Raw genomic sequence first — 111725 nt, forward strand, 5'->3', positions numbered from 1 at the left:
ATCTGGCATAGGCGGTGATCGCTGGCTCTATGGCGATGCGGGGGCTGGGGCTGAGGAAATGATGGGGCGAGAGCGATCCCATGTCCCAGTTGCCGGCGATTTCGGCATGGAGCGTCTCGAGCGTTGGCGTGAAATCGATGCCCGGATCGCCGCGCAGCACTTCGACCCGGGCTGCAATGGCGATATCGAGAGCCTCATGGGCGCTGCGATAGGCGAGCGCCGCCACGCGGGTGCCGAAGAAGTCGACAAACTCGGAGCGTTCGGCCGGTTGGGGATCGACGGTCAGGCTCGCCGCCACGACCCGCTGGATGCCCGCCAGATTGGCCGGAAACACCCGCACCAGATGCCGCCCGCCCGAAACCGGGGCATCATAGGCATAATCGAGCTTGAGCCGGATGTCGTAGAGCATGGTCAGGACGCCCGGCGGTGAGCAAAATCGCAGCGCATCGCCCGCACCCCCCACTTGGTCACCCCGGCCTCGAGCCGGGGTCCAGTACGCTCAGCGCGAGCGAACGATCCACGGGCGCTGCCGGTTACTGGATCCCGGCTCAAGGCCGGGATGACGGCGGAGAATTGGAAAGCCCCGTCCTTGGCCATCAGAAATACATCTCCGAGATCAAATTGGAGATGTTGGCCAGCCCGTTGCCGACCCCAACCAGCATGTCGGGGTTCACGTCGGCGGCGTCGATCACCGCCAGTTCGGTCTGGAGTTTGAGCGCGGCCTTGGCGGCGGCCGAGAGCTGGCCATCGACATAGCCGCCGGGCAGTTCCTTGAGCTGTTCGAGCAGTTCGGTCAGCTGAAACATCACCGAGCGCGGGTTGAGCGGATCGGAAATCAGCAATTCCACAGCGCCCAGATTGCCATAGCCATATCCATAGCGCCGGCGGTGGGTCATCACGCTGTCGCCGATTTCGAGCAGCATTTCGGTGGCCCCTTCCGGCGCGTCGGGCGCGCACAGCCATGTGGCGATTTCGGCAATCTGGATGCCGCGTTCGAGCCGGCGCCCGATTTCGAGAAAGCGCCAGCCGGCAAAGCGGTACATGTTTTCATGCACGAGGCCGGAAAAGCCGGCCAGCTTGCGCAGCAGCACCGTCATGGCGCGGGTGGCGTCGTCGCCGGGCTTTATGGTGCGCGCAAACCGCCTGGCGGTCTTTTGCAAATCGGTCAGCGCCAGCCAGCCATCGGGTGAAAAGCGGTCGCGGATCTGGCTGGCCGAGCGCACCGCGCCATCGATGATGGCCAGAAGCCCGGCCGGGACCGCTTCGGTGGCGTCGATGCCAAGCGGTTCGAGATAGGCGCTTGTGGCCACCAGTAGCGGGTTGTCCTCGCGGCCCAGTTCGGCAAGTCGCAGATGATAGGCGCGCAGGATGCGAACGCTGGCCTCGCAGCGCTCGGCATAGCGCCCCAGCCAGATCAGATTGTCCCCGGCGCGAGAGGGCAGATTGCCCGACGGGTTGCGTTCGATCGTTGAATTGGATTTGGCGAGCAGGGTGACCTGTTCGACCTCGCTTTCGCTGACCACCCACACATCGGCGGCCTGTCCCCCGCGCTGCATGGCAATGGCGGCGGTATCGAGCGCATAGCCGACGCGGGCAAAGCCGCCCGGCATGATCGACCAGCCCTCTGCCGTGCGGGCGGCATAGACCCGCAGCGTTATGGGGCGCGGTTCGAGCGCGCCGCCGACATAGACCGGGGCCGTTGAGAGCTTGACCGCTTCCTGTGCCGCGAAGGCTTTGGGGTCGGCCTCGATTTTTGCCAGCAGGTCGGCGCGCGCCGCCGGGTCGAGATCGGCAATGGCGGCAGTGCCGCCGTCATCGTCGATGGACAAAAGGGTGGAGAGCGCCGGGCCGACCAGCAGGTCATTGAAATTGTCGCGCACATAGGCGCGGGCCTCTTCGCCGCCGCACCACCATGTGGCGATGTTGGGCAGCGCCAGATCGGAGCCCAGCCGTGATCTGGCGATGGCCGGCAGGAAGGCGCCGAGCGCACGGGTTTCCAAAATCCCCGCTCCCAGCGAATTGACGAACGCCACCGATCCGCGCCGCACCGCTTCGGTCAGGCCGGGGGTGCCGATGTGGCTGTCCTGGCGCAACTCCAGCGGGTCGGTAAAATCCCCGTCCAACCGCCGCCAGAGCACCGAAATCGGCTTGAGCCCGGAGACGGTGCGCACCATGACCTCGCCATCGACGACAACGAGGTCCTCGCCCTGCACCAGCAGGAAGCCAAGGTAGCGCGCGATATAGGCGTGCTCGAAATAGGTTTCGTTGAGCGGGCCGGGGGTGAGGATCGCCACGCGGCCCGATCCATTGCCGCCCATGTCGGTCAGCGCGTTGCGGAAATCGCGGAAAAAGCCGGCCAGGCGGTGGACGTTGAGATCGGCATAGATATCGGCCAAAGCGCGGGTGGTCGCCACCCGGTTTTCCAGAGCAAACCCCGCCCCCGAGGGTGCCTGTGTCCGGTCGCCCAGCACCCACCAGCGCCCATCGGGGCCGCGGCCAAGCTCGAAGGCGCAGAAATGGAGATGATGGCCGCTCATGGGTTCGATGCCGACCATGGGGCGCAGGAATTCGGGATTGCCGGCAATCAGCTCGGGCGGCAGCAGGCCATCGCGGACCAGAGCGTTGTTGCCATAGATATCGGCAATCACCGTTTCGAGCAGGTCGGCGCGCTGGGCGAGGCCGGCTTCGATGCCGCGCCATTCGTCCTCGGCGATCAACAGCGGGATATGGGCCAGCGGCCAGTCGCGCTCGCCCTGTTCGAGCCCGTCATACATGCGGTAGAAAACGCCCGCGTCGCGCAGATACTGGTCGGCGTGCTGGAAGCGGTTGGTCAGCTCCTCGGCCCCCAGCGCGTCCAGCGCCGACATGAATTTGAGCCAGCCGGGTTTGACCGTGCCGTCGGGCGCGACCATTTCATCGGGCACGCCCGAGATCGGGCGATACGCGCCGATCAGGTCAGGCATCTTTTGTGCCTTGGCGGCGGAGGGAGAAGCGGTCATCTAAAGCCACTGGTGGGGTCGCCTCAGGTCCAGCGTCAGAGGAAACTCGGGCGTGGGCGCTTCGGCCGGCAAATCATACGATCCGGCACTATGTCCATTGGCTATGAATCGCGCAAGCCGTCTTGCTTCGGCCTCGTTGGCATTCACAGGAAAGGTTTCATAGTTCCGGCCGGCCGGGTGGGCGACGTGATAAATGCACCCGCCCACGGCACGTCCCGTCCAATTGTCATAGACGTCGAACACCAGCGGGGTGTTGACCGGCAGTTCGGGATGGAGACCCGAGGCGGGTTGCCAGGCCTTGTAGCGCACCCCCGCCACCGAAACGCCTGACAGATCGGTCTTTGTCAACGGAACCGGGCGGCGGTTGCAGGCCACTGTGTAGCGTTCGGGCTCGGCTCCGGTCAGCTTGACCTGTAGCCGCTCGAGCGAGGAATCGACATAGCGCACGGTCCCGCCGATGGCGCCGGTTTCGCCCATGACGTGCCAGGGTTCGAGCGCCTGACGGATTTCGAGTGTGTGGCCCGCGACCGTCACCTCGCCGCAGAAGGGAAAGCGGAATTCGAGCTGGGCTTGGAACCATTCGGGTTTGAAGTCATAGCCGTGCTGGCGGAGGTCATCGAGCACGTCGAGAAAATCGGCCCAGACGTAGTGGGGCAGCATGAACCGGTCGTGCAGCCTTGTACCCCAGCGGACCAGCTTGCCCTTGATCGGGTCTTTCCAGAACCTCACGATCAGCGCGCGGACCAGCAATTGCTGGGCGAGGCTCATCTTGGCGTTGGGCGGCATCTCGAAGCCGCGGAACTCGACGAGCCCCAGCCGTCCGGTCGTACCGTCGGGGGAATAGAGCTTGTCGATGCAGATTTCCGAGCGGTGGGTGTTGCCGGTCACATCGACCAGCAGATTGCGGAACAGCCGGTCGACCAGCCACGGCCGGGGCGCGTCGCCCTCGCCGGGAGCTGGCACCTGCGCCATGGCGATTTCAAGCTCGTAAAGGCTGTCGTGGCGCGCTTCGTCAAAGCGCGGAGCCTGGCTGGTCGGGCCGATGAACAGGCCCGAAAACAGGTAGGACAGCGAGGGGTGGCGCTGCCAGTGCAGGATCAGCGATTTGAGCAGGTCGGGGCGGCGCAGGAACGGGCTGTCATTGGGCGTCGCGCCACCGACCACCACGTGATTGCCGCCGCCGGTGCCGGTGTGCTTGCCATCGATCATGAACTTGTCGGCGCCCAGCCGGGAGAGCCGCGCCTCCTCATAAACCGCTTCGGTAATCGAGACGCACTCGTCCCAATTGGTCGCCGGGTGGACATTGACCTCGATGACGCCGGGATCGGGCGCCACCCGGATCACATTGAGGCGCGGGTCCGATGGGGGCGAATAGCCTTCGATATGGACCGGCAGGCCCAGCTTTTCGGCAGCCGTTTCGGCGGCGGCGATCAGTTCGAGATAGTCTTCGAGTTTTTCGGTCGGCGGCATGAACACCGTCAGCCGGCCGTCGCGCGGCTCGACCGAAAGCGCAGTGCGCACCTTGCCCTCGATGTCGGTGATTTCCTGTTCGATCTGCGTCTGGGCGATGACCTCGTCGGCGACAAGGCTGGCCACCGGCAATTCGTCGCGCGGCGGCAGGGGTGCGCGCGGGATGGTGGGGTCCTCGGCCACGATATGGGGATAATCGCTTTCGGGGATATGGGGCAGGGTGCCCAGCGGCAGGCGATAGCCCACGGGCGAATCCCCGGCCACCAGAAACAGCTTGCCGCGCCGTGTCTGCCAAACCTCGGTCAGCCAGCGCGAGGCTTGCGCGGGGGCGTTCCATTTCTGGACCGGCAGCACATAGCCGGTCGGATCGGTCAGCCCGCGCTCAAAGACCCGCGTCATGCGCATGCGCTCTTCGGGGTCCTTGAGCTTGGGATTTGTCGGATCGACGTTCTCGGGAAGATTGCCTTCTTTCAAGATCCAGTCGGCGGGATCTTCAAAGGCCGGCTGGACGGTCGAGCCGTCCAGACCCAGTGCCATGGCAAATTCGGTGAGATAGGCCTTGGCCTGGTCGGGGCTCGGGGTCTTGTCCGAAGTCTCGTGGGCGATCAGGTCAGGATTTTTCCAGACCGGCTCGCCGTCCTTGCGCCAATAGAGCGAGAACGTCCAGCGGGGCAAAGTTTCGCCCGGATACCATTTGCCCTGCCCGTAATGAAGGAACCCGCCGGGCGCGAAACGCTGCTGGAGACGGCGGATCAAAATGTCGGCTTTTTCGCGCTTGGTGGGGCCGACCGCATCGGCATTCCACTCGCCGGATTCGAAGTCGTCGATGGAAACGAAGGTCGGCTCGCCCCCCATCGTCAACCGAACGTCATTGTTGGCCAAATCTTGGTCAATCTGGCGGCCCCGAGAGCACAACTCCACCCAATCGGAGTCGGAAAATGGCTTGGTGATGCGCGGATGTTCGGCCACGCGGGTGACCGTCATGTCGAAATCGAACTCGACATTGGCAAAGCTCGCGAGCCCTGAAATCGGGGCGGCATTGGCGAAATGGGGGGTCGCCGCGAGCGGGATATGGCTCTCCCCGGTCAGCAATCCCGAGGTGGGATCGAGCCCAACCCAGCCGGCCCCAGGCAGGTACACCTCACACCAGGCATGGAGGTCGGTGAAGTCGTTTTCGGTGCCCGATGGGCCGTCGAGCGCTTTCAGGTCGGGCTTGAGCTGAATGAGGTACCCCGAAACGAACCGCGCCGCAAAGCCCAGATGTCTCAAGGTATTAACCAGCAGCCACCCGGTGTCTCGGCAACTCCCCTTGGCCTTTTCCAGCGTTTCCTCTGGCGTTTGCACGCCCGGTTCGAGCCGGACGATATAGCCGATCTCGCGCTGCAGCCGCGCATTGAGTTCGACCACGAAATCGACAGTGTTCTTGGGCGTCCGGTCGATGGAAGCCAGCAGATCCTTGAACAGGGGCCCAAAGCTCGAATCGGGCTTTCTGTAAATCTCCAGATCGGGCGCAATGGCCTCGGGATAGGTAAACGGCCAGGTCCCCGCCTCGGGCTCCACGAAAAAGTCGAACGGGTTGTAAACCGTCATGTCGGCAACGAGATCGACCTCGATCTTGAGCTCAGTCACCGGCTCGGGAAAGACGTATCGCGCCTGAAAGTTACCGTAGGGGTCCTGCTGAATATTGACGAAGTGATTGGAAGGACTGACTTTTAGCGAATGGCTGAGCACCTTGGTGCGCGAATGGGGGGCGGGCTGGAGCCGGATGATCTGCGGGCCGAGAGTGACCGGTCGGTCGTACTTGTAGTGCGTGAGATGATAGATCGCGGCCTTGATCGCCATAGGCAGACTCCTGATTGTTCCCACGCTCGCTTTGCAACGATAGCGGTAAAGCAAAGGCTTCCGCAATCGCGCTTTACCGGCAATGCGTTAGTCGGCATGGTCAGGGCCATCCACAAGGAGGGCTCTTATGTTGCTGCACACGCTTTTCGTCATCGCTCTGGCCGCCGAATCGATGTCCGCGGCGCTGGCGGCGGGACGGCGCAACATGGACTGGTTCGGGGTCTGCGTTCTGGGATGCGTAACGGCGCTGGGCGGGGGTACGGCGCGGGATCTGCTGCTTGGTCACTACCCGCTGTTGTGGGTCGATCAGCCCGCCTATCTGCTGGTTACAACGGCCGCGGCGCTGTTCACAATTGCGGTGGCCCGGATCATGGAACGGCTCAAGCTGATCTTCCTGTTGCTCGATGCCGTGGGGCTCGTGGTGTTCACCATTTCGGGCTGCATGGTGGCCATGGAAATGGGCCAGCCGGTGTTGATCGTCATCGTGGCCGGAATCATTACAGGGTGCGTGGGGGGCGTCTTGCGTGACGTCTTGTGCAACGATGTGCCGTTGCTGTTTTCCGGTGAACTTTATGCCACGGTCTCGGCCATCACCGCCTGCGTGTTCTTTTTCGGAATACAGGCTGGATTTCCGGTCGAGCTAATGACGATAGCAGCCATGGTCTTAGGCTTTACGCTGCGGACACTGGCCATCGTCTTCAAGATCGAAATGCCACGCTTTGTCTATGTCCCGGTGCGCGATCAGTCCTCCAAGAGGTAACCCTGTCGGCTGGCCAGAGGCTCGGTGCCGACGATCTTGGCGATGGAATTGCCCGGCACGACGAATTTGGCGACGTTGCGCGATATGACCCGGCCCGACGTGCCCGCAAGGATCGGTGTGCGCTCGGTAAAGGCACCGGGGCCGGCAAGGGCGATGAGATCGGCGATGGGCTGGCCTTTCTCGACTTGATCGCCAAGCTCGACGCGGTAGGCGAGCAGCCCGGCCTGGTCGACGCGCAGCATTTCGGTGGCGCTCAGGGGGGATGGCGCGGGGGCTGGCCCAACCTTGGGCGGTGGGCCGGCAACAAACCCTTTGGCCCGAAAGAAGCCAAGGAGTCGGGCTGCGTCGTCCTTGCCGATATCGTCGAAAACATCGGGTTGGCCGCGATATTCGAGCGTTGCGGCGCGGGCTGAAAAGGGGATGGGCTTATCAGGATGGGCCTGGCGCAGGCGCGTCCAGAGCGAGGGCCAGACTTCGTCGAACGAGCCGCCGCCCGAGTCCTCTGCGGTCAGCTGGGCAACCGAGCCCATGTGGTCGGCAAGCTCTGAGAGTTCGGCCATGGAATCGGGGGTGACGAACAGATGGACCAACGCTTCGTTGTCGCAATGGAGGTCAAGGACGTAGTCGGCGTCATAGGCTTCGGTCATCACCAGATGCCGCAATTTCTGCATGGCCGTGGTTGGCCTCTGGGTGTCGAGCCAGTCGCGCACCGCCTGGCGGATCATTGCGACATTGGCAGCTGCATCGTCGGTGAGGTTCTGGGCGACCTTTGTGGCCACGGCGGCAAAGAGATCGGGCCAGCGGCGGTTGAAATTGGTGCCCGAGCGGAAGTCGTATCGTCCCAAATGGTCTTCGAACACCCGCTGGCCCATGCCAAGCGGGTTGACCATTGGAAAAATGGAGAAGCGGGCGCTGAGTTCGCCTTTTTCGTCGGCGGACTTGAGCAGCGGCAGAAGATGGTGCAGCGCCATGATGCCCGGCTGCTCGTCGGCATGGAGCGCGGCCTGCATATAGATTTTGGTCGCCGCGTCGGCGGGGCCGATCTTGAAAACCGTCAACTCGGACGTCGTGCCGGGAGCATCGGCGTCGATGGTGTGGGTGATGCGGTCAAAGGCCATGAGAAATTACCGGATATATTTGGGACCGAAGCGCAGGCGCGGACGGGAGGTGGCGCGCTCTTTGGGCATGTGGCGCATCATGCGTTCATAAACGCGCCCGAAGACAAAGAAAATGACCATGGTAACGGCGAGAAACCATAGAGCAGCGACCGAAAAATGGAGGAAGGCGTTGTAGTCGCGCTCAAACAGGTTTTGCGCTGTGTTGAGGATATCACGCTGGGCATTGATGACCGGCAGGGTGAAATAGACAAGCGCGGTCGAGTGGAAAAGAAACACGACTTCGTTTGTGTAGGCAGGCCAGGCAATGCGGATCGTGTTGGGCCATGTGACGGTCCTGAACACCTGAAAGGGGGTCATGCCGTAAGCGCGGGCGGCTTCGATTTCGCCGCGGGGAACCGTGCGCAGGGCGCCGTAGATGATTTCGGCGCTGTAGGCGGCGGTGTTCATCACCAGGGCGAGCGGGCCGATGAAAAGCGGGTTCATCATCAGCCACGCAATGCCCAACGGGCGCCACCAGACAGCGTTGAGCGCCAGCATGATGGAATAGAACATGAAGAACTGGATAAACAGCGGCGAGCCGCGAAAAGCATAGATATAGGCCGAGCACAGGCGCCGGACGATGGGGTTTTTCGAGTTCTTGCCGAGCGCGAGCAGCACCGCAAAGACAAAGCCGATGGGCAGGGAAGCGGCCGCAAAATAGATGTTGAACAGTGCCGGTCCGGCGTAGAGCGGGATTTCGGCGAGCAGTGTTTCGATCAGGTCCATTGCCTAGCCCTCCACCGGCATGCCGCGCCGGGCCCAGGTCGTGAGCCGCGAAAAGCCCTTTTCCGAAAGCAGGGTGATGAGGATGTAAAAGACAAACAGCGCAATGAAATAGGCCCAGCGCCAATCGCCGTGCACAAGGCCTGCCTGAGGCAGGAAGTTGGGGGAACCCAGTTGCCCCGCCCACCAGACGATATCGGCGATCTGGAGCAGGGAAAGCAGCGATGTGGCCTTGATGAGCAGCAGCCAGACATTGGAAAGGCCGGGCAGGGCATAGACCCACATCTGGCGGATATGGATGCGCGTCAAGACCTGAAAATCGCTCATGCCGTAGGCGCGCGCGGCTTCGAGTTGGCCCTGGGGCACCGCGCGCATGGCGCCGTGGATGACGTTGGCTGTAAAGGCGCCAAAGATGATGCCCAGCGATACGCAGGCCAGGACAAGGTATTCATTGGTCGAGAGCAGCCAGTTCGCTTCGCCGCAGGGCGGCCAGTTGGCCTGCGTGGCGGCAATCGTGTCCGGGGTGCAGACCTGCATGGCCCAGACCCATTCCACACCCTGTTCGAACGCCAGCGGGAAAAACAGGAAGAACAGCACGTCGGGAACGCCGCGCACCATGCTGACATAGATCGTGCCGATGGCCCGCAGGGGCGTGAAGCGCGAGGCCTTTGCCATGGCGCCCAAAAGCCCGAAGACAAGCGCAAGGCAGCCGCCGAAGACGGCAGCCATGATGGTGAAGCGGAAACTGGCGTACCAGTTGAGGTGCTTGCCGTTTGTCAGATAGCCAAGCCAGAAGGCGATATCGTCGCCCACCAGATCGAAAAGCCAGAAGCCGTCAGCGTCCACGCGCGTGCCCCTTGCGTGCGACGTCCGGCGGGCAGCTCGGTTGGCTGCCCGCCGGACACCGGTTTGCGATTATTCGGTGTAGAAGGGACCCGCGCCGTCGAACCATTCGGCGATCAGCGCGTCTACGGTGCCGTCCGCCTTGAGCGCCGTGAGCGCTTCGTCGAGCGTTGCAAGCAGTTCGGTGTCTTCCTTGCGGACGCCGCCACCGACACCGCCGCCGATCATGACGTCGGGGCCGAACATTTCGAGCGCACCGCCCGAGTTTTCGACGACAGGATCGAGCGAGGAGCCGTCAGCGAGCACCACGTCGACATTGCCTGCGGCCAGATCGGCGATCGACTGATCGAAGGTGGCAAACGAGACGATGGTGTTATCGGCGGCAAAGTTTTCCTCGGCATAGGCTGCCTGGATGGTGTTGCCCTGAACGCCGATGCGCACGCCGGAGGGGTTCTCGATATCGATGCCGGCGCCGGTCGCCGCGATGTAGTTGGAGGGATCGGGCGGGAAATAATCCTGGGTGAAGTTGATGGTCTCGAGCCGTTCGTCGGTGATCGACATGCCGGCCATGATGACATCATAGTTGCCCGCGACCAGGTTGGGGATGATGGGGTCCCATTCGCTCTGCACGAATTCGCAGGTCATGCCAGTCTGTTCGCAGATGGCGTTGCCCAGATCGATTTCAAATCCGTCCAGGTCGCCCGCGTCGTTGACGAAGTTCCACGGCGCATAGGCGCCTTCGGTGCCGATGCGCAGGGTTTCCTGGGCATTGGCCGCTGTCGAAAGTGCTGCCAGAGCGAGCGTGGCGAGTATCACCTTTTTCATTGCTGAAGTTCCCTTTGTTGGTTGGTGAAGCGACCGGGTCCCTTGTTGCATGATGGTTGCCGCCCCGGTCAGGCGTGACCGGCGGCGCCTAAGAACTGGCGCAGCCTGTCGGATTTGGTGGCGCCGAAGACTTCATCGACAGTGCCCTGTTCCTCGATCTTGCCCAGATGGAGGAAAACGACCCGGTCGGAGACTTCGCGCGCAAATTTCATGTCATGGGTAACAAGGATCATGGTGCGACCCTCGTCGGCCAGCATCTTGATGACGCCCAGCACCTCGACCTCGAGCTCGGGATCGAGCGCCGATGTGGGCTCGTCGAAAAGCATGATCCTGGGATTGATGCAGAGGGCGCGTGCAATGGCCGCGCGCTGCTGCTGGCCGCCGGAAAGCTGGGCTGGAAAGGCATCGACCTTGGCCGAAATCCCAACCTTTTCGAGCAGGGCAAGCGCCTGTTCGCGCACTTCGGCCTTGTCGCGTCTTTGCACAAGGAGCGGTGCTTCCATGACGTTTTCCAGGATCGTCATGTGCGACCACAGATTGAACGACTGGAACACCATGCCAAGCTTGGAGCGGATACGGCGCAACTGCAGGGGATCGGTAGGGTGACGGTCGGGCCCTTCGGCCGAAAGCGAAACGTGCTCGCCGTCGATTGTGACGTCGCCCTGATTGGGGATTTCGAGCATGTTGATACAGCGCAAGAGGGTTGATTTGCCCGATCCCGACGACCCGATCAGCGAGACGACATCCCCGGCCCTGGCATCGAGTGAAACGCCCTTGAGGACTTCGAGACTGCCAAAGGACTTGTGGAGGTCCGTGATCTCCAGAATTTGCGCCATTCGGTACGGGTTTGCCCCTGTTGGTTTTGCCGAGTCCGTGCAGACGCCCTTTGCCCAAAAGAAAGCGTTCACGGCGACAGGAAAACAGAAAGCGCCACGATTCAAAAGCGAAAACGACAGTTTCGTGTAGCTTTTTCTACCAAACGGTAAAAAACGGGCGCGCCATGATAACCGTTTGGATACCAGTCCGCCAAGTTGACTTCGGCCCTCAACATGGCCGGTGATAGGGTTCGGTTCGACGCAAACCAGATTCGCTGGCACATGGGTTTCGATTACAATTCGCTTCTGATGGCATCGGGTGCAGCGGGGGTTGCGCTCTGTTTCACGCTGATGAGTTCGTGGCTGCGTGAACGGGGATCGACATTTCTCCTCACCTGGGCGGCGTGCATTGCCATCATCATTGCGGCGATCGTCGTCTTCTCTGTTTTCCACAGCACGGTAAACGTGTGGCATTCGATGCTTGCCGGGGTGCTTCTGACCTCGGCCTTCGCGATCAGTTATGGCGGGTTCACTCAATTCAGCACCGGCCGGTTTGAAACGGGAAGGGTGGCGGTTCTCGCGCTCATCAGTGCGGCACCGATCGCTGTAAGCGCCGCCCTTGGCCTTGACGGATTGAGCTTTCTTTTCATCAACCTGATGAGCGCGTTGCTTTTGGGTTTTTGCGGCCATCAGTATTGGACGGCGCGGGCCGAATCGCCTGGGCCGATCACCGCCATTGCCGCACTGCACGCGATGCTGGCCGTATCCTATGTGTTCTGCGTCTTCGCAATTGCGGTCGAAACGCCGCTCTACCTGCATGGGCAGGTGCCCGACAATTGGGCCGAAGCGCTCAATCTGATGGTTTCGGTTATCGCTCTGACCGGGATTGGCGGGCTTTTCGTAACCGTGCATCAGGAACGGATCAGCCGCAGGCACCGGCACGCCTCGCTGATCGATCCGCTGACGGGGTTGAGCAACCGGCGCGCACTCTTTGAAAGATTTCCCGAAGGGCAGGTACCGCAGGGCGCCGGATTGATCGTTTTCGACCTCGATGATTTCAAGGGGCTCAACGACCGCTACGGGCATGGGTTCGGCGATATGGTGTTGCGCGGCTTTGCCCGCATGCTCGAGGACAATTGCCGCGGCGAGGACATGGCCGTGCGACTGGGCGGAGAGGAATTCGTTCTGGTGCTGCCCGAGAGTTCGGCCAGCCACGCGCTCGCCCTGGCCGAGCGCATCCGCAGCGCGATGGGACGGTCGACCCATGCCATCGACGGTGAGCCTGTGATCTGTACGGTCAGTGCCGGCGTTGCCGTCGCCGAAAAGCCGGGGCTGAGTCTGGATACGTTGATCCGCAAGGCGGACAATGCGCTCTATCTCTCCAAGCGGTCGGGACGCAATCGGGTATCCCAGACCACCTCGTCAGCGGCCTGAAGACCTCATCGCGCCGGGCCGGTTTGCACCGGCGCATCGTCGCGTCCACCCCATTCGGTCCAGGACCCGTCATAGAGCGCCACCTTTTCGGCGCCAATGGTGTCGAGCGCCAGCGCCAAGACAGCCGCGGTGACACCCGAACCGCAGGAGGTGATGACCGGCTTTTGCGGATCGATACCGGCAGCCCGAATAGCCGCTTCCAGTTCGTCGCGGGGCTTGAGGGTGCCATCGGCAATGAGGGTATCGAAGGGGAGGTTGCGGCTGTGTGGAATATGGCCCGATTTGAGCCCGGCACGCGGCTCGGGCGTGTCGCCGGCAAAGCGGGCAGCGCCACGGGCGTCGAGTATCTGCTGGCCCGATTGGCTGGCGGCGAGAACCTCATGGAAGCTCGCGACGGCGTCGTCATCGCATTTTGCGTCAAATGTTGCCGGCGGGGCGACCGAATTGCCAGTGTCGAGTGGACGATTTTCGGCTCGCCATCTCGGCCCGCCGCCCTCGAGAATTTTGACATCCCGGGCACCCATGACCGTGAAGGTCCACCAGGCGCGTGGGGCTGAAAACAGGCCCGCCTCGTCATAAACGACAAGGGTTTTATCCGAGGCGATGCCCAGCGCACCGGCCATCGCGGAGAACGTTTCCGCGTCTGGCAGCATGTGGGGCAGGCCCGAGGCGATGTCGGCGTTCTTGTCGAGATCGAAAAAGATCGCGCCGGGGACATGTCCGGCCACATATTCCGCATGGGCGTTGCGCCCGGAATTGGGCATGTGCCAGGACGCATCGATCACCTGAATATCGGGGTCGTCGAGGTGATCTGCGAGCCATTGGGTCGTGACGAAACGGGACATCAATTTCTCCTTAGGGCAGGCGCGCAATGCGGTCGGTCAGAAGCGCATAGAACGCGTCGGAATCGCCGGACCGGATGAAGGTGGCGTTGCGCGGGCGATCGGTGACGTGCCAGTAGTCGGCGACGGTCATGCCGCGCGTCAAGGGACTGCCGCATTCGATCTCGACGTTGCACAGCCGGCCCGAAAACATGTCCGGGGCAATCATATAGGCCGTGACGCAGGGGTCGTGGAGCGGCGCGCCGGGCCAGCCGTATTTCTCCAGATCGAAGCGCTCGGAAAAACCAAGCATTGCGGCCACCGCGTCGCCGGACCGGTTGCCGATGGCCCTGAAGGCTTCGATCCGTTCGGGGGTGCCGATCATCTGGTGGGTGACATCGAGCGGCATCATGGTGATCGGGGCGCCGCATTTGAGCACTGTCTGGGCAGCTTCGGGATCGACATAGATATTGAATTCGGCGGCCGGGGTTATGTTGCCGACCTCGAAATAGGCGCCGCCCATCAAAACGATTTCCTCGATGCGGGCTGCGATATCGGGGGCCTTGACCAGCGCCATTGCAATATTGGTCAGCGGGCCGAGCGCGCACAGAGTGATGGTTTTTTCCGGTTCGCGGCGGATCGTATCGATGATGAAATCGACCCCGTGCCTGGCCTCGAGCCGAAGCTTGGGTTCGGGCAGGTCGGGGCCATCGAGACCGGTCTGGCCGTGGACATGTTCGGCCGTGATCAACTCGCGCATGAAGGGGCGTGCGCAGCCGGCATAAACGGGAACGTCACGCCGCCCGGAGAGTTCGACCACCTTGAGGGCGTTCTTGGCATTCTGGGCGAGGCCCACATTGCCCGCCACGGCCACGATTCCGAGCGTTTCGATCTCCTCAGGACTGGCCAGCGCCAGAAGGATTGCGACGGCGTCGTCCTGGCCGGGGTCGGTATCGATGATGATCTTGCGTGCCAATGGAAGGCCTCCGTATCGTTTGCGGCGCGATCCTAGTGATGGTGGGGGAAAAGGGAAGGGGGACCATGTGGCCCTTAAACATGAAATGCGCAGTCAGCTTTTCTTGACATAGTTTAGAATTGTTATAATCTTTGACCTCGACGCACGAAGCGATAATGTGCGTCCTGTTCAAGATTCCCCGGCGCTTTGGCGCTTCAATGACAGGGCATGACCGATGAGACTGACCCGACAGACAAGCTATGCCGTTCGGACGCTGATGTATTGCGCCATCAACGCGCCCGATCTTTCGCGCGTGGCCGATATCGCCAAGGCCTATGGCATTTCGGAATTGTTTCTGTTCAAGCTCATCAAGCCCCTTGTCGAAAACGACATCCTCGAGACCGTGCGGGGCCGGCATGGTGGTGTACGCCTTGCGCGTCCTGCTGCCGACATCACGTTGCTTGACGTCATTTCCCTGACCGAAGAAAATTTTGCCCTGGCTGAATGTTTCGAAGGCGGGGAAACCAGTTGTCCGCTGGTCGGTGGATGCGAACTCAATGGCGCCCTGCACGAGGCGCTCGAAGCGTTCTTTGCCGTTCTGCGCTCCTACACGATCGCCGATCTCACCGACAAGCGCCGCGCCATGCGCTCGCGTCTGGGCATCGAGATGTTGGGCCTGGAACTGAATTAACCTTTTTTCTCGCAGGCCGCCTTTGCCGGCAGAAAATTTCCAAGCTATAAAAATATGATCTTTACAGTCATGTTTTTATGCGCTAGATACGGTCCTGCAGGAGTGAGGCCTGCCCCTTGACCCTGTATGCGGAGCGCCAAAGCCGCATACAGGGTCTTTTTCATGTCATCTCGGAGTGTGGTTGCCGGAGACCAGCTCAGCGTTTGTTGTGCGGCGTGAGCCCGTGCAGGAACAACTGGTCGAGAAAGCGCGCGGCATCCTCGAATCGTCCCTCGCCGCCGCGTTCGCGGCCGAGGACGGCTTTCACCTGGATATCGAAATCGGCGTAGTGCTGGGTGGTGGCCCAGATGGAAAAGATCAGGTGATAGGGGTCGGCCTTGGCGATCTTGCCTTCGGCCATCCAACCCCTGATGATCTTGACCTTCTCATCGACGAGGTCTTTGAGGTCGGTGTGCAGGATGTCGTAAAATCCCGGCGCGCCGCGCAGCATTTCATTGGCGAACAGGCGGCTCTCGCGGGGAAAATCGCGGCTCATCTCCAGCTTGCGGCGAATATAGGACTGGATCTCGGGCAGGGGGTCGCCCTTGGGGTCCATTTCCCGCAACGGTTCGAGCCAGGTGTCGAGAATGCGCGCCAGCAGCGGGGCGTGAATGTCTTCCTTGGATTTGAAATAATAGAGCAGATTGGGCTTGCTCATGCCCGCCGCCTCGGCAATCTGGTCGATGGTCGAGCCGCGGAAACCGAACTGGGAAAAGACGTCGAGCGCGGCCTCGAGGATGACTTCCTGCTTTTCGCGCTGGATCCGGGTTATGGGCCGCGGCGTCTCTGCATCGGTGGTCATTTTCGGCTGCTGCCTCCCATAAAGAATCCCGGAGCCGGAATCCCGAACCGGTCCGGGGCCATTTCCATAACCCAAGCGGGTCTGGAAATTATACCCCTTGAACCTTGCATTGAGAGTGCTAGAATTTTTCCAATCGGTCAAAAAAATTCTGACCGAAATCAACAGCCGGCCGCCGGAAATATCCCGGAAGCGTCGGAGAGGGAACATTCATGTCGCAGGGCGCTCCGTCCATCCCCAATGATCTCAATGCCTTCTGGATGCCGTTCACGGCCAACCGGCAGTTCAAGAAAAACCCGCGCATGTTCGTGGGCGCCAGGGACATGCGCTATAGAACCGCCGATGGGCGGGACGTGCTCGACGGCACCGCTGGCCTTTGGTGCGTCAACGCCGGTCACTGCCGGCCGCTGATCACCGAGGCCATCGCCAACCAGGCGGCCGAACTCGATTACGCTCCGGCCTTCCAGATGGGCCATCCCAAGGCGTTCGAGCTTGCCAACAGGCTGGTCGATCTGGCGCCCGACGGGCTCGACCACGTGCTGTTCACCAATTCGGGGTCCGAATCGGTTGAAACGGCGCTCAAGGTCGCGCTGGCCTATCAGAAGTCCATCGGGCAGGGCTCGCGCACACGGCTGATCGGGCGGGAACGCGGCTATCACGGGGTCAATTTCGGCGGCATTTCGGTGGGCGGGATCGTTGCCAACCGCAAGATGTTCGGCACGCTTCTGACCGGCGTCGATCATCTGCCTCATACACATTTGCCGGCAAAGAACGCCTTTTCGCGCGGTGAGCCCCAGCATGGGGTGGAACTGGCCGAGGAACTGGAGCGTATCGTTACGCTCCATGACGCTTCGACGATCGCTGCAGTGATCGTCGAGCCGGTGGCGGGGTCTACGGGGGTTCTGATCCCGCCACCGGGGTATCTCAAGCGCCTGCGCGAAATCTGCGACAAGCACGGCATATTGCTGATCTTTGATGAGGTCATCACCGGATACGGACGGCTGGGAGCCCCGTTCGGCGCCGATTATTTCGGTGTAACTCCCGATATCATGGTCACCGCCAAAGGGCTGACCAATGGCGTCATTCCCATGGGCGCGGTGTTCACGTCGTCGAAAATCCATGACGCGTTCATGACCGGGCCCGAGCACCTGATCGAATTTTTCCACGGCTATACCTATTCGGGCAATCCGATCGCCTCGGCGGCAGGGCTGGCGACGCTGGAGACCTACAAGCAGGAAGGCTTGCTGACCCGGGGCGCTGAGCTCGGACCCTATTTCGAGGATGCGCTGCATTCGCTTAAGGGTGCCCCGCATGTGATCGACGTGCGCAATATCGGGCTGGTGGGGGCAATCGAGCTCGAACCGATTGCCGGCGAGCCGACAAAACGCGCGTTTTCAGCTTTCGTGAAGGCCTACGAAAAAGGCGTTCTGATCCGCACGACGGGCGATATCATCGCGCTTTCGCCGCCGCTGATCGTGGAAAAACAACACATCGACCAAATCGTCGATACCATTCGCACGGTCCTCGGGGAGGTGGATTGAGCTATGCAGACCATTGAAAACGCCATAGGCGGCAAACGTGTCGCGTCGTCCTCGACGCGCAAGTCGGCTGTCTATAATCCGGCCACCGGCGAGCAGATCGCCGAGCTGCCGCTGTCGACCACAGCCGAGATCGATCAGGCCGTGGCATCGGCAAAAGCCGCGCAACCGGCCTGGGGTGCCACGCCGCCGCTCAAGCGGGCGCGGGTGATGTTTCGGTTCAAGGAACTGCTCGACAAACACGCAGCCGATATCGCGCGGGAAATCTCGCGCGAGCACGGCAAGACCCATGACGATGCGTTGGGCGAAGTGCAGCGCGGCATCGAGTGCGTGGAATATGCCTGCGGCATTCCCGAGCTATTGAAGGGGACGTTCACCCGCAATGTCGGCCCGGCCATCGATGCCTATGCCGACCGCCAGCCTTTGGGCGTGGTGGCAGGGATAACCCCGTTCAACTTTCCGGCCATGGTGCCGATGTGGATGTATCCTTCGGCCATTGCCTGCGGCAATACCTTCATACTCAAGCCCTCCGAGCGCGATCCCTCGGCGCCGATGCTGGCCTGGAACCTGTTCATGGAGGCCGGGCTGCCAGAGGGGGTGCTCAATATCGTCCATGGCGACAAGGAAGCCGTCGATCACATTTTAGACCATCCCGACATCAAGGCGGTGAGCTTTGTGGGCTCCACCCCGATCGCCGAATATGTCTATCAACGTGGCACGAAAGCCGGAAAACGCGTTCAGGCGCTGGGCGGCGCGAAAAACCACATGGTGATCCTCCCCGATGCGGATCTGGACCAGGCAGCCGATGCTCTGATGGGTGCCGGGTACGGATCCGCTGGGGAGCGCTGCATGGCGATTTCGGTGGCCGTGCCGGTGGGCGAAAAGACAGCCGATGCGCTGATCGAAAGGCTCAAGCCGCGCGTCGAGAGCCTGAAAATCGGCCCGGCGACCGACAAGGACGCCGAGATGGGTCCTCTTGTGACAGCCATGCACCGCGACAAGGTTGTCGGCTATATCGACAAGGGGGTCGCCGAAGGCGCCGAGCTTGTGGTCGACGGACGCGGGTTCAAGCTGCAGGGCTATGAGGACGGTTATTATGTCGGCGGCACGCTGTTTGACCGCGTGACGCCGGAAATGACCATCTACAAGGAGGAGATTTTCGGCCCGGTCCTCTCCGTCGTTCGCGCGCCCGATTATGGTGACGCGGTCAGGATGATCAACGAACACGAATACGGAAACGGCGTTGCGATCTTCACCCGCGACGGCGACGCGGCGCGCGACTTCGCCGACCGGATCGAGGTTGGTATGGTGGGCGTCAACGTCCCCATTCCCGTGCCCGTGGCATACCATTCATTCGGCGGCTGGAAGCGGTCCTTGTTCGGGGATCACTCGATCTACGGCCCCGAGGGCGTGCATTTTTACACGCGGCTGAAAACGGTCACGACACGCTGGCCGGCTGGCATCAAATCGGGCGCGCAATTTACATTTCCAACCCTCTGATATTTCAAAGACGGGAGCAAAGAGCATGGCGACACTCGGAGACAATCTAAAGGTCAACGGCGACAGGCTCTGGGCCTCCATAATGGAAATGGCCAGGATCGGCCCGGGTGTGGCCGGTGGCAACAATCGTCAGACGCTGACCGATGCCGATAAGGTTGGGCGCGAGCTGTTTCAGCGCTGGTGCGACGAGGCGGGGCTCGAAATGGGCGTCGACAAGATGGGCACCATGTTTGCCCGCCGCGAAGGCACCGACCCCGACGCGCTGCCGGTCTATGTCGGCAGCCACCTCGATACCCAGCCAACCGGCGGGAAATATGATGGCGTCCTTGGTGTGCTGGGCGGGCTGGAATTGATCCGCACGCTCAATGATCTCGATATCAAGACCAGGCATCCCATCGTTGTGACCAACTGGACCAACGAAGAGGGCACCCGTTTTGCGCCCGCCATGCTCGCTTCGGGCGTTTTCGCGGGGGTGCATGAGCTCGATTGGGCCTATGACCGGGTCGATGCCAAGGGGCTCAAATTCGGCGACGAGCTCAAGCGCATCGGCTGGGTCGGTGACGAAGAGGTCGGCACGCGCAAGATGAAGGCATTTTTCGAGCTTCATATCGAACAGGGTCCGATCCTTGAAGCCGAAGGCAAGGATATCGGCGTCGTCACCCACGGGCAGGGGCTCTGGTGGTTGCAGGTGACGCTGACCGGCAAGGACGCCCATACCGGCTCGACCCCGATGCCGATGCGCAAGAATGCCGGGCTGGGCATGGCGCGCATGACCGAACTGGTTCACCAGATCGCCATGAGCCATCAGCCCGAAGCGGTGGGCGCCATCGGCCATTGCGATGTCTATCCCAATTCGCGCAACGTCATTCCCGGCAAGGTGGTGTTCACTATCGATTTCCGCACGCCGCATCAGGAGGTGCTCGACGCGATGAAGGCGCGGTTCGAGGCCGAAGCGCCCAAGATCGCCGAAGAGTTGGGTTTGGGCATGGAGATCGAGGTGGCCGGTCATTTCGACCCCGTCACTTTCGATGAGGGCTGCGTCACCGCCGTCCGCAACGCCGCCGAACGGCTCGGCTATTCGCACCGCGATATCGTCTCGGGCGCCGGGCACGACGCGTGCTGGATCAACAAGCTCTATCCGACCGCCATGGTCATGTGTCCATGCGTGGACGGGCTGAGCCACAACGAGGCCGAGGACATTTCAAAGGAATGGGCCACCGCCGGCGCCGACGTGCTGATGCATGCGGTGGTCGAGACGGCGGAGATCGTCGACTAGCCGGACAGAACAAAGCCCTGGTGCGCGCACGGCAAATGCGCGCCCGCGGCCGATCAGACAAGGGGAAACATCATGAGCACAGTCATCAAGAACGGCACAATCGTCACCGCCGATCTGACCTATAAGGCCGATATCAGGATCGAGGGCGAGACCATCGTCGAGATCGGGCCGGACCTTTCCGGCGATAGCGTGCTCGATGCCTCGGGGTGCTATGTGATGCCCGGCGGTATCGATCCGCATGTGCATTTGGAAATGCCCTTTATGGGCACCTATTCAACCGACGATTTCGAATCCGGCACGCGCGCCGCGCTGGCGGGCGGGACGACGATGGTTGTCGATTTCTGCCTGCCCAGCCCCGGCCAGTCGCTGCTCGAAGCGCTGCAGCGTTGGGACAACAAATCGGGCCGCGCCCATTGCGATTATTCCTATCACATGGCGATCACCTGGTGGAGCGAGCAGGTGTTTGATGAGATGGAAACTGTCGTTAAGGAAAAGGGCATAAACACCTTCAAGCATTTCATGGCGTACAAAGGCGCGCTCATGGTGCAGGATGACGAGATGTATGCCTCGTTCCAGCGTTGCGCCGAGCTTGGCGCCATGCCGCTGGTGCATGCGGAAAACGGCGATGTGGTCGCCGATCTCTCGGCCCGGCTGCTGGCCGAAGGCAATAACGGGCCCGAGGGCCATGCCTATTCACGTCCGCCGCAGGTCGAGGGCGAAGCCACCAATCGGGCGATCATGATTGCCGACATGGCCGGGGTGCCGCTCTATGTGGTTCACACGAGTTGCGAGGAAAGCCACGAGGCGATCCGAAGGGCGCGTCAGCAGGGCACGCGGGTCTATGGCGAACCCCTGATCCAGCATCTGACCCTCGATGACTCCGAGTATTTCGACAAGGATTGGGACCACGCCGCCCGCCGTGTCATGAGCCCGCCATTCCGCAACAAGACCCACCAGGATTCGCTGTGGGCCGGGCTGCAGTCGGGCTCGCTGCAGGTCGTCGCCACCGATCATTGCGCCTTTACCACCGAGCAGAAGCGCACCGGGGTCGGTGATTTCACCAAGATCCCCAACGGCACGGGCGGGCTTGAAGATCGCATGCCGATGCTGTGGACCTATGGGGTGGCGACAGGGCGGCTGACCATGAACGAATTCGTCGCCGTCACCTCGACCAACATCGCCAAGATCCTCAACGTCTATCCCAAAAAGGGCGCCATTCTTGTCGGTGCGGATGCCGATATCGTTGTGTGGGACCCCGAAAAGGAAAAGACCATTTCGGCCAAATCCCAGCAATCGGCCATCGACTACAACGTCTTTGAGGGCAAACACGTCAAGGGCCTGCCGCGCTACACGCTGACGCGGGGCCGGGTGGCTGTCGAGGATGGCACCATCCAGCCCAAGGAAGGGCATGGCCAGTTCGTGGCCCGCGAGCCGTTCCAGGCTGTGAACAAGGCGCTTTCGCAGTGGAAAGAACTGACCGCACCGCGCAAGGTGGAGCGGAGTGGCATACCTGCATCGGGCGTCTGAGACCAAACGGCAAATTTGGAGTTGGGTGCAAATTCAAGGGGAATACAGGGTTTGGTGAACGGGGCAAGCGTAGTCGAAGCCGAGGGGCTCGGGCTGACATTTGAAACAGCCGACGGGCCGGTGCATGCGCTGTCCGACGTCAATCTGGCGATCTCCAAGGGCGAGTTCGTTTCGTTCATTGGCCCGTCGGGGTGCGGCAAGACGACGTTCCTTCGCGTCATCGCCGACCTCGAACAGCCGACAGCGGGCACGATCACCGTCAATGGCCACAGCCCCGAACAGGCGCGCAAGGATCGGTCGTACGGCTATGTCTTTCAGGCCGCTGCGCTCTATCCGTGGCGGACCATCGAGCGCAATGTGGGGCTGCCGCTTGAGATCATGGGCTATTCGAAGGCCGATCAGAAAAAGCGCATCGCGCGCACGCTCGAGATGGTCAATCTTTCAGGGTTCGAGCAGAAATTTCCCTGGCAGCTTTCGGGCGGCATGCAGCAACGGGCCTCGATAGCCCGCGCGCTGGCCTTCGATGCCGATCTGCTGTTGATGGACGAACCGTTCGGGGCGCTCGACGAGATCGTGCGCGATCATCTCAACGAACAGCTTCTCGAGCTTTGGGCCAAGACCAACAAGACAATCTGTTTTGTCACCCACTCGATCCCCGAAGCGGTTTACCTCTCGACCAAGATCGTGGTGATGAGCCCGCGTCCGGGCCGGGTGACCGATATTATCGAAAGCACCCTTCCCAAAGAGCGCCCGCTCGACATCCGCGAGACCCCGGAATTCCTCGAAATTGCCGCCCGGGTCCGCGAAGGGCTGCGGGCTGGGCATTCCTATGATGAGTAGTGCGCGCCACAGCATCGTGCCGGTCGCGACGGTGGTGCTCGCCATCATCGCCATCTGGTATGTCGCGGCCATCATGCTCAACCTGCCCTGGCAACAGGGCGTTTATGCGCGGGGCGACGGCGTTGCGGTCGGGCCGTTACAGTTTCTGAGCGATATCTACTCCCAGCAGCGCCCTGTGCTGCCGGCGCCCCATCAGGTGGCTGTCGAATTTTACAATTCGGTGTTCAATGCCAACCCTTCCACCCCGCGCAGCCTGATCTTTCACGCCTGGATCACCCTTTCGGCGACCGGGCTGGGGTTCATCTTCGGCACGCTGCTGGGGATCGGGCTGGCGGTGCTTATCGTCCACAACCGGGCGATGGATCGCTCGCTGATGCCCTGGATCATCGCCAGCCAGACCATCCCCATTCTTGCCATTGCGCCAATGGTGGTGGTGGTGCTCAATTCGGTGGGGCTGACCGGGCTGATCCCCAAGGCGCTGATTTCGACCTATCTTTCGTTCTTCCCCGTCGTCGTGGGCATGGTCAAAGGCTTTCGCAGCCCCGAAGCGATCCATCTCGATCTGATGCGCACCTATAACGCCTCGGGCAATCAGGTGTTCTGGAAGCTGCGCTGGCCGGCGGCCATCCCCTATCTTTTCACCTCGATGAAGGTGGGCGTTGCCGCCTCATTGGTTGGCGCCATCGTCGGTGAATTGCCGACGGGGGCTGCGGGCGGGCTCGGTTCGCGCCTGCTGGCCGGGTCGTATTACGGGCAGACGACGCAAATCTGGGCGGCGCTCTTGATGGCTGCGGCGCTTTCGGCGGCACTGATCTTTGCGATTGGCGCCATCCAGTCGCTCACTTCGAAAATGATGGGAGCGCCCGCGTGAACGGCTGGATCATAACGGCGCTGGCGGTCTGGCTGGCCGGGTGGGGGATCAACGAATTTCTGGTGCGGATCGGAACGCGCGACCGCGTTGCGGCGAGCGCCATCAACATTGCCGTGCCGGTGATTTTCGGCGTTGTCCTTTTGGTCGTTTGGGAAGGGCTGGTGCGGGGGTTGAACGTTCCCGCCGTGCTGCTGCCGCCGCCATCGGTGATCTGGGAGCGGCTCTTGGCCTCGATCCCCAATCCGATCTGGCCCGATTTCCAGCAAACATTCCTCAAATCGGTTTTGATCGGCTATGCCATCGGCTGCGGGTCGGCGTTCATCGTGGCCGTCGCCATCGACCGCTCGCCCTTTCTCAAACGCGGGTTGTTGCCAGTGGGCAATTTCGTCTCCGCTCTGCCGCTGGTCGGTATCGCACCGATCATGGTGATGTGGTTCGGGTTCGACTGGCAATCCAAGGCCGCCGTCGTGGTCGTGATGACGTTCTTTCCCATGCTGGTAAACACCGTGGCGGGGCTGAACGCCACCGGGGCGATCGAAAAAGACCTGATGGCAACCTATGCGGCCAGCTATTGGCAGACCCTCGCAAAATTGCGCTTGCCCATGGCATGGCCCTTCATCTTCAATGCGTTAAAGATCAATTCGACGCTGGCGCTCATCGGGGCCATCGTCGCCGAGTTTTTCGGCACTCCAGTCGTGGGGATGGGGTTCCGGATATCCGCGGCCATCGGACGGCTTCAAGTCGATATGGTCTGGGCCGAGATCGCGGTTGCCGCGCTCGCCGGCTCGCTGTTCTACGGGGTGATCGCGCTGATCGAAAGGGCGGTTACCTTCTGGCATCCTTCAGTTCGTGGGGGACGGGGAGGCTAGAGCGTGTCCAGCAAAAGTGGAAACGGTTTTGCGGTTCGGACACGCGACAAAACAAGGGCTTAGAGCCAAGGATTTGAGTCAATCAAATCCTGAACGGCTCTAGGGACGAAACCATTCCGTTCTCCGCGCGGCAAACGCGGGGGGCGGGGAGACAAGGGATGGTTTGTGTCCGGCATGGCGCCGGGCAGCCATCGAAAAGCAAGGGGAACATCATGAAAGCTCTTAAAATCGCGACCCTGGCCGGAATGCTTCTGGGGTCGGCCAGCCCGGCCTTCGCCCAGGATCTCTATCCGGTGACCTTCCAGCTCAAATGGGTCAATCAGGGCCAGTTCGCCGGTTATCTGGTGGCCAAGGATATGGGCTATTACGAAGACGCCGGTCTCGACGTCACCATCAATCCCGGCGGCCCCGACATTGCCCCCGAGCAGGTGATTGCCGGCGGCGGTGCCGATGTCATCACCACATGGATGGCGGCGGGCCTTGCGGCGCGTGAACGCGGCGTGCCGCTGGTCAATATTGCCCAGCCCTTCGCCACCACGGCGCTCGAAATGGTCTGTTCGGAAGAAAGCGGGGTGGAATCCACCGCCGATTTCCCCGGCAAGACGCTGGGCGTATGGTTCTTTGGCAATGAATATCCGTTCTACGCCTGGATGGCCCAGCTCGGGCTGTCGACCGATGGCGGGGATGACGGGGTCGAAGTGCTGCGGCAGGCGTTTTCGGCCGATCCGTTGCTCCAGAACCAGGCGGACTGCATTTCGGTCATGCGCTACAACGAGTACAAGCAGGTGCTCGATGCGGGCATTCCCGAGGACAGCCTGACGCTGTTCAACTTCGCCGATGAAGGCGTGGGCATGCTCGAAGACGGCCTTTATGTCATGGAAGACCGGCTTGAAGATCCCGAGTTCGTCGAGGCGATGGCGGCATTTGTCGAAGCCTCGATGGCGGGCTGGGAATATGCCGCGGCCAATCCCGAGGAAGCCGCCGAGATCGTCATCAACAATGACATGTCGGGTGCCCTGACGCTGGAGAGCCAGGTCTATCAGGTCAACGAGGCGGCAGCGCTTGTCGGGGACACGCCGGCCCTCGATGTCGAAGCTTACGACCAGACCGTCGCAACGCTGCTCTCGGCGGTCTCCCCGGACAATCCGGCGATCACCGAAGAGCCCGAAGGCGCCTATACCACGGTTGTCACCGACGCCATCGAATAGCCGGCGCCTATCGGTTCGGATGAAAGAGGCGGAACCTTCCGCCTCTTTTTTTATTCGCTTGTTGCATTTTGCCTCTCCAAATCGACCTGCAAACACGATAGAGCGGAAACAAGGTTGGGGCCGCGCAGGGATGTGGGCGCGCGGTAATCATCAAGAGACAGTGCGAACGAAGTGCCCGGGATGGTGGCGCTTCGGCGCATATGAAAATCCAAAACGTTTTGGCTCGCGGCAGGGCCGCGACAGGAGTGATGGACAATGACGATCAAGGCGCTCGTCTGGGGCGAGAATGTTCACGAGCAGAAAAGCGACGTGGTGGCCGAACTCTACCCCGAGGGCATGCACGCCCAGATCGCCAGATTGCTGGCCGAGGACGCCGGCATCTCGGCCGATACCGTGGTGCTGCAGGAGCCCGAGCATGGGCTGACCGACGCCGTTCTGGCCGATACCGATGTTCTGTTGTGGTGGGGCCATGCGGCGCATGGGGATGTCGATGATGCCATCGTCGAGCGTGTGGCAAAGCGCGTCTGGGAGGGCATGGGGCTGATCCTTTTGCACTCGGCGCATTTTTCCAAGATCTTCAAACGGTTGATGGGCACGCCCTGCGCGCTCAAATGGCGTGAGGCGGGCGAGCGCGAGCGGCTGTGGGTCGTCAATCCGCGCCATCCGATTGCCGAAGGACTCGGTGAATATTTCGAGCTGGAAAACGAGGAAATGTACGGGGAACCGTTCTCGGTGCCCGAACCGCTTGAAACCGTGTTCATCTCCTGGTTCCAGGGCGGGGAGGTGTTCCGTTCGGGGCTGACCTATCGGCGCGGGGCCGGCAATATCTTTTACTTCCGGCCGGGGCACGAAACCTACCCCACCTATCACGATGCGACTGTGGGCAAGGTTTTGCGCAATGCGGTCAGGTGGGCGCACAACCCGCAAGGGCGGTATGTGGCCGTTCACGATGCACCAAACGTGCCGGTGGACAAGGCGCTCGAAAAGATCGAGGAACGCGGCGGCAAGTTGCACAAGGCAGGTGAAGAAGGCTTCCGCTAGGAAGCGCCACACCTTTCATTTAAACCTCTATCGCGGGAGCGCAGCATGCGTCTTGTGATCCTTGGCACGGGCAATATGGCCTCCAGCCATGCGGCGCATTTTGGCGCCATCGATGGTGTGGACATCGTCGGAGCAGTCGATCTCGATGCCGAGCGCGCCCAGCGCTTCGCCCAGAGCTACGACATTCCGCGCACCTTCACCTCGCTCGACGAGGCCCTCGATTGGGGCCAGTTCGATTCGATCGCCAATGTGACGCCCGACCGGTTCCACTTCGAAACCTCGATGAAGGCGATCGCGGCGGGCAAGCATGTGTTTTGCGAAAAGCCGCTGGCCACCCATTACGGGCATGCCGAGGGCATGGCCGACGCTGCCGAGGCGGCCGGACTGGTCAATATGGTCAACCTCACTTACCGCAATGTCGCCGAATTGCAGAAATTCCGGCAGTTGGTCGATGAGGGTGCCATCGGCGAGATCAAGCATGTGGAGGCCAGCTATCTGCAAAGCTGGCTGGTCTCGAAGGCCTGGGGCGACTGGCGGACAGATCCGACATGGCTGTGGCGGCTCTCGACCGGGCACGGTTCGAACGGCACGCTGGGCGACATCGGCATTCATATCCTCGATTTCGCGTCCTTTGGCATCAACGCCCCGGTTGCCTCGATGTTCTGTCGGCTCAAGGCCTTCGACAAGGATCCGGATGGGCGGATCGGGGACTATGTTCTCGATGCCAATGACAGCTTCACCATGAGCCTCGAATTCGGCTCGGGCGCTCTCGGTGTGGTCCATGCGACGCGCTGGGCCTCGGGGTATCTCAATACGCTTCGCCTGCGGGCCTATGGGGACAAGGGCGGGCTGGAAGTCCAGCATGGCATGAACGGGTCCTCGCTGCAGATGTGTGCGGGCGAGGATGCGGAAATCGCCCACTGGCAGGAGGTGCCGGTCGAGCCGGTGCCGACCAATTATCACCGTTTCGTCGAGGCCGTTCATTCGGGCGTCAATGGCGATCCGAGCTTCCGCTATGCGGCGGACATGCAAAAGGTGCTCGATCTGGGGTTCGTTTCCGATCAGGAGCGCAAGGAGATCGTAGTAGGGTAAATCCCCTCTCCGATTGCATCCCGGCGATAGCCGGGGACGCGCAGAAGATCAGGGCATGGCCATACGGATGCTGAGCGGCTCCGGAAAAGGAAAGGGCGCGTCCACTGGACGCGCCCTTTGTGCATGATGGATAAGCCTTTTGCTTATTCGATGATCGTGATGCGACCGTCGGTGTAGGGGGTGTATTCACCGCCCTGTGCCGCGATGTAATCGGCCAGAACCTGCTCGAGTGGCGGGCCGAAATCGTAGGGGTTGTCGCCTTCTGCAAAGGTGCCGTATCCGTCGCCGCCACCACGCATGTAATTGTTGGTGACGATGGTGTAGGTGGCGTCTTCATCGATCGGCGCCCATTCCCCGCCTTCATCGACCATCACGTCGCTGATGCGTTCGCCAACCGGGTTGGCCAGGGTGTAGGAATATTGCAGCCCGGCAACCTGCGGGAAGCGGCCAGCGCCGTTTTCGATGTCGGAGACACCGTTTTCAAGCGCGTCGATCACATCGGCACCCGAGATTTCGACGGTGGCCAGCGTGTTGGAGAAGGGCAGGACCGTCAGCACTTCGCCCATGGTGATCTCGCCTTCGTCGATCGACGCGCGCAGACCGCCGCCGTTCTGGATGGCGATCGTGGCTCCGCTACCGGACGCTGCATCGAGAATGGCGTCGGCGACGAGGTTGCCCATCGAACATTCTTCGACGCGGCAAACTTCGCGGCTGCCTTCGATCGGTGCCGTCGTCGTGCCGATCACTTCGGCCATCAGCTCCTGGAGCGGCTCTTCGAGCTCGGCGAGGCGGGTGACGTATTCCTCATAGGGCTCAACCGAAGCGTCGATGAGGATCGGGTCGCCCTCGGCCGAGGTCACATTGCCTTCGGCGTCGAAGGTGACGGTGAGATCGCCCAGGTACTTGCCATAGGAATAGGCAGTGACGACCGGCACTTCATTGCCGTCGACCCCGTTGATCATGGTCGGATAGCCGCCTGCGGCGCCTTCGTCGGTGTTGGAGAGCAGTGTGTGCGAGTGACCGCCCACGACCACGTCAACACCGGGGACATTGGATGCGATTTCCTGATCCTGGGCAAAGCCAACATGGGTCAGCGCGATGATCTTGTTGATGCCTTCGGCGGTCAGGGCTTCGGCCTGTGCCGTGAGGCTGTCGATGACGTCTTCGAACTCGACATTGTCGCCGGGTGAGGAGGTTTCATCGGTGTCTTCGGCGAGCGCCGAAATGAACCCGACCTGTTCGCCGCCGATCTCCATGACATGGGTGCCCGGAAGACGGCCTTCGAGAAGCGGCTCGTTTTCGACATTGGTGTTGCCGGAAATCAGCGGGTACTCGATGGCGTCGAGCAGAGCGGCCAGTTCTTCCGGTCCATCGTCGAACTCGTGATTGCCGACGGCCATAAGGTCGATCCCCAGGCCATTGGAGAATTCCGAGACGATCTCGCTGCGATACTGGGTGTAGAACAACGAACCCTGGAACCAGTCGCCGGCGTCGAGCAGAACGACGTTTTCGCCTTCGAGCTCGGCGCGCTTGTCTTCGATCGCGGTCTTGACGCGGGCGATGCCACCAAAGCACTCACCGGCGGCGTCCGTTTCCGCGTCGCAGTTCGAGTCCGAACTGGTGATCGGGCCGAAGCGCGAATGGAAATCGTTGAGGTGGAGGATGTTTAGCGTGAATTCGCCTTCCTGCGCACTGACGGGGCCGGTAAGGCCAACGGTCAGTGCCAGCGCGGAGGCGCCGAGCAACAGATGTTTCATGATCCCTTGTTCCCTTTGTCATCGAGACGCTTACCACGCCTCTATTCCATGCCTTTGCGACGGTCGTGTTACAGCGCCGAAGTTGTGCACATGGGAGCAAAGTCAAACACGTTTGCCCGGAGAGGGAAAGCAAAAGTTTGACCGGGTGGTCAATTTATGACGATCCTGTCACAGGCGCCTTACCACCGCAGGAGCGTCCGTCCCAGCAGCGCGCCAGACAGCGCGACCAGTCCCACCCCCACCGAGTACCACAGGGCGAGAAACAGCAGCCCGTTTTCACCGCAATGGAACGCATAGACCGATGCCCCCGCGCCACCGGAGGCCAGCCCGGCAGCCAACCCGGCCAATGTGGGGTTGGCCGGGGCCAGGCGCCGCATTGCTGCCAGCATGATGGTGAGTACGGGAGCAGAGAAGGCGATTATGAAGAACGGGCACACCAGTGCAGTGCCACCAAAGGCCAGAACGGGCCTTATCGCTTCGGACGCATTGCCCCACTGCCAGAGACCGCCGGCCAGGGTGAGGAGGAACACGCCGCCGACGGCCCACAGGCCCGACCAACTGCTTTTCTCCGGGCGCGACAGCGCCATGGCCGCTGTAAGCCCCAACAGGGCAAGCACGCTGGTATAGCCGAGCTTGATCCAGAACATGGCGGTGCCCGGCGCCGTCAGGATGTCGGCGCGCAGACCGATCGACGGCACCATAATGGCTGCTGCGATCATGATGCCGGCGGTCACGGCGCCCGCCAGCATCCAGCTCAGCGCGCCTCGTGGTGTTGGGCGCAAATCGTCGACAAGGCGGTCAATGAGATCGGGATTGGTCATCGTCTGTCTCCCGCAAAACGCGCCATGAGCGCTTTCAAGCCCCGATGGATGGCGATTTTTGCCGCGCCCTCGCTGATGCCATGGGCCGATGCGGCTTCGGCCACCGAAGACCCTTCGACCTTGACCTTGCGGATCAGGGTCGAAGTGCGCTCGGGCAGGGTGCCAAGCACCCTTTCGAGATCGTGGGCGGCCAGTTCTCCGGCCGGCGCGCCTCCGGTCATCTCATCATCGAGCGGTACGGTTGGGCGGATGGAATGGCGGCGCAGATGATCGACGAGTTTGTAATGGGCAATGGCGTGCACCCAGGCGGTGAAGGGCCGGGCTACGTCGTAGGTCAGACGTCTTGTGTGCACGGCCAAAAGTGTCTCCTGAATCAGATCCTCGACATGGGCCGCGTGGGTCGGAGCCAGCCGCCTGCCAAAATAGATGCGCAGATAATGGGTCAATTCGACAAGAAGCTGCCGATAGGCCGGCTTGTCGCCCTCGAGAGACGACAGCACGAGCGCGTGGAGCCGCGTTTCGAGTGAATCCATATGCATCAGGCTCCTATTCGTCCAACGCCGGACAAACGTTACAGCGGGGCCGCGAAATAATCGAGTTGGGAACACGATTTCGTGAGGGTGTAACCGGCGCTGAACCGCAAACGAATGTTGAGCACGTACCGTATCCATGAGCTGCGGTCGCAACCCCAAGGGAGACTACACGATGTTCAACAAAACCATTTTTGCCACCGCATTTCTTGCATTGGCCCTGCCGATCACCGCAATTCAAGCCCAAGACGCAATGGCAGGAGACGCAATGGCAGGAGACGCAATGGCCGGAGACGCAATGGCGGGCGACAGCATGGCCAGTGACTCGATGGCAAGCGATTCGATGGCCATGGATTCCATGGCCCCGATGATGTCCGACGAGGATCTCGCGCTTTGCATCGAGCAGGCTCAGGCGATCACATTCGCGCAAGTGGCCGCGACGGCCGAAGAGGCGTGTCATATGGTCCACAATGGCGAGCACATGGATGCCGATCCGATGGCTGGCGATGCTATGGCAGGTGACGCTATGGCGCCTCAGCAGTAAGCCTGCTCTATTATCGCTTCGCCCCGGACGGCTGGTGCCCCCGGGGCGGGCATTCCGACAAAGGGAGGGCAATATGTCCGATGCGTTACGCCCGGGAACGACCGCCAGCCAGGTCATCAAGCGCCAGTCCATCTGGACGCGGCTCACCCATTGGGTGTGGGTGATCTGTCTGTTTTTCCTGCTGCTCACCGGGCTGCAGATATTCAACGCGCATCCGCGCCTTTATATCGGGCAGCAATCGGGGTTCGAATTTTCCAATTCGATCCTGTCCATGGGGGCCATTCGCAATCCGGACGGCTCGATTTCGGGGATCACGACGATCTTCGGGCATCAATTCGATACCACCGGCATCTTCGGCTATTCCGGGCCGGAAGGTCAGGAGCGCGTGCGCGGCTTTCCCGCCTGGGCGACCATTCCCTCCTATCAGGATCTGGGCACGGGCCGTGTCGTTCACTTCTTTTTCGGCTGGCTCCTGGTTGGAACCATGTTCATCTGGTTCGTTGCCAGCCTCATCAACGGGCATTTGCGCCGCGACATCATTCCGACGGCCACCGATATCAAGTCGCTGCCGTCCGATGTTGCCGCCCATGCGCGCCTTAAATTCCACCACACGCGGCACTACAACGTGCTGCAAAAGCTCAGCTACGGCATCGTGCTGCTGATCCTGTTTCCGCTGATCGTTCTGACCGGGCTGTCGATGTCGCCGGGCATGAACTCGGCCTGGCCCTGGCTCATCGAAATCTTTGGCGGGCGGCAGACGGCGCGCACCATCCATTTCATTACCATGGCTCTGCTGGTCGGGTTCTTCATCGTTCATATCGCCATGGTGCTCTTGGCCGGGCCGCTCAATACGATGCGCTCGATGATAACCGGCAAGTACAGGATCGATCCCGAAACGGAGGGAGAGAAATGAAGCGTTTTTCAATGCAGCGGCGAAAGTTCCTTACCGCGTCGGCGGCCGGCATTGCCGGGGTGACGCTGGCCGGATGCGATCAGTTCGATTCCCTTTTGCGCCCAGGCCATCCGGTGCGCGACACGCTCGCCTCGGCCAATGATCTGACCCTTGCCGCCCAAAGGCTGCTGTTGGGCGATCAGACGCTGGCCAAGGAATTTGCCGAAAGCGAAATCCGTCAGGGTATGCGTCCTAACGGGACAACCGATCCCCAGGAGGCCGATTATGTCGCGTTGCGCGACAACGATTTTGCCGATTACCAACTGGTGGTCGATGGACTTGTCGAAACCCCGCAATCGTATTCGCTCGATCAGTTGCGCAACATGCCCGCACGCACCCAGATCACCCGGCACGATTGCGTGGAGGGCTGGAGCTGTATCGCCAAATGGACCGGCGTGCCGCTGGCAACGATCCTCGACGCGGTGCGCCCCACGGCCAATGCGCGCTATTGCGTCTTTCACTGCTACGACCACTATGGGGGTGGGCTTTCGGCCTCACCCTATTACGAAAGCATCGGGCTGATCGATGCGCGCCATCCCCAGACCATCCTCGCCTATGGCATGAACGATGCCGCTCTCCCGGTGCGCAATGGCGCCCCGGTGCGGGTGCGGATCGAGCGCCAGCTTGGCTACAAGATGGCCAAATATCTGCGCCGCATCGAACTTGTCGACGATTTCAGCCAGTTGCATCGCGGCAAGGGCAGCTATTGGGCCGATCACGGCTATGATTGGTACGCAGGGATTTAGATCGTCCGATTAGAGCCAAGGATTTGAGTGAATCAAATCCTTGGCTCTAACCCCTTGTTTTGTCGCGTGTCCGAACCGCAAAACCGTTTCCATCCCCGATCGCGTCGAGGACATGCTTTTGCTGGACACGCTCTAGGGCTGGTCGAGCTTGACCGTAAAGGGCACCTCAAAGACGTGCTCTTGCAGATTGTCGCCATCGCCGCCGCGATCGACAACGAGGAAATCGCCTTCTTGCTCAAGCGTGGTCAACACGCCGTGCCAGATGTTGCGTCCAATGTTGATCCCAACTCCGGGTTCGGTAAGGAACGCCAGCGGCGTGCCGGGGACGCCGTTTTCGTCGGGGGCGACGATCACCAGAAAGGGGCGGGGGTGGAGCGGCATGAAGGCCTGCGAGCCCAGCGGGTGCCGTTCGACGAGCGTCAGACGCAACGGCAACTCATAGGGCTTGCCGCGAAAGATCGAGATCAGCGGGCGCCCGTTCTCTCCACCGATTTCGACAGTGGCGAGGTCGTCGAAACGCTCTGTCATGCCGTTGTTGATGGAAAAGTGGCGAGCACCCTCGCTGGTCAGCACCTGCCCGAACGGGGCGAACGCCTCCCTGGTCAGCGGTGCGACAATGATCGTTCTGGTCATGGCCGGCCCAGTTTCATGTGCCGGTTGACGTCCTTATAGAGCAGATAGCGGAATGGGCCCGGTCCGCCGGCGTAACAGGCCTGCGGGCAAAAGGCGCGCAACCACATGTAATCGCCCGCTTCCACCTCCACCCAATCGCGATTGAGCCGATAGACCGCCTTTCCCTCAAGTACATAAAGCCCATGTTCCATGACGTGGGTTTCGGCAAATGGAATGACGGCGCCGGGCTGCAGGGTGACGATGTTGACGTGCATGTCGTGGCGCAGATCGGTGGGCTCGACAAAGCGCGTGGTTGCCCATTTGCCCTCGGTTCCGGGCATGGGGATGGGTTCTATTTCCTGATCGGAAGAGACAAAAGCGGTTGGCGTGTCGAGTCCTTCGACCTTTTCGTATCTCTTGCGTATCCAATGGAAGCGGGCGGGCTCGGCGCCGGTGCTGCGCAGGGTCCATTCGGCTGCCGGCGGGATATAGGCATAGCCACCGGGTGCCAAGGTGTAGGTGGTTGCGGCCAGCGACAATGAAATTTCGCCGGCGGTAACGAACAGGACACCTTCGGCCTCAGCGTCAGGCTCGGGCCCGTCGCTGCCGCCGCCGGGCGCGACCTCCATGATGTACTGGGAAAATGTTTCGGCAAAACCCGAAAGCGGGCGCGAAATCACCCACAGCCGCGTCTTGTCCCAGAAGGGCAGATAACTCGTCACGATATCAGCCATTACGCCCCTGGGGATCACCGCATAGGCATCGGTAAACACCGCACGGTCGCTGAGAAGCTGGGTCTGGGGCGGCAGCCCGCCGGGGGCGGAAGCATAGGGGCGATCGGTCATCAAAAAACGCTTGTCGGTCAATCGGGATGTTCAGACTGACAGCGCCGGGCGCGATTTGGCAATATGGACCAGGAGAGAAACTTGTGCGGTGCTTCGTTGCCAGTGCTTGGCGGCCCCCCCCACTCGTAATCGGCAGGGCTGGTGCTCTTTCACGATCACCTACCTCATCCCCTTCGCGTCATCCTCGGGCTCGACCCGGGGATCTGCTGCATCGGGAAGCCGGTGAAGGGGTTGAGGACCGATGAAGCGCGAAGGCGCACCACGTCTGCTGCGCTAGCGGACGCTCTGCGGATCCCCGGGTCGAGCCCGAGGATGACGTGGGTGAAGGTGGAAACGCTGCGTAAAAAACTTTATCCCCGCCCCCTCACCCCCGTGCCATTGTTCCCGCACGGCCGCACCAGAGACGAGGATGCATACGAGCTTCCGGTGAGGGCGGGATTGGAGAAGGGGGAGCATGGGTCCGAGCCTTAGGACCGCATCGGCCCTCGGGCACTTCGATCCCATCCGACAGGCCGATCCGGGTTCCATGCGGGTCGCCGCAGGGAAGGCCCAAAGCGGACGGATGGCCGGGCGAGGATGGGAGTCCACGTCGTACTCCCGAAAGGGAGAGGGGCACCGACGGGAGGTTGGCAGGGAAAGTGGGCACCGGTTTCCCGGTTCGCCAACCGACCCACTAAAAATGCCAATATCCCGGACGACAAACCCCAGCCCGAGACGCCGCCATAAGCCCAAAACCCCGGATGCGTGGGGCGATGATCGCTTCATATAAAAACTAAATCATGCGGAGCGCTCATCGCCCCATGCCGTCTACTTCGATCCGTCCTTCGGCCAATCGTGCCGGTGGCACGATTGGAGGTGAGAAGGCCATGAGAGCCAAGCTCGAATGGCAATCAAAGCCCGAGGCGATCTCGCCGTCGGAGGTTTTGTCATGCCTTCAGTTCGGTCTCCAGCCGCGACATCAGCCCGGCGGCGTTTCGGGCGTAGTCGCCGATCCAGCGGTCGTGGATGGATTTGATGGGCAGGGCATTGAGGTGGTTCCAGCGCTCGCGACCTTCCTTGCGGGCCACGATCAGTCCGGCGGTTTCGAGTACCTTGATGTGCTGCATCACCGTGCAGCGGTCAATCTGGGGAAACAGCGCAACGAGCTGGCCGGTGGTTTTCGGTTCGTCCTTGAGGGCGTCGAGGATCGCCCGGCGCTTCCGATCGGCAAGAGCCTTGAAAATGGTGTCCGAATCATCATCACTTGACATGTTATAAATTTATAACATAATGGGCGAAACGCAAGCGGGAGTTGACGATATGGACTTCAAATTTACGGTATCGGGTCGGATTTCAAAGCCTGTGCACGAGGTGTTCGAGGCGGTTGCCGATCCGAAAAAGCTCTCGGGCTACTTCACAACCGGAGGTGCCAAGGGCCGGCTGGAGACTGGTGCTACGGTCACCTGGGACTTTCACGATTTTCCGGGCGCTTTCCCGGTCAACGTTGTCGAGGTCGTGCCGGACGAAAAGATCGTTCTCACCTGGGGCGCGGCGCCCGAAGGCGATGGCTCCGGCAATTACGACACCACGGTAACCATGGTGTTCGAGCCGCTGGACGACAACACGCGCACGCTGGTCTCGATCACCGAGCAAGGTTGGAAACAGACCGAAACGGGACTGAAATCATCCTATGGCAATTGCGAGGGCTGGACAGGCATGCTCGCAGCCATGAAGGTTTATGTCGAACACGGCATTAATCTGCGGGAGGGGTTTTATAAATAGGAGGCGGCATGCCCAACGTCATCGCAAAAACCGAGCATCACTTTGCCAATCTTTCAGCGGACGAAGTCTATGCGGCATGGCTGGAGCCGGCCGCAGTGCGGGTCTGGATGCAGCGCAACCTCGAGCGCACGGGACGGTCGGCGCGCGTCTCGGAAATTGCGATTGATCCCAGGGTCGGCGGCAAATACCGGTTCTCCGACATCGACGATGAGGGGCAGGAAAACCCCGTCTGGGGCTATTATCGCGAGCTGGTTCCCGGTCGTCGCATTGTGTTTACCTGGTTTGTCGAACCTGCCGAAGAGGCCGAAGATAATTCAACGGTGGCCCTGGAACTCCGCCCGGATCGGGAGGGTTGCGTGGCGATCATGAGCCATGAAATGGACGCTCAATGGTCCGACTATATCGAGCCGACCGCCAAGGCGTGGAAGGGCATGCTTGAATCGATTGAGGAGAGCGCCTAGCCGGCGAACAGCGCCTCGATCCGCAATCGCGCGATGCGCTCGACCTGTGCGCAGGCGGTGGCGAATTCGGTAGCGCGGTCGTTGGCGATACGGGTTTTGAACGCCTCAAGGATCGAAGCTTTGGTGTTGTCGCGAACGGCGATGATGAAGGGAAAGCCGAACTTTTCAACATAGCGGATGTTGAGTTCGGTGAAGGTTTCCCGCTCCTCGTCGGTCAGCGCATTGAGCCCGGCCGAGGCCTGTTCGGAGGTGGAATCCGCGGTGAGCCGCTTGGCGGCCGCCAGTTTTCCGGCGAGGTCCGGGTGGGCATTGAGCACGCCGAGCCGCTCGTCGTCGGTGGCCATGCGGAACTGGTTGCGCAGGGCAAAATGGATGCCGAGCGGGCTGTCGTTCGCCGGCCCCAGTTCGGCCTCCCAGGCTCGCTGGGCGATAAAGGGGGAGTGCTCGAATACGCCGCCAAATGTCGCCATGAAGCTCTCGGCATCCATTTGCGAGGGAGCAATTCGGGGCGGTTGGTAGGGGTGGTGATCGGCCCAGTGCCGGGCGATATCGATCCGCCTTGCGACCCAGATCTTGTCGAACTCCTTGATATAGTCGACGAAGCGCTTGAGCCCTTCAAATCGCCCCGGTTGTCCCACGAGACGGCAGTGCAGCCCGATCGACATCATCTTGGGGCTGCCTTCCTCGCCTTCGCGATAGAGGCAATCAAAGCTGTCCTTCAAGGCCAGAAAAAACTCCTCGCCATTGGCAAAGCCCGAGGCGGTGACAAACCGCATATCGTTATTGGCCAGCGTGTAGGGAATGATAAGCTGCGGTGTGGCGTTGTGAACCCTCCAGTATGGAAGGTCGTCGTCATAGGTATCGGAGACATAGGCAAAGCCGCCTTGTTCTGACACAAGATCGACAGTGTTGACCGAACAACGCCCCGTGTACCAGCCGAGCGGCCGCGTGCCCGTCGCGACGGTGTGCAGCCTTACTGCTTCGGCGATCTGGGCCGCTTCGTCCTGCCGCTCCATGTCCTTGTGCTCGACCCATTTATAGCCATGGGAGGCGATTTCCCAATCGGCGTCGAGCATGGCCTGCACCTGCTGCGGCGCGCGCATCAGCGCGGTGGCAACGCCATAGACCGTAACGGGGAGGTTGTTCTGCGTGAACAGCTTGTGCAGCCGCCAGAAACCGACCCGGGCACCATATTCATACATGGATTCGATGTTCCAGTGCCGCGCACCGGGCCACGGCGCGGCGCCCACCACATCGGCCAGAAAGGCTTCGGAGGCCTCATCGCCATGCAGGATGTTGTTTTCCCCGCCCTCTTCGTAGTTGAGGACGAACTGGATCGCGATATTGGCGCCGCCGGGCCAATTGGCATGGGGTGGGTTGGGGCCGTATCCGGCCAGATCGCGGGGATAACGCATGGCGCACTCCATGACGGGCAGACAAACAGGAGCGTACCTTAGACACAAATTTTTGGACCATGTGGTAAAAAATTCTGTGCCCGCCCCCTTTCGCAGGGCAATTTTTGAGTTGATAGTTGGGGAAAATCCAATGGCGCTTGGAGCAGGCATGACCACAACCGGACGGCTGACGACCCACGTTCTCGATACCGCGAACGGGACCCCTGCGAAGGGAATGACCATCGATCTTTACAGGGTAAATGGCGAGGCGGCAGTGTTCGAGCGGTCGGTGGTCACCAATGATGACGGGCGGTGCGACGGGCCTTTGCTGGAGGGGGAATCATTGGCGGAAGGGGCCTACCGGCTGAACTTCCATGTCGGAGAATATTTCAGCAGAATCAACGGCAAAGCCGTTGAATTTCTCGACGTTGTGGCAGTCGATTTCAGGGTGAGTGACAGCCAGGCGCATTATCATGTGCCGTTGCTGGTCTCTCCCTTCGGCTATTCGACCTATCGCGGGAGCTGAGCTTGGACCCGCGCACCGCTATCTGCTTCTATCTCAACGATAATCTGGTCGAGCTGGACACGCTTGAGCCGGACCGGACGCTGCTCGATTTCCTGCGATTGGACCGTGTCCTGCGGGGCACCAAGGAAGGCTGCGCTGAGGGAGATTGCGGGGCCTGTACCGTCATTGTTGGCCGTAAAAGTGGTGGAGTTGTGCGATATTTGCCTGCAAATGCGTGCATAATGCTGGTTTCGATGCTGGATGGTGCGCATGTGGCGACCGTCGAGCATCTCAAGGGTGCCGATGGCAACTTGCATCCGGTGCAACAGGCCATGGTCGACTACCATGGAAGCCAGTGCGGGTTCTGCACGCCGGGGTTCGTGATGAGCCTTTACGGGCTGTGGCTGGCCAATCCCAATCCATCCGTTCCCGAGATCGAAAAGGCCCTGCAGGGCAATCTGTGCCGCTGCACGGGTTATGCCCCCATCGTGCGCGCGGCTCAGGCGGTGTCCAATTATGGCTCGGTGCTCGAAGATGCGCTCAACAAGGAGCGTGAGGCGATCCTTGCGAATTTGACCGCGCTCGAGGACGGGCGACGGGTGGTGGTCGAGGGAACGCGCGGCAAGACGATCATCCCCGCTGATGTCGATGATCTTGCGGCGGTGCTCGAGGCGATGCCCGAGGCGACGATCGTTGCTGGCGCGACCGATGTGGGATTGTGGGTCACAAAGTTCATGCGCGAGATCGCCCCGGTTGTGATTATCGGCCACCTGATGGGGGAAGTGTCCGTCGAGGACGGACGGATCGTTTTCGGGGCCGGCGTTAGCTACGCCAAGGCGTTCGAGATCATTGCCGTCCATATTCCGCAGATGGTCGAATTGTTTGACAGGATCGGCGGGGCGCAGGTGCGGGCGATGGGAACCATCGGCGGCAATATCGCCAATGGTTCGCCGATCGGCGATACCCCACCGCCGCTGATCGCGCTGGGAGCGCAGGTTACGCTCCGCAGGGGCGGTGTTCGGCGGCTGGTGAAACTGGAGGATTTCTTCATCGCCTATGGCAAGCAGGACCGGGAGAAGGGCGAGTTCGTCGAAAGCGTCTCAGTGCCCTTGCCGGGTGCCGATGAGCTGTTCGGGGTGCATAAGGTCACCAAGCGCCGGGACGAGGATATCACAGCGACGCTGGGTGCGTTCCGGGTAAAAGTCGTCGATGGCGTGGTGGCCGGGGCGGTCATCGCCTATGGCGGCATGGCCGCGACGCCGAAGCGGGCAAAGGAGGTTGAAACTGCGCTGATCGGCAAGGCGTGGACGCTGGAGACGGTCGAGGCGGCGCTGGGTAAATTCGAAGAGGATTTCCAGCCGCTGACCGATTGGCGGGCCAGCGCCGATTATCGGATGCTGGCGGCAAAAAATCTTCTCAAGCGCTTTTATTTCGAGACCGTCGAAGGGCCGAGCCATATCGTTCGGCACGAGGTGGCATAGTGACAGCGCTCGACACCAAAGCCACGATAAGCGGCGGGGTGCATGTGCCGCAAAAGCACGATTCCGGGCACAAGCATGTATCGGGAAGGGCCGAATATATCGATGACATGCTTGAACCCGCCGGCACGCTGCATGCCTATCTGGGTCTTTCCACCAACGCGCATGGGGAAATTCAGTCGCTGGCGCTCGAAGCGGTACGGCAGGCGCCCGGCGTGGTCGGGGTGCTGACAGCCGCGGACGTGCCCGGGCATAACGACATTTCCCAGCCCGGCAAGCATGACGAGCCGATCTTTGCCGAAACGCGGGTCGAATTTTTCGGACAGCCACTGTTTGCAGTGGTCGCAACGACGCGCGAAGCGGCGCGGCGGGCGGCCAGGCTTGCGCAGGTGAGCTACACCGAATTGCCCTTCGCGCTCGATGTCGGCGCGGCGCGCGAGGCAGGGGGAGCGCTGGTGACTCCGGGCATGACGCTTGAACGGGGCAATGTGGCGGCGGGCATGGTGGCTGCCAAAAACCGGGTTAAAGGCACCATGGAAATGGGCGGACAGGACCATTTCTATCTCGAAGGCCATATCGCCATGGCGATACCCGGCGAGGATGACGAGGTGACCGTTCATTCCTCCACCCAGCATCCGAGCGAAGTCCAGCACATGGTGGGCCACGCACTGGGCGTGCCATCCAACGCCGTCAATGTCGTGGTCCGGCGCATGGGCGGCGGGTTTGGTGGCAAGGAAACCCAGAGCAATCTTTTTGCGGCGGTTGCTGCCATCGCGGCCAAGAAATTCAATCGCGCCGTCAAGATCAGGCCCGACCGGGACGACGACATGATCGCCACCGGCAAACGGCATGATTTTGTTGTCGATTATGAAGTCGGCTATGACGATGAGGGCCGGATCGAAGCGGTCGATGCGGTGTTTGCCGCACGGTGCGGGTTCTCGGCCGATCTTTCGGGGCCGGTGACCGACCGGGCCCTGTTTCATGCCGACAACGCCTATTTCTACCCCAATGTGCGGCTCAAATCCGAACCGCTCAAGACCAACACGGTTTCCAACACTGCGTTCCGCGGGTTCGGCGGGCCGCAAGGCATGGTGGGCTGCGAGCGCTGGATCGAGGACATCGCCTACGCGCTGGGCAAGGACCCGCTCGATATCCGCAGGGCCAATTTTTATGGCGAAACCGACCGCAATCTCACGCCCTATCATCAGACCGTAACCGACAACATCATCGGACGGGTGGTGGATGAGCTCGAGGCGAGTTCGCACTATCGCCGGCGGCGCGAGGAGATCATTGCGTTCAACAAGACGTCCAGGGTTCTCAAGCGCGGCATAGCGCTGACGCCGGTCAAGTTCGGGATCAGTTTTACCATGACGGCCTTCAACCAGGCCGGGGCGCTGGTCCATGTCTATCGCGACGGGTCGGTCCATCTCAACCATGGCGGCACCGAGATGGGGCAGGGGCTTTACGTCAAGGTGGCGCAGGTTCTGGCCGATTGCTTCCAGATCGATCTCGACAAGGTCAAGATTACGGCCACGACGACGGGGAAGGTGCCTAATACATCGGCCACTGCGGCTTCCTCTGGATCGGACCTTAACGGCATGGCCGCTGCCAATGCCGCCGAGCAGATCAAGGACCGGCTGGTCCGGTTCGCGATGGACAAGTTCAACGTGCCCGAGGACGCCATCAGCTTCGAGCCCAATTGCGTGATGGTGGGCAACCAGCGCTATGACTGGGCCGATTTCATCGATCAGGCCCATCTGGCCCGCGTGCAGCTTTCGGCGGCAGGGTTTTATAAGACGCCCGACATTCACTGGGACCGGGCGGCAGGCAAAGGCCAGCCGTTCTTCTATTTCGCTTATGGTGCTGCGTGTTCGGAGGTGGTGGTCGACAGCCTCACCGGCGAATATATGGTCGAGCGCGTCGATGTGCTCCACGATGTGGGCAAATCGCTCAATCCGGCGATTGATATCGGGCAGATCGAGGGCGGGTTCATCCAGGGCATGGGGTGGCTGACCACCGAGGAATTGTGGTGGGACGACAAGGGGCAATTGCGCACACACGCGCCTTCAACCTACAAGATTCCCGTGGTGTCCGACGTCCCCAGGATATTCGACGTGAAGCTGGCCGAGTGGTCGGCCAACAGTGCCCCGACCATCCGCCGCTCCAAGGCGGTGGGCGAGCCGCCTTTCATGCTGGCGCTCTCGGTGTTCGAAGCGCTCTCGATGGCGGCGGCAAGCGTTGCCGACTACAAGATCGCCCCGCGCATGGATGCACCGGCCACGCCCGAACGGGTGCTGATGACCATCGAGCGAATAAAGCGCGAGGCGGCAGGGCGGTGAGCGTAACGCCGCAACAATTGCGCGATTTCCTCGACCGCCACAGGCAGGCCGTTCTGGTCGAAGTGACAGAAGCAAAGGGCTCAACGCCGCGCGAGGCGGGGGCGTGGATGGTGGTTTCGTCCGAGAACGAAATCGGCACCATCGGCGGTGGTCAACTCGAATTTCTGGCTATCGCGAGGGCACGCGAGGCGCTGACTTCAGGGGAAGCCGCAGCGGCCCTCGATATCCCGCTCGGGCCCGAGATCGGGCAATGCTGTGGCGGTCGCGTGGCCATCGGCATGCGGGCGGTCGATGCCGATGTTGCTCAGGATGTGCGGGTGCGGGCCGAACGGGCCTATATGGCGCGGCCCCATGTCTATGTGTTCGGGGCCGGACATGTGGGCAATGCGCTGGGACAGGCACTGTCGCTTCTGCCGTTGCGTACGCTGGTTGTGGACAATCGTGCAGCCGAAATTGCCAAGGTGCCGCACGGGGTGGAAGCGCGGCACGTTCCAGTGGCCGAAGCGCTAGTGCGCGAGGCGCCGAAGGGCTCGTGCTTTGTGGTTCTCACCCACGATCATGGGCTCGATTTTCTGGTCGCTTCGGAAGCGCTGATGCGTGGGGATGCGGCATATGTGGGGATGATCGGCTCGAAAACCAAAAAGGCCACCTTCAAAAGCTGGCTTTCGGACATGGGGCTGGATACGGAAATGGTCGAAAGGCTTGCTATGCCGATCGGCGGGGCCGATGTTCATGACAAGCGACCCGAGGTGATCGCGGCGCTTACGGCGGCAGAGATTTTACGGGCGCTGGCCGGATAAGGTTTAGAGTTGGGGCAAAACGATAAATGACTGATTTCACGCTGTTTTGGGAATGGATGGCGTTTGCCGTGCGCTGGAGCCATGTGATCGTGGGGATCGCGTGGATCGGTTCGTCGTTTTATTTCATCGCGCTCGATCTTGGGCTGCGCAAGCATGCCGGTCTGCCCGCGGGCGTGCAGGGTGAGGAGTGGCAGGTGCATGGGGGCGGGTTCTACCATATCAACAAATATATGGTGGCGCCGCCAAACCTGCCCGAGCACCTGATCTGGTTCAAATGGGAGAGCTATTCGACCTGGCTGACCGGGTTCGCGATGCTGATCATCGTCTATTACGCGGGTGCCGACCTGTTTTTGATCGACCGCACGGTTCTCGATGTCGATGCGCCGGTGGCGATCGCCATTTCGCTGGCCTCGCTTGCTCTAGGCTGGGTGCTTTACGATCTGTTGTGCAAATCGGTTCTGGGCAAGAGTCAGAACGGGCTGATGATCATCCTGTTCTTGATCCTGCTGGCCATGTCGTGGGGCTATATGCAGGTGTTTACCGGTCGCGCCGCCTTCCTGCATATGGGCGCGTTCACGGCGACGATCATGTCGGCGAATGTCTTTTTCATCATCATTCCAAATCAAAAGAAAATCGTCGCTTCGATGAAGGCGGGCGAGGCGCCCGATCCGGCACTTGGGGCACAGAGCAAGCAGCGCAGCGTGCACAACAATTACCTGACGCTGCCGGTGTTGTTCTTCATGCTCTCGAACCACTATCCACTGGCGTTCGCCACAGAATACAGCTGGGCGATTGCCGGGCTGATCTTTCTGATCGGGGTGGTGATCCGGCATTTCTTTAACACCATGCATGCGACCGGACGGCGCGAATATTGGACGTTCGCGCTGGCGCTTGTTCTATTTATCGGGATTATCTGGCTTTCGAGCTATCCCAGGGGGCAGGCGGAAGCCGGGAGCGTGAGCCAGACATCGCAAGCGTTCATGGATGATGCTCATTTTCAGCAGGCATCCCAGATCGTGCTTGGCCGCTGCTCGATGTGCCACGCGACCGAGCCAGCCTATGAGGGCGTGCATATGGCGCCCAAGGATGTACGGCTCGATACGCCTGAACTGATCGCCCAACACGCGCGGGAAATCTACATCCAGTCTGCCCGCAGCCACGCCATGCCGCCGGGAAACGTGTCGTTCATGACCGATGAGGAGCGGCAGATGCTGTCCGTCTGGTACCAGTCGGTGACCGGGGAGCGGAGCCTGTGACCGCAAAGATTCTGCGCGGTCGCGTATTGAGCTTCATTTCCGAGCCATCGGGGCCGGACGATCACGACAGCTACCGCTATATCGAGGATGGGGCGGTGGTTGTCGATCAGGGCCGGATCGTCTCGACGGGCGAGTACAATGATGGGCTCAAGCTCGTCGCGCCCAAGGCAGAGGTGATCGACCATCGGCCCGGGCTGATCCTGCCGGGGTTTATCGACACCCATATCCATTATCCGCAGATGCAGGTCATCGGGTCTTATGCCAAGGACCTCTTGGAATGGCTCAACACCTATACATTCGTTGAGGAACAGCGCTTTGCCGATTCCGAGCATGCGGCGCGGATCGCCTCGCTGTTCTGTGACGAACTGGTGCGGTATGGGACGACGACGGCGGCGGTCTATTGCTCGGTGCATCCGCAATCGGTGGATGCGTTTTTCACCGAGGCGGAAAAGCGCGGCATGCGAATGGTCGCCGGCAAGGTGATGATGGACTGCAATGCGCCCCAAGGGCTGCTCGATACGCCGCAGCGGGGGTATGACGAAAGCAAGGCATTGCTGGAGAAATGGGATGGCGTCGGGCGGCTGCATTACGCGATCACGCCGCGGTTCGCACTGACCTCCACCCATGCGCAGATGGAGATGACCCAGGATCTGGTGCGCGAATTTTCCGATGCCTATGTCCAGACGCATGTGAACGAGAGCCTGGGCGAGATCGAATTTGTCAGGGAGCTGTTTCCCAATTTGCCGGACTACGTCGGGGTTTATGAGCATTACGGCCTTCTCGGGCCCAAGACATTGCTCGGCCATTGCATTCACATGACCGATCGGGAAATCGAAGCGCTTTCGGAGACCGGATCGGTGGCGGTGTTCTGCCCGACATCGAATTTGTTCATCGGGTCGGGGCTGTTCGACCGCGAGCGGCTGATGGAATCCAATGTGCGGATCGGGGTGGCGACCGATGTGGGCGGTGGGACATCCTATTCCATGCTGCGCACGCTCGACGAAGGTTACAAGGTGCTGCAATTGCGCGGCCAGCGCCTCTCGCCGCTCGAGAGCTTTTTCATGATGACGCTGGGTAATGCGCGGGCCTTATCGCTTGAGCATACCATCGGTACGCTGGAGCCAGGGAGCGATGCCGATATCGTGGTGCTCGACGCCCGAGCCCTGCCCCATATGACGCTCAAGATGGAGCAGGTGGAAAGCCTGTCCGAGGAGCTGTTTTTGCTCCAGACATGCGGGGATGACCGGGTGATTGCCGAGACCTATGTGGCGGGCGAGGCCGCCAAGGCGAGATTGCGCTGATTTCCACATCGTGGAAGGGTTTTCCACGACTGCTTGGCGAAACGGGGCGCGTCCGGTACCCGATCAGGAAACGATGAGGAGAGAGCCGATGAGCAGCTATGTCAAACGGGCCGGTTTGCAGGTCGATGAACGGCTTGCGGGGTTTGTCGAGACTGAGGCACTAAAGGGGCTCGATCTCGCGTCGGATCGTTTCTGGGCAGGGTTTGCCGAGATGGTTGCGGCCTATATGCCGGGCAATCGCGAGCTTTTGGAAATCCGCGACCGCATGCAGAACCAGATCGATGACTGGCATCGCGACAATGGTCCGGCAACGCGGGATCCGGCGGCTTATGAAGCGTTCCTGCGCGAGATCAGATATCTCGAAGACGAGCCGGAGGATTTTCGGATCGAAACCGAAAATCTCGATCCCGAGATCGCCTCGATCAGCGGGCCGCAGCTTGTTGTGCCGGTCTCCAATGCCCGCTATGCGCTCAACGCTGCCAATGCGCGCTGGGACAGCCTGTACGATGCGCTTTACGGCACCGATGTGATTGCGCGGGAAGGCGAGCTGGCGCCGGGGCGTGAGTACAATCCCAGGCGCGGTGCGGAGGTGTTTGCGCGGGCCGGGCATTTTCTCGATGAGGCGTTTCCGCTGCTCGGGGTCAAGCATTGGGCCGTGACGCGGTATGGGGTCGATACATCGGGCGATGGCGCCAGACTGGTGATCGAAAGCCAGGATGGCCCGGCGAAACTGGCTTATCCCGAGGCGTTCGCTGGCTATTCACGCGATGGCGACCTGCTGCGGATCCTGCTCAAGCATCACGGGCTGCATGTCGAGCTGGTGATCGACGCCAGCCATCCGGTGGGTAAGGACCATCCGGCTCATCTTGCCGATGTTGTCATCGAAAGCGCGCTGACCACAATTCAGGACTGCGAGGATTCGGTCGCGGCGGTGGATGCCGAGGACAAGGTCGGGGTCTATCGCAACTGGCTGGGGCTGATGAAGGGCGATCTGGCCGACACGTTCGAAAAGGTCGGCAAGAGCGTAACGCGGACGCTCAATGCTGACCGGGTCTATACGGCGCCGGATGGGGGCGAGTTGACACTCAAGGGCCGCGCCTTGCTGCTGGTGCGCAATGTCGGGCATCTGATGACGACCGATGCCATCCTCGATGCGGACGGGCAGCCGATCGGCGAGGGGCTGATGGATGCAGCGATCACCACGCTTTGCGCCCTGCACGACCTCAAGCGGAAGGCCAATTCGACAACCGGCTCGATCTATATCGTCAAGCCCAAGATGCACGGGCCGACCGAGGTGCTGTTTGCGTGCAATGTGTTCGGGGAGGTCGAAAAGATCCTCGGATTACCGCTCAACACAATCAAGGTCGGCATCATGGACGAGGAGCGCCGGACTTCGGCCAATCTCAAGGCCTGCATTTATGCGGCGCGCGAGCGGGTGTTTTTCATCAATACCGGGTTTCTCGACCGGACGGGCGATGAAATCCATACGTCCATGGAGGCCGGCCCGGTGCTGCTCAAGGACCAGATCAAGGCCGAGCGCTGGATCCAGGCTTACGAGGATCGCAACGTCACCATCGGGATCGCGTGCGGGCTGACCGGCCGCGCCCAGATCGGCAAGGGCATGTGGGCCCGGCCCGACGATATGGCGGCGATGATGGAGCAGAAGATCGGCCACCCGAGATCGGGCGCCAATTGCGCCTGGGTGCCCTCGCCGACGGCGGCAACGCTGCACGCGCTGCATTATCATGAGGTCGACGTGTTCGAAGCGCAAAAACGCCGGCACAACGAACCCATTCCGACGCTGACCGAGCTCTTCTCTATGCCGGTGCTCGATCCTGCATCGCTTTCGCCCGAGCAGATCCAGCGCGAACTCGAAAACAACGCCCAGGGGATCCTGGGCTATGTTGTGCGCTGGGTCGATGCGGGCGTGGGGTGTTCGAAGGTTCCCGATATCAATGATGTGGGGCTTATGGAAGACCGCGCGACCTGCCGCATTTCATCGCAGGCGATTGCCAACTGGCTCTGGCATGGGGTGGTGACCCAGGACGAGGTGGTGGCCACCTTCACCCGGATGGCCAGGATCGTCGACGAACAGAATGCGGGCGATCCAGGGTATGAGGCGATGAGTGACGATCCGGAGCACTCGATCGCCTTTCAGGCCGCATTGGCGCTGGCGCTTGAAGGGGTCGAACAGCCGTCTGGCTACACCGAACCGCTCTTGCACGCCAAGCGGGCCGAAAAGAAGGCTCAGCGATAATCTTCGCGCTTGTCGGAAAGGCGCGGATCCTGCTGTGCCTTTTTCTTGCTATCTGACGTATTCTGCCCTGATTTCCGGTCGCGTCGGCTGCGGCGCCAGAGGTCCCATTGGCGTTCGCCGCGCAAGATGATTCCGTTCATTGGGCGCTGGAGGAAAGGCAGGTCGATGGCCAGCAACAACAGGCCGAGCGGTAGCATCCAGATGCCGAGAATCGGGAGAAAGGACGCAATGCCGCCGAGGCACAACAGGATGCCCAGTGGAATGCGAATGAGCATGGCCCAAGGCTGGCGCAAGACGTAGATCACCATCGCAAAGCGCGGAAAGCGCGCTTCGAGGCGAAGGAACAGGCGTTCGAGGCGGGTCCGCTCTTTGGTCATGCCTTAAAAGATAAGAGGGAAAGTGGCTTAATCAAGCCATGCGCGATCACGAGACGAAATCGAACGTGTCGACGTCAAACAGGCCGTTGTCGGTCATTTTCAGATGCGGGATGACGGGAAGTGCAAGAAAAGCGACCTGAAGGAAGGGTTCGGGCAGAGTGCAATCGAGCGCTTTTGCCGCGTGGCGCAGATGCTCTAGATGTTCGGTGACGATCTCGAAGGGTTCCGGGCTCATCAGTCCGGCAATGGGCAGGGCAAGATCGGCGAGGATTTCGCCCTCGCAGGCAACGGAAAACCCTCCACCGATTTCGATGAGGCGATTGACGGCCAGGGCCATGTCTTCATCGGTCACGCCGACCACAGTGATGTTGTGGCTGTCATGGCCGACCGACGAGGCGATGGCGCCGCGTTTGAGGCCAAAGCCCTTGACGAAGGACCGGCCGATATTGCCGTTGATGCCGTGCCTTTCGATGACTGCCACCTTGATGACGTCGGCACTTGTATCGGGTTTGAGGCCGGCTTCGTCGCTGGCGAGGGCCGCGCTTTCGCGGAAAGTGAGGATAAGGCCGGGTTTGACGCCGATTACCGGGACTTCGTTCTTGTCGGGATTGGGGGCGGTGATGAAGGCCGAAGGCTCCACCGGCGTTGCCTTCATGGAATCGAGCCCGACCGGACTTATCTGTTCGCGGGTCGCCCAGAGCGCTTCGGTGACGAGGCGACCGGCCGAAACGACATTGGAGACGTGGCAGTCTTCAAGACTGTCGAGCAGGGCAATGTCGGCGCGCCAGCCCGGCGCAACGTGGCCGCGATCCTTGAGGCCGAAAATGCGGGCTGCAGAATGGGAAGCGGCGCGATAGACGTGGTGAACCGGACAGCCATGCGCGATCAGGCGGCGGATCGAGGAATCGAGATGGCCTTCTTCGGCGATATCGAGCGGATTGCGGTCGTCGGTGCACAACGCAACGAAGGCCGAGGTGTTGGCGTCGAGTATTTCCGCAAGTGCGTCGAGGTCTTTTGACACCGAACCCTCGCGAATGAGGATGGCCATGCCTTTGGATAGCTTTTCGCGGGCCTCCTTGGCGCTGGTCGCTTCGTGATCGGTGCGGATACCGGCGGCGAGATAGGCGTTGAGATCGAGGCCCGATAGCAGGGGCGCGTGGCCGTCCATATGCCGGTGCTGGAAGGCTTCGAGCTTGGCCAGAATGGCTGGATCGCCATTGATGACGCCGGGGAAATTCATCATCTCGGCAAGGCCGATGATTTTGGGATGATCGGCAAAGGGCAACAAATCGTCGATCTCGAGCCGTGCGCCTGCCGTCTCGAACGGTGTGGCCGGCACGCAGGAGGAGAGATTGATGCGCATGTCCATGATCGAGCGTTCGGCGCAATCGAGAAAATAGCGAATGCCTTTGGCCCCCAGCACATTGGCGATTTCGTGCGGGTCGCAGATGACGGTCGTTACCCCGTGGGGCAGCACACAGCGGTCGAATTCGAGCGGGGTGACCAGCGAGGACTCGATATGGAGGTGGGTATCGATAAAGCCGGGCACGGCGAAACGGCCTGCGCCGTCGATTTCGGCATTGCCTTCATAGGCACCATGAGTGCCGACGATGCGATCGGCGACGATGGCGATATCGGTCTGGATGATCTCGCCGGTCACGATATCAAGCCGTTTGACGTTTTTGACGACCAGATCGGCAGGGTCGAGCCCACGTCCGGCGCGAATCATGCGGGCGAGAGTGGCGGCGTCGGTCATCGGCTGTCTGTCCTTGGTCTTGCTTCAGGGTGTCGCGGGGCGGGGGCAGGGTCAAGAAACAAAAGCGGCGGCATTGCTGCCGCCGCTTTCGATCGACCGGTTTTTCTGCTTACTCGGGAAGCTGGTCGTCCACGCCTTCGACGTAGAAGTTGAGGCCCAGCAGAGTGCCATCATCGGCCTGTTCGCCTTCGGCGAGCCACTCGGTGCCGTCCTGTTTGGTGATCGGGCCGGTGAAGACCACGAGTTCGCCGGATTTGATGGCTTCCTCGGTCTCTTCGGCCAGTGCGGCGACCTCTTCAGGCATATTGGTGTAGGGCGCCATGGTCAGGATGCCATCGGCCAGGCCGTCCCAGCTGTCCGAGGTTTCCCAGGTGCCGTCGATCACCGCGCCGACGCGCTCGATGTAGTAGGGCGCCCAGGTATCGACGATGGCGGTAAGCTGGGTCTCTGGGCCGGCTTCGATCATGTCGGACGCCTGGCCGAATGCCTTGATGCCGCGGGCGGCGGCTTCCTGCATGGGGGCGGTGGAGTCGGTGTGCTGGGTGATGATATCGACGCCCTGATCCATCAGGACCTTGGCGGCGTCGGCTTCCGCACCGGGATCGTACCAGGAATTGGCCCAGACCACCTTGACGGCGAAATCGGGGTCGATCGACTGCGCGCCGAGCATGAAGGCGTTGATGCCCTGTACCACTTCGGGGATGGGGAACGAGCCGATGTAACCGGCAATTCCGGCTTCCGACATCGAGGCGGCGATGACGCCCTGGATGTAGCGGCCTTCATAGAAGCGCGAATTGTAGACCGAGACATTGGGTGCGGTCTTGTAGCCTGTGGCGTGTTCGAACAGGACGTCCGGGAAGCGCTCTGCAACGGCAACGGTGGGGTCCATGAAGCCAAACGAGGTGGTGAAGATGATGTCGCACCCCGAACGCGCCATGCGCTCGATAGCGCCTTCGGACGTCGCTTCGGCGACGTTTTCGATATAGCGGGTTTCGACAGCGTCGCCATATTCTTCCTCGACAGCGAGGCGGGCGATGTCGTGTGCCTGGCTCCAGCCGCCATCGGTGTGCGAACCGACATAGACAAAGCAGGCTTCGACAGGCTCGTCCTGCGCCATGGCTACGGGAGTGAGGGTCATCGACAGCGCCGTGGCTGCCGCAAGGGTTGAGAGGAGCGTTTTCATGAGTGTCCCTTCCTTAAAAGTTCTTATGGTTTAGCGATCCGGCACAAAGCTCTTGCCGAGCGAGGCCGGGGTGTTGATCAGCGTCAGCCGCCGGTTCTGGGAAATCAGGACCAGAACGAGGACGGTAGCGAGATAGGGGAGCGCCGAGAGAAACTGGGACGGAATGCCGATCCCCAGCGCCTGGGCGTGCAATTGACCGATGGAGACCGCGCCGAACAGATATGCCCCCGCCAGCACCCGACCCGGACGCCAGGAGGCAAAGACCACGAGCGCCAGCGCAATCCAGCCGCGGCCCGCCGACATGTTCTCGGTCCATTGCGGTGTATAAACGAGCGAAAGATGCGCGCCGGCCAGCCCCGCACAGGCACCGCCGAACAGAACTGCGACATAGCGGTAGCGGATGACCTTGATGCCGAGCGCGTGGGCCGATTGCGGATTGTCACCGATGGAGCGAAGGGTGAGGCCCTGTTTGGTCCTGAACAGGAACCAGGCGACGCCGACGACCAGCGCTATGGAAATGTAGAAGATAATGTCCTGACCGAACAGCAAGCGACCCACGATCGGGATGTCGGACAGGCCTGGGATGTCGAGGACCGGCATGCGGACGGCGGAGCGACCGACATAGGGTTCGCCGATCAGCCCAGATAGCCCCAGGCCCAGAATGGTAAGGGCAAGGCCCGTGGCATACTGGTTGGTGGCAAGCGTCAGGGTCAGGACGGCAAAGAGCAACGAGAGGGCCGTGCCGAACAGCATGCCGACCAGAGCCCCGACGAACGGGTTGCCAGTGACGATCATGCCCACGAAACCGCCGACGGCGCCCATGACCATCATGCCTTCGACGCCGAGATTGAGGGTGCCGGAGCGTTCCACGACGAGTTCGCCGATGGCGGCGAGCAACAAAGGCGTTGCGGCGGTGATGATGGTGAGAAGGATCGACTCAAGCATCGGCGGCGCTCCCCGATACCTTTGGCGTACGGGCGAAACGGACGCTGTAGTGGATCAGCGTATCGCAGGCCAGGATATAGAGCAGCAATGCGCCCTGAAAGACGCGGGCCACCTTGTCGGACAGCCCGAGCGAGATCTGCGCGGCTTCTCCGCCGAGATAGGTGAGCGCGAGAACGAGCCCGGCAACGATCACGCCGAGCGGATTGAGGCGGCCAAGGAATGCAACGATGATGGCGGTGAACCCGTAGCCGGGCGAGATAATGGGGCGGAGTTGGGCCGAGGCGCCGGCCACTTCGATGATGCCGGCCAGCCCGGCACAGCCACCAGCCAGCAGGAAAGAGAAAAAGATCATTTTCTTGGCATCGAACCCGGCGAATTTGCCGGCGCGCGGGCTGGTGCCGAGCACCTTGATTTCAAAGCCTTTGAGCGTACGCGACAGCATGATCCAGATGGCGATGGCTACGATGATGGCAATGGCGATGCCCCAATTGGCACGGCCATCGGCGGGCATCAGCTCGGGAATGCGCGCGAAGTCATGGAAGCGCACGGACTCGGGGAAATTCATGCCCTCGGGATTGCGCCAGGGGCCGCGCACCAGATAGTCGAGGATCAGCTCGGCCACATAGACCAACATCAGGCTCACGAGGATTTCGTTGGTATTGAATTTGGCCTTGAGCAGCGCCGGAATGCCGGCCCACAGGGCACCGCCGACGATGGCGAACGCCATCATCAGGGGCAGGACGAGCGGGCTCTGGAAATCGGTGAACAGGACCGGGAATATCGATCCGGCCAACGCCCCCATGATGAACTGGCCCTCGGCGCCGATGTTCCAGTTGTTGGAGAGGTAGCAGACCGAAAGCCCGGCCCCCATCAGGATGAGCGGCGCGGCCTTGATGAGCAGTTCGTGGATCGACCACAGCTCGGTCAGCGGTTCGATGAAATAGACGTAGAGAGCCGCCAGCGGGTCTTTGCCCAGAATGGCGAACATGATCGCCCCGGTCAGCACCGCCAGAGCCAGCCCGATCAGCGGAGAGAGAAATTGCAGGGCGCGGGAGGGATTGCCGCGTTTGATGAGTTCAAGCCTCATGCGGGCTGGCCTTCGAAAATGCCCGACATCTTGAGTCCGATGGCGTTGCGGTCGGTCTGGGCGACGGGCGCGAAATCGGAGAGGCGGCCTTCGGCGATGGCGGCGAGGCGGTCGGTGAATTCGAAAAGTTCGTCAAGGTCCTGGCTGATGACCAGAATGGCGGCGCCGTCCTGGGCGAGATCGACAAGGGTCTGGCGGATACGGGCGGCCGATCCGGCGTCGACACCCCAGGTGGGTTGGTTGACGATGATCACTTTGGGATCTTCGAGCACTTCGCGTCCGATGATGAATTTCTGCAGATTGCCGCCCGAGAGGGACTGGGCCGCCGGGTCGGACGCGCTTTTGCGCACGTCGAGGGCTTTGACGATGGTGTCGAGCAGGCTCTTGGCCTTGCCGCGGTTGAGGAACATGCCCGATCTGAGGTCCGGATTGACCCGGTAGCGGGTGAGGATGACATTTTCGCTCAGCGAGAGTGAGGGGACGGTGGCGTGGCCCAACCGTTCCTCGGAGATAAAGACAGCGCCTTTGGCGCGCCGGGCGCTGATGTCGTCATGGCCTACCGGTTGGCCGAAAAGCGTTATCTGTTCAGGCCTCCCGGCAAGGCGTTCACCAGACAGCACATCGAACAGCTCGGACTGGCCGTTGCCGGCAATTCCGGCGATGCCGACGATTTCGCCGGGAAACAGATCGAATGAAATGTCATTGAGGGGCGTGCCGAATGCCTCGCGGGAATCCATGGAGAGATTGGCGATGGAAAGCAGCGGTTCTGCGCTCTGGGCGCGGGCCTTGGCGGGGCGGATCTGGTGGATATCGGCGCCGACCATCATCTTTGCGATCGAGGCTGCGGTTTCATCGCGCGGGATGCAGGTACCAACGACCTTGCCGTGGCGCAGGATGGTGGCGCGTTCGCACAGCGCCCTTACCTCTTCGAGCTTGTGCGAAATATAGAGGATAGCCTTTCCCTCGTCGCGCAGCTTGCGCAGCACGGCAAAAAGGTCGTCGACCTCCTGGGGCGTGAGGACCGAGGTCGGCTCGTCCATGATGATGAGGTCGGGATGGCCCAAAAGGCAGCGCACGATCTCGATGCGCTGGCGCTCGCCGACCGAAAGGTCGTGCACATAGGCGTGCGGTTTGAGCGGCAGCCCGTATTCCTTCGAGACCTTTTCGACGTCGGCTGCCACTTTTTTGATGGGCGTGTCGCCGGGCAGGGCGACGGCAACGTTTTCGGCAACCGTGAGCGCTTCAAAAAGGGAAAAGTGCTGGAACACCATGCCCACGCCAAGCTGGCGGGCGAAGGCGGGACTGGGAATGGAAACGGGCTTGCCCCGCCAGACGATCTCGCCCGCGTCGGGCTGCAGCGCGCCATAGAGCATTTTGACGAAGGTGGATTTCCCGGCTCCGTTTTCACCCAGAAGAGCATGGATTTCACCCGGAAATACCTGCAAATCAACGGAGTCGTTGGCCTTGAAACTCCCGAAGGATTTGGTGAGACCTCTGAGGGTCAGCAGTGGTTCTGAGCCGCTTGCCGTCATCACGCGCCAAAATTGGACCAAATGGACAAAAACACTATGTCGTCACATTTATCACCACGCAAGGCCGATTGCACATGAGGTGGTGACTTGTTGAACGATATTTTTCATTTGCCCAATTTTGCATCAGTGGGTGGTGGAACGTGATGCCGGGCCAAGCGTTAAACCGCTGACGGGCATTGTGCCTGACCCGACGAACTCCGGTCGAGTTCAAATCATGAGGGACGCACCCATGAGCGATGAAAAGCCCGATCTTACCAAGACCGAAGCGCGGCAGGGCAATAGCCGCTTGATGAACTCGCGTGTTCTGATCTACGGATTGGTCGCAATCGTCGTTCTGTTCGTGGCTGTCTACTGGTTCAGCACGGCGACCTACGATGAGACCGCGACGACCACTGATGGCGGCGCTACGCTCGAGGACGTACCGGCTGCCGGTGGCGATGTGGACAGCGACCTTGAGGGTTTGCCGACCCCGGCGCCGACAGACGAGGCCGTGACCGAGCCGGAAGGCGCCGATTCGCCAGCCATCGATACTCCCATTGAAACCGCTCCGGTGGATGCGACCGGGCCCGCAGCCGACCCCGCGGAGACCGAAACCCCCGCGGCGCAATAGGCGTCAGGCCGGGCGGCGCAGAGAGACCGAATTGCGCAGGATCAGTTCGGAGCGCAGAAGGATTTCGCGGCTGGTGGGTCTTTCGCCTTCCAGCATTTCGAGTAGCAGGTCCATGCTGGCCTCGCCGATCTTGAGGCGGGGCTGTTTCATTGTGGTCAAGGACGGCGTGACAAAGCTGGCAAAGGAAATGTCGTCAAAGCCCATGACGGAGAAATCTTGCGGCAGGTCATAGCCGCGCGCGGTGAGCGCGATCAACACCCCCAGCGCCGTCGCATCGTTGACGCAGAAAAAGGCCGTCGGCAGCCGGTCGCGCACGAACATGCGCTCGGCCGCTGCGCGGCCGCTTTCGGTGGTTCCATCGGCTTCGAGTATGAAGCTGGTCTGCGCTGAAATGCCGGCCGCCGTGAGTGCGGTGCGAAAGCCGCGCTCGCGCAATTGGGCAACGGCACGGCCCGGGGACTGACCGATAAAGGCAATTTCGCGGTGCCCCTGGCTGATGAGGTGGTCGGTGGCGACGCGGGCACCTTCGATGTTGTCGACGCCGACGAAGGGAATACTGGAATTGGGGATCGGTTCGTTGATGGCGACCATCGGAGGCAGGCGCGCCCCCGGCTGGTTGTCGATCAGGCCGAAGGGCAAGTGGCCGGTGAACAGAATGATCCCGTCGGCCTGGTTGGAGGCGATAAAGCGCAGATAGTCGGTCTCGCGGACCGGATCGTTCTGCGTGTTGCCGATCAGGACGCCATAGCCGCGCTTTGAGGCTTCGGTTTCAAGGCCCACCAGAATGTTGGAAAAGTTCGGATCGCCGACATCGGGAGCCAGGATCAGGATCATGTGCGAACGCCGTGTGCGCAGATTGCGCGCCATGGCGTTGGTCGTGTAGCCGGTCTGGGCCACGGCCTCTATGACCTTGCGGCGTGTGGAGTCGGCGACTTTGCCTGGTTCGTTGAGGGCGCGGGAGACCGTGGCGATCGAAACGCCGGCGATCAATGCCACATCCTCGATCGTTGCTGGTTTGACCGCGCTCAAGGCTCTCCCCCTGCCGATGCCTTCCTTGCGGAGCACGGCCATTCAACGCATTGGATGCTGGGCGCTTTTTTTTGTCGCGTTTCCGAACCGGAGACGTTGGTTCCCGCTTATCCTGGAAACGGCTTGGCCACCCTCAATCCCGACGCAATGGTTTATACACATCTGGCCTTGTGTAAACCTTTACATGCCAAATGAAAAGGTTTACACAAATTGGCAATTGGAGAAGCTGGCCAGTGAGCCGGTGGGAGATAGGGGGAGGACTGGTGGATGGCCGATAGCGCCAGTACGCCGCATATTCTGGCAGCCAGCCGAGTTTCCAAGAGCTTTGGAGAAGTGCCGGTTCTGTTCAGCATCGATTTCGACGTTCGCCAAGGCGAGGTCCACGCGCTGATCGGAGAGAACGGCGCCGGCAAATCGACCCTTATCAAGATCCTTTCGGGCATCGAGCAGCCGACCTCGGGCACCATTGTGCTCGACGGTGAACCGATCCGGCTTCCCTCCAACGGGGAAAGTGCATCGCTCGGAATCGTGGTTATCCATCAGGAGCTCAATCTCGCCGAGCACCTGACCGTGGCCGAGAGCATTTTTCTGGGCCGTGAATGGAAGCGATACGGGTTTCTGCGCCGGGCCGAAATGCAGGCCGAGGCACAGCGTATTCTCGATGGCCTGCATGTGTCGATCGACCCCAATGCGCGCATCAACACCCTTTCGGTTGCCGACAAGCAGATGGTCGAGATTGCCAAGGCGATCAGCCGCGATGCGCGGGTCCTCATCATGGACGAGCCGACGGCCGTTCTGACATCGGCTGAAACCGACATTTTTTTCGAGCAGGTGCGGCGCCTGAAAGCCAAGGGCGTAGCCATCATCTTCATTTCGCACAAGCTCGACGAGGTCATGGCGCTTTCGGATCGCATCACCGTGTTGCGCGACGGGCAATTGATCGCGACCGTGGACACCGGCGATCTCACCCCGGACGCCATTGCCGAGATGATGGTGGGACGCGAGTTGTCCAATCTTTATCCGCCCAAGAACGAACCCGATGTCGACGCGCCGGTGATCCTGGACGTGGAAGGGCTTACGGCGCCGGGCGTGCGCGGCGTAAGCTTTGCGTTGCGGCGTGGAGAGATTTTGGGATTTGCCGGGCTGATCGGATCGGGCCGCACTGCGGTCATGGAAGCGATCGTCGGCCTCTCGGAAAAGACCGGTGGCACCGTGCGGCTCAGAGGTGAGCCCGTGGCGTTCTCGGCGATCGGGGAGGCGATAGATGCCGGGCTGGTCTATATGACCAAGGACCGCAAGGGCAAGGGGCTGTTGCTCAACATCGGGTTGCAGCGAAACCTCACGCTCCTGACGCTCAAGCGCCACATCAAGGGGGGCTTTCTCAACGAAGCGAGCGAAGTCGAGGCGATGGAGCGGGCAACGCGGCGCTTCGATATCAGAGCGCGTGACGCTTCGGTTCGCGTGGGCCAGCTTTCGGGCGGCAATCAGCAGAAACTGATGCTGGGCAAGGCCATGGAGAGCGAGCCGGAAATCGTCATCATCGACGAGCCGACACGGGGGATCGATGTCGGCACCAAGCAACAGATTTATCACATCATCGCCGCGCTCGCCAAAGAGGGCAAATCGATCATCGTGGTCTCCTCGGAGATGCAGGAGGTGATCGGGCTTTCTCACCGGGTGGTGGTGATGCGCGATGGGCGCCGGATGGGAACGCTCGAAGGCGCGGAAATCAAAGAGGGAGAAATCATGCGCTATGCCGCAGGGCTCAAGGGAGAATTTGGCGATGACCGCGCAAGCGCATGAGGGTGTAAAGCCCGCCAAGAAGCGGTTCAGGATCGACTATCACACCTTCGGGCCGCTCGTGGCGCTGATTGCGTTGTGCTTGTTGGGGCTGGCACTCAACCCGGCCTTTGCCTCAGAGGGCAATATTTCCAATCTTCTCACGCGCTCGGCCTTTATCGGCATCATCGCGGTGGGGGCGACCTTCGTTATCACAGCAGGCGGGATCGACCTTTCGGTGGGCTCCATGGCCGCGGTGATTTCGGGGGCGATGATTATCGTGATGAACGCGGCCATCGAAACGCTCGGAACGGGCGTTCCGACAGTGCTGCTGGGCTGTGCGGCTTCTGTGCTGCTGGGGCTGGGCGCGGGCTTTCTCAACGGCTTCATGACGACCAAGGGCAAGATCGAGGCCTTTATCGTGACGCTGGGCACGATGGGTATCTTCCGCTCGCTGGTCACCTATTTCGCCGATGGTGGAACGCTGTCGCTGGCCTTCGATATCCGCGACGCCTATCGCCCCGTCTATTACGGCAACCTGCTGGGTATTCCCATCCCGGTGCTGGTGTTTGCGCTGGTTGCGGTGCTGGGCTGGGTGCTTCTCAACCGCACGGCGTTCGGGCGCTATTGCATGGCGATCGGGTCCAACGAAACGGTGGCACGCTATTCGGCGATCAAGGTCGACCGCATCAGAACGCTGACCTATGTCATCCAGGGGCTTTGCGTTTCAATCGCCACCATAATTTATGTTCCGCGACTGGGTTCGGCCTCGTCCTCGACAGGTGTGCTCTGGGAGCTCGAAGCGATTGCGGCCGTGATTATTGGCGGCACCATGCTCAAGGGCGGGTACGGGCGGATCGGGGGGACGGTGATCGGGGCGATCATGCTCACGACCATCGGCAACATCCTGAACCTGACCGACATCATCTCGAACTATCTCAACGGTGCGGTCCAGGGCGTGATCATCATCGCTGCCGTCTGGCTGCAGCGCGGTAATCTTGGCCATCTCAATATCTTCAGGAAGGCCAGGGGCTAGAGCGTTTCCAGGATAGGTGGGACCTGCTTGTCGGGTTTCGGAAGCGCGATAAAACAAAGACTTAGAGCATTCAAGTGCTTCGAAGAATGGCGGAAATGCTCTGGAAATTCCAACCGGCGCCAATGCGCGCCGGCGGGGGCAGCGTCTTGAGGAGAGGCGCGAAACACAACCAAGGAGGACTATCATGCGAACACTCAAGCTCATTGCCAGCGCTGCTTTGTGCAGCGTTGCGCTTGGGGTGACCGCTGCGGCGGCACAGGAAATCACCATTGGCGTTTCCATTCCGGCGGCCACTCATGGCTGGGCGGGCGGCCTCAACTGGCATGCAGAGCAGGCCATGACCCGGATCGAGGAAGCCAATCCCGACATCGACATTGTGCTGATTGCTGCCGATGGCCCGGCACAGCAGGCCAACGATCTCGAGGATCTGATTTCGATCCACCAGATCGACGCGCTGGTCGTGCTGCCGTTCGAGTCCGAGCCTCTCACCGATCCGGTGCGGATGGTCAAGGAATCGGGCGTCTTTGTAACGGTTGTCGACCGTGGCCTGTCTCAGGAAGGCATCGAGGACGTTTATGTTGCCGGCAACAATACCGCGCTGGGAACCGTCTCGGGCGAATACTTCCTCTCGCGGCTCGGCGAAGGCGATAACATCGTCATCCTGCGCGGCATCCCGACGGTGATCGATGACGAGCGCTTCAACGCGTTCATGGAAACCATCGACGGCTCGGGCATCAACGTTCTGGACAACCAGTACGCCAACTGGAACCGAGACGATGGGTTCGAGGTGATGCAGGACTTCCTGTCGCGCTTCCCTGACATCGATGGTGTCTGGGCGCAGGACGACGACATCGCGCTCGGTGTCATCGAGGCGGTGCGCCAGGCGGGCCGCGAGGATGAACTGTTCATCGTCGGCGGGGCCGGTATGAAGGAAATCATCCAGATGGTGATGGAGGGCTCGGACCTGGTTCCGGTGGACGTTCTTTATCCGCCCGCGATGATCGCCACAGCAATGGACGTGACCGTCAGCCATTTCACGTCGAACGGTCCGGTTTCGGGCGAATATATTCTCGGTGCGCCGCTGATTACGCCCGAGAATGCCGAAAACTACTATTTCCCGGATTCGACATTCTGATCTGCACTTCTTCCCATAGTGCGAAAAGAGAGGGCGGCTTTCGGGCCGCCCTTTTTCGTTTATGTGCCGGAAAAGACCGAGCGCAGCCATGGCAGGAAAGACTGGCGCGGTGCGCGTTGCTCGATTGACATCGTAGCCGGCCGGCCCAGCGCGCCGGCGCGCGGCAGCAGCTCGCTCTTGCCGTCCCGATCGCCGTCGGGATCGTCCTCGCCGGCTGCGGCAGACGGCATCTCGCCGGTCAGCGCGGCCAGATAGCTGTCGGCCCAGTTGTCGACATTGTAGGTCTGCGCCACTTTCATCAGGCCCTCCCAGCGCTCCTTGCGCTCTTCGAGCGGCATGGCGATCGCAAGGCGCATGGCTTCAGCGGTTTCGTCGGTGTCGAAGGGATTGATGATGAGCGCATCATGGAAAATCTCGGCCGCACCCGCGAAGCGCGAGAGGACGAGAACCCCCGGGTTTTCCGGGTTCTGTGAGGCGACATATTCGTGCGCCACCAGGTTCATGCCGTCGCGTAGCGGGGTGACCAGCCCTACGCGGGCGAGGCGGTAAAGTCCGGCCAGCGAGGCCTGGGAATAGGCACGTTTGACGTAGGTTATGGGCAGCCAGTCGGGTTCGGCAAAGCGACCCGTCAGTCGCCCGACCGCCGAATCCAACTCGTCGGAGATCACCTGATATTCCTTGATCGTATCGCGCGAGGGCGGGGCGATCTGGATCATGTGGACGGCGCGCCGAAGGTTGGCGTTGTTTTCCAGCAGCTTCTCGTAGGCCTGGACACGCTGTGGCAGGCCCTTTGAATAATCGAGCCTGTCGACACCCAGGATCATGGCTCGGCCGTTCATGGAGCGCTCGACGCGCTTATACATCTTCTGGGCGTTGGGGCTGGCGGCCAGTTTGGCAAAGGCATCAGGATCGGACCCTATGGGAAAGGCCTCGAGAACGGTGTTTCCCATCTCGATTTCGAACGGCGTGCCACCGGCCTGGCGATACATTTCCTCGTGGGCGATGAATTCGTTAAAGGCTGCAACATCGCGCTGCGCCTGGAACCCGACCAGATCATAGGCCAGAAGGTCGGTCAGCAATTCCTCATGGTGGGGAATTGCGTTCAGCGCATCAGGAGTCGGGAAGGGGATATGGAGATAGAACCCGATCTTGTTGCGGATATTGCGCCGGCGCAGCTCTGTTGCCAGCGGAATCAGATGGTAATCATGCACCCAGATGATGTCATCGGGCTGGATGTGCTTGGCGATAGCCTCGGCGAACTGGACGTTGACCCGACGATAGCCTTCATACCAGTGCGAATGGATGTCGGTCAGGTCGAGCCGCAAATGGAAGGCCGGCCAAAGGATCGAATTGGAAAATCCGGCATAATAGCTTTGGTGATCGGATTTAGTGAGGTCGATCGAGCCGATCTGCAACCCGTCGATGGTCTCGAATTTTGCTTCCCGGCTGGGGTTTTCGGCGAATGCTCCAGACCATCCAAACCAGAAGCCGTCTCGCACCGAAAGGGTTTTCTTCAAGGCAACGGCAAGTCCGCCCGCAGCGGGGGCCTTCCCGGGAATTCGATTTGAAACGACAATGAGACGGCTCATCTGATCCTGCTTTCCTGGATTCCCTGATCCGCAAAATTGGATGCGGTGTTGTTTGGTTCCCTCTCGATCAGGGCGTCGAAATAGCTGTAGAGCGTGGCGATGTCGGGCAGGGAAAACCGCGCGAGAGTTTCTGACTCCTCACCGATCCTGATGCCGAATCCGCCAAGGCGTTCAGCGGCGGCGAACCCGTCCTCGTCGGTGACGTCGTCACCTATGAAAATCGGCATGCGGCCGACAAACGGGTTAACCTGCATCAATCGGGAAAGCGCAACGCCCTTGTTGGCCGATTTCGGGCGCGCCTCAACGACTTTCTTGCCGTTTATGGCATGAAAATCGGGAAATCCATCAAGCGCACGGGCAAGAGCGGCACTGGCGATGGCGCCCTTTTCCGGCGCTGCGCGGTAATGGACGGCGACACCGGTGGGCTTGGGCTCGACGAGAACGCCATTCTCGCCATGCAGACTATCGGAAACACGGTCGGCTATCGTTCTGGCGTCATCGACAAGATGGGATTCGGGGGCCTGCTGTTCACCGTTGTGACGGTATTCGGCGCCATGGCTGCCGGTCAGCGAAAAGGCCTGGGATGGCAGGAAGCCATCTATCGCTGCAATGGAGCGGCCTGTGACAACGGCAAGAGCACCGTCGAGCGCGGCGTACAGGGTACGAATTCGGATGGGCAGGTCCTCAGGGACCACGACCGCATCCGGATGTGAGGCGATTTCAACGAGAGTACCGTCGAAATCGGTGAAGATCGCTACCGGGCCCGAACTGGCGGACAGGATAGCGGAAACCGCGTTTTGCATAATCTCCGGGGCTTGGTTGTTGACGTTCGCTCCATCAGTTCAATGTCCACGCGGGACAAAGGGTTCCGGATTTCCGGCCATGGATCGACTCAAGGCGTGGCCGATCATCCTATGCATACAGACTTGCCGAGGTCGCGCCTCGGCGCAACCGCAAACCGCGCATACCGGCTAGTCACCGGACGCAATATGATACCACAAGAAAGAATGGCACCTGGCCAGGAATCCCCGGCCAGGGCAAAATGATGTCAGCGCTGGATGACTGCCTGAACGAGTGATCCCGATGCCGGACAATCAGGTGCGATTGCTGTCTCGACACAGGCAACGGCCGTGACGACCGTCTGGGGTGTTGCAGTCAATCCATTGGCTTGAGTAATCGTCAATATGACGATGAACAGGCTGGCCACAAGCGCGGTCAGACTGACGAGGCGTGGTGTGGTCATCATGGTGGCCTCCCCGCACATGTCCGGAAAAAACGGCGGTCCAAACCGCGGAAGTTTCCGGAACGTTAACGCCGCATACGATGGGGAGAATGCTTGAGACGAAACCGTCTGGCAAGCCTTTGTTAACAGATTGAAACAATCTGGGTAAAAGCCTGCCACCCAACGCGGCAAAGATCGCTTTCAAAACAGGGAATTAGCCTGCCCTTGAAGTTGGCTGACGATGCGCCGCGCCGGTGGAAAAATGGGGAGAGGTGCGGCAAGTGCCGGCCGGCAAGATATAAGCATGCCCCTCTCCCCATCAAGACCGGCGAAACGAGGACGCCAGGTCCGCCGGTCTTTTCAGTCGCGGCAAGGGAGGGACAAGCCGCGACCAACGCAAATGGCCACGGGGCCGGAAAAAGGGTCGGGAGGAATGAATGCAACACGTTCCTTGGGGGACGCATTAAGGAGCTCATCCCTCCCTATCGAACGCAGCCGGGGACGCGGTGGCTACGCTCGAATGGGCCAGGTGACGGTTTCCCGTACCCAGAAATCTATTATTTTCACCATCTCCGCCCGATAGGCGGTCAACTCGTGGTGGCGGGCGAAAACAGCGTCGGCTCCGCTCTTGAGGAGCGCTTGACGGCTTTCGTCGGCTCCGATGTCTGTAATGGCTGCGATCGGAACGTCCGCAGCGGCGGCGAGGTTCCCGATCCGGGCAATGAACGCAGCTGATGCGCCGCTGTGAGATTTGAGGTCCACAATCAGCATGTCCGGCCGCTGCGACCCGGCCGATCCAAAAAGGCGGACGAGCGTGCGTTCAGCCCGTCTGGCGTTGCCGATCCAGACGACACGCGCAGATGAAGCACCCGTCTGCATTGCCCTGCGCATCAGGCGCGCGGAGTGAATATGGTCATCAACGAGCACGAACAGCGGCTCGAGCGTGGCATTGCTGGTCATTGGCCCCCAACCAGTAAACAAACGCGAGTGGCCAAGTCTGAAACGAACTGGCTGACTGCGAAAAAACATGCGGCAAACAGGAAAAAAACAGAGGTCTCTCCGCCAAGAGACCGCCGCAATCGCGGCGCCCCGAACCACCAGATGCCGGCAAAGGCAACGGTGATTTCAGCGATATGGGCCAATTCGTGCGCAGGCGGAACGTTATCAGCCGTAACGGGCGGTAACGGGGTTGCCGATTTACATGTAAAACCAACAGGTCTAGGGTTGGTCAAAGGAGGCCGCATGCCTGAGGGGCGCGTGTATGCCAAGGACGAACAGTTAGCCGTTCGCCAAGCGCTCGATGAGCTTCTGGCCTGGGCCCCCATGCAGCGATCTCCAAGGCTGTCGGCCTTTCTTTCCTATATCGTTGAGGCAGAGCTTTCGGGGCGCGCAGGTTCGGTAAAAGCCTATTCCATTGCCGTTGACGTTTTTGGACGTGACGAAGATTTCGACCCGCAGTCAGACCCGATCGTAAGAGTGCAGGCGCGCCGGTTGCGGGGTCTGATCGAGGAATTCGACCGACTCGATCTGGGCAGGGCACCCATACGGATCGTGCTCCCGGTCGGTCGCTACGTTCCTGAATTCGTTCCGCGCGAGGATTCAATCCCTATCGTCGGAGACGACGCACAGGAGCCGTCGGGTGCGACCGAGGAGCAACCTGGCGCCCGGCCGCCACAGGCGCCATCGCGATCCATATGGGTCGCAGGGGCAGCGGCTGCGCTCTTGCTCCTTGCTTCGCTCTATTTCTGGCCTGAGCTGGGACAGCGCACGACATCGGGGTCGGCCGTCGTTCAGCCGGCGATTCCGCTGGTTATTGTCGAGGACTTTGAAAATCTCACTGACGACCAGCGCAGCACACCGCTCGTTGCAGGTCTGGCGCTTGAGCTGGTCACCGACATCAACCAGTTTGCCGATCTTTCGGCCGCCTATGGCGGGCCGCAGGCCGATCTGGAAGACGTCGAACGGGAAAATGGCGCGATTTATGTGCTTTCGGGCGTGGCGCGACGGTCGTCGCGCGGCATTCTCTATTCGATCCTGGTGCAGGATGGACTGACACGCTCGATCGTCGCCACGTTTGAAGTTGAGGTGCCACTTGGCGACGGTACCCCAAGCATGAATTTGCAGGACGTATCGGAAGAGTTTTCGCTCAGACTCGGCAGTCCGCGCGGCCCCCTCCACAAGGCGGCGCGGATCTGGGTTGCGGCGCACAGCGCTGAAGACGATCCGGTGCTTGAGCCCTATCCGTGCCTTGTCGGATATGGGATGTTTCGTGAGCGGCGCGCAATCTTTGATGCCGGAGCGCTTGAGCGGTGCGCGCGCCATTCAACGGACGAAGGCCGATCGGAGGGCGCGGCCATTCTGGCTGTTCTGACCGCTGACCGAGGCTGGCGCGTCGGGACGGACACCGCCGAGGGTGCGGCCCTGGTCGAGAGCGGGCGCGCGTTGGCGGAACAGGCGGTCGGCCGGGAGCCGACGAGCGGATTCAATTGGGCACAAAGAGCCTATGTTGCGTTCCTGGCCGGGGAGGTCGGAGCCTCACGCGACTTTTACAACACGGCGGTTCAGCTCAATCCGGCCATGGTGGACGTGCTTGCGGACTACGGCTATGTGGAAGGCCTGAGCGGAAATTGGGAAGCGGCGTTGGCCCTGTCTCAGCGGGCTCTGTCGGTTGAGGTCAATCCACCCGATTTCTATTCGATTGTCCCGGCGCTCTGGGCTCTGCGCGAGGGCGACTATGCCCAGGCGGTGGCCGTGGGGGAACGCATGGTTTCGGCGGTTCCCGATCTGGGAACCGCCGTAATGGTCGCGGCCGGCGGGCAGTTGCGCGACGCCGAGATCATCAATGCCTATCTTCCAAGGCTGCTGGCGAGCCAGCGGTTCAGGCGGCTGGGCATCATGCCCGCTTTGCGCCAGCATGTGCTCGACCCGGACCTGCTGCGGACGATCTCGAGCGGCATTATCAGCGCCGGCGTGCCGCTCGACCGGCTGGCCCATCCTTTCTGATCGAACGGCTCGATTGCGACTGGACGCGCTCGGCAAATCACTGTGAGATGCCTGTGGGAGGTGGCGTCATGAGTTTTAGAGCACTGGTTACCGACAAGGGCGCGGACGGCAAGGTCGCGTCCGGGATCACCGAGCTCGATGAGGGCAGATTGCCCCAGGGCAATGTGATGGTCGGCATCGATTGGGCGGGCTTTAACTACAAGGATGGCATGGCGCTTTCAGGTATCGGCGGGCTGGTCCGTGACTATCCTCATGTCGGGGGTGTCGATTTCGCCGGCCGTGTGATCGAAAGCACCGACGAGCGCTATCATCCCGGACAGGCTGTTGTGCTGACCGGCTGGCGGGTTGGGGAATGGCATTGGGGCGGGTTTGCCACGCGGGCGCGGGTCAATGCCGATTGGCTGGTGCCGTTGCCCAAGGAAATGTCGACCCGCGATGCGATGGTTCTGGGCACCGCCGGGCTGACGGCCATGCTGGCCGTCAACCGGCTGAAGTCCGAAGAGATCAAGCCCGGCGATGGCGATATTCTGGTTACTGGCGCCGGCGGGGGCGTGGGGTCCATGGCGGTGCTGCTCCTGGCGCGGCTCGGATACAAGGTTCACGCCATGACAGGGCGAGCCGAGCTCACCGACGAGCTCAAGGCGCTCGGGGCTACGGAAGTGGTCGGCCGTGATGTTCTGGCGCCAACGGGCAAGAAGCTGTTGGCAACGCGCTGGATTGGGGCGATCGACAGTGTGGGCGGTGCGCCACTGGGCGAGATGCTCAAGCAGATCCACACGGGCGGTTGTGTCGCCGCGGTCGGGCTTGCGGCGGGCGATGGGTGGGATGCGAGTGTCATTCCGTTCATCTTGCGCGGGATAACGCTGGCTGGCATCGACAGTGTGATGCAGCCTTTCGAAGCGCGCATGGCGGCATGGGACCGGCTTTCCACCCTGTTCGGGTTTGGCGTTTACGAGCGGATGGTGCGCGAAGCGGGCCTTGGGGACCTCGTCGAAATTTCCAAAGACATTCTGGCCGGGAAGGTCAGGGGGCGGGTGATCGTGTCGCCCAAGGGATAAATTGCCTTTAGCGTTGGTATGGAAAACCTTTGCAGGTCTCGAACCGAGCCCGGCGAAAGTCTCTCGAAATTTTGCCAGATCGCTATAGGGTAATGGAGTATTTGCCGGAGGTTTTCATGCAGGACGTTATCGATGCGCTTGACGAAAAGCGCGAACACGCGCGACAGGGCGGGGGCGCACGGCGCATCGAGGCGCAACATGCCAAGGGCAAGCTGACCGCCCGCGAGCGGATCGATGTGCTGCTCGATCCGGGCAGTTTTGAAGAATACGACATGTTTGTCACCCACCGCACCCGCGATTTCGGGATGGACGAGCAGATTATCCCCGGCGATGGCGTTGTGACCGGCTGGGGCACGATCAACGGGCGATTGACTTACGTTTTTTCGCAGGACTTCACGGTGTTCGGTGGCTCGCTGTCGGAAACCCATGCGCAGAAAATCTGCAAGATCATGGACCTGGCCGTCCAGAACGGTGCCCCGGTGATCGGGCTCAACGACAGTGGCGGCGCGCGTATTCAGGAGGGCGTCGCCTCGCTGGGCGGGTATGCGGAGGTGTTCTGGCGCAACGTGCAGGCTTCGGGCGCGGTGCCGCAGATTTCGGTGATCATGGGGCCGTGCGCGGGCGGAGCCGTCTATTCGCCCGCCATGACCGATTTCATCTACATGGTGAAAGACACCAGCTACATGTTCGTGACCGGTCCGGACGTGGTCAAGACCGTGACCAATGAGGTGGTGACCGCCGAGGAGTTGGGCGGCGCGGGAACGCACACCAAACTCTCTTCGGTGGCCGATGCGGCGTTCGAAAACGACATCGAAACGCTTCTTGAAGTGCGGCGGCTGTTCGATTTTCTGCCGCTCTCGGCGCGCGAAAAGGCGCCGCGGGTTGCCACCAACGACCAGATCGACCGGCGCGAAGACAGTCTCGATACGCTGATCCCGGCCAACGCCAATACGCCCTACGACATGGCTGAAGTGATCGAAAAGATTGCCGATGAGGGCGATTTCCTCGAACTCCAGAAGGATCACGCGGGCAACATTCTTATCGGGTTTATCCGGCTCAATGGGCAGAGCGTGGGCGTTGTCGCCAACCAGCCCATGGTGCTGGCCGGGTGCCTCGATATCAATGCTTCAAAGAAGGCCGCGCGGTTCATCCGGTTTTGCGACAGCTTCGATATTCCCATCCTGACTTTTGTTGACGTGCCTGGCTTTCTGCCTGGCGTGGCGCAGGAATATGGCGGCATCATCAAGCATGGCGCCAAGTTGCTGTTCGCCTATGCAGAGGCAACGGTGCCCAAGGTCACGGTGATCACGCGAAAGGCTTATGGCGGAGCCTATGACGTGATGAGCTCAAAGCACATCCGCGCCGATGTGAACTACGCCTGGCCGAGCGCGGAAATCGCCGTGATGGGCGCCAAGGGGGCCACGGAAATTCTCTACCGCTCCGAGTTGGGCGATGCCGAAAAGATCGCGGCGCGGACAAAGGAATATGAGGACCGCTTCGCCAATCCCTTCGTTGCCGCCGAGCGCGGGTTCATCGACGATGTCATCATGCCTCACAACACGCGGCGGCGGGTGGCGCGGGCCTTCGAGAGCCTGAAAAACAAGCAGGCGCATGTACCGATCAAGAAGCATGGGAATATTCCGCTGTGAGGTTCGTATAGATGTTTAGCAAAATCCTCATAGCCAATCGCGGTGAGATTGCCTGCCGGGTGATCGAAACGGCAAAAAATATGGGCATTGCGACGGTTGCCGTCTATTCTGAAGTAGACAGGGATGCGTTGCATGTGCGGATGGCTGACGAAGCCGTTCACATCGGCCCGGCTGCGGCCTCGCAAAGCTATCTCGATATTGAAAAGATCGTCGCCGCCTGCAAACAGACGGGCGCGGTGGCGGTGCATCCAGGGTATGGGTTCCTCTCGGAAAACCCGGCCTTTGCCGAACGTTTGCGGCAGGAGGGGGTCTATTTCATCGGGCCACCTGTCAAATGCATCGAGGCGATGGGGGACAAGATCACCTCCAAGAAAATCGCCGCCGAGGCTGGGGTGTCCACGGTTCCGGGCCATATGGGATTGATCGCTGATGCCGCCGAAGCGGCCAAAATCGCCAAATCCATCGGCTATCCGGTGATGATCAAGGCGTCGGCCGGCGGTGGCGGAAAAGGGATGCGGATCGCGCGTTCGGATGCCGATGTCAAGGAAGCCTTCGAGCGCTCGAAATCGGAAGCTGCGGCGTCCTTTGGCGACGATCGGATTTTCATCGAGAAATATATCGAAGAGCCGCGCCATATCGAAATTCAGATTCTGGCCGATGGGCAGGGCAATTGCATCCATCTGGGCGAGCGCGAATGTTCCATCCAGCGCCGCAACCAGAAGGTGATCGAGGAGGCGCCGTCGCCATTTCTCGATACTCTGACGCGCGAGAAAATGGGCGCGCAGGCGGTGGCGCTTGCAAAGGCGGTCAATTATGTCAGCGCCGGAACCGTCGAATTCATCGTCGACAGGGACCGCAATTTCTATTTCCTCGAAATGAACACTCGGCTGCAGGTCGAGCATCCCGTGACCGAGTTGGTGAGCGGGCTCGATCTGGTCGAGGAAATGATCCGCATCGCGGACGGGGAAGCGTTGCGCTGGAGTCAGGCGGACGTGCAACTGGAGGGCTGGGCGGTCGAGGCGCGCATATATGCCGAAGACCCCTATCGCAATTTCCTGCCCTCGACAGGGCGGCTCAAGCGCTATCGTCCGCCCGCTGCGGAGGCCTCGGCCCATCTCGTGGTGCGCAATGATACCGGGGTTGATGAAGGGGGCGAGATCAGCCCCTACTACGACCCGATGGTGGCAAAGCTGGTGACTTGGGCCCCCACGCGGATCGACGCGGTGGATGGGCTGGCGGTGGCGCTAGACCAGTTCGAAATCGACGGCATCGGCAACAACATTCCGTTCCTCTCGGCGGTGACCCAGCAACAGCGCTTCCGCGAGGGATTGCTTTCAACAAACTACATTGCCGATGAATTTCCCGACGGGTTTTCAGGTGTCGCGCTTGATGATGATACATTACTGACGCTGGCAGCGCTCGCCTGCCGGGCCAGTTTCCAGCTCGAAACGCGCGGCTTCATCGAGCCCACACCGCTCAGCAGCGGACATGTGATCGCCGAGCGGAGCGTGTTGATCGGGGATAAGCGTTGGGATTTTTCCATCCCCAAATCCGACGAATCCTTTGTGCTGATGACCGATGACGGCCAACCTTTGTTGATCGAAGACGGCTGGCAGCCCGGCGCTAGCCTCACGACCACCGAGATCGACGGACGCACCCTGCATGTGAAGATGGATCGGGTGACCTCTGGCTTTCGCATGCGCTATCGCGGCGCCGATATCATCGCCAAGGTGGTGATGCCCCATGTGGCCGACCTCATGCGGCATATGCTCAAAAAGACGCCGCCCGACATGAGCCAGTTTCTTTTGTGCCCGATGCCGGGACAGGTCGTCCGTGTGGACGTGGTCGAGGGCGATATCGTCGAGGAAGGGCAGCCCTTGGCCATTGTCGAAGCGATGAAGATGGAAAATGTGCTCCGCGCCGAGCGCAGGGCACGGGTTGCCAGCCTCAAGGCCTTGGCAGGGGACGTGCTGGCCGTCGATGCAGTCATCATGGAATTTGAGGCGGTGTGATGGGCAAATCCCCGCGCGATGTCTGGTCTCATATCGCCAGCGCGGAATTGCGTGACACCCCGCTCGACAGCCTGCGCCGCGACTATGGCGGGCTCGAGGTCGAGCCGGCCTATCTGGGTGAGGATGGTTCCATCCCCGGCGTCGAGCCGTTCACGCGCGGCGTGCGGGCGACGATGTATGCCAACCGGCCCTGGACGATAAGGCAGTATGCGGGGTTTTCGACAGCCCAGGAAAGCAACCGGTTTTATCGTCGGGCGTTGGAGCGTGGGCAGAAGGGGTTATCGGTCGCTTTCGATCTGGCGACCCATCGCGGATACGATTCCGATCATCCGCGTGTCGTCGGCGATGTGGGCAAGGCGGGCGTGGCAATCGACAGTGTCGAGGACATGAAGCTCTTGTTCGATGGCATCCCGCTCGATGAGATGAGCGTATCGATGACCATGAACGGGGCGGTGATCCCGGTTTTGGCCATGTTCATCGTGGCCGCCGAAGAACAGGGGGTGAGCCCCGAAAAGCTCTCGGGGACCATTCAGAACGATATCCTGAAAGAGTTCATGGTCCGCAACACCTATATCTATCCGCCCGAGCCCTCCATGCGCATCGTGGGCGACATTATTGCCTATACGGCCGAACACATGCCGAAATTCAACTCGATCTCGATTTCGGGCTATCACATGCACGAGGCCGGGGCGACGGCGATCCAGGAGCTTGCCTATACGCTGGCGGACGGCATGGAGTATGTGCGGGCGGCGCAGGCACGCGGGCTCGATATCGATAAATTTGCCGGCCGGCTCTCGTTCTTTTTTGGCATCGGGATGAATTTCTTTGTCGAGGTGGCCAAGCTGCGCGCGGCGCGCACGTTGTGGGCGAAGATCATGACCGATCTGGGCGCGAACGATCCGCGCTCGAAGATGCTGCGCACCCATTGCCAGACCTCGGGCGTCTCGCTGACCGAGCAGGATCCTTACAACAATGTTGTGCGCACGGCCTACGAAGCGCTGGCCGCGGTTTTGGGGGGCACGCAAAGTCTGCACACCAATTCGTTCGACGAGGCGATCGCGCTGCCCTCGGAAACCTCATCCCGCATTGCGCGCAACACCCAACTTATCCTGCAGCATGAAACAAAGATCACCGATGTGGTCGATCCTTTGGGTGGGTCGTACTACGTCGAGGATCTCACCCGTCAGCTTGTCGAAAAGGCACAAGTGCTGATCGACGAGGTCGAGGCGCAGGGGGGTATGACCAAGGCCGTGCAATCGGGCGAACCCAAGCTGGCCATCGAAAAGGCGGCGACCATCCGCCAGGCGGCGGTCGATCGCGGTGAGGAGATCATCGTCGGCGTCAACCGCTACCGGCTCGATGCCGAGGACGCGATCGAAACGCTCGAAATCGACAACACAAAGGTGCGGTCCGGCCAGGTCGCCCGGCTCGAAACCATCCGTCGCACGCGCGACGAAGTCCGCTGCCAATCGGCGCTCGATGCGCTGCGCGAATATGCGGCGATGGACGAGGGCAATCTGCTCGATGCCGCCGTGGCGGCGGCACGGGCTCGCGCCACTCTGGGCGAAATCTCCCAGGCGATGGAAGATGTGTTCGGGCGATACGATGCGACCACGCGGGTACTGTCAGGGGTCTACTCCCAAAGCTATGCGGGCGACCCGCAATATGAGGAGGCTGTGCGGCGCATTGAGGGGTTCAGGACCTCTTATGGCCGCGCGCCTGCGCTGTTTATCGCCAAGATGGGGCAGGACGGCCATGATCGAGGCGCCAAGGTGATCGCGACCGCTTTCGCCGATCTGGGCTTTGTGGTGCACATGGGCTCGCTTTTTGAAACCCCGCACGAGGTGGCAGCCCATGCCGAAGATCTCGGGGTCGATGCGGTTGGCGTTTCGTCGCTGGCGGCGGGGCACAAGACGCTGGTTCCAGAACTGATCGCGGCGCTCAGGGAGCGAGGGCTGAAGGATGTGGCCGTTGTGGTCGGCGGCGTCATTCCCAGCAGCGATTATGAATTTTTGCGCGAGGCGGGCGTGCTCGATATTTTCGGACCGGGCACCAATGTGCTCGATGCGGCCTATTCGGTGCTCAATGCCATCGAGGGCAGGCTGAGCAATCGATGATCGGGCGGGTCAATCATATCGCCATCGCGGTGCCCGATCTCGAAAACGCGGCCCGTCGCTACCGCGAGATGCTCGGTGCGAGCGTTTCGGGCGTTCAGGAGTTGCCAGAGCATGGGGTACGGGTGGTGTTTGTCGAGACCGGCAACACCAAGGTCGAACTGCTCGCACCGCTTGGGGAAGCTTCGCCCATCACGGCATTTCTCGAGCGCAATCGGGATGGGGGCATGCACCACATTTGCTATGAGGTCACCGATATCAAAGCTGCGGTGCGACGGCTGACTGAAAGTGGGGCGCGGGTGCTTGGTGATGGAAAGCCAAAAATCGGCGCGCATGGGCTGCCGGTGGTTTTTCTCCAGCCCAAGGATTTCGACGGTACACTGATCGAGCTCGAAGAGGTCAAGCCCGAGTTTGGACCTGCCTAAGAAATTATTAACTGCGTTCGTCCAGGATATTGGCATGAGCAGCGCTGTTACCGGTTTCAAGAAGATGAACTGGCTCCCCAAGCAGTCGGCGTGGGACGAGATGGAAGCTGCTCGTCTCAAGCGCCGTGAAATGATGCAGGAGTTCCAGGCAAGCTCTAGCGCTCTCGCGTCCGGCTTTCAGGCCGCGCAGACCATGCAGATTCAAGGGGTTGGCGAACTCGCAGCGCAGGGCGTGCAGGCTCGTATGGACGCCAAGGTCAAAGAGATGCAGGCCAAGCTCGAAGAGCGCTATACCAGCTTTTCAAAGATAGCCTAGCAGCCCCCGTCAATGCCCCACGCGTGAAAACGCGTTGATGATGACGACCCCGGCGATTATCAACCCCATGCCGATCACGGCGGGCAGGTCCAGTGCCTGCCTGAAGACCACCCAGCCAACAATCGATATCAGCACGATCCCCAATCCTGCCCAGATGGCGTAGGCAATACCGACCGGCAGGGTGCGCAGGGTAAGCGAGAGGAAATAGAAGGCTGCCATATAGCCGACGACCACGATGATCGATGGCACCAGGTTGGTAAAGCCGTCGGCGGCCTTGAGCGCAGAGGTGCCGATCACTTCCGCGACGATGGCGCACAGCAGGAAAACATAAGTCATTGATTGTCCCGGCCGAAATGCTGGCGGGCGAGGGTCTTGAATCTGTCGCCGCGCTCCTCGAAGTTCTTGAACTGGTTGTAGCTGGGCGCTCCGGGCGAAAGGATCACCGTATCAAAGATATGGCCGGCACTGGCGAGCGCCTGCATGGCTTCGTCCAGCGTCGAGCATTCGGCAATGGGGATCGGCGTGTTGTCGCGAACGGCCTGGGCCAGCCGCTGGCCGGTGACAGGGAGCGAGCATAACATTACCACGCTGGTCAGCCCCATCAGATTGGCGAGGTCGGTATAGTCCTGCTGGCGCTCATGCCCTCCGGCAATCAGGGCGATCTTTTTGCCCTTGTAGGCGGCGAGCGCCACCTTGGTGGCTTCCGGCGTCGTGGAAATGGAGTCATCGACAAACAGGATGTCGCCGACCATCAGTTCCTCGAGCCTGTGGGGCAGGGGAATGAAGGCCTCGATGCCTGCAAATATGCCCTCGCGCGTGGCTCCGGCAGCGAGAGCGATAGCCGCTGCCAGCCGCGCGTTGTCGTGGTTGTGGGCGCCCTTGAGCCGCGAATTCATCGCCGCCATGAGGATCTCGTCGCCAAGATCGATATCGAGGGCAGCAATACGTTCGGTCGTGGCGGGAATTGTATTGATGACGCGCTCGACGGTAGCGGCCTGCGGGCCGATAGCCACAAGCTTTGGGCCCTTGGCGATCAGGTTGAGCTTGTCGCGGTAATAGGCGTCCAGCCCCCCATGCCAGTCCACATGCTCGGGATAAAGGTTGGAGATAGCGGCGATGTCGGGGGCGAAATCGATATCGGCTGTCTGGTAGGAGGAGAGTTCGAGCACCACGGTCTGCGCGCTGTCGGCGGCATCGAGCGGGGGAATGCCCACATTGCCGGCCAGCACCACATCGACCCCGGACCTTTCCAGCATCAGATGGACCAGCGTGGCTGTTGTCGATTTGCCTTTGGTTCCCGAGATTGCGACCACTGTGCGGCCCTCGCGGAAATGGGCGCCCCAGATGTTGAGGTTGGACGTGACCTTGACCCCAGCGGCGCGGGCGGTATCGAAAATCGGTTTGTAGAGCGATACGCCCGGGCTTTTGACGATGGTGCCGAAGCGCGAGACCTGGTTTGCCTCCTGGGGCGTGATGAAACTGGCGCCCTCGAGTTCGGCGACGCCGTCATCGGTGGTCACGAACAGTTCGAGCTCAGGATAGGTGCGGCGCAGAAACGCTGCCGTCGAGCGGGCTTCGCGGCCAGCGCCGTAAAGAAGAACGGGACCGTCAATGTGCATGGGGAGCAACCGCGCTTTCGATATTTTCGGGGATGAGGTGATCGGCGCTGTCGGCCATGAATTCCTCATAGGCCGATTGCAGGCGGGCCGGGCCATAGAAGGCTTCGAGGTCCGGCCTGAGTGCCTTTACCACGGCACTGTCGCGCCAATCGGGGTGATCGGCAATGCGCCACAGGCACGCCGCGGCTTCGAGAATTTCGCCGACGCACTCCCAGGGCTTGTGGCCGGAAAGCCCCGTCAACGCGCGATAGGGATCGATGTTGTCGGGATTGTCGAGGACGTTTTGGCCGAAAATTCCGGTCAGTCGAGCCTTGTCCATATGTGGCGCAAAGATCAGGAAGACGAAATGGCATTTGGGGCACTTTCCGCACCAGAGTGGGCCGTCGTGGCCGGCGAGGCGGAAATTGCGGTTGCAGCTCGAAAAGACGTCGTCGTAACGGTTCGATCGGGCGAACAGCGCAGCGATACGGGCTTCCGAATAGGGGCGCAGCAGCGAAAAATATCCCAGCGATCCCGATGTCGCGGTGGCCAGCACGTCGCGGATGGCGCGCTCGAAATCGATCGATTTCGAATATTGGTGATTGGCCTGGCGCCCGTCGAACTCGATATTGCCTTCGCTGGCCGAGCGCTCGTTGGAGAGGACGATATTGCCATACCCGTACAAAAGGCTCGCCAGCGCCGCGATCATCGAATTGATGGCTGTGGAGGGCACGTGGCCGTTGTAATAGCCGGGCTTTTTGCCCAGCGCGATCATTTCAGGATCAAGGATGCGCTCGACAGTCAGGAACGGCAGGCCGGAGCGTTCGGCGGACGTCAGGATCGGGCCTTTTGGGTTGACTGCAAAAAGGCTCATCTCCGTCCCGGCGCTTTCGAGCAATTGCACGCTGACCAGCGAATCCTTGCCGCCACCGATCAAGACCAGGGCGCGGTCGGGCAGGGTTTGCGGAATGTTGTCCTGGCGCGGATCACCGGCGGTGATCGATAAACGGCCGAAGCGCTTGAGGTCGTTGCGGGCGTAGAACTCGCCCAATCCGTTTTCGTAAACGTCGAGCAAAAAGGCCCGCTGAGCCGGCGAAAGGGCGAGGGCGGTGGCATCGATTTCAAAAGGCGCGAGCAGCTTGAAATAGCTCACCCCCAGCACGGCGGCGGTCAGATCGAGCAGGGTGGCAAAGGCACCAGTGTCCGCCCGTGCCATATCCATGGTGTCGAGCGGAAAACGCAGCGTCTCGACAAAGGCGTGCTCGCCCAGCCGATAGCCGAACCGCGCCTCGCCGGTGGTGGGGTCGAAAACCGGGGCATCGATGATGAAAGAAGTCTGGCTCACGCTCTCGCCTTGCGCCGCGACACGGCACGCTTGAATCACTTGCTGTCTAATATATGCGCATTTGCAGCCGCAATGCGATCTCGTCGCCAATGCGCTGATAGCCGTATTCGCGCATGGCGCAGGTCCACTCGGTCCCGACCTTTTCGATACGGAAAAGATTGTAGCGGCCGGGCGCGTCGTGACCTTCGGGCGCCGCCGAAGCGGCAGCCACGCCAATGACCGGAATTTCCTGGGTCGGGCCGGGTATGGCATTCACCGAAGACAAATGGGTATGGCCGTGCAGGACGATTTCGGCACCCGCCTCTTTCAGCACGGCCCGGACATCGGTGCCGTCCCATAGACCCAGGCGCCGGGAAGCGGCGAACTCGGCATGGGGAGGATGGTGGATCATCACGACCCGGAAATAGCCAGCTTCGCCGAGCAGGGTCAGGAGCTTGCGCAGGCGTTCGATCTGGTCGGCCCCGACCTTGCCGGCGGCAAAGAATGGCGGAGTCGCGATGGCGCTGGACACCCCGATGAGCGCCACCATGCCCAACCGGCGGACATAGGGAAAGGGCTGGTCGTCCAGCGTTTCGCCACGCATGTAATTGCCGTATGCGCCGCGCGCCTTGTCGAGCGCACCGGGAACATAGGCGTCATGGTTGCCCGGGATCGCGCAGACCTTTTCGGGGCCGCCCAGTCCGGTGAACCAATTTGCCGCTCTGGCGATTTCCTTGTCGAGCGCGAGATTGACCATGTCGCCGGTGACGCAGGTCATGTCGGGATCATGGGCCTGCATGTGGTCGAGAAGCGCCATCAGCGTTTCGGGTCGCATGTCGCTGGCGCGCTTGAGTTGCCAGTTGAGCCAGCCCGTCAGGCGTTTTGACGCAAGCTCACGTGGCGTGACAAGAGGAAGCGGCGCAAGATGGACGTCGGAAATATGGGCGAGGGTAATCATCGGGTGCACTATTGGCATGGTGGCTAAGGCAAGAAAATGGCCGATTGCCGGGTTTGCCACAATTTGTCATGGGTAGATCGACAGGAGTGGTTATGGCCCGAGGATGGGAACGGTTCAAATTCGGTGCATTGCTGCGGGCACGCGGAATTTACAAGCATCTTACGCTCGGTGCCCGGGCGGCGGTTATCGTCGAGGGGAAAGTGTTGCTGGTGCGACATGGGTATGTCGCCGGTTGGCAGATGCCGGGCGGCGGTGTCGACCCGGGCGAAACCGCCGAACAGGCCGCCCGCCGCGAGGTGCTCGAGGAAACCGGCTATGGGGTCGATGGCCCGATGCGGTTGTTCGGGCTCTACCACGCGACGGGCTATACCGATCGTGACCATGTCGCCCTTTATCTGGCCGATACGGCCCACGAAGCGACGGCCTTCGTCCCCAATCGGGAAATCGTCGAGATCGGATGGTTTGCGCTTGGCGACCTGCCCGAGCCTATGGCGCCGGGCGCGGCGCGGCGCCTGGCGGAAATCGGGGAGGGCAAGCCGCCCTCTCCCGAATGGTAGGCGCGTGCCGGACCCAAACCGATCACTCAGCCGAGAAAATCGAGCACCGGTCCCTCCGGCACGATGCGGGTGGGATTGATGGTGGTGTGGCTCCAGTAATAGTGGGTCTTGATGTGGTCGATATGTACGGTCGCTGCGACGCCGGGCCATTCGCATAGGGCCTTGAGGTATTTCGACAACTGGGGGTAGTCGGCTATGCGGCGTATGTTGCATTTGAAATGCCCGACATAGACAGCGTCGAACCGCATAAGCGTGGTGACCAGCCGCCAGTCGGCTTCGGTCGGGGTGGAGCCAGTCAGAAATTTATGCTGTGACAGGATGTTTTCAACCCAGTCCAGAGCGTCGAACAGATCGGTGACCGCCTCGGTGTAGGCCGCCTGAGTTGTCGCAAAACCGGCCTTGTAAACCCCATTGTTTATGTCGCTATAGACACGCGCATTGATGCGGTCGATCTCTTCGCGCTTGTCCTGGGGATAAAAATCGAACGTGTTGCCGGTGATCCCGTCAAAGGCCGAATTGAACATGCGGATGATGTCGGCGCTTTCGTTTGAAACGATGGTCTGGCGCTCTTTGTCCCAGAGGATCGGCACGGTCACGCGGCCCGTATAGTCGGGCACCGCCTTGGTATAGACCTGCCAGAGATAGTCGGCGCCATTGAGCGTGTCGGTATCGGAGCCCAGTTCGCCCGTAAAGGCCCAGCCAGTTTCATCGGGCATTTTGGGAGAAACGACCGAGACCGAAATGTGGTCCTCAAGCCCCTTGAGGGCACGGAAAATCAGGGTGCGATGTGCCCATGGGCAGGCATAGGACACATAGAGATGGTATCGGCCGCTTTCGGCCTTGAACCCTTCCTGACCTGTCGGGCCAGCGGCACCGTCAGCGGTAACCCAGTTGCGGAATGCGGATTCCGAACGCTTGAACTTTCCGCCTGTCGATTTGGTGTCGTACCACTGGGTCGACCATTTTCCGTCGATCAACTGCCCCATCGCTTGTCTCCTTGCTGTTCGTCTTGTGGTCGGTAACCCCATATCTAGCCAGATTGTTCTCGATTATTAGACGGATAACACCGAACACCGTGTTCGCCTTCGATTTCGATGGACCGAAGATATCGAGGGTGCTAAATCCGCTTTCGGCCAATATGGAGCCTGGTTCATGATGTTCGGTATCGAGCGAGACATTCGACGACTTTAGAGCGCGCATCACTGCGCGACTGTCGTCGTATTGCCTTGATCGATCTGGATATTGTTACAATGACCGCACTCTCGCCGCTCCCGGCCGCCACCGTTCCTACGCCTGCCGCGCTGTCCATCCGGCTCGAAACGCCGGACGATGATTCCTGGATCGAGGCGTTGCACGAAGTTTCCTTCGGTCCGGGGCGTTTTGCCCGCGCGGCCTTCCGGGTGCGCGAGCGGATCGCGGTGGATCCCGACTTTTCCTATATCGCCGAGATCAAGGGGGAGCGTGCGGCAAGCGTGCGTATGACCCCGATCAGCCTGGGTGGTGTCAACGGATACCTGCTCGGACCGCTGATGACCGACCCCGAGTTCAGAAAACAGGGGGCCGGGCGTGCCCTGGTCAGGCATGTCTGTGAACTGGCGCTGGAGCGCGAGGGAATCGCATTTGTCCTTCTGGTCGGCGATTTTGCCTATTACAGTCCTTTGGGTTTTGTCCGGACAGTGCCAAGCGCCATCACTTTCCCCGGCCCCGTTGATCCCACGCGCGTGCTGGTCCACTCTCACGATCCGAAGATGGCCGATACACTTGCCGGGGACGTTCTGCCCTGGGTTTAGGGGCAGGACCCAGGATCGCATGTCGAGCGAGAGCGATATCAGGCAGATCGTGACGCGGCTTTTGCCGGCCGCCGAGCCCATGCCCGATGCATCCGATCTTATCGCCGATTTCGTGATCAGCGATCTGGGCGATGCGGTGCCGGTGCCTGCGGCGGTGCTGATCGCGCTGGTCAAGCGCGGCATGGGCTACAACGTGCTCTATACCGAGCGGGCGACGGCCTTGCGCAAGCATTCGGGGCAGGTGGCATTTCCCGGCGGGCGGATCGATCCAGAGGATCAGGATGCCGCCTACGCCGCATTACGCGAAGCCAATGAAGAGGTCGCGCTGCATCGCGACGATGCGGAAATTCTCGGCTATATGCCCTATTATTACACCGGCACGAATTACTTCATCACTCCGGTAGTGGCCATCGTCGATCCCCGTGCACCTTTCGTTCCCAATCCGGGCGAGGTGGACGATGTATTTGAAGTGCCGCTCGAAACGCTGATCGATGAAAAAAGCTATAGCACCTTTCGCGCGGTCTATCGTGGGCGTGAGCGGCAAAGCTGGCAGATCGACCATGAGGGTCACCGTATCTGGGGGATAACCGCCAACCTCACCCGCCGTTTCCGCGACAGCGTTTTGACGGAGCCGCACGATGAATCCTAACGCCGCGCTGGAGCGGCTCGCGCATGCATCCTGGCTGAAGGCAGCGCAGCCATTTTTCGCTTGCCTTGACGGCGAAGGCGGCAAGACGCGGGCGGTGGGCGGGATCGTGCGCGACACTCTGCTCGGCATCGAAGGCGGGCGACCCGATATCGATATGGCGAGCGAATTCGTGCCCGAGCAGGTGGCTGAACGCGGCAGGGCCGCGGGCATGAATGTCCATCCCACTGGCATCGAACATGGCACCATGACGCTTGTCCACAATGGTCGTATTGCTGAAGTCACAACCCTGCGCCAGGACGTTGAGACCTTCGGGCGCAAGGCAAGGGTCTCGTTCGGAACCGACTGGACCGAAGATGCGCGGCGCCGGGATTTCACGATGAACGCTCTTTATTGCGGCCCGAAGGGCCAATTGTTCGATCCGCTTGGTGGATTGGACGATTGCCTTTCGGGCCGGGTTCGCTTCATCGGCGATCCCGACGCGCGAATCGCCGAGGATCGGCTGCGTGTCTATCGTTATTTCCGATTTGTCGTCAGCCACGGCAACCAGCAGTTCGATCCAATGGCCATTGCAGCGTGCAAGCGCGGGGCAGACGATCTCGGCGCGCTTTCAGCCGAGCGTGTCGGCCGTGAAATGATGCGGCTGCTCTCGCATCGCCGCTGTGCAGCGGCCCTGGCGGAGATGGCCGTTATCGGCGTGTTGCCGACAGAACTCTTCTCGCCCCGTGTATTGGCCGATTTGGCGCGACTCGAAGCATTTGCCGTTCCGCTCGATGCGGAGATGCGGATGGCCGTGATGGCCCTTGCCGGCGCGGGCAGGCAATCGCTCCAGAACATGTGGCGGCTTTCCAACGCCAACATGGCGCGCGTCGAGCGGCTGATTGGGGCTGCCGACCTGGCGCGTCGGGATCATCTGGCCGAACTGGCCTATCGATATCACGGTGAGCGTGAGGCGGGACTGGCCATTGCTGCCGCGATCGAGGGCAGCGCGGAAAACTGGCTCAATGAGCGCCTGACGGCCTTGCAGACAATCAATCCCGGAAGGTTCCCGCTGTCGGGTTCGGACCTGGTTTTAGCCGGTCATGCGCCCGGCCCCACCGTGGGGGCCGAACTGCAAAGGCTTGAAAATCTCTGGATCGAGTCAAGGTTTTCGCTGGACCGGACAGCACTTATGGCGCTTGCCCGGTCCGCCTTACGGGATCAGTGACGTGTTTCGACGTCGAAAATGCGATCCTTGATGCGCTCGACCATATCGGGCCGCACCTCGGACTCGCCGTGTTCGGCTCTGAGTTTTTCGACGGCCTTGCGGACCACTTCGGCCTCGCTTTCTGCCGTCGCGTGCCAGGTTGCGCCCGGTATCAGCGATCCACCATCAAATCGTTTCATGAGTGTTCCTCCGTCTCCTTTCGGGTTGCACGAAGTCTAGCTTGAGGAAACGATCGGGAGCGTCGGAAGTTCCATCAGGGCCAGCGAACGGTCGGGGGCATGGACGAGAGAATCGATCTCACATTGCCGCCCGTCTTGAGCCCGAACGTCGTGCCCCGGTCATGGAGCAGGTTGAACTCGACATAGCGTCCGCGCCGAACGAGCTGTTCTTCGCGCTGCTCGTCGGTCCAGGTCTCATTGAAATTGCGGCGGACGAGTTCGGGATAGATATCTATGAAATGCCGGCCCACATCCTGGGTAAAGGCAAAATCGGCATCCCAATCGCCGCTGTTGTGGCGGTCGTAGAAAATCCCGCCGATCCCGCGCGGCTCGTCGCGGTGGGCGAGGAAGAAATACTCGTCGCACCAATCCTTGTAGCGCTGGTAATCGACCTGCTTGTGGGGCTCACAGGCCGCCTTCATCGCAGCATGGAAATCGATGCTGTCGGGATCGGTCTGGGTCCGGCGTGAATCGAGCACCGGGGTCAGGTCGCCGCCCCCGCCGAACCACCAGTTGGATGTCACCACCATGCGCGTGTTCATGTGAACGGCAGGTACGTTAGGGTTCCAGGGGTGGCCGATCACCGAGACGCCCGAAGCCCAGAACTGGGCATTTTCCTCGGTGCCCGGGATCTGCTTGGCGAATTCGGGCGAAAATTCTCCAAACACCGTCGAGATGTGAACACCCATCTTCTCAAAGACCCGGCCCTTGATGATCGACATCTCGCCGCCTCCGCCCGCCGGCCGGTCCCAGGTTTCGCGCTCAAACCGGCCGGGGGCCATGTCTGCGTGGGCGCCGCTCACTTCGTCCTCAAGGGTTTCGATCGCGGCGCACAAATCGTCGCGGACCGATTTGAACCAGGCGCTGGCGCGAGCCTTCTTGTCTTCGATGTCGTCGGGTAGAGCCATTGTCGTAAGCATCTGCATATTCATTGTCCGTGCCGGGTCCCTATCACGTTGGAACTGGCGCGACCATGCGGCAGAATCGGGCAAAAGTGCTTGATCGGGATCAAATGCGTCAGCCTGTCGCGGGCGAGCCGGTCAGCCGCTCAAAGCCACCCGTCTGGCGCAAGGCCTCGCCCAGAACGATGGAAGCGGAAATTGCCACATTGAGCGAACGGGATGCCGGCTGCATGGGGATGCGGACACGCAGCTCCGCACTGTCGGCGATCTCGGGCGGCACGCCGGCACTTTCACGCCCGACCATGAGAATGTCGTCGGCCTCATACCGTGTGCCATGATGGGGAATGCTGGCTCGTGTGGTCAGCAGGACGAGTCGTTTGCCCTGGTCCCGGCGCCAGTGGTCAAACCGGGCGTAACTGTCGTGCTCGATCATCTCGACGCTGTCGAGATAATCCATGCCCGAGCGCTTGAGCGCGGCGCGGGAAAAAGCAAATCCCGTGGGGTGGATGATATGGACCGGCACGCCCAGACACGCCCCCAGTCGCAGCAGTGTTCCGGTGTTGAGGGCGATGTCGGGCTGATAAAGGGCTAGGGCGATGGGCAATGGCATGACCGTGGCAGGGGGTTGGCGTAAGTTTGGTGGGTATAGTGTCGCAGATCGATCAAGTCACCTTTGGCAAGGCTGGACAAGTCCATGAGACAGTGCAAAAAGAAGCCAAAAATCCGCACCGCCTGGCGGCGGCGGACCCGACTCGCGTACCCATGCGTGTAAATCACCGGCGTCCGGCGGATATCAGAACAAGTTTGTGCAGGCCTTTTGGGGATCTAGAGCTTTGGCGACAGCGAGCGAAACAAAAGCGACACGGCGCGATTTTCTATTCATCGCGACCGGTGCGGTCGGTGCAGTCGGGGTGGCGGGAGCCGCCTGGCCGCTTATCAATCAATTGAACCCCGATGCGTCGGTTCTGGCCCTGGCCTCGATCCGCTTCGACGTTGCTCCGGTGGCCGAGGGATCTTCGGTGACCATCATGTGGCGCGGGCTTCCGGTTTTCGTGCGGCACCGCACGCCGGCAGAGATCGAAGAGGCGCGTGCCGTGCCGCTTGCCGATCTCAAGGACCCGCAGACCGACGAAGAGCGCGTGCTCGAGGGGCACGAAGAATGGCTCATCATGGTCGCCAACTGCACCCATCTGGGCTGCGTGCCGGTTGGGGAGTCGGGCGATTACGACGGCTGGTTCTGCCCCTGCCACGGGTCGCACTACGACACTGCAGGCCGCATTCGTCGCGGGCCGGCGCCGAGGAACCTCGTCGTGCCGCCCTATGAGTTCGTGTCCGACACTGTCGTGCAGATCGGTTAAGGGGAGTAGAGGGCATGGCCAATCACGCTGGCAACTATACGCCGGGCACCGGGATCGAGCGCTGGCTCGATGACCGCCTTCCCATCATCAGGTTCTCCAAAGAACATCTGATGGACTACCCAACGCCGAAGAACCTCAATTACTGGTGGACTTTCGGCGCCATCCTCACCTTCATGCTGGTCGTCCAGATCGTGACCGGTGTCATTCTGGTGATGCACTATACCCCGCATGTGGACCTGGCCTTCGCCTCGGTCGAACACATTCGGCGTGACGTCAATTTCGGGCGCATCATCCAGGGTACCCACGCGGTGGGCGCCTCGATGTTTTTTGCCGCTCTTTATGTCCATATTTTCCGTGGCCTTTATTACGGTTCCTACAAGGCGCCACGCGAAGTCATCTGGATGCTGGGCGTTATCCTGTTCATCCTTTTGATGGCGACGGCCTTCATGGGCTATGTGTTGCCCTGGGGGCAGATGAGCCTTTGGGGCGCGACGGTCATCACCGGCATCTTCTCGGCGATCCCTCTTGTCGGTGAAGCCATCCAGACCCTGCTGCTCGGCGGGTTCTCGGTGGCCAATCCCACGCTGAACCGCTTCTTCTCGCTGCACTATCTCATCCCCTTCATCATCGCCGCCGTCGTGGTGCTGCACATCTGGGCTCTCCATGTGCCAGGCAACAACAACCCGACCGGCGTGGACGTGAAGGAAAGCCGCGATACGCTGCCTTTCCATCCCTACATCACGATGAAGGACATGTTCGCGCTCGTGGTGTTCCTCATCCCGTTCGCCTGGTTCGTGTTCTTTGCGCCCGACATTCTGGGCCACGCGGACAACTACATTCCCGGCAATCCGCAGGTCACGCCAACACATATCGTTCCCGAATGGTATCTGCTGCCGTTCTACACGATGCTGCGCGCCATCGATTTCAACGTGCTGTTCATCGACTCCAAGCTTGGCGGCGTCATCGCGATGGGCGGTTCGCTGCTCATCCTGTTCGTAGTGCCGTGGCTCGATACCTCCAAGGTGCGCTCGGGCTCGTTCCGCCCGCTGTTCCGCCCGTTCTATTGGCTGTTCGTGATCAACTTCATTGCGCTTGCCTATCTGGGTGCGCAGTCGGCCGAAGGCATCTACGTGCTGCTGGCCAAGATCTGCACGGCCTATTATTTCGGCTACTTCCTCATCATTCTCCCGATCCTGGGACGCATCGAAAAGCCGGCGCCGCTTCCAGCCAGCATTTCGGAAAGCGTGCTGGGCAAGGCGAATGGCTGATAAGGCGCGAAGGACAACGATAATGCTTAAAAAGACGATCCTTGGCGTACTCGCCGTTGCGGCATTTGCGCTTGGTGGCGCCAGCGTGCAGGCCGCTGAAGAGTATCCGCACACCGATCAGCAGGACTGGAGCTTTGCCGGCGTGTTCGGCACATACGACCAGAACCAGCTTCGCCGCGGTTTCCAGGTTTATCGCGAGGTCTGCTCAAGCTGCCACGCGCTGGAATACATCTCGTTCCGCAATCTGGCCGAGGAGGGTGGTCCCCATTACAGCGAAGATCAGGTTCGGGCCCTTGCTGCCGAATACACTGTCGCCGATGAGATGGCGGAAGGTGGAGAGCGCGAAGGCGTGCCGGCCGACCGTTGGCCGCACCCGTTCCCGTCCGAGCAGATCGCTGCCGAAGCGAACGGTGGCAAGGCGCCCCCCGACCTTTCACTGATGGCGAAGGCGCGCGGCATCCACATGGATTTCCCCTGGTGGGTCTTCAACTACTTCACCGCCTATCAGGAAGCGGGGGCGGACTATATCTACAATCTGCTGACCAGCTATGAGGAAGCGCCCGAGGGCGTCGAGGTTGCTCCTGGCCTCAGCTACAACGAATATTTCTCGGGTCATTTCATCGCCATGGCACCGCCACTCTCGGACGGCATCGTGTCCTATTCCGATGAGACGACGCCCGAGACGGTCGAGCAGTATTCCAGGGACGTCGCGGCCTTCCTGCAGTGGACGGCAGACCCGCACATGGTTTCGCGCAAGTCGACAGGCTTTGTTGTGATCCTGTTCCTGATCGGGCTGTCCATTCTGATGTATCTGGTCAAACGCCGCATCTGGCGCGATGCCCACTAGCCATTTGAAAAGGGCCCTGCGGGGCCCTTTTTGTTGCGGCAAATTTCGCCCTTGTCCGCAACCGTCAAAGTCTTCATTGTGGTGGCCTTGACGCTGCAATCTCAATCGGGATCGATTGGAGGAGAACGATGTCGGTTTTTCGAGTGGCCAAAACGGCGGCTTTTCTGGCATTTGCGGCGAGCCGCAACCCGGTGGTTCGCTCGGCCATCAAAGCCGCGCCAAATCTGGTTTCCGAAGAACGCAGGCAGGCTGCCTTTGAGGCGACCAAGCGCGCCGCGCGCAAGGCAGGAGAGATGACGGCCAGGGTCGTCCCTCCCAATCGCTATTTCTGAGCCTGTCGTTTCCGGCTAGAGTCGCGCTTCAATCCCGTTCCATTTGAATTCGTCCTGCGGAGCTCTGTTTCATGGCCACCGACCTCAAGGCACTCGTGCGCTCGATTCCCGACTACCCCAAGCCCGGCATCATCTTTCGCGACATCACATCATTGATCGAGGATTCGGCCGGGTTCAGCGAAAGCTGCGAGCGGCTGGCGGCGGCGCATCGTGGTCTGGGGATCACCAAGGTGGCCGGTATCGAGGCGCGGGGTTTCATTTTCGGGGCCGGGGTCGCCATCGCGCTTGGCGTGGGGTTTGTTCCGGTGCGTAAGGCCGGCAAGCTGCCCGGTGAGACGATCGGACAGAACTACGCGCTCGAATATGGCGTGGACACCATCGAAATTCATGCCGATGCCGTTGATGAAAACGACAATGTGTTGCTGATCGACGATCTTATCGCCACGGGTGGAACTGCAATTGCGGCCGTCTCCCTGTTGCGACGGACAAGGGCCAGGGTCGAGCACACAGGGTTTGTCATCGATCTCCCCGACATCGGGGGCGCCGAGAAATTGCGCGCCCATGGCGTCAGGGTCGAGGCACTGATGACGTTCGAGGGGCACTGAGAGCGGCCTTTTTGGCCGCTCTCGATCATCGTTATTTGAGCGCTTCGGCGACGGCCTGTTCCAGGGTCTGGGTCGGTCGGCCGAGCAGTTTGCCCAGTGTGCCGCTATCGTCTGCAAGCGCGCCCTCTGCCGCTTTCGCGTCGCTGTCGGCCAGCATGTCCGCCACGGGTGCGGGCAGGCCGAAGCGTTCGAGAATTTTCGCGTATTCGGCTTTGGGCAGGTCGGTATAGACGATTGTCTTGCCCGACTGGCGTGAAGCCTCGGCGGCGAGATCTGCCAGCGTATAGGGCTGATCATTGCCCAACTCATAGATCCTGCCAGCATGGCCATCAGTGGTCAGCACATTGGCGGCCGCCTGGGCCAGATCGGCACGGTTGGCGGTGTTGAGCTTGCCTTGGCCGGCCGAGCCGATGATCGCGCCGTTGGCGAGCGCTCCGCCGAGATTGCCCGTGTAGTTCTCTGTGTACCAGGAGTTGCGCAGGATTGTGTAATCGAGCCCGGAAGCCTTGAGCGCGGATTCTGTCTCGCGGTGTTCTGGCGCAAGAACGATCTCGGAGGTGTCGGCATGCAGCAGGCTTGTATAGACAAAATGCTTCACCCCGGCGCGAACGGCGGCATCGATGACCGCCTTGTGCTGGGGCACCCGCTTGCCCACTTCGCTGCCCGAGACCAGCAGCAGCTTTTCGACACCCTTAAGGGCCGGCTCGAGCGTTTCGGGTTTATCGTAATCGAACGGGCGCGTGGTGACGCCCAAATCGGTGCCCTTGGCGGGGTCGCGCGCCAGCGCGACTGTCTGGTCGCCAAGGCCCTTTTCCTTGAGTGCCGCGATGATGAGACGGCCGAGCTGGCCGGTGGCTCCGGTGACTGCGTACATGAGATCAACTCCAGTGTTGTCGTATTGCGTCGACCGATATAAAGTGAACACTTACGAAAAGTAAGTACGTACGCAAAGGTAAGTATCAAATGAGTGCCAACGACAGTCAGGTCACCAGCGGGCCTCTGGCGCATGCCATGGAACGGGGCCAACTGTTTTCCGAGGCGTGCCCATCACGCGAAGTGCTCAAGCATCTCACCAGCCGGTGGGGGGTGCTGGTCCTTATCGTGCTTTTGGGGGGCACTCACAGGTTTTCCGAATTGCGCCGCAAGATCGGGGGCGTGAGCGAGCGCATGCTGGCTCAGACCCTGCAATGGCTCGAGGATGACGGCATGGTGGATCGTCGCGCCTATCCGGTCGTCCCGCCCCATGTCGAATACAGCCTCACGCCGCTGGGGCGCGAGGCCGCCGAAAAGGTGGGCGGATTGGCCGATTGGATCGAAACCAGCATGCCGCGGATCGGCGCCGTCTGGGCGGAAAAGGGCACCCGATAGGGGGCGCTCCGATCAGTCTCGTCTGCCGAAAAGCCCTGCGATGATCAGCAGGAGCCAGCCCAGGATCAGCGCCATGCCGCCGGCAGGCGCCAGCAAGGGCAAAGGCGAGCCGCCGGCGAAATATCGCAGCGCCAGATCGGTGCAGAACAGCCCCGCGCCCGCCATGAGCGCAATCAGGGCCCAGTTGAAGATACGCGGCAATCGGGCCAGCGCCAGAGCGAGAACGGCCGGCGCATGGCTCAGCGCGATCAGCGAATAGGGGCCGAGCAGCGCAGCGCCAGCGTGCGACGATGCCGCCGCAGCGGCGACCCCGGATGCGCCGAGCAGGCCGGCAAAGGCGATGGCGATGCGCTCGAGCGGGCTCATCTTTGCACCAGAGCCTTGAGCCCGGGCACCTTGGTCAGCGCCAGCATGGCACGCACCCTGAGGGGCATCCTGTAATCGCGTAGCTTGGAGAATCCCACGAGGTCGGCCGAATAGACAAGGTCGCCATGCTGGTTGTGCGCCTCGAGCAGGTTGAACAGCAGACCCCAGCCGGGAATGGAATTGGACCGGCGCTTTCCCGTGACGGTCAGGGTGTAGCGCACGGTATCACCCGGTCGGACCGGTGCCTTGAAGTCCATACGATTGACGCCGGGCGAAGGGCCGGACACGCCCGGTTCGCCCCCTTCGGCGCGCACCACGTCTTCCTCGGCCACGAGGCGGTCCACCATCAGCCGGTGCCCGACGCTGACCGTGTGCCAGCCCGAAGCGACCAGTCCGCCGAAATGAGACTGCGCCGCCGCTTCAGGGTCGGTGTGAAAATACTGCGGATCGTAAAGCGTGCCGAAGCGGATGATCTCATCCTCGGTGAAGGTATGGCTGCCCAGATCGAAGGGCATGTCGATCTGAACGTCCTCGAACCAGCGGGTCATTGCGCAGCCTCGGTCATGGCTGCCGAGTTGCGCACTTCAACGAGATTGGTGAGCGTGAGGGTCATCACCTGTTGGTTCTTTTGGTTGCGCATGTCGAAATCGATGGTGAGGATGCCCATGTTGGCGTGGCTGGCCGAGCGGCGCAGCGAGGTAACTGTCGCTGTGCCCGACAGCGTGTCGCCCTTCATCAGGGGACGCTTCCATTTGAGGTCAGTAAAGCCCAGCCCGCCCATTGAGGCGATCTTTGACAGGAACGCATCGACCAGCATGCGCAGCGAGAGCGCTCCGGTCTGCCAGCCGCTCGCGGCCAGTCCGCCCAGCAGGCTTTCGCGGGCGGCCTTTTCGTCGAGGTGGAAGGGGAAGGGATCGAACTCGGTGGCAAATTCGATGATGTCGGCCTTGCTGACGGTGCGCGGCCCAAGGGGAGTGGTCTCGCCGACCGTCAGATCCTCGAAATGGCGCCGATCTTTTGTTATCGGATTGGTCACTTTGTTGTCCTTAACGTCAACACCGATTGTGCCCCATGGGCATCGGCGAAGCAAGGGGCACGAAGGCGGCGCTTATAAACAGCGCACAAGCCATAAGGTCCCCGATCGGACCCTGTGCCGAGCGCAGATATTTGCCCATGATGGGTTTTGAGCGGCGGCGAGACCAGTGCCAGATCGAATTTCATAACCTCTCCTGCCGCACCAGGCAGGGCACGATAATCGATTCGCCGCGTGGCGGGATAAGTGTCGCGCGGATCAGCCCGCCTGCCGGATGTCCCCGATGGATTTGTCCAGGCTGGCGCGGACCAATGCGGTTACGAGGCGCGGGAAATCAGCCTCGGCCACGTGTTTGGACAATCCCTGCGCCGTATGGGGCAATCCAAGTTCTCGGGCGGCGTCGAGGCTCTTTTTGTCTGCGAAGGGATAGAGTTCGCCCCAGGCGGTCTGTGCTTCGCGAAAGAAGATATCGACCCCAACGTCGCCAAGTCCCTTGAACGCCTTGAGCGCTTTTCGCATTTCGGCCTCGTCCCGACCGGCCTTTTTGCGCAGGGCGCGCAGGTCGCCATCATAGGTTTCAATCAGATATTCGGCGGTGCCGCCGAGCATGCGCGATGTGCTTTCGTCATACCGGGCATAGCCATTGTTGTTGAGTACATCGACCCGCTCTTTCCATGTCGCGGCCTTGAGTTTTTCCGGCGTCGTCCAGCCAGCGTCGGCCAGAGCTGCAGCGGCCTCGAGGGCCTGGGCCGCGCCGATACGGGCACTGAACAGGATCGAGGCGCAAAGCCAGCGGAACAGGGGAGAGGGCGTGTTGTCGGCGATGGGGATATGCAATTGGTCGCAATAGGTCTGCCCGTATCTATCGAGCAGCGCGTCGATTAGGTCTTTGTGTGCGGATGTCATTTCACTCACTCCAGATCGGCGATCAGGGCCTTCATCTCATCGATTTCGCTGCGCTGGGCTTCGATGATGCGGCTGGCGAGATCGAGGACACGGGGATCGGAAAGATTGGCGTTTTCGCTGGTGAGGATGGCGATGGAATGGTGCGGGATCATCGCGCGCATCCAGGAGACGTCATCGACCGTGGCCTGCGAGCGAACCAGATAGAGCGATCCGGCAAAGACCAATATCGCGACGACATAGATGGAAATATTGAGCGCGGTGTTTTTGTACATGCCCAGCATGAAGCTGAGCATGACGATTGCCATGGTGGCCCCCATCAGCAGGGCCATATAGGCGCGGGTCTCACTGAAAAAGATGTGATCGAGGGCGTAGGTGTTGAGATACATCAGCCCAAACATCACCAGCGTCGATGTGGCGATCATGGCGAGGAAACGAACGTAATGGGCCATTGTGCTCTCTCCTTTTTCAGGTGAGGCAACGGGATCGGATTTACACGGGTTCCATATCCTGGCCCGGACCTGCCGGAGGATAATCGGGCAGGGGCAGACGCCGGGTGCCCGGCGCCGTCATGATCAGGTGTTGAACTTGAAGAGCATCACGTCGCCATCCTTGACGACGTATTCCTTGCCTTCGTCGCGCGCCTTGCCGGCTTCCTTGGCAGCCACTTCGCCCCCGAGCGCGACGAAGTCGTCGTACGCGATGGTCTGGGCGCGGATGAAGCCGCGCTCGAAATCGGTGTGGATGACGCCGGCGGCCTGCGGAGCCTTGGTGCCGACCGGAATGGTCCAGGCGCGGGCTTCCTTGGGGCCGACCGTGAAATAGGTCTGGAGGTGCAAGAGCTTGTAGCCTTCGCGGATCAGCTTGTTGAGGCCCGGTTCCTCCAGCCCGAGCGAGGAGAGATAATCGGAGCGATCGGCGGCGTCGAGCCCGGCCAGTTCGGCCTCGATCTCGGCGCAGATGATCACCGTGCGAGCCTCGTGGCCCTTGGCGTAGTCCTCGACTTTTCTGGTGTGCTCATTGCCGGTCGCTGCAGCGGATTCATCGACATTGCAGACATAGAGCACCGGCTTGGCGGTGAGGAGCTGGAGTTCCCTGAACGCCTTTTCCTCGTCGGCGGCCCGCTCGGTGTGGCGGGCGGGCTTGCCCTCTTCGAGCAGCGCCTTGGCGCGGTTGACCAGTTCGAGAGTGAGCTTTGCGTCCTTGTCGTTGGCGCGGATTTTCTTTTCGAGCCCACCGATGCGCTTTTCAAGGCTTTCGAGGTCGGCCAGCATCAATTCGGTCTCGACCACTTCGGCGTCGGCGATCGGATCGACCTTGCCGGCGACGTGGACGATGTCGTCGTTTTCAAAGCAACGCAGCACGTAGGCGATGGCGTCGCATTCGCGGATGTTGGCAAGGAACTGGTTTCCGAGCCCTTCGCCTTTGGATGCGCCCTTGACCAGACCGGCGATGTCCACGAACGAAAGACGGGTGGGGATCACGTCCTTGGACTTGCCGATCTCGGCCAGCTTGTCGAGGCGTTCATCGGGGACGGAAACCTCGCCCACATTGGGCTCGATGGTGCAAAATGGAAAGTTCGCGGCCTGAGCCGCTGCAGTCTGGGTGAGGGCGTTGAAAAGCGTCGATTTGCCGACATTGGGCAGACCGACGATGCCGCATTTGAAACCCATGATGGAACCTCGGAAATGGCGCCCGACCGGGCGCAGAAAGCGTTGGGCCTTAACTCGTGCAGGCAGGCGCGGAAGTCAAGAGAAGCTGGACGTGCCGATGCGTCCGACGGCGAGATCGCCTCGGGCTTTGATTGCCATTCGAGCTTGGCTCTCATGGCCTTCTCACCTCCAATCGTGCCACCGGCACGATTGGCCGAAGGACGGATCGAAGTAGACGGCATGGGGCGATGAACGCTCCGCATGATTTAGTTTTTATATGAAGCGATCATCGCCCCACGCATCCGGGGTTTTGGGCTTATGGCGGCGTCTCGGGCTGGGGTTTGTCGTCCGGGATATTGGCATTTTTAGTGGGTCGGTTGGCGAACCGGGAAACCGGTGCCCACTTTCCCTGCCAACTTCCCGTCGGTGCCCCTCTCCCTTTCGGGAGTACGACGTGGACTCCCATCCTCGCCCGGCCATCCGTCCGCTTTGGGCCTTCCCTGCGGCGACCCGCATGGAACCCGGATCGGCCTGTCGGATGGGATCGAAGTGCCCGAGGGCCGATGCGGTCCTAAGGCTCGGACCCATGCTCCCCCTTCTCCAATCCCGCCCTCACCGGAAGCTCGTATGCATCCTCGTCTCTGGTGCGGCCGTGGGAGGAGAATGGCACGGGGGTGATGGGGCGGGGATAAATATTTTTCCGGCCTTCCTTTCGCTGTCCCGGACTTGATCCGCGACCCAGCAGCCTTGCCCATACTCCGGTGCGAGAGGAGAGACACATGGACCCCGGCTTTCGCCGGGGAAGCGAGGGAGAGGAAAGAGCGGGGGCAATGGAGCGGGAATCCGGGGGAGCGGTGGGGCAGAGGAGCGAGGAGGGGCGCTGGCGCCGATCCGTCGACCGGTCTCCAATTCACTCTGCCGCACACATCTGTGTCAGGGGCTTGAGCGAGAGTGAAACCCTAACCGTCGCGGCCTCAGTCCTTCTTCCCGAACAGCTTTTTGAGCATGTCGGCCATGGGACCGGATTCGGGGAGTTTGGTCTGGGGAGTGGATGGGCGGGCCTGCCGGACATGACTTTGGGCCTTGGGTGCGGACTTATCCGCTTCGGACTTCGATGCTGTAGGAAGGGCGAGCGCAAGCTTGTTCATCAGCGCTGCCGCGTCACCTTTGGCAATCAAAGCGGCATTTTTTGCCAGCGCATCGAGCAGGGGTTCCAGCCACTCGTTTTCGGCCTTGTGGAAGTTCGAGAGCACATGGGAATGCACGCGGTCCTTGTGGCCCGGATGGCCGATGCCCAGACGGATACGCACGAAATCCTTGCCCAGATGGCTTTCGATGGAGCGCAATCCATTATGCCCGCCATTGCCGCCGCCCGTCTTGACGCGCACCTTGCCGGGGGCGAGGTCGAGTTCGTCGTGGATGACGGAAATATCGGCAGGAGCGAGCTTATAGAACTGGGCAGCCTGGGCGACGGAATCGCCCGAGCGGTTCATGAAGGTCTGGGGCTTGATCAGCATGATTTTTTCGCCATCGATCACGCCTTCGGACACGAGGGCGGAAAATTTCTGGCGAAAGGGTGGGAAACTGTGCTGGCGGGCGATCTCGTCGACGGCCAGAAAGCCGATATTGTGCCGGTGGGCAGCATATTCGGCGCCGGGATTGCCGAGCCCTACGATCAGGTGCATCGCATCTCTCCGGGAAAAGCGGGGCCGGCGGCTCTTTGCTGGTCACGCCTCCGAACCGGAAAAGTGGATGCCACTTTTCCTGGAAGCGCTCCGAGCCGCCGGCCCGAAGGTTTTAGTCTTCGTCTTTTTCGTCTTCGTCGCCTTCATCGGAGTCCGCGTCTTCAGCGCCTTCGGACGAGCGCAGGGCAGACGGAGCAGCGATGGTGGCGATGGTGAAGTCGCGATCGGTGATGGTCGGGACGACACCCTCGGGCAGGTCCACGGCCGAGATGTGCAGCGAGTCGCCGACTTCGGCCTTGGACAGATCGACCACGAGGTATTCGGGGATCGAATCGGCCGGAACGGACACTTCGACAGTGTGCCGCACGACGTTGAGCACGCCGCCCTTCTTGAGGCCGGGGGACTTTTCTTCGTTCTCGAAGTGGACGGGAACTTCGACGGTAAGGGTCGAATTCTTGCCCACGCGGAGAAAGTCCACATGCACGAGGAAGTCGCGCACGGGCTCAAGCTGGTAATCCTTGGGGATCACGCGGTGCTTTTTGCCGTCCACATCGATCTCGATGACGTGCGAGAGAAACCCGCCGTCATGAATCTTGCGGAACGTATCCTTGTAGGAAATCGCGATGGAAAGAGGGGCTTTCTTATCGCCGTAAATAACGGCAGGAACCAGACCTTGACGACGCAGTTCACGAGCGGCCCCCTTGCCCACCCGGTCCCGCACCGAAGCCTTCAGCTCGACGCTCATGGAAATCATCCATTGGTTGGGTGCGTTTCTCCGGATTTTTCCTTGTCACGTTTCCGAACCGAAAAAGTGGTGTCCACTTTTTCTGGAAACGCTCCGAACGAAACGCGCGCCCGTCCTCCAGGGGTGACGAGCGCTTCATGGGGCGGGTCTATACAGGAGGCGGAAAAATTGGGCAAGAGGCCCGATAGCGCTAGTCTTCGTCTTCCGCCGGCGCTTCGAGCCCGCGCCGGCTCATTTCGTCGAGCGCCGCGGCGCGCAGTGTCATGGCGCGTTCGGTCAACGGTCCATCGGGATCGTGATGGACACGGAACAGGCGGCTGGTGCCGAAGCGCTTGTGCATGTGCACGAGCATTGCGTCGGGCCAACCGGGAATTTCATCGAGAAGAGCCAACAGCTCGGTCTCGGCGCTTGAGCGCGGGGCCACCAAAGGGTGACGGGGAGGGGTCTTTTTCACTGATACTTCCACATACGCAGCGTACGCGGTCATGGCTGGCTCGCCCCACCGGATCTTCCGCAAAAAGGGAAAATGCCGGAGCCAGTGCAAGGTTCCGCGTACAGGCAGCGCTTGTGGCTGAGTCGTGGTCATCGGTCAAAATCCCCTCGCTTCCATTCGAGCAATGGCAGCGTGAGAGATTCGCCGATCGGGCGGCAGCCGGGATGATTCCGGGGCCTGGTGTTAAGGTGTTGTTAACCCTGGTTGCGTGCGGCGTTCAGTCGAACAGGCTCGAAACCGACTGTTCGGACGCTGTGCGGGCTATTGCCTCGCCGATCAGGGTTGCGATCGAAATGTGGCGGATCTTGCCGACCTTGGCGACGGCCTCGGTCATTTCGATGGAATCGGTGGTGACCAGTTCCTTGAGCCGCGACTTGGCAATGCGCTCGGGCGCGTCGCCCGAGAGGACGCCGTGGGTGATATAGGCCGAAACTTCCCTGGCGCCGGCATTGAGCAGCGCCTCGGCCGCGTTGACCAGCGTGCCGCCGGAATCGACGATATCGTCGATCAGAATGCAGGACTGGTCCTCGACGTCGCCGATGATGTTCATCACTTCGGATACGCCGGCGCGCGGACGGCGCTTGTCGACGATGGCCAGTTGCGCGCCGATGCGGTTGGCGACGTTGCGGGCCCGCAATACGCCACCAACGTCGGGGGAGACGATCATCACCTTGGAGGTGTCGTAGTTTTCGGCGATGTCACGGGTGAGGACCGGAGCGGCGTAAAGATTATCGGTCGGGATATCGAAAAAACCCTGGATTTGCGGTGCGTGCAGATCCAGGGTCAAAATGCGGTTGGCGCCGGCATGGGTTATGAGGTTGGCCACAAGCTTTGCCGAAATCGGCGTGCGGGGGGCCGATTTGCGGTCCTGACGCGCGTAGCCGTAATAGGGCAGGACCGCCGTGATGCGACGGGCCGAGGAGCGGCGCATCGCGTCGATCAGGATCAGCAATTCCATGAGATTGTCATTGGCCGGAAAGGACGTGGACTGGAGGATGAACACATCCTCGCCGCGCACGTTTTCGTGGATCTCCACGAAAATTTCCTTGTCGGCGAATTTCTTGACCGACGCGTCGGTCAGTGGAATTTCGAGATAGTCGGAAACGGCCTTGGCCACGGTGAGGTTTGAGTTGCCCGTCACCAGCTTCATGGTCAGCCTCTATATGTGCCCTGATCGCCAGAGGCCGCCAATGCCCCGAGCTTGTTGGGCGGACGTTTAGACCCCGAAGGCCGCAAACTCAATATGACTTTTGAATGAAGGTGAAGGGCGGTTAACGGTGTTGCCCGTCTGCACAGGGTGTCACCCCCTCGCAATGAGCGCAATCTGGCGCCCCGCGCGTGTGTTGTTGTGGGTCGCGTAGCGGTGGGAGAAGTAGAGATCGGGATGGGCGTAGGTACAGCTTCCGACCGATTCGACTGTGCCGATGCCCAGCGATTTTGCCTGCGAGAGCACGAGGCCGGGCACGTCGAAATGGGGCCGGGGCCAGCCCTCGGTGATGATGAAATCGGCAGCGTCGGGGAACTGGGCGCGAATCTCGTCGGCCATCTCCTCGCCGATCTCATAATTTGGGGCCGATATGGCCGGGCCGATGGCGGCGATGATGTTGGCGCGCGAAGCCCCCAACTGTTCCATGGCGGCGACGGTATTGGCCAATATGCCGCCGACGGCACCTTTCCAGCCGGCATGGGCCGCGCCGATTATCCCTGCCTCGGGATCGGCAAGCAGAATGGGCGCGCAATCGGCAGTTAAAATGCCCAGCGCGATGCCCGACCGGGTGGTGACCATAGCGTCCGCTTCGAGACGATCTCCAACCCTGAAGCCATTGTCGACGACATGGACGTGGGTGCCATGAACCTGTTTGGCGAGAGCGACTTCAATGGGGCCGCCCTTGAGGGCCATGACGGCGCGATGAACATTGTCGACGACATTGGCCGCGTCGTCACCAACCGAGCGCGAGGCGTTGAGCGAGGCGAACTCGCCTTCAGACACCCCGCCGCGCCGTCCGAAAAATCCGTGACGGACAGCAGGCGCTTCGGTGATTGCTGGGCTTTTTTCGATGGGCGGATGCATTGTGAGGCAGGCTTTCTCTACGCGGGGAACCCCGCTGGGCGCAGTCCCGGGCTGGCAGCGCACAGGACCTTGAACAGCTCACCCATCTGATCGGCCCGTGTGAGCCGGTCGAAGGCCGATGCGAGGGAGGCGGCCTTTTGCGGGTTTGCCGTGGCGAGTGCTGAATGACGCTCGGCCAGCCCCAATGATGTAAGAAAACTGCCCTGGGTCACAATGGGGTGGACCGTCAACCCAGCCATGCGCCCAGCGCGCCCCAGCGCTTCGAAATCCACATGCGTTGTGAGATCGGCCGCGCCGGGTTGCGCGAGGGGATCGACGGGAGCATGGCGGGCAAGAGCCTGCAGGGTTTCGCCGGGTTGGGTGTGCGCGTAGCCATAATCGATGGTGAGCAACGCACCGCCACGCGGGCCGAGAAGGCGGCAGAGCTGGCCCATGAACTGTTGCCCCGCCAGCCCGATTTCGGCGACCTCGCCATCTTCCGCCGATGCGAAAGCCTCCCCGATCAGAGCTTCCTGATAAGGCGTGGGCGACAGACCGAAGACGCGCTGGCCATCGGCAAGTCCGACGCTGCGTTCATACCATTTGCCCTCGCGCCTGACGAATTGGCGGACCGGGAGCGCGTCGAAGAATTCGTTGGCGATGATGATGAGCGGAGAGGCGCCAAGGGTTTCGACGTCCTCGATCCAGTCGGGCGAATGTGCCGAAAGCCTTTCGCGCTGCATGGCGGCGAGGACCGGATTGGTTTCATAGAGTTTGAGGTCGAGAGCTTCGGCGAGGCCGGTGGCACGGGTTGCGACGCGGAGGGCGTCGGCAAGAAGCGTTCCGCGTCCGGGCCCGAGCTCGAGAAGCGTGAATTTTTCCGGACTGCCCATCTGGAGATAGAGATCGGCGATCCACGCTCCGATCATTTCGCCAAAGGTCTGGCTGATTTCGGGGGCGGTGATGAAGTCGCCGCCGGTGCCGAGCGGGTCGGCCTTGCGGTAATAGCCGCGTGTGGGATGGGTCAGGCACAGGCCCATATAGCTCGCCAGCGACATCGGTCCTTGCTGGCGGATCTGCATGTCGATCAGATCGCCCAGGGAGAGGCCCGGCTCAGCCATGACGACGCTTTTGACTCCAGACAATCAACGCAATGCCCGTAATCAGGATAGGCAGCGAAAGAACCATGCCCATGGTCAGCCAGCCGAAGGCGAGATAGCCGATATGGCTGTCGGGCAGGCGGAAGAATTCGACGAAGATGCGCGAAAGCGCATAGCCGACACCGAAGATTCCTGCTGCGGTGCCGGGGCGACGCAGCACCAGTTTGACGTGGGTGAAATAGCGGATGACGAGGAACAGGAGGACGCCTTCGAGCAGGCCTTCATAGAGCTGGCTGGGGTGGCGCGGCAGGTCGCCGCCGCCGGGGAAGATCACGCCCCAGGGCATTGTGGTGACAGAGCCGTAGAGTTCGGCGTTGATGAAATTGGCAACCCGGCCGAGAAACAGGCCGATGGTGGCGCAGCAGGCGAGCAGGTCCAGGCCTGACAGGATGTTGGCCTTCTTGCGATTGAGGTAGACGATCATGGCAACCATCAGGCCCAGCATGCCGCCATGAAAGCTCATGCCGCCGTCCCAGAGGGCAATGATCTGGCCGGGGTTTGCGGCAAAGACCAAAGGATCGTAGAACAGAACGTAGCCCAGCCGTCCGCCGACGATGATGCCGATGACGATCCAGAAGGTGAAGTCGAACAATTCGTCGGGGGTCATGGGTGGAGTGCCATTGACCCAGAGCGATTTGCGCCTGAGCAGCAGCATGCCGTATCCTACGCCGAGGAAAATGCCGGCCAGGTAGGCCAGTGCATACCAGCGGATGACGATGGGCCCGATGGCAAAGGCGACCGGATCGATCATGGGGAAGGGCACGTGGGGCCTCGAAGCTGATTGCGATTTTGCGGGACCATGCCGCCCGGACCGGCTCTGGTCAAGCGGTCCTCGAGCCCCTACATAGTTGGCAGTGGGCCGGACGGCCAAACAAGAGGAAGTGAGCGATGTCGCAAGGACAAAAGTTTTTCGACGATCTGGGGCGGTTGATGAACGATGCCGCCTCGGTTGCCGATGGTGCGCGCCGCGAGGCGGAGACAGCCATCCGGGGCCAGATGGAGCGGGTCGTCAACGATCTCAACCTCGTCAAGCGCGAGGACTATGACGCATTGCGCGAACTGGTGAGCATCCAGGGCGAGGAAATCGAAGCCCTGCGCCGCGAACTCGAAGCATTCAAGCGCCGCAAGAAGACCACCTAAGTATCATGCGGGTCGCGGTCATTTCCGACGTCCACGCCAATGTGCTGGCGCTTGAGGCGGTGCTGGCCGACATCGCGCGGCACGACGTGGAGAAGATCCTCAATCTCGGCGATCATTTCGCCGGACCCCTGTGGCCCAAAAAGACCGCCTCGGTCATGGCTGAACTCGATATGGTGGCGATCCGCGGCAATACCGATCGCTACCTCGCACAAGGCGATGCGGATCTGCTCGACGAGGATGATCTCAAGATCATCGACGCCATTGAGGGTGAGCCGATGAATTGGCTCAAGCACCTGCCCGAGACGGCCATTTATGCCGATGCAATCTTTATGAGCCATGGAGCGCCGCGATCGGACGAGACCTATTGGCTCGACCGCAAGGTCAAAAAGCACGGCTTCCGTGTTTCCTCGCTCGAAGAAGTAGAGGCTGAACTGCCTCATGGCGATTATCCGGTCTATTGTTGTGGCCATACCCATATTGCGCGGGTGGTGACGCTGGACGACGGGCGGATCGTTTTCAATCCTGGCAGCGTGGGGCGGCCCTCGTTCAACATGAACGATCCTGTGTCAGCGGCGCGGCTTTCGCCGGCGGCCGCCTATGCCATTGTCGAGCTCTCGGCGGGAAAATGGCACGTCAATCTGCGGCAGGTGGCTTATGACAACATGGCGGCGTCTGCCATGGCGCGGGCATGGGGCAATGAAACCTGGGCCCGCGATCTCGCCGAAGGGCGCACGCGCTAGAGCGCTTTGTGACAGTCGTGTAAAACCCTGTGGTTTGAAGGGTTTGTTAAGAACCCGTTAACCATATCGCTCCGATCATCCACAAGAGAATTTCGGTTTTGGGCCCGCGTTTCTGGGTCCCTGCCGGAGGTGCAGTGTACAGTCGAGACAAATGACGATTCGTACATCCTGTCCCCGGCCGAGCCGGTTCGGTTGTGCCGCGTAAGGCGTCCGGCATCCTGTCGGCCGCTGCATCTTCGAACCCAACGCATAAGCGTGCGGAGCCAGCCATGTCACTCCTCGAATTGGAACTGGATCGGACCATTCACCCGGTCGATATTATCGAGCACATTGCCGCGATCAGCGACTGGTCGTTCGAGCGGCAGGACGCTGACGAAATCTCCATTTCGGTCAAAGGGGGCTGGAGCGACTACCACGTATCGTTCAACTGGATGGAGGAGATGGAATCGCTCCATCTCGCCTGTGCGTTCGATCTGAAGGTGCCCGAGGCGCGCCGTGGTGAAATCAAACAGCTCATTTCGCTGATCAACGAGCAGTTGTGGATCGGTCATTTCGACATCTGGAGCAAGGAAGGCGTGGTTCTGTTCCGGAACTCGCACCTGCTTTCGGGCGGCGCGGAGGTCTCGCCGCAGCAATGCGAAGCGCTGTTGCGCTCGGCGACCGAGAGTTGCGATCTCTATTATCAGGCGTTTCAGTTCGTGGTCTGGGCCGGAAAATCTGCCTCCGATGCCCTGGCGGAAGTGATGTTTGAAACCGTGGGGCAAGCATGAGCCTTTCGACTGTCGGCTCGGTGCTGCTGATCGGCGCCGGCAAGATGGGTATGGCGATGGCGGCAGGCTGGATGCGGGGCGGCCTGCCCGGTCCGGCGCTAACGCTGGTCGACCCGCAGCCCCATGACAGCGTTTCGGCATTTGCCAGCAAGCACGGCGCCGTGCTGCGCACCGGTCTTCCCGACGAGACGCCGCGTGTCGTGGTGCTGGCCGTCAAACCCCAGATCATGGATGGCGTGCTGGGCGTGGCAAGGCCGTTGGTTGGGACCGAAACGCTTGTGGTGTCGATCGCTGCCGGAATTTCTTCGGACAAGATTGTTGCAGGTCTGGGCACCGACCGCGTGGTGCGGACAATGCCCAATACGCCTGCGCAGATCGGCAAGGGCATTTCGGGCGCTTTTGCCGGCGATGCGGTTACGTCCGAAGACCGAAAATTGACCGAGGCGCTTTTGGCGGCAGCGGGTGGTGTGGTCTGGGTTGAAAACGAGACACTGATCGATGCTGTTACTGCGGTTTCCGGATCCGGGCCGGCCTATGTGTTCCATCTCGTCGAAGCCATGGCGGCGGCCGGTGAAGGCGAGGGGCTGAGCCCGGAACAGGCCATGGTTCTGGCGCGCCAGACGGTGGTTGGTGCGGCGGCCCTAATGGAAGCAGATGACAGCGAAGCTGCGCAATTGCGCAAGAACGTCACCTCTCCCAACGGAACGACGCAGGCAGCGCTCGATGTTTTGATGGCGCCCGATGGGCTTGGCGCCTTGATGAAACGGGCGATCAGCGCAGCCCGCAAGCGAAGTGAAGAATTGGGGCAATGAGCGACACCATCACTTTTGACGATTTTCTCAAGGTTGACATCCGCACCGGGACGGTGGTCGAGACGCGGCCTTTTCCCGAGGCGCGCAAGCCTGCGATCATTCTGCTTATCGATTTCGGCCCGGAATTGGGGATCAAGAAATCCTCGGCCCAGATCACCGTTCATTATACGCCCGAGCAACTGATCGGTCGTCAGGTTATGGCGGTCGTAAACTTCCCGCCGCGCCAGATCGGGCCGCTGAAATCTGAAGTGCTCACGCTTGGTTTCGAGGATGAAAGTGGCGCCATCGTGCTCGCCGCGATCGACAAGCCGGTGCCCAACGGACGCAAGCTGATGTAATCGGCATGAGAAGGGCTCGCTTGTCTTGGTGCGTGGCTTTGCCATATAGGTGAGCCTCCTCAGACCGGAATTAGCAATTGACCAAGCCGGACCTTATTCCCACCGAACGCGAACCCCGTCTGCTTGGATCGAAGCGCTCGGCGCTGGTGCCGCCCATGGCGGTGGCCCGCTGGCTGATCATCCTGATCCTGCTGGCGTGTGTTTATTTCTTTCACGGCTTTCTCGTTCCCGTTCTTGCCGCCTTGATCATCGGCTTTGCGAGCTGGCCGGTGTATCGGCGCGTTCTGGGCACGGTGGGCGGAAATCGCACGCTGGCGGCGAGCCTGATGATCGCCGTGATCGTGCTGTTTATCCTGATCCCCATTCTGATGGCGCTGACCTATGCCACCAATGAGGCGCGGCAACTGATCGGCTGGGTTCTGGCCACGAATACCAACGGTGCCGCCGCGCCCGACTGGTTTGCGACGTTGCCTATGATCGGGGAGTGGGCCACCGAGCAGTGGGACCTCTATGTTGGGCGGCCTGGCGCGCTGGGCCAGTATGTCGCCTATATCGGGGGCGCAAATGTCTACAATATTTACCAGACGGTTCTCGCTGCGGGGGGAAGTTTTCTCGATCTGGCGCTGAACCTGCTGTTCATGTTGATCGCGCTGCTGTTCGTTTATCGTGACGGCGCCAACCTCGCCGGGCAACTCGACCGGTTTGGCGAACGCATTTTGCCCACGCGCTGGCAGCGACTGTCGCGGGTGGTGCCGGCGACGATCAGTTCGACGGTAACGGGCATGACCATCATCGCGATTGGAGAAGGCATCGTTCTGGGTATCGCCTATGCCTTGGCGGGTGCGCCGTCACCTGTGCTGTTGGGTGTGGTCACCGGCGTGGCAGCCATGATTCCGGGTGGCGCGCCGCTCTCGTTCACGCTGGTCTCCATCTATCTGATGGCCAGCGGATCGATCGTCCCGGGCATCGCGCTGTTTGTCTGGGGTTCGGTCGAGCTGTTTATCGTCGACAAAACGCTGCGGCCCAAGCTGGTCGGGGGGCCGATCAAGCTGCCGTTCCTGCCGACGTTTTTCGGGCTGATCGGCGGGGTCAAGACGATGGGTTTTGTCGGCCTGTTCATCGGCCCGGTTTTGATGGCGCTTTTTGTCTCGATGTGGCGCGAGTGGGTTCACGATCTCGACCAGGTCGACGATGACGGCGGCGCGGGTCTTGCCGTGCCGCCCGAGGTCGAGGATTTACGCGATGCCCGCATAGATCAGGCCCAGAAGGAGCAGGCCTAGCACGACGCGGTAGATCACGAAGGGCGTGTAGGACTGGCGCTGCAGCCATTTCATCAACAGCGCGATGCTGGCCAATGCGGCAAAGAAGGCAAGGACGCCGCCAAACAGCGCGTCCGACGTCACCTGCGCATTGCCGGCCTGATAGAGATCGTAGCCAGCCAGCACGCCGGCGCCCAGGATTGTGGGGATCGAAAGCAGCATGGCAAGGCGGGCCGAAAGCGGCCGGTCCATGCCCACGAAGCGTCCAGCCGTCATGCAGATTCCCGAGCGCGAGACGCCAGGAATGATGGCGATGCACTGGGCGATGCCGACAACCATTGCATCGCGAAGCGAGAGGGTTTCGAGCGTGCCGTTTTGTTCGGGGCGCCGGTCGGCCAGCCAGAGCAGAACGCCGAAGATAATCGTGGTCCAGGCGATGATCGTTATGTTGCGGCCGGCCTCGGTGACCAGGTCCTTGGCGAGAAAGGCAATGACCACTATGGGAAGCGAGGCGGCGATCACGACGAGCAGAGTGCGAAAACGCGGACCCATCCTGCCCGTAATGCCATCGACCAGTCCCATGAACAGCATGATGACGTCACGCCAGAAATAGACGATGACCGCGCCAAGCGAGCCGACGTGAAGCGCGATATCGAGCGCAAGTTCCTCAGCGGGCGTCATGGTTGTTGAGGCGACGCCCAGAAGGCCGAGCAGCCAGCGGCCCAGAATCAGATGGGCCGAGGAACTGATGGGCAAGAACTCGGTGATGCCCTGAACGAGGGCCAGAAAGACCGTGCTGATGATATCCAATTTAAGGGGCGTCCTATGACATCGGTTCGATGAGGCGCAGGGTGCGCAATAATTGGTGGTCGCCCCGCTCGGTCATTTCGGCAAAAAAGTGTCGGACGCAGTCACGGGTGTCCTCGGGCAGGGCAGCAAAAGCAGCCTCGATGCGGCGGGCCTGAGTGGCGCTCAGAACCTCGAAAAAGTCGCGGCCCTTCTCGGTGGGAAACAGCAGGCGCTGGCGGCGGTCGGTCTCGCCATGTCGCTGGGCAACATATCCGCTGTCGATCAATTGGCGCAGGACGCGCGCCAGGCTCTGTTTGGTGATCCGCAGGATATCGAGCAGATCGGCCACGGTCATGCCCGGACGCAGATTGACGAAATAGATGACACGGTGGTGGGCCCGGCCGAACCCCTGCATTTCGAGCAAGGCATCCGCATCGCGAACGAAGTCCCGGTAGGCAAAGAAGAACAGGCCCATGATATCGATGGGCATCTCGGGAAAATCGTAGATGGCTGAATTTATGTCAGCCTTATTGACATTTATCGAATGCGCTGGCATCGTCCTACCAATATCTTTGCCTTCTAATGAGTTATCACAGAGCCGCTTTGGTTTGCCAAGTGGTGAGAGAATACTGCAATATGGGGCACAGATCGTGGCCGAACGGCCCAAAGCCAACAAACGCATAATCGGGAGATAAAGATGGCCACCGTGCCAATGGATCAGCGAGACGGTTGGATCTGGTACAATGGAGAGATGGTTCCCTGGAAGGATGCCAAGCTCCATGTGCTGACTCACGGTCTTCACTATGCCAGCAGCGTCTTTGAGGGGCAGCGCGCTTATGGCGGAGAGGTGTTCAAGCTGCGTGAGCATACCGAGCGGCTGATCTTTTCGGGCAAGACGCTCGATTTCACAATTCCCTATTCGGCCGACGAGATCGACGACGCTTGCCGTCAGGTGCTGGCCAAGAACAATCTTGTCGATGCCTATATGCGCCCGGTCGCCTGGCGCGGGTCCGAAACCCTTTCGGTGCCTGCACGCGACAACAAGGTGCACCTGGCAATCGCCGCCTGGGTGTGGCCGAGCTATTTTTCCACAGAAGAGCGCCTGAAAGGCATTCGCCTTTGCTGGGCCGACTGGAAGCGGCCCTCGCCCGAAACCATTCCATGCAAGGCAAAGGCCGCGGGTCTTTACATGATCTGCACGCTTTCCAAGCACGCAGCCATGGACAAGGGTTATGCCGACGCATTGATGCTCGATTATCGCGGCTATGTGGCCGAAGCGACGGGTGCGAACGTTTTCTTTGTCAAAGGCAAGGACATCACCACGCCGCTGCCGGACTGTTTCCTCGATGGCATCACGCGCCGCACGCTGATCGGGCTGGCCAAGGCCAATGGCTATACGGTCACCGAACGGCACATCAAGCCCGAAGAGCTTGCAGAGTTCGACGAGTGCTTCCTGACCGGCACGGCCGCCGAAGTGACGCCGGTTTCTGAAGTGGGCGAGTACAAATTCACCCCGGCCGATGCCTGCCGGACGCTGGTTGAAGCCTATATGAGCGAAGTGCAGCCCAAGCAGGCGGCTGCGGAATAAAAAGCTGCACTATCGCAGAGATTTGGGAGCCGGGGAGAAATCTCCGGCTTTTTTCATGACCACCGGGCGGTGGCCTTGTCGTCGCTGTCCTTTGCCTCGACCCAGCGGGCTCCGTCCGGTCCCTCTTCCTTTTTCCAGAAGGGCGCAGTGGTCTTCAGAATATCCATGATGAAGTTGGCGGCGTCGAAAGCGGCTTGCCGGCGCGGCGCGAGGGTCATCACCTGAACTATCGGCTCGCCGGGATAGAGCTTGCCGAAACGGTGGATGATTTCGGCATCGAGGAGAGCGAAGCGCTCGATTGCGTTTGTGCGCAATTGCTCGAGTTGGCGCCGGGCAAGAGCCGGGTAGTGCTCGAGGGTCATCGAAGAGATGGGGTCTTCGCGAGTGGAGCGCACGAGGCCGGTAAAGGTGACAGCAGCCCCGGCACCCTCGTTTGCCTTGAGAAAGGCATTGAAGAGCGTTCCGGGATCGAACGGATCGGTCTGCAGTCTGACGCCCATCTCAACCACCCGTCATGGGCGGGAAAAGCGCCACGGTCTTGGCGTCTCCCAGCGGCGTTTCGTGGTCGACCAGTTCGTCGTCGATGGCGGCCCGGATGAGCTTGCGGTTTGCCGCGGCCAAAGCAAAGCCCTCGTCGTGACGGGTCATCCATTCGATGAGGTCGGCTATCGTTGCTACGGAATCGGGCGGGGTCACGTCATCGCTGTCCCGTCCGAGGCGTTCGCGCAACCAGGCGAAATAGAGAATTTTCATATCGGATCGTCCTCGTTGCGCGCCATGTGTGCCGAAACCCCCGACCAATATTGCCAGCCGGTGATGGCGGTGAGAATTGCGGCGAGCCAGAGGAGAATATCGCTCAACTCCCGCGTGCCGGGGATAAGCGGCTCGGCGATGACGATGCCGAGCGCAACGAGTTGAACCGTCGTTTTGTATTTGGCGAGCTTTGAGACCGGCACAGTGATCTTTTCGGTGCCCATGAATTCACGCAGGCCGGACACGAAGATTTCGCGCAGCAGGATGATCGTGGCCGGGATCAGGTCCCAGACGCCAAAACTTCCATCAAAGCAGAAGACCAGCAGCAGGGCGCCAACCAGCAGTTTGTCGGCGATGGGGTCTAGCATGCGGCCGATCGGGGAGACCGAACCGTATCTGCGCGCAAGGTATCCATCGAAAAAGTCGGTGACCGCGGCAGCAATGTAGAGCAGCAGCGCCAGCCAGCGCAGAGGCGAATTGTCGGCGAGAAGAAACAGCATGATGACCGGGATCGCGAAGATGCGGCCGTAGGTCAAAAGGTTTGGCAGACGGGCCATGTCGAATCTGGTTTCGGTCATTGTGTGTCCTTGGCCCCTGGTCATCTTTGGTTGAAGTGATCGTAGATCAATTGCGCCATGGCGGTCGAGATGCCGGGCAGGGCGGCGATATCGGCGACCGAGGCGCGCGAGACCGCCTTGGCCGAGCCGAAATGCTGGAGCAGCGCACGCTTGCGTGTGGGACCGATGCCGCCGATCTCGTCGAGGGGGTTCTTGACCATCTCCTTTTTGCGCCGGGCGCGGTGCGTTCCGATGGCGAAGCGGTGGGCTTCGTCGCGCAGGCGCTGGACGTAATAGAGAACGGGATCGCGAGCCGGCAGCATGAAGGGCTCCTTGCCTTCCATGTAGAAAGTCTCGCGGCCCGCATTGCGTTCCTCGCCTTTGGCGATACCGATGACGGTCACATCGCGCGGCAGGTTCATTTCGGCCAAGACCGCCTTGACGGCATTGGTCTGGCCGGCACCGCCGTCGATCAGGAGGACGTCGGGCCAGTCTGGCATCTCGGTGGAATCGTCTTCGGCCTGGGGGTCGCTTTCATTGGCCAGCCGGGTGAACCGGCGCGTGAGCACCTCGCGCATCATGCCGAAATCGTCGCCGGGGGTGAGGTCTTTCGATTTGATGTTGAAGGTGCGGTAGTGCTTTTTCGATAGCCCTTCCATACCCGCAACGACCATGCCGCCCACGGCGTTGGTGCCCTGGATATGGGAGTTGTCGTAGATTTCGATGCGGCGCGGGGTTTCATCGAGACCGAAGGTTTCGGCCATGGCTTCGAGCAGCTTGCGCTGGCTGGCCGAATCCGAAAGGTGGCGGCCCAGCGCCTCGCGTGCATTGGTCAGTGCGTTGTCGACAAGCGTGCGTTTTTCGCCGCGGCGCGGCGTTTCGATCCGGACGACGCGGTCGGTGCGGGAGGACAAGGCCTCGCGCAGCAAGTCGGGTTCGGCCAAATCCTCCGAGAGCAGGACGAGCCGAGGCGGCGTGCGGTTCTCATAGAACTGGGCGATAAAGGCTTCGAGTACCTCGGCGTTCGTGCTGTCATCGTCGGCGCGCGGATAGAAGGCGTAATTGCCCCAGTTCTGGTGCGCGCGGTAAAAGAACACCTGCACACAGAAATTGCCCGCCTCGTTGTGGATGGCGAAGACGTCGGCCTCGGGGATCGATTGGGCGCCGGTCCCGGTAGAGCCCTGAATGAGTGCCAGCGCACCAAGGCGATCGCGCAGCATGGCGGCGCGTTCGAAATCGAGCGCTTCGGCGGCGCCGTTCATTTCCTTTTGCAGATGATCCTGCACCGCCTTGGTCTTGCCCGAGAGGAAGGCGCGGGCCTCGGCGACAAGTTCATTGTAGTCCGGGATCGAAATGACGCCGGTGCAGGGCGCAGCGCAGCGCTTGATCTGGTGTTGGAGGCACGGGCGGGTGCGCGCGGCGTAAAAGCTGTCCGAGCAATTGCGCAAGAGGAACGCCTTTTGCAGCGCGGTGATGGTCCGGCTGACGGCGACGGCGGAAGCGAACGGCCCGAAATAGTCGCCCTTGCGGCGGCGCGAGCCGCGGTGCTTTGTGAGTTCGGGGGCCTCGTGTTCGGTTGCGATCAGGATGTAGGGAAACGTCTTGTCGTCGCGCAGCAGCACGTTAAAGCGCGGGCGCAGGCGCTTTATCATGTTCGCTTCGAGCAAGAGGGCTGCCGCTTCGGTCTCGGTTCGCACGAACTCCATCGACCGGGTCGAGGCGATCATGCGGTTGATGCGGACCGAATTGCCTTCATAGCTCGTGTAATTGGTGACGCGTGATTTGAGATTGCGGGCCTTGCCCACATAGATGACGTCGCCCTTCTCATCGATCATGCGATAAACGCCCGCGCCGGTGGGCAGGGTTTTGACGAAGCGCTTGATGATATCGGGGCCGGGGAGGGTTTCGTCTGTCATTGCTTGCGGGGGGTCGGCGCGTTGCGCGCGCTCCATTCGAGATGCTCGCCACCATCGAGCGCGATCATCTGACCAGTCATCGAGGGCAGGTTGAGGATCGAGAAGACGCCGTCGGCAATCTCGTCGGGATCGGCGCCGGTCTGCAGCGGCAAGCGCTGACGGGAGGCTTCAAATTCGCTTTCGGACTGGCGGGCATTGGCGAGGGTGGGGCCGGGGCCGATGGCGTTGACGCGGATGCGGGGCGCCAGGGATTGGGCGAGGGTGCGGGTGGCGGTCCACAGCAGGGATTTCGAGAGCGTGTAGGAAAAATAGTCGGGTGACAGCGAGAGGACGCGCTCGTCGATGAGATTGACGATATTGCCCTTTTCGTCGTCGGGCAGCTGGGCGGCGAAATCGCGGGCGAGGAAGACCGGCGCTTCGGCATGGACGGCCATGTGCAGATCCCACAAATCCTCATGGACAGTGTCGGCGCTGTCGGGCTCGAAGACCGAAGCATTGTTGACCAGGACGGTCAAAGGACCGAACGGCTCGGCAGCTTTGGCAATCAGGCCCATGCGGTCCTGGCGCTTTGCGAGGTCGGCACGCACGATTTCGGCGCGACCGCCATCGGCCGCGATGGCATCGGCCAGGTCCTGGGCCTTTTCGCCGGACGAGCGGTAATGAATGACGACCGCATAGTCCTCGGCGGCCAGGCGGGTCGCAATAGCCGCGCCAATTCTGTCGGCGGCGCCGGTGATGAGGGCGGTGCCTCTCATGATTTGCTCCTCGGCCGGTTGCCATCCGATTCGGGATCGATTTTTTCGGAATTCATGCTTCTGAGATAGGGAGAACGTAATGGAAACGCAACTGGCGTTCTATCGGCGGAACCTGCCGATCCCCCACATTATGAGGCCGGCGACAACGCATAGGCCGCCAAGCGGGGCGACGGACAGGCTGAGCAGGACCGCAACGAGGGCGGGCGCGCCAGGGAACAGCGTTGCCATGACGACCAGCGGCAAAAGGCCGATGGCCAGGAGCAGAGCTCCAAGTTGCATGAAGGCGATGCCCCAGCGGGATAGTCTCATGGACCGGCTCCTAGAATGACCTGTCACGATACCGGATCGTTCCTGACCCCAGAGTGAACGAGATTAGCATGAGATGATCGTGCGGGGAGAGCTTGCGGGAAGGATCGTGATGGCCATGTTGGAGGGGCAACATCAATCACGGAGGCAGGCGGCTTGATTATCGTGCTCTATGCGGCGCTGGGACTGGCGGCGATTACCATTATCGGCAATCTGATGCTGGCGAAGTGGAATACGCAGCGGGTCGAAAAAAGGATCGGCGAGCGGGCCGAGGCCTATCTGGCCAGCCTCGAGCGCGAGGGGGTGCCCGAGCCGCTTTCGGCGATGAGCGATATCGAGCGGCGGGAGACCGTTTTGAGCGCGGGGCGCGAGGTGCGGGCCGAGAGCGACAGACGCTTTTATGTCGCGACGATCGGCGGGATGGCGGTGTTTTTCGTGGCGCTCGGGTTCGGCATCGAAGCGGGCGGGATGCAGGCGTTCACTCTGGCGCTGGCAGTGGGCGGGGCAGCGCTCTACGGGGTGACCGTATTCATGCGCCGCAGCCTCAGATCGCGGCTGGCCGCCCGCGGCCTCGATGCCGAGCGGCTTCGAACAAACTGAAAATCCTGTTTGTCGCGTTGCCGAACCGAAAAGCCGGTGCTCACCTTTTCCGGCAACGCTCCTATTTCAGCCCCAGAACCGCGCCGCCGACATAGACCAGAACGCCGGCGGCGATGAGAGCCAGGGGCGCCAGAGCCAAAACGGATACGAACGGTCCGGAGCCGGCAGGGAGATGGATATTGCCGC

The 111725-nt window shown here is 61.1% G+C and carries 114 protein-coding genes and 1 pseudogene (2 of these 115 only partly in view); 54 read left to right on the top strand and 61 right to left on the bottom strand.

Annotated elements, in window-relative coordinates; genetic code table 11:
* From V6617_RS05360 to V6617_RS05370, 3 genes are all read right to left on the bottom strand, one after another.
* Positions 1 to 409 carry the start of a transglutaminase family protein gene (locus V6617_RS05360; protein WP_338609631.1) on the bottom strand. 470 nt of this gene lie to the left of the window's left edge, so only the first 409 of its 879 coding nucleotides appear in the window; its start codon is at positions 407 to 409; the stop codon falls past the left edge of the window.
* 187 nt (positions 410 to 596) lie between these two features.
* Positions 597 to 2999, bottom strand: coding sequence for a circularly permuted type 2 ATP-grasp protein (locus tag V6617_RS05365; RefSeq protein ID WP_338609632.1), 2403 nt, complete (start codon positions 2997 to 2999; stop codon positions 597 to 599).
* Positions 3000 to 6311, bottom strand: coding sequence for a transglutaminase family protein (locus tag V6617_RS05370; RefSeq protein WP_338609633.1), 3312 nt, complete (start codon positions 6309 to 6311; stop codon positions 3000 to 3002). It abuts the gene before it with no gap.
* Positions 6312 to 6438: 127 nt separating this feature from the next.
* Between V6617_RS05370 and V6617_RS05375 the strand changes: the two genes are divergently transcribed.
* The gene (locus V6617_RS05375) at positions 6439 to 7071 is read left to right on the top strand and encodes a trimeric intracellular cation channel family protein (protein WP_338609634.1); all 633 of its coding nucleotides are present in this window, start codon (positions 6439 to 6441) and stop codon (positions 7069 to 7071) included.
* On the opposite strand, the gene V6617_RS05380 is transcribed toward V6617_RS05375, so the two are convergent.
* From V6617_RS05380 to V6617_RS05400, 5 genes are all read right to left on the bottom strand, one after another.
* A complete protein-coding gene (locus V6617_RS05380) occupies positions 7053 to 8189 on the bottom strand; it encodes a M14 family zinc carboxypeptidase (RefSeq protein ID WP_338609635.1) in 1137 nt (378 codons plus the stop codon). The genes V6617_RS05375 and V6617_RS05380 overlap by 19 nt on opposite strands.
* Before the next feature lie 6 nt (positions 8190 to 8195).
* Positions 8196 to 8954 carry an ABC transporter permease subunit gene (locus tag V6617_RS05385; RefSeq protein WP_338609636.1) on the bottom strand — a complete coding sequence of 253 codons (759 nt, stop codon included), beginning with the start codon at positions 8952 to 8954 and terminating at the stop codon, positions 8196 to 8198.
* A 3-nt stretch (positions 8955 to 8957) separates the two neighbouring features.
* Positions 8958 to 9797 (bottom strand): ABC transporter permease, encoded by an 840-nt coding sequence (locus V6617_RS05390; protein WP_338609637.1) that lies wholly within the window; start codon positions 9795 to 9797, stop codon positions 8958 to 8960.
* Positions 9798 to 9866: 69 nt separating this feature from the next.
* Complete coding sequence (locus tag V6617_RS05395) at positions 9867 to 10619, bottom strand: transporter substrate-binding domain-containing protein (protein WP_338609638.1); 753 nt, start codon at positions 10617 to 10619, stop codon at positions 9867 to 9869.
* A gap of 68 nt (positions 10620 to 10687) precedes the next feature.
* Positions 10688 to 11455 carry an amino acid ABC transporter ATP-binding protein gene (locus V6617_RS05400; RefSeq protein ID WP_338609639.1) on the bottom strand — a complete coding sequence of 256 codons (768 nt, stop codon included), beginning with the start codon at positions 11453 to 11455 and terminating at the stop codon, positions 10688 to 10690.
* A 213-nt stretch (positions 11456 to 11668) separates the two neighbouring features.
* On the opposite strand from V6617_RS05400, the gene V6617_RS05405 reads away from it, so the two are divergent.
* Entirely contained in the window at positions 11669 to 12868 is a 1200-nt protein-coding gene (locus V6617_RS05405) for a GGDEF domain-containing protein (RefSeq protein WP_338609640.1), read from the top strand.
* A 5-nt stretch (positions 12869 to 12873) separates the two neighbouring features.
* Here the strand turns inward: V6617_RS05405 and sseA are convergent, their stop codons facing one another.
* Complete coding sequence (gene sseA, locus V6617_RS05410; protein WP_338609641.1) at positions 12874 to 13713, bottom strand: 3-mercaptopyruvate sulfurtransferase; 840 nt, start codon at positions 13711 to 13713, stop codon at positions 12874 to 12876.
* A gap of 10 nt (positions 13714 to 13723) precedes the next feature.
* Complete coding sequence (locus V6617_RS05415) at positions 13724 to 14665, bottom strand: nucleoside hydrolase (protein ID WP_338609642.1); 942 nt, start codon at positions 14663 to 14665, stop codon at positions 13724 to 13726.
* Positions 14666 to 14879: 214 nt separating this feature from the next.
* On the opposite strand from V6617_RS05415, the gene rirA reads away from it, so the two are divergent.
* Positions 14880 to 15335 carry an iron-responsive transcriptional regulator RirA gene (gene rirA / locus V6617_RS05420; protein WP_338609643.1) on the top strand — a complete coding sequence of 152 codons (456 nt, stop codon included), beginning with the start codon at positions 14880 to 14882 and terminating at the stop codon, positions 15333 to 15335.
* Between the two features lie 196 nt (positions 15336 to 15531).
* On the opposite strand, the gene V6617_RS05425 is transcribed toward rirA, so the two are convergent.
* Positions 15532 to 16176, bottom strand: a complete 645-nt coding sequence (locus tag V6617_RS05425) for a TetR family transcriptional regulator C-terminal domain-containing protein (RefSeq protein ID WP_338609644.1) — start codon at positions 16174 to 16176, stop codon at positions 15532 to 15534.
* 209 nt (positions 16177 to 16385) lie between these two features.
* On the opposite strand from V6617_RS05425, the gene V6617_RS05430 reads away from it, so the two are divergent.
* The 10 genes from V6617_RS05430 (at position 16386) to V6617_RS05475 (ending at position 27935) form a co-directional block, all read left to right on the top strand.
* Complete coding sequence (locus V6617_RS05430) at positions 16386 to 17714, top strand: aspartate aminotransferase family protein (RefSeq protein WP_338609645.1); 1329 nt, start codon at positions 16386 to 16388, stop codon at positions 17712 to 17714.
* A 3-nt stretch (positions 17715 to 17717) separates the two neighbouring features.
* On the top strand, positions 17718 to 19211 hold the full coding sequence (locus V6617_RS05435) for a CoA-acylating methylmalonate-semialdehyde dehydrogenase (RefSeq protein WP_338609646.1): 1494 nt from the start codon (positions 17718 to 17720) through the stop codon (positions 19209 to 19211).
* Positions 19212 to 19236: 25 nt separating this feature from the next.
* Positions 19237 to 20487, top strand: coding sequence for a Zn-dependent hydrolase (locus tag V6617_RS05440; RefSeq protein ID WP_338609647.1), 1251 nt, complete (start codon positions 19237 to 19239; stop codon positions 20485 to 20487).
* Positions 20488 to 20559: 72 nt separating this feature from the next.
* Complete coding sequence (gene hydA, locus V6617_RS05445; RefSeq protein ID WP_338609648.1) at positions 20560 to 22014, top strand: dihydropyrimidinase; 1455 nt, start codon at positions 20560 to 20562, stop codon at positions 22012 to 22014.
* A 51-nt stretch (positions 22015 to 22065) separates the two neighbouring features.
* Positions 22066 to 22854, top strand: coding sequence for an ABC transporter ATP-binding protein (locus V6617_RS05450; RefSeq protein WP_422394808.1), 789 nt, complete (start codon positions 22066 to 22068; stop codon positions 22852 to 22854).
* Entirely contained in the window at positions 22844 to 23725 is an 882-nt protein-coding gene (locus tag V6617_RS05455) for an ABC transporter permease (protein ID WP_338609650.1), read from the top strand. The genes V6617_RS05450 and V6617_RS05455 overlap by 11 nt, the downstream gene beginning before the upstream one ends.
* Positions 23722 to 24594 (top strand): ABC transporter permease, encoded by an 873-nt coding sequence (locus V6617_RS05460; RefSeq protein WP_338609651.1) that lies wholly within the window; start codon positions 23722 to 23724, stop codon positions 24592 to 24594. The genes V6617_RS05455 and V6617_RS05460 overlap by 4 nt, the downstream gene beginning before the upstream one ends.
* Before the next feature lie 212 nt (positions 24595 to 24806).
* The gene (locus V6617_RS05465; protein WP_338609652.1) at positions 24807 to 25802 is read left to right on the top strand and encodes an ABC transporter substrate-binding protein; all 996 of its coding nucleotides are present in this window, start codon (positions 24807 to 24809) and stop codon (positions 25800 to 25802) included.
* Positions 25803 to 26057: 255 nt separating this feature from the next.
* Complete coding sequence (locus V6617_RS05470) at positions 26058 to 26843, top strand: ThuA domain-containing protein (protein ID WP_338609653.1); 786 nt, start codon at positions 26058 to 26060, stop codon at positions 26841 to 26843.
* A 45-nt stretch (positions 26844 to 26888) separates the two neighbouring features.
* Complete coding sequence (locus V6617_RS05475) at positions 26889 to 27935, top strand: Gfo/Idh/MocA family oxidoreductase (RefSeq protein WP_338609654.1); 1047 nt, start codon at positions 26889 to 26891, stop codon at positions 27933 to 27935.
* A 143-nt stretch (positions 27936 to 28078) separates the two neighbouring features.
* On the opposite strand, the gene V6617_RS05480 is transcribed toward V6617_RS05475, so the two are convergent.
* From V6617_RS05480 to V6617_RS05490, 3 genes are all read right to left on the bottom strand, one after another.
* A complete protein-coding gene (locus V6617_RS05480) occupies positions 28079 to 29692 on the bottom strand; it encodes a bifunctional metallophosphatase/5'-nucleotidase (RefSeq protein ID WP_338609655.1) in 1614 nt (537 codons plus the stop codon).
* A 179-nt stretch (positions 29693 to 29871) separates the two neighbouring features.
* Positions 29872 to 30513 (bottom strand): DUF1109 domain-containing protein, encoded by a 642-nt coding sequence (locus V6617_RS05485; RefSeq protein ID WP_338609656.1) that lies wholly within the window; start codon positions 30511 to 30513, stop codon positions 29872 to 29874.
* Complete coding sequence (locus V6617_RS05490; protein WP_338609657.1) at positions 30510 to 31046, bottom strand: sigma-70 family RNA polymerase sigma factor; 537 nt, start codon at positions 31044 to 31046, stop codon at positions 30510 to 30512. Before V6617_RS05490 ends, V6617_RS05485 begins: the two co-directional genes overlap by 4 nt.
* A 172-nt stretch (positions 31047 to 31218) precedes the next feature.
* Here V6617_RS05490 and V6617_RS05495 point away from each other — a divergent pair, with 172 nt between their 5' ends.
* From V6617_RS05495 to V6617_RS05505, 3 genes are all read left to right on the top strand, one after another.
* Entirely contained in the window at positions 31219 to 31587 is a 369-nt protein-coding gene (locus V6617_RS05495; protein ID WP_338609658.1) for a hypothetical protein, read from the top strand.
* Between the two features lie 73 nt (positions 31588 to 31660).
* The gene (locus V6617_RS05500; protein WP_338609659.1) at positions 31661 to 32500 is read left to right on the top strand and encodes a cytochrome b/b6 domain-containing protein; all 840 of its coding nucleotides are present in this window, start codon (positions 31661 to 31663) and stop codon (positions 32498 to 32500) included.
* Positions 32497 to 33285 carry a molybdopterin-binding protein gene (locus V6617_RS05505; RefSeq protein ID WP_338609660.1) on the top strand — a complete coding sequence of 263 codons (789 nt, stop codon included), beginning with the start codon at positions 32497 to 32499 and terminating at the stop codon, positions 33283 to 33285. Before V6617_RS05500 ends, V6617_RS05505 begins: the two co-directional genes overlap by 4 nt.
* Before the next feature lie 132 nt (positions 33286 to 33417).
* Here the strand turns inward: V6617_RS05505 and V6617_RS05510 are convergent, their stop codons facing one another.
* From V6617_RS05510 to V6617_RS05520, 3 genes are all read right to left on the bottom strand, one after another.
* Positions 33418 to 33918: an ureidoglycolate lyase gene (locus V6617_RS05510; protein ID WP_338609661.1), complete on the bottom strand. Its 501-nt coding sequence runs from the start codon at positions 33916 to 33918 to the stop codon at positions 33418 to 33420.
* Positions 33915 to 34742: a bifunctional allantoicase/(S)-ureidoglycine aminohydrolase gene (locus V6617_RS05515; RefSeq protein WP_338609662.1), complete on the bottom strand. Its 828-nt coding sequence runs from the start codon at positions 34740 to 34742 to the stop codon at positions 33915 to 33917. Before V6617_RS05515 ends, V6617_RS05510 begins: the two co-directional genes overlap by 4 nt.
* A 926-nt stretch (positions 34743 to 35668) precedes the next feature.
* Complete coding sequence (locus V6617_RS05520; RefSeq protein ID WP_338609663.1) at positions 35669 to 35992, bottom strand: metalloregulator ArsR/SmtB family transcription factor; 324 nt, start codon at positions 35990 to 35992, stop codon at positions 35669 to 35671.
* 49 nt (positions 35993 to 36041) lie between these two features.
* On the opposite strand from V6617_RS05520, the gene V6617_RS05525 reads away from it, so the two are divergent.
* Together V6617_RS05525 and V6617_RS05530 are read left to right on the top strand one after the other, a co-directional pair.
* On the top strand, positions 36042 to 36503 hold the full coding sequence (locus V6617_RS05525) for an SRPBCC family protein (RefSeq protein WP_338609664.1): 462 nt from the start codon (positions 36042 to 36044) through the stop codon (positions 36501 to 36503).
* An 8-nt stretch (positions 36504 to 36511) separates the two neighbouring features.
* Positions 36512 to 36964 carry an SRPBCC domain-containing protein gene (locus tag V6617_RS05530; protein WP_338609665.1) on the top strand — a complete coding sequence of 151 codons (453 nt, stop codon included), beginning with the start codon at positions 36512 to 36514 and terminating at the stop codon, positions 36962 to 36964.
* On the opposite strand, the gene puuE is transcribed toward V6617_RS05530, so the two are convergent.
* Positions 36961 to 38379, bottom strand: coding sequence for an allantoinase PuuE (gene puuE / locus V6617_RS05535; RefSeq protein ID WP_338609666.1), 1419 nt, complete (start codon positions 38377 to 38379; stop codon positions 36961 to 36963). The genes V6617_RS05530 and puuE overlap by 4 nt on opposite strands.
* Before the next feature lie 130 nt (positions 38380 to 38509).
* On the opposite strand from puuE, the gene uraH reads away from it, so the two are divergent.
* Genes uraH through V6617_RS05560 form a run of 5 tightly spaced genes read left to right on the top strand, consistent with a single transcriptional unit; the run spans position 38510 to position 44736 of the window.
* Complete coding sequence (gene uraH / locus V6617_RS05540; protein WP_338609667.1) at positions 38510 to 38884, top strand: hydroxyisourate hydrolase; 375 nt, start codon at positions 38510 to 38512, stop codon at positions 38882 to 38884.
* Positions 38881 to 40344, top strand: a complete 1464-nt coding sequence (gene xdhA / locus V6617_RS05545) for a xanthine dehydrogenase small subunit (RefSeq protein WP_422394823.1) — start codon at positions 38881 to 38883, stop codon at positions 40342 to 40344. The genes uraH and xdhA overlap by 4 nt, the downstream gene beginning before the upstream one ends.
* Complete coding sequence (gene xdhB, locus V6617_RS05550) at positions 40344 to 42680, top strand: xanthine dehydrogenase molybdopterin binding subunit (RefSeq protein ID WP_338609669.1); 2337 nt, start codon at positions 40344 to 40346, stop codon at positions 42678 to 42680. Before xdhA ends, xdhB begins: the two co-directional genes overlap by 1 nt.
* Positions 42677 to 43480 (top strand): xanthine dehydrogenase accessory protein XdhC, encoded by an 804-nt coding sequence (gene xdhC, locus V6617_RS05555; protein ID WP_338609670.1) that lies wholly within the window; start codon positions 42677 to 42679, stop codon positions 43478 to 43480. Before xdhB ends, xdhC begins: the two co-directional genes overlap by 4 nt.
* A 26-nt stretch (positions 43481 to 43506) precedes the next feature.
* Positions 43507 to 44736: a urate hydroxylase PuuD gene (locus V6617_RS05560; RefSeq protein ID WP_338609671.1), complete on the top strand. Its 1230-nt coding sequence runs from the start codon at positions 43507 to 43509 to the stop codon at positions 44734 to 44736.
* On the opposite strand, the pseudogene V6617_RS18995 reads toward V6617_RS05560, so the two are convergent.
* Positions 44715 to 44801, bottom strand: a pseudogene (locus V6617_RS18995) (hypothetical protein); the annotation flags it as partial. The gene V6617_RS05560 and the pseudogene V6617_RS18995 overlap by 22 nt on opposite strands.
* Here V6617_RS18995 and guaD point away from each other — a divergent pair.
* The gene (gene guaD / locus V6617_RS05565) at positions 44763 to 46037 is read left to right on the top strand and encodes a guanine deaminase (RefSeq protein WP_422394809.1); all 1275 of its coding nucleotides are present in this window, start codon (positions 44763 to 44765) and stop codon (positions 46035 to 46037) included. The pseudogene V6617_RS18995 and the gene guaD overlap by 39 nt on opposite strands.
* Before the next feature lie 88 nt (positions 46038 to 46125).
* Positions 46126 to 48294 (top strand): malate synthase G, encoded by a 2169-nt coding sequence (locus V6617_RS05570; protein WP_338609673.1) that lies wholly within the window; start codon positions 46126 to 46128, stop codon positions 48292 to 48294.
* Here V6617_RS05570 and V6617_RS05575 read toward each other — a convergent pair.
* The 6 genes from V6617_RS05575 to V6617_RS05600 form a co-directional block, all read right to left on the bottom strand.
* A complete protein-coding gene (locus V6617_RS05575) occupies positions 48285 to 48671 on the bottom strand; it encodes a hypothetical protein (protein WP_338609674.1) in 387 nt (128 codons plus the stop codon). The two genes, V6617_RS05570 and V6617_RS05575, sit on opposite strands and share 10 nt — an antisense overlap.
* A gap of 46 nt (positions 48672 to 48717) precedes the next feature.
* Positions 48718 to 50427, bottom strand: a complete 1710-nt coding sequence (ade, locus tag V6617_RS05580; RefSeq protein ID WP_338609675.1) for an adenine deaminase — start codon at positions 50425 to 50427, stop codon at positions 48718 to 48720.
* 109 nt (positions 50428 to 50536) lie between these two features.
* Positions 50537 to 51610 (bottom strand): BMP family ABC transporter substrate-binding protein, encoded by a 1074-nt coding sequence (locus V6617_RS05585; protein ID WP_338609676.1) that lies wholly within the window; start codon positions 51608 to 51610, stop codon positions 50537 to 50539.
* 30 nt (positions 51611 to 51640) lie between these two features.
* Positions 51641 to 52555 carry an ABC transporter permease gene (locus tag V6617_RS05590; protein ID WP_338609677.1) on the bottom strand — a complete coding sequence of 305 codons (915 nt, stop codon included), beginning with the start codon at positions 52553 to 52555 and terminating at the stop codon, positions 51641 to 51643.
* Complete coding sequence (locus V6617_RS05595; RefSeq protein ID WP_338609678.1) at positions 52548 to 53642, bottom strand: ABC transporter permease; 1095 nt, start codon at positions 53640 to 53642, stop codon at positions 52548 to 52550. Before V6617_RS05595 ends, V6617_RS05590 begins: the two co-directional genes overlap by 8 nt.
* The gene (locus V6617_RS05600) at positions 53639 to 55174 is read right to left on the bottom strand and encodes an ABC transporter ATP-binding protein (RefSeq protein WP_338609679.1); all 1536 of its coding nucleotides are present in this window, start codon (positions 55172 to 55174) and stop codon (positions 53639 to 53641) included. The genes V6617_RS05595 and V6617_RS05600 overlap by 4 nt, the downstream gene beginning before the upstream one ends.
* 229 nt (positions 55175 to 55403) lie before the next feature.
* Here V6617_RS05600 and V6617_RS05605 point away from each other — a divergent pair, with 229 nt between their 5' ends.
* Positions 55404 to 55784, top strand: coding sequence for a hypothetical protein (locus tag V6617_RS05605; RefSeq protein ID WP_338609680.1), 381 nt, complete (start codon positions 55404 to 55406; stop codon positions 55782 to 55784).
* A gap of 3 nt (positions 55785 to 55787) precedes the next feature.
* On the opposite strand, the gene V6617_RS05610 is transcribed toward V6617_RS05605, so the two are convergent.
* Positions 55788 to 56813, bottom strand: coding sequence for a LacI family DNA-binding transcriptional regulator (locus V6617_RS05610; RefSeq protein ID WP_338609681.1), 1026 nt, complete (start codon positions 56811 to 56813; stop codon positions 55788 to 55790).
* A gap of 267 nt (positions 56814 to 57080) precedes the next feature.
* On the opposite strand from V6617_RS05610, the gene V6617_RS05615 reads away from it, so the two are divergent.
* The 3 genes from V6617_RS05615 to V6617_RS05625 all read left to right on the top strand — a co-directional run bounded on the left by V6617_RS05615 (position 57081) and on the right by V6617_RS05625 (position 60763).
* A complete protein-coding gene (locus V6617_RS05615; RefSeq protein WP_338609682.1) occupies positions 57081 to 58616 on the top strand; it encodes a sugar ABC transporter ATP-binding protein in 1536 nt (511 codons plus the stop codon).
* Positions 58597 to 59628, top strand: a complete 1032-nt coding sequence (locus V6617_RS05620) for an ABC transporter permease (RefSeq protein ID WP_338609683.1) — start codon at positions 58597 to 58599, stop codon at positions 59626 to 59628. Before V6617_RS05615 ends, V6617_RS05620 begins: the two co-directional genes overlap by 20 nt.
* A gap of 184 nt (positions 59629 to 59812) precedes the next feature.
* Positions 59813 to 60763, top strand: coding sequence for a substrate-binding domain-containing protein (locus V6617_RS05625; protein ID WP_338609684.1), 951 nt, complete (start codon positions 59813 to 59815; stop codon positions 60761 to 60763).
* A 59-nt stretch (positions 60764 to 60822) separates the two neighbouring features.
* On the opposite strand, the gene V6617_RS05630 is transcribed toward V6617_RS05625, so the two are convergent.
* From V6617_RS05630 to V6617_RS05645, 4 genes are all read right to left on the bottom strand, one after another.
* Positions 60823 to 62352, bottom strand: coding sequence for an alpha,alpha-trehalose-phosphate synthase (UDP-forming) (locus V6617_RS05630; RefSeq protein ID WP_338609685.1), 1530 nt, complete (start codon positions 62350 to 62352; stop codon positions 60823 to 60825).
* On the bottom strand, positions 62349 to 63155 hold the full coding sequence (gene otsB, locus V6617_RS05635) for a trehalose-phosphatase (RefSeq protein WP_338609686.1): 807 nt from the start codon (positions 63153 to 63155) through the stop codon (positions 62349 to 62351). The genes V6617_RS05630 and otsB overlap by 4 nt, the downstream gene beginning before the upstream one ends.
* Positions 63156 to 63400: 245 nt before the next feature.
* Positions 63401 to 63598: a hypothetical protein gene (locus V6617_RS05640; protein ID WP_338609687.1), complete on the bottom strand. Its 198-nt coding sequence runs from the start codon at positions 63596 to 63598 to the stop codon at positions 63401 to 63403.
* Positions 63599 to 64084: 486 nt separating this feature from the next.
* Entirely contained in the window at positions 64085 to 64534 is a 450-nt protein-coding gene (locus tag V6617_RS05645; RefSeq protein WP_338609688.1) for a hypothetical protein, read from the bottom strand.
* A gap of 282 nt (positions 64535 to 64816) precedes the next feature.
* Here V6617_RS05645 and V6617_RS05650 point away from each other — a divergent pair, with 282 nt between their 5' ends.
* The 7 genes from V6617_RS05650 to V6617_RS05680 all read left to right on the top strand — a co-directional run bounded on the left by V6617_RS05650 (position 64817) and on the right by V6617_RS05680 (position 74151).
* Entirely contained in the window at positions 64817 to 66577 is a 1761-nt protein-coding gene (locus tag V6617_RS05650) for a hypothetical protein (protein ID WP_338609689.1), read from the top strand.
* Between the two features lie 68 nt (positions 66578 to 66645).
* Positions 66646 to 67635: an MDR family oxidoreductase gene (locus tag V6617_RS05655; RefSeq protein WP_338609690.1), complete on the top strand. Its 990-nt coding sequence runs from the start codon at positions 66646 to 66648 to the stop codon at positions 67633 to 67635.
* Between the two features lie 116 nt (positions 67636 to 67751).
* A complete protein-coding gene (locus V6617_RS05660; protein WP_338609691.1) occupies positions 67752 to 69284 on the top strand; it encodes an acyl-CoA carboxylase subunit beta in 1533 nt (510 codons plus the stop codon).
* 11 nt (positions 69285 to 69295) lie between these two features.
* Positions 69296 to 71296 carry an acetyl/propionyl/methylcrotonyl-CoA carboxylase subunit alpha gene (locus V6617_RS05665; RefSeq protein ID WP_338609692.1) on the top strand — a complete coding sequence of 667 codons (2001 nt, stop codon included), beginning with the start codon at positions 69296 to 69298 and terminating at the stop codon, positions 71294 to 71296.
* A complete protein-coding gene (gene scpA / locus V6617_RS05670) occupies positions 71296 to 73413 on the top strand; it encodes a methylmalonyl-CoA mutase (protein WP_338609693.1) in 2118 nt (705 codons plus the stop codon). Before V6617_RS05665 ends, scpA begins: the two co-directional genes overlap by 1 nt.
* Positions 73410 to 73835, top strand: a complete 426-nt coding sequence (gene mce, locus V6617_RS05675; RefSeq protein ID WP_338609694.1) for a methylmalonyl-CoA epimerase — start codon at positions 73410 to 73412, stop codon at positions 73833 to 73835. The genes scpA and mce overlap by 4 nt, the downstream gene beginning before the upstream one ends.
* 34 nt (positions 73836 to 73869) lie before the next feature.
* Positions 73870 to 74151 carry a hypothetical protein gene (locus tag V6617_RS05680; RefSeq protein ID WP_338609695.1) on the top strand — a complete coding sequence of 94 codons (282 nt, stop codon included), beginning with the start codon at positions 73870 to 73872 and terminating at the stop codon, positions 74149 to 74151.
* A gap of 9 nt (positions 74152 to 74160) precedes the next feature.
* Here the strand turns inward: V6617_RS05680 and V6617_RS05685 are convergent, their stop codons facing one another.
* From V6617_RS05685 to V6617_RS05700, 4 genes are read right to left on the bottom strand one after another with little or no spacing between them, the layout of a single operon-like run.
* Positions 74161 to 74487, bottom strand: coding sequence for a DMT family transporter (locus tag V6617_RS05685; protein WP_338609696.1), 327 nt, complete (start codon positions 74485 to 74487; stop codon positions 74161 to 74163).
* Positions 74484 to 75770 carry a UDP-N-acetylmuramoyl-L-alanine--D-glutamate ligase gene (murD, locus tag V6617_RS05690; protein WP_338609697.1) on the bottom strand — a complete coding sequence of 429 codons (1287 nt, stop codon included), beginning with the start codon at positions 75768 to 75770 and terminating at the stop codon, positions 74484 to 74486. Before murD ends, V6617_RS05685 begins: the two co-directional genes overlap by 4 nt.
* On the bottom strand, positions 75760 to 77094 hold the full coding sequence (locus V6617_RS05695; protein WP_338609698.1) for a hypothetical protein: 1335 nt from the start codon (positions 77092 to 77094) through the stop codon (positions 75760 to 75762). Before V6617_RS05695 ends, murD begins: the two co-directional genes overlap by 11 nt.
* A 46-nt stretch (positions 77095 to 77140) precedes the next feature.
* Positions 77141 to 78031: a metallophosphoesterase gene (locus V6617_RS05700; protein ID WP_338609699.1), complete on the bottom strand. Its 891-nt coding sequence runs from the start codon at positions 78029 to 78031 to the stop codon at positions 77141 to 77143.
* A gap of 92 nt (positions 78032 to 78123) precedes the next feature.
* Here V6617_RS05700 and V6617_RS05705 point away from each other — a divergent pair, with 92 nt between their 5' ends.
* Positions 78124 to 78588, top strand: coding sequence for an NUDIX domain-containing protein (locus V6617_RS05705; RefSeq protein ID WP_338609700.1), 465 nt, complete (start codon positions 78124 to 78126; stop codon positions 78586 to 78588).
* Positions 78589 to 78614: 26 nt separating this feature from the next.
* Here the strand turns inward: V6617_RS05705 and V6617_RS05710 are convergent, their stop codons facing one another.
* Positions 78615 to 79574 carry a glutathione S-transferase family protein gene (locus tag V6617_RS05710; RefSeq protein ID WP_338609701.1) on the bottom strand — a complete coding sequence of 320 codons (960 nt, stop codon included), beginning with the start codon at positions 79572 to 79574 and terminating at the stop codon, positions 78615 to 78617.
* A 264-nt stretch (positions 79575 to 79838) separates the two neighbouring features.
* Here V6617_RS05710 and V6617_RS05715 point away from each other — a divergent pair, with 264 nt between their 5' ends.
* The 3 genes from V6617_RS05715 to V6617_RS05725 are packed head-to-tail and all read left to right on the top strand — an operon-like array spanning position 79839 to position 82231.
* Positions 79839 to 80378, top strand: a complete 540-nt coding sequence (locus tag V6617_RS05715) for an N-acetyltransferase (RefSeq protein ID WP_338609702.1) — start codon at positions 79839 to 79841, stop codon at positions 80376 to 80378.
* Between the two features lie 19 nt (positions 80379 to 80397).
* On the top strand, positions 80398 to 81027 hold the full coding sequence (locus tag V6617_RS05720) for a CoA pyrophosphatase (protein ID WP_338609703.1): 630 nt from the start codon (positions 80398 to 80400) through the stop codon (positions 81025 to 81027).
* Positions 81017 to 82231 (top strand): CCA tRNA nucleotidyltransferase, encoded by a 1215-nt coding sequence (locus tag V6617_RS05725; RefSeq protein ID WP_338609704.1) that lies wholly within the window; start codon positions 81017 to 81019, stop codon positions 82229 to 82231. The genes V6617_RS05720 and V6617_RS05725 overlap by 11 nt, the downstream gene beginning before the upstream one ends.
* Here the strand turns inward: V6617_RS05725 and V6617_RS05730 are convergent.
* The 3 genes from V6617_RS05730 to V6617_RS05740 form a co-directional block, all read right to left on the bottom strand.
* Entirely contained in the window at positions 82225 to 82410 is a 186-nt protein-coding gene (locus V6617_RS05730) for a DUF1059 domain-containing protein (RefSeq protein WP_338609705.1), read from the bottom strand. The two genes, V6617_RS05725 and V6617_RS05730, sit on opposite strands and share 7 nt — an antisense overlap.
* Before the next feature lie 74 nt (positions 82411 to 82484).
* Positions 82485 to 83381: an oxygen-dependent coproporphyrinogen oxidase gene (gene hemF, locus V6617_RS05735; RefSeq protein WP_338609706.1), complete on the bottom strand. Its 897-nt coding sequence runs from the start codon at positions 83379 to 83381 to the stop codon at positions 82485 to 82487.
* A gap of 85 nt (positions 83382 to 83466) precedes the next feature.
* Positions 83467 to 83961: a tRNA (cytidine(34)-2'-O)-methyltransferase gene (locus V6617_RS05740; protein ID WP_338609707.1), complete on the bottom strand. Its 495-nt coding sequence runs from the start codon at positions 83959 to 83961 to the stop codon at positions 83467 to 83469.
* A 223-nt stretch (positions 83962 to 84184) separates the two neighbouring features.
* Between V6617_RS05740 and petA the strand changes: the two genes are divergently transcribed.
* The 5 genes from petA (at position 84185) to V6617_RS05765 (ending at position 87761) form a co-directional block, all read left to right on the top strand.
* Positions 84185 to 84709 (top strand): ubiquinol-cytochrome c reductase iron-sulfur subunit, encoded by a 525-nt coding sequence (gene petA, locus V6617_RS05745; RefSeq protein WP_338609708.1) that lies wholly within the window; start codon positions 84185 to 84187, stop codon positions 84707 to 84709.
* A 14-nt stretch (positions 84710 to 84723) separates the two neighbouring features.
* Positions 84724 to 85977, top strand: coding sequence for a cytochrome b (locus V6617_RS05750; RefSeq protein ID WP_338609709.1), 1254 nt, complete (start codon positions 84724 to 84726; stop codon positions 85975 to 85977).
* 22 nt (positions 85978 to 85999) lie between these two features.
* A complete protein-coding gene (locus tag V6617_RS05755) occupies positions 86000 to 86824 on the top strand; it encodes a cytochrome c1 (protein ID WP_338609710.1) in 825 nt (274 codons plus the stop codon).
* Between the two features lie 128 nt (positions 86825 to 86952).
* Entirely contained in the window at positions 86953 to 87156 is a 204-nt protein-coding gene (locus V6617_RS05760) for a hypothetical protein (RefSeq protein WP_338609711.1), read from the top strand.
* A 71-nt stretch (positions 87157 to 87227) separates the two neighbouring features.
* On the top strand, positions 87228 to 87761 hold the full coding sequence (locus V6617_RS05765) for an adenine phosphoribosyltransferase (RefSeq protein WP_338609712.1): 534 nt from the start codon (positions 87228 to 87230) through the stop codon (positions 87759 to 87761).
* Positions 87762 to 87792: 31 nt separating this feature from the next.
* Here the strand turns inward: V6617_RS05765 and V6617_RS05770 are convergent, their stop codons facing one another.
* Positions 87793 to 88635 carry an SDR family oxidoreductase gene (locus V6617_RS05770; RefSeq protein ID WP_338609713.1) on the bottom strand — a complete coding sequence of 281 codons (843 nt, stop codon included), beginning with the start codon at positions 88633 to 88635 and terminating at the stop codon, positions 87793 to 87795.
* 89 nt (positions 88636 to 88724) lie between these two features.
* Between V6617_RS05770 and V6617_RS05775 the strand changes: the two genes are divergently transcribed.
* Positions 88725 to 89129, top strand: coding sequence for a helix-turn-helix domain-containing protein (locus V6617_RS05775; RefSeq protein ID WP_338609714.1), 405 nt, complete (start codon positions 88725 to 88727; stop codon positions 89127 to 89129).
* Between the two features lie 12 nt (positions 89130 to 89141).
* Here V6617_RS05775 and V6617_RS05780 read toward each other — a convergent pair whose 3' ends face one another.
* The 13 genes from V6617_RS05780 to lgt all read right to left on the bottom strand — a co-directional run bounded on the left by V6617_RS05780 (position 89142) and on the right by lgt (position 99967).
* Entirely contained in the window at positions 89142 to 89495 is a 354-nt protein-coding gene (locus V6617_RS05780; protein WP_338609715.1) for a DUF423 domain-containing protein, read from the bottom strand.
* Positions 89492 to 90043, bottom strand: a complete 552-nt coding sequence (locus tag V6617_RS05785; RefSeq protein WP_338609716.1) for a MaoC family dehydratase — start codon at positions 90041 to 90043, stop codon at positions 89492 to 89494. Before V6617_RS05785 ends, V6617_RS05780 begins: the two co-directional genes overlap by 4 nt.
* Complete coding sequence (locus tag V6617_RS05790) at positions 90040 to 90531, bottom strand: MaoC family dehydratase (protein ID WP_338609717.1); 492 nt, start codon at positions 90529 to 90531, stop codon at positions 90040 to 90042. Before V6617_RS05790 ends, V6617_RS05785 begins: the two co-directional genes overlap by 4 nt.
* A 255-nt stretch (positions 90532 to 90786) precedes the next feature.
* On the bottom strand, positions 90787 to 91434 hold the full coding sequence (locus tag V6617_RS05795; protein WP_338609718.1) for a hypothetical protein: 648 nt from the start codon (positions 91432 to 91434) through the stop codon (positions 90787 to 90789).
* 5 nt (positions 91435 to 91439) lie between these two features.
* The gene (locus tag V6617_RS05800) at positions 91440 to 91883 is read right to left on the bottom strand and encodes a DUF305 domain-containing protein (RefSeq protein ID WP_338609719.1); all 444 of its coding nucleotides are present in this window, start codon (positions 91881 to 91883) and stop codon (positions 91440 to 91442) included.
* A 123-nt stretch (positions 91884 to 92006) separates the two neighbouring features.
* Complete coding sequence (gene ychF, locus V6617_RS05805; RefSeq protein ID WP_338609720.1) at positions 92007 to 93104, bottom strand: redox-regulated ATPase YchF; 1098 nt, start codon at positions 93102 to 93104, stop codon at positions 92007 to 92009.
* 953 nt (positions 93105 to 94057) lie between these two features.
* A complete protein-coding gene (gene pth / locus V6617_RS05810; RefSeq protein ID WP_338609721.1) occupies positions 94058 to 94768 on the bottom strand; it encodes an aminoacyl-tRNA hydrolase in 711 nt (236 codons plus the stop codon).
* 112 nt (positions 94769 to 94880) lie between these two features.
* A complete protein-coding gene (locus V6617_RS05815; protein ID WP_338609722.1) occupies positions 94881 to 95513 on the bottom strand; it encodes a 50S ribosomal protein L25/general stress protein Ctc in 633 nt (210 codons plus the stop codon).
* A gap of 190 nt (positions 95514 to 95703) precedes the next feature.
* On the bottom strand, positions 95704 to 95967 hold the full coding sequence (locus V6617_RS05820; RefSeq protein ID WP_338609723.1) for a hypothetical protein: 264 nt from the start codon (positions 95965 to 95967) through the stop codon (positions 95704 to 95706).
* 256 nt (positions 95968 to 96223) lie between these two features.
* Complete coding sequence (locus V6617_RS05825; protein WP_338609724.1) at positions 96224 to 97156, bottom strand: ribose-phosphate pyrophosphokinase; 933 nt, start codon at positions 97154 to 97156, stop codon at positions 96224 to 96226.
* A 150-nt stretch (positions 97157 to 97306) separates the two neighbouring features.
* Positions 97307 to 98077 (bottom strand): peptidoglycan editing factor PgeF, encoded by a 771-nt coding sequence (gene pgeF / locus V6617_RS05830; protein ID WP_338609725.1) that lies wholly within the window; start codon positions 98075 to 98077, stop codon positions 97307 to 97309.
* 17 nt (positions 98078 to 98094) lie between these two features.
* Complete coding sequence (locus tag V6617_RS05835; RefSeq protein WP_338609726.1) at positions 98095 to 99177, bottom strand: class I SAM-dependent methyltransferase; 1083 nt, start codon at positions 99175 to 99177, stop codon at positions 98095 to 98097.
* Complete coding sequence (gene lgt, locus V6617_RS05840; RefSeq protein WP_338609727.1) at positions 99170 to 99967, bottom strand: prolipoprotein diacylglyceryl transferase; 798 nt, start codon at positions 99965 to 99967, stop codon at positions 99170 to 99172. The genes V6617_RS05835 and lgt overlap by 8 nt, the downstream gene beginning before the upstream one ends.
* Positions 99968 to 100104: 137 nt before the next feature.
* Between lgt and V6617_RS05845 the strand changes: the two genes are divergently transcribed.
* From V6617_RS05845 to V6617_RS05870, 6 genes are all read left to right on the top strand, one after another.
* On the top strand, positions 100105 to 100356 hold the full coding sequence (locus V6617_RS05845; RefSeq protein ID WP_014131331.1) for an accessory factor UbiK family protein: 252 nt from the start codon (positions 100105 to 100107) through the stop codon (positions 100354 to 100356).
* A 5-nt stretch (positions 100357 to 100361) separates the two neighbouring features.
* Positions 100362 to 101096: a metallophosphoesterase family protein gene (locus V6617_RS05850; RefSeq protein WP_338609728.1), complete on the top strand. Its 735-nt coding sequence runs from the start codon at positions 100362 to 100364 to the stop codon at positions 101094 to 101096.
* A gap of 269 nt (positions 101097 to 101365) precedes the next feature.
* Positions 101366 to 101866, top strand: coding sequence for a YbjN domain-containing protein (locus V6617_RS05855; protein ID WP_338609729.1), 501 nt, complete (start codon positions 101366 to 101368; stop codon positions 101864 to 101866).
* A complete protein-coding gene (gene proC / locus V6617_RS05860; protein ID WP_338609730.1) occupies positions 101863 to 102678 on the top strand; it encodes a pyrroline-5-carboxylate reductase in 816 nt (271 codons plus the stop codon). The genes V6617_RS05855 and proC overlap by 4 nt, the downstream gene beginning before the upstream one ends.
* On the top strand, positions 102675 to 103016 hold the full coding sequence (locus V6617_RS05865) for a tRNA-binding protein (protein ID WP_338609731.1): 342 nt from the start codon (positions 102675 to 102677) through the stop codon (positions 103014 to 103016). The genes proC and V6617_RS05865 overlap by 4 nt, the downstream gene beginning before the upstream one ends.
* Positions 103017 to 103171: 155 nt before the next feature.
* Positions 103172 to 104296, top strand: a complete 1125-nt coding sequence (locus V6617_RS05870) for an AI-2E family transporter (protein WP_338610643.1) — start codon at positions 103172 to 103174, stop codon at positions 104294 to 104296.
* On the opposite strand, the gene V6617_RS05875 is transcribed toward V6617_RS05870, so the two are convergent.
* Together V6617_RS05875 and V6617_RS05880 are read right to left on the bottom strand one after the other, a co-directional pair.
* Positions 104252 to 105085, bottom strand: coding sequence for an undecaprenyl-diphosphate phosphatase (locus V6617_RS05875; protein ID WP_338609732.1), 834 nt, complete (start codon positions 105083 to 105085; stop codon positions 104252 to 104254). The two genes, V6617_RS05870 and V6617_RS05875, sit on opposite strands and share 45 nt — an antisense overlap.
* A gap of 13 nt (positions 105086 to 105098) precedes the next feature.
* Positions 105099 to 105554 (bottom strand): MarR family winged helix-turn-helix transcriptional regulator, encoded by a 456-nt coding sequence (locus tag V6617_RS05880; RefSeq protein ID WP_338610645.1) that lies wholly within the window; start codon positions 105552 to 105554, stop codon positions 105099 to 105101.
* A 207-nt stretch (positions 105555 to 105761) separates the two neighbouring features.
* Between V6617_RS05880 and V6617_RS05885 the strand changes: the two genes are divergently transcribed.
* Positions 105762 to 106652, top strand: a complete 891-nt coding sequence (locus V6617_RS05885; RefSeq protein ID WP_338609733.1) for a branched-chain amino acid aminotransferase — start codon at positions 105762 to 105764, stop codon at positions 106650 to 106652.
* A gap of 53 nt (positions 106653 to 106705) precedes the next feature.
* Here the strand turns inward: V6617_RS05885 and V6617_RS05890 are convergent, their stop codons facing one another.
* The 6 genes from V6617_RS05890 to V6617_RS05915 all read right to left on the bottom strand — a co-directional run bounded on the left by V6617_RS05890 (position 106706) and on the right by V6617_RS05915 (position 110942).
* Positions 106706 to 107152, bottom strand: a complete 447-nt coding sequence (locus V6617_RS05890) for a molybdenum cofactor biosynthesis protein MoaE (protein ID WP_338609734.1) — start codon at positions 107150 to 107152, stop codon at positions 106706 to 106708.
* 1 nt (position 107153) lies between these two features.
* Positions 107154 to 107405 (bottom strand): molybdopterin converting factor subunit 1, encoded by a 252-nt coding sequence (gene moaD / locus V6617_RS05895; RefSeq protein WP_338609735.1) that lies wholly within the window; start codon positions 107403 to 107405, stop codon positions 107154 to 107156.
* On the bottom strand, positions 107402 to 107983 hold the full coding sequence (pgsA, locus tag V6617_RS05900) for a CDP-diacylglycerol--glycerol-3-phosphate 3-phosphatidyltransferase (protein ID WP_338609736.1): 582 nt from the start codon (positions 107981 to 107983) through the stop codon (positions 107402 to 107404). The genes moaD and pgsA overlap by 4 nt, the downstream gene beginning before the upstream one ends.
* Positions 107984 to 108003: 20 nt before the next feature.
* The gene (uvrC, locus tag V6617_RS05905; protein WP_338609737.1) at positions 108004 to 109914 is read right to left on the bottom strand and encodes an excinuclease ABC subunit UvrC; all 1911 of its coding nucleotides are present in this window, start codon (positions 109912 to 109914) and stop codon (positions 108004 to 108006) included.
* A complete protein-coding gene (locus V6617_RS05910) occupies positions 109875 to 110633 on the bottom strand; it encodes an SDR family oxidoreductase (RefSeq protein ID WP_338609738.1) in 759 nt (252 codons plus the stop codon). Before V6617_RS05910 ends, uvrC begins: the two co-directional genes overlap by 40 nt.
* A 99-nt stretch (positions 110634 to 110732) precedes the next feature.
* On the bottom strand, positions 110733 to 110942 hold the full coding sequence (locus V6617_RS05915; protein ID WP_338609739.1) for a hypothetical protein: 210 nt from the start codon (positions 110940 to 110942) through the stop codon (positions 110733 to 110735).
* A 153-nt stretch (positions 110943 to 111095) separates the two neighbouring features.
* On the opposite strand from V6617_RS05915, the gene V6617_RS05920 reads away from it, so the two are divergent.
* Positions 111096 to 111539: a hypothetical protein gene (locus V6617_RS05920; RefSeq protein WP_338609740.1), complete on the top strand. Its 444-nt coding sequence runs from the start codon at positions 111096 to 111098 to the stop codon at positions 111537 to 111539.
* Positions 111540 to 111600: 61 nt separating this feature from the next.
* Here the strand turns inward: V6617_RS05920 and V6617_RS05925 are convergent, their stop codons facing one another.
* Positions 111601 to 111725 carry the 3' portion of a hypothetical protein gene (locus V6617_RS05925; RefSeq protein WP_338609741.1) on the bottom strand. It continues 91 nt past the right edge of the window, so 125 of the gene's 216 nt are visible here — the last part of the coding sequence; its start codon lies beyond the right edge, outside the window; it ends in the stop codon at positions 111601 to 111603.

The sequence above is a fragment of the Pelagibacterium nitratireducens genome (genome assembly GCF_037044555.1).
GTDB lineage: Bacteria > Pseudomonadota > Alphaproteobacteria > Rhizobiales > Devosiaceae > Pelagibacterium > Pelagibacterium nitratireducens.

Bases quoted from the DNA above. Each gene is read 5' to 3' on its own strand.
- V6617_RS05650 (WP_338609689.1), top strand. From the start codon at position 64,817: ATGCCTGAGGGGCGCGTGTATGCCAAGGACGAACAGTTAGCCGTTCGC.
- uvrC (WP_338609737.1), bottom strand. From the start codon at position 109,914: ATGGAGCGCGCGCAACGCGCCGACCCCCCGCAAGCAATGACAGACGAA.
- murD (WP_338609697.1), bottom strand. From the start codon at position 75,770: ATGCACATTGACGGTCCCGTTCTTCTTTACGGCGCTGGCCGCGAAGCC.
- V6617_RS05795 (WP_338609718.1), bottom strand. From the start codon at position 91,434: ATGACATCCGCACACAAAGACCTAATCGACGCGCTGCTCGATAGATAC.
- V6617_RS05800 (WP_338609719.1), bottom strand. From the start codon at position 91,883: ATGGCCCATTACGTTCGTTTCCTCGCCATGATCGCCACATCGACGCTG.
- V6617_RS05630 (WP_338609685.1), bottom strand. From the start codon at position 62,352: ATGAGCCGTCTCATTGTCGTTTCAAATCGAATTCCCGGGAAGGCCCCC.
- V6617_RS05425 (WP_338609644.1), bottom strand. From the start codon at position 16,176: ATGACCACCGATGCAGAGACGCCGCGGCCCATAACCCGGATCCAGCGC.
- otsB (WP_338609686.1), bottom strand. From the start codon at position 63,155: ATGCAAAACGCGGTTTCCGCTATCCTGTCCGCCAGTTCGGGCCCGGTA.
- V6617_RS05700 (WP_338609699.1), bottom strand. From the start codon at position 78,031: ATGATTACCCTCGCCCATATTTCCGACGTCCATCTTGCGCCGCTTCCT.
- V6617_RS05595 (WP_338609678.1), bottom strand. From the start codon at position 53,642: ATGAGGCTTGAACTCATCAAACGCGGCAATCCCTCCCGCGCCCTGCAA.
- V6617_RS05785 (WP_338609716.1), bottom strand. From the start codon at position 90,043: ATGACCCGCTGGTTCGAGGACGTTCAGATCGACATGCCCTTCGATCTG.
- scpA (WP_338609693.1), top strand. From the start codon at position 71,296: ATGGGCAAATCCCCGCGCGATGTCTGGTCTCATATCGCCAGCGCGGAA.
- V6617_RS05770 (WP_338609713.1), bottom strand. From the start codon at position 88,635: ATGTACGCAGTCACCGGAGCCACCGGCCAGCTCGGCCGTCTCATCATC.
- pgsA (WP_338609736.1), bottom strand. From the start codon at position 107,983: ATGACCGAAACCAGATTCGACATGGCCCGTCTGCCAAACCTTTTGACC.
- pth (WP_338609721.1), bottom strand. From the start codon at position 94,768: ATGCACCTGATCGTAGGGCTCGGCAATCCCGGCGCCGAATATGCTGCC.
- V6617_RS05600 (WP_338609679.1), bottom strand. From the start codon at position 55,174: ATGACGGCAAGCGGCTCAGAACCACTGCTGACCCTCAGAGGTCTCACC.
- V6617_RS05380 (WP_338609635.1), bottom strand. From the start codon at position 8,189: ATGGCCTTTGACCGCATCACCCACACCATCGACGCCGATGCTCCCGGC.
- V6617_RS05870 (WP_338610643.1), top strand. From the start codon at position 103,172: ATGGCGGTGGCCCGCTGGCTGATCATCCTGATCCTGCTGGCGTGTGTT.
- V6617_RS05640 (WP_338609687.1), bottom strand. From the start codon at position 63,598: ATGATGACCACACCACGCCTCGTCAGTCTGACCGCGCTTGTGGCCAGC.
- V6617_RS05720 (WP_338609703.1), top strand. From the start codon at position 80,398: ATGTCGAGCGAGAGCGATATCAGGCAGATCGTGACGCGGCTTTTGCCG.
- mce (WP_338609694.1), top strand. From the start codon at position 73,410: ATGATCGGGCGGGTCAATCATATCGCCATCGCGGTGCCCGATCTCGAA.
- hemF (WP_338609706.1), bottom strand. From the start codon at position 83,381: ATGAATATGCAGATGCTTACGACAATGGCTCTACCCGACGACATCGAA.
- V6617_RS05490 (WP_338609657.1), bottom strand. From the start codon at position 31,046: ATGGATTCACTCGAAACGCGGCTCCACGCGCTCGTGCTGTCGTCTCTC.
- V6617_RS05865 (WP_338609731.1), top strand. From the start codon at position 102,675: ATGAGCGACACCATCACTTTTGACGATTTTCTCAAGGTTGACATCCGC.
- V6617_RS05850 (WP_338609728.1), top strand. From the start codon at position 100,362: ATGCGGGTCGCGGTCATTTCCGACGTCCACGCCAATGTGCTGGCGCTT.
- V6617_RS05655 (WP_338609690.1), top strand. From the start codon at position 66,646: ATGAGTTTTAGAGCACTGGTTACCGACAAGGGCGCGGACGGCAAGGTC.
- V6617_RS05530 (WP_338609665.1), top strand. From the start codon at position 36,512: ATGCCCAACGTCATCGCAAAAACCGAGCATCACTTTGCCAATCTTTCA.
- V6617_RS05885 (WP_338609733.1), top strand. From the start codon at position 105,762: ATGGCCACCGTGCCAATGGATCAGCGAGACGGTTGGATCTGGTACAAT.
- V6617_RS05365 (WP_338609632.1), bottom strand. From the start codon at position 2,999: ATGACCGCTTCTCCCTCCGCCGCCAAGGCACAAAAGATGCCTGACCTG.
- V6617_RS05465 (WP_338609652.1), top strand. From the start codon at position 24,807: ATGAAAGCTCTTAAAATCGCGACCCTGGCCGGAATGCTTCTGGGGTCG.
- V6617_RS05405 (WP_338609640.1), top strand. From the start codon at position 11,669: ATGGCCGGTGATAGGGTTCGGTTCGACGCAAACCAGATTCGCTGGCAC.
- V6617_RS05590 (WP_338609677.1), bottom strand. From the start codon at position 52,555: ATGCTTGAGTCGATCCTTCTCACCATCATCACCGCCGCAACGCCTTTG.
- V6617_RS05775 (WP_338609714.1), top strand. From the start codon at position 88,725: ATGAGTGCCAACGACAGTCAGGTCACCAGCGGGCCTCTGGCGCATGCC.
- V6617_RS05890 (WP_338609734.1), bottom strand. From the start codon at position 107,152: ATGGGCGTCAGACTGCAGACCGATCCGTTCGATCCCGGAACGCTCTTC.
- V6617_RS05915 (WP_338609739.1), bottom strand. From the start codon at position 110,942: ATGAGACTATCCCGCTGGGGCATCGCCTTCATGCAACTTGGAGCTCTG.
- V6617_RS05615 (WP_338609682.1), top strand. From the start codon at position 57,081: ATGGCCGATAGCGCCAGTACGCCGCATATTCTGGCAGCCAGCCGAGTT.
- V6617_RS05370 (WP_338609633.1), bottom strand. From the start codon at position 6,311: ATGGCGATCAAGGCCGCGATCTATCATCTCACGCACTACAAGTACGAC.
- V6617_RS05515 (WP_338609662.1), bottom strand. From the start codon at position 34,742: ATGACCGATCGCCCCTATGCTTCCGCCCCCGGCGGGCTGCCGCCCCAG.
- V6617_RS05375 (WP_338609634.1), top strand. From the start codon at position 6,439: ATGTTGCTGCACACGCTTTTCGTCATCGCTCTGGCCGCCGAATCGATG.
- puuE (WP_338609666.1), bottom strand. From the start codon at position 38,379: ATGCGTTATCCCCGCGATCTGGCCGGATACGGCCCCAACCCACCCCAT.
- pgeF (WP_338609725.1), bottom strand. From the start codon at position 98,077: ATGCATCCGCCCATCGAAAAAAGCCCAGCAATCACCGAAGCGCCTGCT.
- V6617_RS05845 (WP_014131331.1), top strand. From the start codon at position 100,105: ATGTCGCAAGGACAAAAGTTTTTCGACGATCTGGGGCGGTTGATGAAC.
- V6617_RS05620 (WP_338609683.1), top strand. From the start codon at position 58,597: ATGACCGCGCAAGCGCATGAGGGTGTAAAGCCCGCCAAGAAGCGGTTC.
- rirA (WP_338609643.1), top strand. From the start codon at position 14,880: ATGAGACTGACCCGACAGACAAGCTATGCCGTTCGGACGCTGATGTAT.
- V6617_RS05435 (WP_338609646.1), top strand. From the start codon at position 17,718: ATGCAGACCATTGAAAACGCCATAGGCGGCAAACGTGTCGCGTCGTCC.
- V6617_RS05815 (WP_338609722.1), bottom strand. From the start codon at position 95,513: ATGAGCGTCGAGCTGAAGGCTTCGGTGCGGGACCGGGTGGGCAAGGGG.
- V6617_RS05585 (WP_338609676.1), bottom strand. From the start codon at position 51,610: ATGAAAACGCTCCTCTCAACCCTTGCGGCAGCCACGGCGCTGTCGATG.
- V6617_RS05835 (WP_338609726.1), bottom strand. From the start codon at position 99,177: ATGGCTGAGCCGGGCCTCTCCCTGGGCGATCTGATCGACATGCAGATC.
- V6617_RS05725 (WP_338609704.1), top strand. From the start codon at position 81,017: ATGAATCCTAACGCCGCGCTGGAGCGGCTCGCGCATGCATCCTGGCTG.
- V6617_RS05605 (WP_338609680.1), top strand. From the start codon at position 55,404: ATGAGCGATGAAAAGCCCGATCTTACCAAGACCGAAGCGCGGCAGGGC.
- V6617_RS05525 (WP_338609664.1), top strand. From the start codon at position 36,042: ATGGACTTCAAATTTACGGTATCGGGTCGGATTTCAAAGCCTGTGCAC.
- V6617_RS05570 (WP_338609673.1), top strand. From the start codon at position 46,126: ATGAGCAGCTATGTCAAACGGGCCGGTTTGCAGGTCGATGAACGGCTT.
- ychF (WP_338609720.1), bottom strand. From the start codon at position 93,104: ATGGGTTTCAAATGCGGCATCGTCGGTCTGCCCAATGTCGGCAAATCG.
- V6617_RS05705 (WP_338609700.1), top strand. From the start codon at position 78,124: ATGGCCCGAGGATGGGAACGGTTCAAATTCGGTGCATTGCTGCGGGCA.
- V6617_RS05685 (WP_338609696.1), bottom strand. From the start codon at position 74,487: ATGACTTATGTTTTCCTGCTGTGCGCCATCGTCGCGGAAGTGATCGGC.
- V6617_RS05500 (WP_338609659.1), top strand. From the start codon at position 31,661: ATGTCCGATGCGTTACGCCCGGGAACGACCGCCAGCCAGGTCATCAAG.
- V6617_RS05510 (WP_338609661.1), bottom strand. From the start codon at position 33,918: ATGACCAGAACGATCATTGTCGCACCGCTGACCAGGGAGGCGTTCGCC.
- V6617_RS05495 (WP_338609658.1), top strand. From the start codon at position 31,219: ATGTTCAACAAAACCATTTTTGCCACCGCATTTCTTGCATTGGCCCTG.
- uraH (WP_338609667.1), top strand. From the start codon at position 38,510: ATGGCGCTTGGAGCAGGCATGACCACAACCGGACGGCTGACGACCCAC.
- V6617_RS05730 (WP_338609705.1), bottom strand. From the start codon at position 82,410: ATGAAACGATTTGATGGTGGATCGCTGATACCGGGCGCAACCTGGCAC.
- V6617_RS05665 (WP_338609692.1), top strand. From the start codon at position 69,296: ATGTTTAGCAAAATCCTCATAGCCAATCGCGGTGAGATTGCCTGCCGG.
- V6617_RS05520 (WP_338609663.1), bottom strand. From the start codon at position 35,992: ATGTCAAGTGATGATGATTCGGACACCATTTTCAAGGCTCTTGCCGAT.
- proC (WP_338609730.1), top strand. From the start codon at position 101,863: ATGAGCCTTTCGACTGTCGGCTCGGTGCTGCTGATCGGCGCCGGCAAG.
- V6617_RS05480 (WP_338609655.1), bottom strand. From the start codon at position 29,692: ATGAAACATCTGTTGCTCGGCGCCTCCGCGCTGGCACTGACCGTTGGC.
- V6617_RS05575 (WP_338609674.1), bottom strand. From the start codon at position 48,671: ATGACCAAAGAGCGGACCCGCCTCGAACGCCTGTTCCTTCGCCTCGAA.
- V6617_RS05455 (WP_338609650.1), top strand. From the start codon at position 22,844: ATGATGAGTAGTGCGCGCCACAGCATCGTGCCGGTCGCGACGGTGGTG.
- V6617_RS05470 (WP_338609653.1), top strand. From the start codon at position 26,058: ATGACGATCAAGGCGCTCGTCTGGGGCGAGAATGTTCACGAGCAGAAA.
- V6617_RS05740 (WP_338609707.1), bottom strand. From the start codon at position 83,961: ATGCCATTGCCCATCGCCCTAGCCCTTTATCAGCCCGACATCGCCCTC.
- V6617_RS05430 (WP_338609645.1), top strand. From the start codon at position 16,386: ATGTCGCAGGGCGCTCCGTCCATCCCCAATGATCTCAATGCCTTCTGG.
- lgt (WP_338609727.1), bottom strand. From the start codon at position 99,967: ATGATCGATCCGGTCGCCTTTGCCATCGGGCCCATCGTCATCCGCTGG.
- V6617_RS05395 (WP_338609638.1), bottom strand. From the start codon at position 10,619: ATGAAAAAGGTGATACTCGCCACGCTCGCTCTGGCAGCACTTTCGACA.
- V6617_RS05475 (WP_338609654.1), top strand. From the start codon at position 26,889: ATGCGTCTTGTGATCCTTGGCACGGGCAATATGGCCTCCAGCCATGCG.
- V6617_RS05485 (WP_338609656.1), bottom strand. From the start codon at position 30,513: ATGACCAATCCCGATCTCATTGACCGCCTTGTCGACGATTTGCGCCCA.
- V6617_RS05400 (WP_338609639.1), bottom strand. From the start codon at position 11,455: ATGGCGCAAATTCTGGAGATCACGGACCTCCACAAGTCCTTTGGCAGT.
- hydA (WP_338609648.1), top strand. From the start codon at position 20,560: ATGAGCACAGTCATCAAGAACGGCACAATCGTCACCGCCGATCTGACC.
- V6617_RS05625 (WP_338609684.1), top strand. From the start codon at position 59,813: ATGCGAACACTCAAGCTCATTGCCAGCGCTGCTTTGTGCAGCGTTGCG.
- V6617_RS05780 (WP_338609715.1), bottom strand. From the start codon at position 89,495: ATGAGCCCGCTCGAGCGCATCGCCATCGCCTTTGCCGGCCTGCTCGGC.
- V6617_RS05660 (WP_338609691.1), top strand. From the start codon at position 67,752: ATGCAGGACGTTATCGATGCGCTTGACGAAAAGCGCGAACACGCGCGA.
- V6617_RS05825 (WP_338609724.1), bottom strand. From the start codon at position 97,156: ATGAAGCTGGTGACGGGCAACTCAAACCTCACCGTGGCCAAGGCCGTT.
- moaD (WP_338609735.1), bottom strand. From the start codon at position 107,405: ATGAAAATTCTCTATTTCGCCTGGTTGCGCGAACGCCTCGGACGGGAC.
- V6617_RS05385 (WP_338609636.1), bottom strand. From the start codon at position 8,954: ATGGACCTGATCGAAACACTGCTCGCCGAAATCCCGCTCTACGCCGGA.
- V6617_RS05715 (WP_338609702.1), top strand. From the start codon at position 79,839: ATGACCGCACTCTCGCCGCTCCCGGCCGCCACCGTTCCTACGCCTGCC.
- V6617_RS05560 (WP_338609671.1), top strand. From the start codon at position 43,507: ATGACTGATTTCACGCTGTTTTGGGAATGGATGGCGTTTGCCGTGCGC.
- V6617_RS05760 (WP_338609711.1), top strand. From the start codon at position 86,953: ATGTCGGTTTTTCGAGTGGCCAAAACGGCGGCTTTTCTGGCATTTGCG.
- V6617_RS05855 (WP_338609729.1), top strand. From the start codon at position 101,366: ATGTCACTCCTCGAATTGGAACTGGATCGGACCATTCACCCGGTCGAT.
- ade (WP_338609675.1), bottom strand. From the start codon at position 50,427: ATGACCGACGCCGCCACTCTCGCCCGCATGATTCGCGCCGGACGTGGG.
- V6617_RS05680 (WP_338609695.1), top strand. From the start codon at position 73,870: ATGAGCAGCGCTGTTACCGGTTTCAAGAAGATGAACTGGCTCCCCAAG.
- V6617_RS05710 (WP_338609701.1), bottom strand. From the start codon at position 79,574: ATGGGGCAGTTGATCGACGGAAAATGGTCGACCCAGTGGTACGACACC.
- V6617_RS05880 (WP_338610645.1), bottom strand. From the start codon at position 105,554: ATGCCCATCGATATCATGGGCCTGTTCTTCTTTGCCTACCGGGACTTC.
- V6617_RS05755 (WP_338609710.1), top strand. From the start codon at position 86,000: ATGCTTAAAAAGACGATCCTTGGCGTACTCGCCGTTGCGGCATTTGCG.
- V6617_RS05765 (WP_338609712.1), top strand. From the start codon at position 87,228: ATGGCCACCGACCTCAAGGCACTCGTGCGCTCGATTCCCGACTACCCC.
- V6617_RS05645 (WP_338609688.1), bottom strand. From the start codon at position 64,534: ATGACCAGCAATGCCACGCTCGAGCCGCTGTTCGTGCTCGTTGATGAC.
- sseA (WP_338609641.1), bottom strand. From the start codon at position 13,713: ATGTCCCGTTTCGTCACGACCCAATGGCTCGCAGATCACCTCGACGAC.
- V6617_RS05910 (WP_338609738.1), bottom strand. From the start codon at position 110,633: ATGAGAGGCACCGCCCTCATCACCGGCGCCGCCGACAGAATTGGCGCG.
- V6617_RS05750 (WP_338609709.1), top strand. From the start codon at position 84,724: ATGGCCAATCACGCTGGCAACTATACGCCGGGCACCGGGATCGAGCGC.
- V6617_RS05505 (WP_338609660.1), top strand. From the start codon at position 32,497: ATGAAGCGTTTTTCAATGCAGCGGCGAAAGTTCCTTACCGCGTCGGCG.
- V6617_RS05440 (WP_338609647.1), top strand. From the start codon at position 19,237: ATGGCGACACTCGGAGACAATCTAAAGGTCAACGGCGACAGGCTCTGG.